102 protein-coding genes and 1 tRNA gene are annotated in these 115343 nt (G+C 44.9%); 64 read left to right on the top strand and 39 right to left on the bottom strand.

Annotated features, from left to right (window positions below):
• The first annotated feature begins 165 nt into the window (after positions 1-165).
• The 5 genes from AB1757_19660 to AB1757_19640 all read left to right on the top strand — a co-directional run bounded on the left by AB1757_19660 (position 166) and on the right by AB1757_19640 (position 5896).
• Positions 166-3201, top strand: a complete 3036-nt coding sequence (locus tag AB1757_19660) for a HEAT repeat domain-containing protein (protein ID MEW6129266.1) — start codon at positions 166-168, stop codon at positions 3199-3201.
• A gap of 87 nt (positions 3202-3288) precedes the next feature.
• A complete protein-coding gene (locus AB1757_19655) occupies positions 3289-3852 on the top strand; it encodes a hypothetical protein (GenBank protein MEW6129265.1) in 564 nt (187 codons plus the stop codon).
• A 25-nt stretch (positions 3853-3877) separates the two neighbouring features.
• On the top strand, positions 3878-4516 hold the full coding sequence (locus AB1757_19650) for a DUF1080 domain-containing protein (protein ID MEW6129264.1): 639 nt from the start codon (positions 3878-3880) through the stop codon (positions 4514-4516).
• Positions 4517-4657: 141 nt separating this feature from the next.
• Positions 4658-5122 carry a signal peptidase I gene (locus AB1757_19645; protein MEW6129263.1) on the top strand — a complete coding sequence of 155 codons (465 nt, stop codon included), beginning with the start codon at positions 4658-4660 and terminating at the stop codon, positions 5120-5122.
• Positions 5123-5233: 111 nt separating this feature from the next.
• The gene (locus AB1757_19640; GenBank protein ID MEW6129262.1) at positions 5234-5896 is read left to right on the top strand and encodes a PAS domain-containing protein; all 663 of its coding nucleotides are present in this window, start codon (positions 5234-5236) and stop codon (positions 5894-5896) included.
• Positions 5897-5923: 27 nt separating this feature from the next.
• Here AB1757_19640 and uppP read toward each other — a convergent pair whose 3' ends face one another.
• Positions 5924-6778 carry an undecaprenyl-diphosphatase UppP gene (gene uppP / locus AB1757_19635; protein ID MEW6129261.1) on the bottom strand — a complete coding sequence of 285 codons (855 nt, stop codon included), beginning with the start codon at positions 6776-6778 and terminating at the stop codon, positions 5924-5926.
• A 403-nt stretch (positions 6779-7181) separates the two neighbouring features.
• On the opposite strand from uppP, the gene AB1757_19630 reads away from it, so the two are divergent.
• Positions 7182-7254 (top strand) — tRNA-Phe (locus tag AB1757_19630).
• A gap of 86 nt (positions 7255-7340) precedes the next feature.
• Here AB1757_19630 and AB1757_19625 read toward each other — a convergent pair.
• The gene (locus AB1757_19625) at positions 7341-7760 is read right to left on the bottom strand and encodes a DNA translocase FtsK (GenBank protein ID MEW6129260.1); all 420 of its coding nucleotides are present in this window, start codon (positions 7758-7760) and stop codon (positions 7341-7343) included.
• Between the two features lie 402 nt (positions 7761-8162).
• On the opposite strand from AB1757_19625, the gene AB1757_19620 reads away from it, so the two are divergent.
• From AB1757_19620 to AB1757_19605, 4 genes are all read left to right on the top strand, one after another.
• Positions 8163-9119 carry a hypothetical protein gene (locus AB1757_19620; GenBank protein ID MEW6129259.1) on the top strand — a complete coding sequence of 319 codons (957 nt, stop codon included), beginning with the start codon at positions 8163-8165 and terminating at the stop codon, positions 9117-9119.
• Positions 9120-9164: 45 nt separating this feature from the next.
• A complete protein-coding gene (locus AB1757_19615; protein ID MEW6129258.1) occupies positions 9165-10502 on the top strand; it encodes a hypothetical protein in 1338 nt (445 codons plus the stop codon).
• A gap of 153 nt (positions 10503-10655) precedes the next feature.
• A complete protein-coding gene (locus AB1757_19610) occupies positions 10656-11756 on the top strand; it encodes a carboxylate-amine ligase (GenBank protein MEW6129257.1) in 1101 nt (366 codons plus the stop codon).
• A gap of 193 nt (positions 11757-11949) precedes the next feature.
• Positions 11950-13341 carry a M48 family metallopeptidase gene (locus AB1757_19605; GenBank protein MEW6129256.1) on the top strand — a complete coding sequence of 464 codons (1392 nt, stop codon included), beginning with the start codon at positions 11950-11952 and terminating at the stop codon, positions 13339-13341.
• A gap of 61 nt (positions 13342-13402) precedes the next feature.
• On the opposite strand, the gene AB1757_19600 is transcribed toward AB1757_19605, so the two are convergent.
• From AB1757_19600 to AB1757_19585, 4 genes are all read right to left on the bottom strand, one after another.
• Positions 13403-14371, bottom strand: coding sequence for an LD-carboxypeptidase (locus tag AB1757_19600; protein ID MEW6129255.1), 969 nt, complete (start codon positions 14369-14371; stop codon positions 13403-13405).
• 143 nt (positions 14372-14514) lie between these two features.
• A complete protein-coding gene (locus AB1757_19595; GenBank protein MEW6129254.1) occupies positions 14515-16236 on the bottom strand; it encodes an NFACT family protein in 1722 nt (573 codons plus the stop codon).
• Positions 16237-16353: 117 nt separating this feature from the next.
• Positions 16354-17427: an RDD family protein gene (locus AB1757_19590; GenBank protein MEW6129253.1), complete on the bottom strand. Its 1074-nt coding sequence runs from the start codon at positions 17425-17427 to the stop codon at positions 16354-16356.
• Positions 17428-17733: 306 nt separating this feature from the next.
• Positions 17734-18213, bottom strand: a complete 480-nt coding sequence (locus tag AB1757_19585; protein MEW6129252.1) for a hypothetical protein — start codon at positions 18211-18213, stop codon at positions 17734-17736.
• A gap of 203 nt (positions 18214-18416) precedes the next feature.
• Between AB1757_19585 and AB1757_19580 the strand changes: the two genes are divergently transcribed.
• Positions 18417-19490, top strand: coding sequence for a hypothetical protein (locus AB1757_19580; protein MEW6129251.1), 1074 nt, complete (start codon positions 18417-18419; stop codon positions 19488-19490).
• Here the strand turns inward: AB1757_19580 and ribA are convergent.
• Positions 19487-20119 carry a GTP cyclohydrolase II gene (gene ribA, locus AB1757_19575; protein MEW6129250.1) on the bottom strand — a complete coding sequence of 211 codons (633 nt, stop codon included), beginning with the start codon at positions 20117-20119 and terminating at the stop codon, positions 19487-19489. The genes AB1757_19580 and ribA overlap by 4 nt on opposite strands.
• A 183-nt stretch (positions 20120-20302) precedes the next feature.
• Here ribA and AB1757_19570 point away from each other — a divergent pair, with 183 nt between their 5' ends.
• A complete protein-coding gene (locus tag AB1757_19570) occupies positions 20303-21310 on the top strand; it encodes a GGDEF domain-containing protein (protein MEW6129249.1) in 1008 nt (335 codons plus the stop codon).
• A gap of 86 nt (positions 21311-21396) precedes the next feature.
• Here AB1757_19570 and AB1757_19565 read toward each other — a convergent pair whose 3' ends face one another.
• The 3 genes from AB1757_19565 to AB1757_19555 all read right to left on the bottom strand — a co-directional run bounded on the left by AB1757_19565 (position 21397) and on the right by AB1757_19555 (position 25287).
• Positions 21397-23169, bottom strand: coding sequence for a trypsin-like peptidase domain-containing protein (locus AB1757_19565; GenBank protein ID MEW6129248.1), 1773 nt, complete (start codon positions 23167-23169; stop codon positions 21397-21399).
• A gap of 248 nt (positions 23170-23417) precedes the next feature.
• A complete protein-coding gene (locus tag AB1757_19560) occupies positions 23418-24605 on the bottom strand; it encodes a GGDEF domain-containing protein (protein MEW6129247.1) in 1188 nt (395 codons plus the stop codon).
• 61 nt (positions 24606-24666) lie between these two features.
• Entirely contained in the window at positions 24667-25287 is a 621-nt protein-coding gene (locus tag AB1757_19555) for a zinc ribbon domain-containing protein (GenBank protein MEW6129246.1), read from the bottom strand.
• Positions 25288-25435: 148 nt separating this feature from the next.
• Between AB1757_19555 and AB1757_19550 the strand changes: the two genes are divergently transcribed.
• Genes AB1757_19550 through AB1757_19530 form a run of 5 tightly spaced genes read left to right on the top strand, consistent with a single transcriptional unit; the run spans position 25436 to position 30913 of the window.
• Positions 25436-26803, top strand: coding sequence for a pitrilysin family protein (locus AB1757_19550; protein MEW6129245.1), 1368 nt, complete (start codon positions 25436-25438; stop codon positions 26801-26803).
• A gap of 41 nt (positions 26804-26844) precedes the next feature.
• On the top strand, positions 26845-27549 hold the full coding sequence (ubiE, locus tag AB1757_19545) for a bifunctional demethylmenaquinone methyltransferase/2-methoxy-6-polyprenyl-1,4-benzoquinol methylase UbiE (GenBank protein MEW6129244.1): 705 nt from the start codon (positions 26845-26847) through the stop codon (positions 27547-27549).
• Positions 27550-27584: 35 nt separating this feature from the next.
• Positions 27585-29021 (top strand): metalloprotease TldD, encoded by a 1437-nt coding sequence (gene tldD / locus AB1757_19540; protein MEW6129243.1) that lies wholly within the window; start codon positions 27585-27587, stop codon positions 29019-29021.
• 43 nt (positions 29022-29064) lie between these two features.
• Positions 29065-30414, top strand: a complete 1350-nt coding sequence (locus AB1757_19535; protein MEW6129242.1) for a TldD/PmbA family protein — start codon at positions 29065-29067, stop codon at positions 30412-30414.
• A gap of 10 nt (positions 30415-30424) precedes the next feature.
• Entirely contained in the window at positions 30425-30913 is a 489-nt protein-coding gene (locus tag AB1757_19530; GenBank protein MEW6129241.1) for a hypothetical protein, read from the top strand.
• 10 nt (positions 30914-30923) lie between these two features.
• Here the strand turns inward: AB1757_19530 and lolA are convergent, their stop codons facing one another.
• From lolA to AB1757_19505, 5 genes are all read right to left on the bottom strand, one after another.
• A complete protein-coding gene (lolA, locus tag AB1757_19525) occupies positions 30924-31793 on the bottom strand; it encodes an outer membrane lipoprotein chaperone LolA (GenBank protein MEW6129240.1) in 870 nt (289 codons plus the stop codon).
• 63 nt (positions 31794-31856) lie between these two features.
• Complete coding sequence (locus tag AB1757_19520; GenBank protein MEW6129239.1) at positions 31857-32822, bottom strand: ABC transporter ATP-binding protein; 966 nt, start codon at positions 32820-32822, stop codon at positions 31857-31859.
• The gene (locus AB1757_19515) at positions 32798-33247 is read right to left on the bottom strand and encodes a DUF721 domain-containing protein (GenBank protein MEW6129238.1); all 450 of its coding nucleotides are present in this window, start codon (positions 33245-33247) and stop codon (positions 32798-32800) included. The genes AB1757_19520 and AB1757_19515 overlap by 25 nt, the downstream gene beginning before the upstream one ends.
• 15 nt (positions 33248-33262) lie before the next feature.
• A complete protein-coding gene (locus AB1757_19510; GenBank protein ID MEW6129237.1) occupies positions 33263-34552 on the bottom strand; it encodes a multiheme c-type cytochrome in 1290 nt (429 codons plus the stop codon).
• 12 nt (positions 34553-34564) lie between these two features.
• Positions 34565-34795 (bottom strand): hypothetical protein, encoded by a 231-nt coding sequence (locus AB1757_19505; protein MEW6129236.1) that lies wholly within the window; start codon positions 34793-34795, stop codon positions 34565-34567.
• A 92-nt stretch (positions 34796-34887) separates the two neighbouring features.
• On the opposite strand from AB1757_19505, the gene AB1757_19500 reads away from it, so the two are divergent.
• The 12 genes from AB1757_19500 to AB1757_19445 all read left to right on the top strand — a co-directional run bounded on the left by AB1757_19500 (position 34888) and on the right by AB1757_19445 (position 47717).
• On the top strand, positions 34888-35487 hold the full coding sequence (locus AB1757_19500; protein ID MEW6129235.1) for a nucleoside triphosphate pyrophosphatase: 600 nt from the start codon (positions 34888-34890) through the stop codon (positions 35485-35487).
• A gap of 57 nt (positions 35488-35544) precedes the next feature.
• A complete protein-coding gene (locus AB1757_19495) occupies positions 35545-36270 on the top strand; it encodes an SDR family oxidoreductase (protein MEW6129234.1) in 726 nt (241 codons plus the stop codon).
• A gap of 111 nt (positions 36271-36381) precedes the next feature.
• Complete coding sequence (locus tag AB1757_19490; GenBank protein MEW6129233.1) at positions 36382-38091, top strand: cytochrome c biogenesis protein ResB; 1710 nt, start codon at positions 36382-36384, stop codon at positions 38089-38091.
• A complete protein-coding gene (ccsA, locus tag AB1757_19485) occupies positions 38084-39658 on the top strand; it encodes a cytochrome c biogenesis protein CcsA (GenBank protein ID MEW6129232.1) in 1575 nt (524 codons plus the stop codon). The genes AB1757_19490 and ccsA overlap by 8 nt, the downstream gene beginning before the upstream one ends.
• Positions 39659-39777: 119 nt before the next feature.
• Positions 39778-40464 (top strand): dienelactone hydrolase family protein, encoded by a 687-nt coding sequence (locus AB1757_19480; protein ID MEW6129231.1) that lies wholly within the window; start codon positions 39778-39780, stop codon positions 40462-40464.
• A gap of 55 nt (positions 40465-40519) precedes the next feature.
• Positions 40520-41827, top strand: a complete 1308-nt coding sequence (locus AB1757_19475; protein ID MEW6129230.1) for a hypothetical protein — start codon at positions 40520-40522, stop codon at positions 41825-41827.
• 19 nt (positions 41828-41846) lie between these two features.
• Positions 41847-42986 (top strand): DegT/DnrJ/EryC1/StrS family aminotransferase, encoded by a 1140-nt coding sequence (locus tag AB1757_19470; GenBank protein ID MEW6129229.1) that lies wholly within the window; start codon positions 41847-41849, stop codon positions 42984-42986.
• Between the two features lie 34 nt (positions 42987-43020).
• A complete protein-coding gene (locus AB1757_19465) occupies positions 43021-43974 on the top strand; it encodes a UDP-glucuronic acid decarboxylase family protein (protein ID MEW6129228.1) in 954 nt (317 codons plus the stop codon).
• Positions 43975-44013: 39 nt separating this feature from the next.
• Positions 44014-45312 (top strand): UDP-glucose/GDP-mannose dehydrogenase family protein, encoded by a 1299-nt coding sequence (locus AB1757_19460; protein ID MEW6129227.1) that lies wholly within the window; start codon positions 44014-44016, stop codon positions 45310-45312.
• Between the two features lie 91 nt (positions 45313-45403).
• Positions 45404-46084 (top strand): XdhC family protein, encoded by a 681-nt coding sequence (locus tag AB1757_19455; protein ID MEW6129226.1) that lies wholly within the window; start codon positions 45404-45406, stop codon positions 46082-46084.
• On the top strand, positions 46066-47247 hold the full coding sequence (locus tag AB1757_19450) for an acyl-CoA dehydrogenase family protein (GenBank protein MEW6129225.1): 1182 nt from the start codon (positions 46066-46068) through the stop codon (positions 47245-47247). Before AB1757_19455 ends, AB1757_19450 begins: the two co-directional genes overlap by 19 nt.
• Before the next feature lie 116 nt (positions 47248-47363).
• On the top strand, positions 47364-47717 hold the full coding sequence (locus AB1757_19445; GenBank protein MEW6129224.1) for a hypothetical protein: 354 nt from the start codon (positions 47364-47366) through the stop codon (positions 47715-47717).
• Between the two features lie 9 nt (positions 47718-47726).
• Here AB1757_19445 and AB1757_19440 read toward each other — a convergent pair whose 3' ends face one another.
• The 4 genes from AB1757_19440 to AB1757_19425 are packed head-to-tail and all read right to left on the bottom strand — an operon-like array spanning position 47727 to position 50765.
• The gene (locus AB1757_19440; protein ID MEW6129223.1) at positions 47727-48614 is read right to left on the bottom strand and encodes a hypothetical protein; all 888 of its coding nucleotides are present in this window, start codon (positions 48612-48614) and stop codon (positions 47727-47729) included.
• Positions 48615-48628: 14 nt separating this feature from the next.
• The gene (locus tag AB1757_19435) at positions 48629-49489 is read right to left on the bottom strand and encodes a hypothetical protein (protein MEW6129222.1); all 861 of its coding nucleotides are present in this window, start codon (positions 49487-49489) and stop codon (positions 48629-48631) included.
• Between the two features lie 20 nt (positions 49490-49509).
• Positions 49510-50217, bottom strand: a complete 708-nt coding sequence (locus AB1757_19430; protein MEW6129221.1) for a hypothetical protein — start codon at positions 50215-50217, stop codon at positions 49510-49512.
• A complete protein-coding gene (locus AB1757_19425; protein MEW6129220.1) occupies positions 50217-50765 on the bottom strand; it encodes a hypothetical protein in 549 nt (182 codons plus the stop codon). The genes AB1757_19430 and AB1757_19425 overlap by 1 nt, the downstream gene beginning before the upstream one ends.
• Positions 50766-51018: 253 nt before the next feature.
• Here AB1757_19425 and AB1757_19420 point away from each other — a divergent pair, with 253 nt between their 5' ends.
• From AB1757_19420 to AB1757_19390, 7 genes are all read left to right on the top strand, one after another.
• A complete protein-coding gene (locus tag AB1757_19420; GenBank protein ID MEW6129219.1) occupies positions 51019-51966 on the top strand; it encodes a hypothetical protein in 948 nt (315 codons plus the stop codon).
• Between the two features lie 179 nt (positions 51967-52145).
• Positions 52146-54212, top strand: a complete 2067-nt coding sequence (locus AB1757_19415) for a thioredoxin domain-containing protein (GenBank protein ID MEW6129218.1) — start codon at positions 52146-52148, stop codon at positions 54210-54212.
• Between the two features lie 108 nt (positions 54213-54320).
• Positions 54321-55736, top strand: a complete 1416-nt coding sequence (locus AB1757_19410) for a DUF5777 family beta-barrel protein (protein MEW6129217.1) — start codon at positions 54321-54323, stop codon at positions 55734-55736.
• A 274-nt stretch (positions 55737-56010) separates the two neighbouring features.
• Entirely contained in the window at positions 56011-56454 is a 444-nt protein-coding gene (locus AB1757_19405) for a hypothetical protein (GenBank protein ID MEW6129216.1), read from the top strand.
• A gap of 110 nt (positions 56455-56564) precedes the next feature.
• A complete protein-coding gene (locus tag AB1757_19400; GenBank protein ID MEW6129215.1) occupies positions 56565-57665 on the top strand; it encodes a hypothetical protein in 1101 nt (366 codons plus the stop codon).
• Between the two features lie 81 nt (positions 57666-57746).
• Positions 57747-58913 carry an aminofutalosine synthase MqnE gene (mqnE, locus tag AB1757_19395; protein ID MEW6129214.1) on the top strand — a complete coding sequence of 389 codons (1167 nt, stop codon included), beginning with the start codon at positions 57747-57749 and terminating at the stop codon, positions 58911-58913.
• Between the two features lie 105 nt (positions 58914-59018).
• Positions 59019-59657, top strand: coding sequence for a TetR/AcrR family transcriptional regulator (locus tag AB1757_19390; GenBank protein ID MEW6129213.1), 639 nt, complete (start codon positions 59019-59021; stop codon positions 59655-59657).
• Here the strand turns inward: AB1757_19390 and AB1757_19385 are convergent.
• Together AB1757_19385 and rpiA are read right to left on the bottom strand one after the other, a co-directional pair.
• Entirely contained in the window at positions 59654-60025 is a 372-nt protein-coding gene (locus tag AB1757_19385) for a hypothetical protein (protein MEW6129212.1), read from the bottom strand. The genes AB1757_19390 and AB1757_19385 overlap by 4 nt on opposite strands.
• 27 nt (positions 60026-60052) lie before the next feature.
• Positions 60053-60754 carry a ribose-5-phosphate isomerase RpiA gene (rpiA, locus tag AB1757_19380; protein ID MEW6129211.1) on the bottom strand — a complete coding sequence of 234 codons (702 nt, stop codon included), beginning with the start codon at positions 60752-60754 and terminating at the stop codon, positions 60053-60055.
• A 144-nt stretch (positions 60755-60898) separates the two neighbouring features.
• On the opposite strand from rpiA, the gene AB1757_19375 reads away from it, so the two are divergent.
• Genes AB1757_19375 through AB1757_19365 form a run of 3 tightly spaced genes read left to right on the top strand, consistent with a single transcriptional unit; the run spans position 60899 to position 62387 of the window.
• Positions 60899-61114 carry a glutaredoxin family protein gene (locus AB1757_19375; protein ID MEW6129210.1) on the top strand — a complete coding sequence of 72 codons (216 nt, stop codon included), beginning with the start codon at positions 60899-60901 and terminating at the stop codon, positions 61112-61114.
• A gap of 57 nt (positions 61115-61171) precedes the next feature.
• A complete protein-coding gene (locus AB1757_19370; protein MEW6129209.1) occupies positions 61172-61543 on the top strand; it encodes a hypothetical protein in 372 nt (123 codons plus the stop codon).
• Between the two features lie 34 nt (positions 61544-61577).
• Positions 61578-62387: a DUF72 domain-containing protein gene (locus AB1757_19365; GenBank protein ID MEW6129208.1), complete on the top strand. Its 810-nt coding sequence runs from the start codon at positions 61578-61580 to the stop codon at positions 62385-62387.
• Positions 62388-62423: 36 nt separating this feature from the next.
• Here the strand turns inward: AB1757_19365 and AB1757_19360 are convergent, their stop codons facing one another.
• The 5 genes from AB1757_19360 to apbC form a co-directional block, all read right to left on the bottom strand.
• Positions 62424-63524 (bottom strand): aminomethyltransferase family protein, encoded by a 1101-nt coding sequence (locus tag AB1757_19360; protein MEW6129207.1) that lies wholly within the window; start codon positions 63522-63524, stop codon positions 62424-62426.
• 192 nt (positions 63525-63716) lie between these two features.
• On the bottom strand, positions 63717-64247 hold the full coding sequence (locus tag AB1757_19355; protein MEW6129206.1) for a peroxiredoxin: 531 nt from the start codon (positions 64245-64247) through the stop codon (positions 63717-63719).
• Between the two features lie 59 nt (positions 64248-64306).
• A complete protein-coding gene (locus AB1757_19350; protein MEW6129205.1) occupies positions 64307-65107 on the bottom strand; it encodes a urate hydroxylase PuuD in 801 nt (266 codons plus the stop codon).
• A 260-nt stretch (positions 65108-65367) separates the two neighbouring features.
• A complete protein-coding gene (locus tag AB1757_19345) occupies positions 65368-65715 on the bottom strand; it encodes an iron-sulfur cluster assembly accessory protein (protein MEW6129204.1) in 348 nt (115 codons plus the stop codon).
• Positions 65716-65835: 120 nt separating this feature from the next.
• Complete coding sequence (apbC, locus tag AB1757_19340) at positions 65836-66942, bottom strand: iron-sulfur cluster carrier protein ApbC (GenBank protein MEW6129203.1); 1107 nt, start codon at positions 66940-66942, stop codon at positions 65836-65838.
• Positions 66943-67089: 147 nt separating this feature from the next.
• On the opposite strand from apbC, the gene AB1757_19335 reads away from it, so the two are divergent.
• Positions 67090-67371, top strand: coding sequence for a hypothetical protein (locus tag AB1757_19335; protein MEW6129202.1), 282 nt, complete (start codon positions 67090-67092; stop codon positions 67369-67371).
• A 17-nt stretch (positions 67372-67388) separates the two neighbouring features.
• Here the strand turns inward: AB1757_19335 and xerD are convergent, their stop codons facing one another.
• Positions 67389-68270, bottom strand: a complete 882-nt coding sequence (gene xerD, locus AB1757_19330) for a site-specific tyrosine recombinase XerD (GenBank protein ID MEW6129201.1) — start codon at positions 68268-68270, stop codon at positions 67389-67391.
• Positions 68271-68429: 159 nt separating this feature from the next.
• Here xerD and lpxD point away from each other — a divergent pair, with 159 nt between their 5' ends.
• The gene (lpxD, locus tag AB1757_19325) at positions 68430-69455 is read left to right on the top strand and encodes a UDP-3-O-(3-hydroxymyristoyl)glucosamine N-acyltransferase (GenBank protein MEW6129200.1); all 1026 of its coding nucleotides are present in this window, start codon (positions 68430-68432) and stop codon (positions 69453-69455) included.
• Positions 69456-69508: 53 nt separating this feature from the next.
• Positions 69509-70045 (top strand): hypothetical protein, encoded by a 537-nt coding sequence (locus AB1757_19320; protein MEW6129199.1) that lies wholly within the window; start codon positions 69509-69511, stop codon positions 70043-70045.
• A 9-nt stretch (positions 70046-70054) separates the two neighbouring features.
• Here the strand turns inward: AB1757_19320 and AB1757_19315 are convergent, their stop codons facing one another.
• A complete protein-coding gene (locus AB1757_19315; protein MEW6129198.1) occupies positions 70055-70777 on the bottom strand; it encodes a ParB/RepB/Spo0J family partition protein in 723 nt (240 codons plus the stop codon).
• A gap of 91 nt (positions 70778-70868) precedes the next feature.
• Positions 70869-71660, bottom strand: a complete 792-nt coding sequence (locus tag AB1757_19310; GenBank protein MEW6129197.1) for a ParA family protein — start codon at positions 71658-71660, stop codon at positions 70869-70871.
• Positions 71661-71852: 192 nt separating this feature from the next.
• Here AB1757_19310 and AB1757_19305 point away from each other — a divergent pair, with 192 nt between their 5' ends.
• A complete protein-coding gene (locus tag AB1757_19305; GenBank protein ID MEW6129196.1) occupies positions 71853-72332 on the top strand; it encodes a bifunctional nuclease family protein in 480 nt (159 codons plus the stop codon).
• A 23-nt stretch (positions 72333-72355) separates the two neighbouring features.
• The gene (locus AB1757_19300) at positions 72356-72787 is read left to right on the top strand and encodes a single-stranded DNA-binding protein (protein MEW6129195.1); all 432 of its coding nucleotides are present in this window, start codon (positions 72356-72358) and stop codon (positions 72785-72787) included.
• A 33-nt stretch (positions 72788-72820) separates the two neighbouring features.
• On the opposite strand, the gene AB1757_19295 is transcribed toward AB1757_19300, so the two are convergent.
• The 5 genes from AB1757_19295 to AB1757_19275 all read right to left on the bottom strand — a co-directional run bounded on the left by AB1757_19295 (position 72821) and on the right by AB1757_19275 (position 81142).
• A complete protein-coding gene (locus AB1757_19295; GenBank protein ID MEW6129194.1) occupies positions 72821-74227 on the bottom strand; it encodes a sigma-54 dependent transcriptional regulator in 1407 nt (468 codons plus the stop codon).
• Between the two features lie 120 nt (positions 74228-74347).
• Positions 74348-74827 carry a hypothetical protein gene (locus AB1757_19290; protein MEW6129193.1) on the bottom strand — a complete coding sequence of 160 codons (480 nt, stop codon included), beginning with the start codon at positions 74825-74827 and terminating at the stop codon, positions 74348-74350.
• Positions 74828-74898: 71 nt separating this feature from the next.
• Positions 74899-76233: a DUF4147 domain-containing protein gene (locus AB1757_19285; protein ID MEW6129192.1), complete on the bottom strand. Its 1335-nt coding sequence runs from the start codon at positions 76231-76233 to the stop codon at positions 74899-74901.
• 76 nt (positions 76234-76309) lie between these two features.
• Positions 76310-77884, bottom strand: coding sequence for a peptidoglycan-binding protein (locus tag AB1757_19280; protein ID MEW6129191.1), 1575 nt, complete (start codon positions 77882-77884; stop codon positions 76310-76312).
• Between the two features lie 213 nt (positions 77885-78097).
• Positions 78098-81142 (bottom strand): SMC family ATPase, encoded by a 3045-nt coding sequence (locus AB1757_19275; protein MEW6129190.1) that lies wholly within the window; start codon positions 81140-81142, stop codon positions 78098-78100.
• Positions 81143-81391: 249 nt separating this feature from the next.
• On the opposite strand from AB1757_19275, the gene AB1757_19270 reads away from it, so the two are divergent.
• The 12 genes from AB1757_19270 (at position 81392) to AB1757_19215 (ending at position 94799) form a co-directional block, all read left to right on the top strand.
• The gene (locus AB1757_19270; protein ID MEW6129189.1) at positions 81392-82564 is read left to right on the top strand and encodes an acyl-CoA dehydrogenase family protein; all 1173 of its coding nucleotides are present in this window, start codon (positions 81392-81394) and stop codon (positions 82562-82564) included.
• Between the two features lie 88 nt (positions 82565-82652).
• Entirely contained in the window at positions 82653-84500 is a 1848-nt protein-coding gene (locus tag AB1757_19265) for an ATP-binding protein (GenBank protein ID MEW6129188.1), read from the top strand.
• A 155-nt stretch (positions 84501-84655) separates the two neighbouring features.
• The gene (locus AB1757_19260; protein ID MEW6129187.1) at positions 84656-85132 is read left to right on the top strand and encodes a GspH/FimT family pseudopilin; all 477 of its coding nucleotides are present in this window, start codon (positions 84656-84658) and stop codon (positions 85130-85132) included.
• A gap of 345 nt (positions 85133-85477) precedes the next feature.
• Positions 85478-85798 (top strand): hypothetical protein, encoded by a 321-nt coding sequence (locus tag AB1757_19255; GenBank protein ID MEW6129186.1) that lies wholly within the window; start codon positions 85478-85480, stop codon positions 85796-85798.
• Between the two features lie 113 nt (positions 85799-85911).
• On the top strand, positions 85912-86811 hold the full coding sequence (gene corA, locus AB1757_19250) for a magnesium/cobalt transporter CorA (protein MEW6129185.1): 900 nt from the start codon (positions 85912-85914) through the stop codon (positions 86809-86811).
• 94 nt (positions 86812-86905) lie between these two features.
• On the top strand, positions 86906-87490 hold the full coding sequence (locus AB1757_19245; GenBank protein ID MEW6129184.1) for a cysteine dioxygenase family protein: 585 nt from the start codon (positions 86906-86908) through the stop codon (positions 87488-87490).
• Positions 87491-87559: 69 nt separating this feature from the next.
• Entirely contained in the window at positions 87560-88195 is a 636-nt protein-coding gene (locus tag AB1757_19240) for a hypothetical protein (GenBank protein MEW6129183.1), read from the top strand.
• Between the two features lie 122 nt (positions 88196-88317).
• Complete coding sequence (locus tag AB1757_19235) at positions 88318-89859, top strand: 4Fe-4S dicluster domain-containing protein (protein ID MEW6129182.1); 1542 nt, start codon at positions 88318-88320, stop codon at positions 89857-89859.
• Positions 89860-89877: 18 nt separating this feature from the next.
• Positions 89878-92709 (top strand): molybdopterin-dependent oxidoreductase, encoded by a 2832-nt coding sequence (locus AB1757_19230; GenBank protein MEW6129181.1) that lies wholly within the window; start codon positions 89878-89880, stop codon positions 92707-92709.
• A 101-nt stretch (positions 92710-92810) separates the two neighbouring features.
• A complete protein-coding gene (locus AB1757_19225) occupies positions 92811-93953 on the top strand; it encodes an NAD-binding protein (GenBank protein ID MEW6129180.1) in 1143 nt (380 codons plus the stop codon).
• 267 nt (positions 93954-94220) lie between these two features.
• The gene (locus AB1757_19220; protein ID MEW6129179.1) at positions 94221-94463 is read left to right on the top strand and encodes an AbrB/MazE/SpoVT family DNA-binding domain-containing protein; all 243 of its coding nucleotides are present in this window, start codon (positions 94221-94223) and stop codon (positions 94461-94463) included.
• On the top strand, positions 94464-94799 hold the full coding sequence (locus AB1757_19215) for a type II toxin-antitoxin system PemK/MazF family toxin (GenBank protein ID MEW6129178.1): 336 nt from the start codon (positions 94464-94466) through the stop codon (positions 94797-94799).
• A gap of 208 nt (positions 94800-95007) precedes the next feature.
• Here AB1757_19215 and AB1757_19210 read toward each other — a convergent pair whose 3' ends face one another.
• The 5 genes from AB1757_19210 to AB1757_19190 all read right to left on the bottom strand — a co-directional run bounded on the left by AB1757_19210 (position 95008) and on the right by AB1757_19190 (position 105377).
• Complete coding sequence (locus AB1757_19210; GenBank protein MEW6129177.1) at positions 95008-98247, bottom strand: CHAT domain-containing protein; 3240 nt, start codon at positions 98245-98247, stop codon at positions 95008-95010.
• A gap of 26 nt (positions 98248-98273) precedes the next feature.
• Complete coding sequence (locus tag AB1757_19205; GenBank protein ID MEW6129176.1) at positions 98274-100199, bottom strand: M48 family metalloprotease; 1926 nt, start codon at positions 100197-100199, stop codon at positions 98274-98276.
• Positions 100200-100244: 45 nt separating this feature from the next.
• On the bottom strand, positions 100245-102728 hold the full coding sequence (locus tag AB1757_19200) for a caspase family protein (GenBank protein ID MEW6129175.1): 2484 nt from the start codon (positions 102726-102728) through the stop codon (positions 100245-100247).
• Positions 102729-102801: 73 nt separating this feature from the next.
• On the bottom strand, positions 102802-103275 hold the full coding sequence (locus tag AB1757_19195) for a hypothetical protein (GenBank protein ID MEW6129174.1): 474 nt from the start codon (positions 103273-103275) through the stop codon (positions 102802-102804).
• Between the two features lie 272 nt (positions 103276-103547).
• The gene (locus AB1757_19190) at positions 103548-105377 is read right to left on the bottom strand and encodes an extracellular solute-binding protein (protein ID MEW6129173.1); all 1830 of its coding nucleotides are present in this window, start codon (positions 105375-105377) and stop codon (positions 103548-103550) included.
• 139 nt (positions 105378-105516) lie between these two features.
• Here AB1757_19190 and AB1757_19185 point away from each other — a divergent pair, with 139 nt between their 5' ends.
• The 8 genes from AB1757_19185 to AB1757_19150 all read left to right on the top strand — a co-directional run bounded on the left by AB1757_19185 (position 105517) and on the right by AB1757_19150 (position 115143).
• Positions 105517-106230 carry a MotA/TolQ/ExbB proton channel family protein gene (locus AB1757_19185; GenBank protein ID MEW6129172.1) on the top strand — a complete coding sequence of 238 codons (714 nt, stop codon included), beginning with the start codon at positions 105517-105519 and terminating at the stop codon, positions 106228-106230.
• Between the two features lie 69 nt (positions 106231-106299).
• Positions 106300-106734: a biopolymer transporter ExbD gene (locus AB1757_19180; protein ID MEW6129171.1), complete on the top strand. Its 435-nt coding sequence runs from the start codon at positions 106300-106302 to the stop codon at positions 106732-106734.
• 59 nt (positions 106735-106793) lie between these two features.
• Complete coding sequence (locus tag AB1757_19175) at positions 106794-107642, top strand: TonB C-terminal domain-containing protein (protein ID MEW6129170.1); 849 nt, start codon at positions 106794-106796, stop codon at positions 107640-107642.
• A 130-nt stretch (positions 107643-107772) separates the two neighbouring features.
• On the top strand, positions 107773-109005 hold the full coding sequence (locus tag AB1757_19170; protein ID MEW6129169.1) for a hypothetical protein: 1233 nt from the start codon (positions 107773-107775) through the stop codon (positions 109003-109005).
• Between the two features lie 27 nt (positions 109006-109032).
• Positions 109033-109998: an OmpA family protein gene (locus AB1757_19165; protein ID MEW6129168.1), complete on the top strand. Its 966-nt coding sequence runs from the start codon at positions 109033-109035 to the stop codon at positions 109996-109998.
• 48 nt (positions 109999-110046) lie between these two features.
• The gene (gene ybgF / locus AB1757_19160) at positions 110047-110844 is read left to right on the top strand and encodes a tol-pal system protein YbgF (GenBank protein MEW6129167.1); all 798 of its coding nucleotides are present in this window, start codon (positions 110047-110049) and stop codon (positions 110842-110844) included.
• 247 nt (positions 110845-111091) lie between these two features.
• On the top strand, positions 111092-113761 hold the full coding sequence (locus tag AB1757_19155; protein MEW6129166.1) for an ATP-binding protein: 2670 nt from the start codon (positions 111092-111094) through the stop codon (positions 113759-113761).
• Complete coding sequence (locus tag AB1757_19150; protein MEW6129165.1) at positions 113758-115143, top strand: sigma-54 dependent transcriptional regulator; 1386 nt, start codon at positions 113758-113760, stop codon at positions 115141-115143. The genes AB1757_19155 and AB1757_19150 overlap by 4 nt, the downstream gene beginning before the upstream one ends.
• Positions 115144-115343 lie beyond the last annotated feature (200 nt).

The following is a 115343-nucleotide window of genomic DNA, read 5'->3' as shown; positions in this document are numbered from 1 at the left end:
AAGTCAATCCCAATCAAATTATTTATTTTTATTTTATTTTTGGGTTTTCCAATAAACTTATGGTCGCAAAATGAGAATCAACCTCCATCCCTTAAAAAAGTCAAACAGTTCGAGTCGGTTTTAGCTGAGAATACCGGTTCGTCGGTTGAGAAAATCAAACCATTTTTGACTGATAATGATTGGTATGTTCGAGGCATCGCTACCCGGGCGCTTGGAACCTATTCCGATAAATCCATTGCTGATTTACTCGTTCAATTAGTGGAAGATGCGCATTGGTTCGTAAAAATGGAAGCCATTGAGGGACTCATTCTAAAACAAGATTCAACCTTAGCCAAAAAAATAGAACCGCTTCTGCAATCTGAGGACTGGTATTTGCGGGCAAAAGCTGCTCAGTCGCTCGGAATCCTGAAAGATGTAGAAGCCGTGCCAACATTAATTCAATTACTTAAAGATAACGAGCCACAAGTGCGAAAAATGGCAGCTCAGGCATTAGGTCATTTAAATGCCTCTCAGTCTGTCGAAGAACTGCGAAATTTATTGAAGGACGAAGAGCCTGATGTTCAATTAAAGGCAGCAATCGCTCTCAGCCGGTTGGGGGATAAATCCTCTATTGCATTTATCAGGGAAAAGGCAAGTGACGATGATGCCGATTGGCAGTACGCTGCGGCGCTTTACAGGTTGGGAAATAAAGATAGTTTGGAACCTGTCATCAAAGTCTTGAAATCACCATTTGTTGATGCCCGGATTGCCGCCTTTCATACCTTGTTGGAATTTGCCGACAGTAATGCTTTAAAACCACTGTTGGAGTACGCTAAATCTCCGGTGGAAAGCGATACTAAATCTTTTGAAAACGCGATTGAACTAAAGCTAAATCTGGCTAAATCGCTAAATAGATTTGAGAGTGAGAAGACGCAAGAAACATTTTTGGAATTATTGAATGATGATGCACCGCAGATTCGACTGGTTACCGTTGAATCGCTTGGCTTGTGGGCAAAAACCGTTGCCTCTGAGGATCAGAAATTCTTTGCATTAAGTGCGCTAATCAATTTATTAAAAAAAGAGAAATCCCCCAAAATTATCGCCAGCATCAATCAGAGCCTGATTACTTTTGATCCACACAAAACCGAAGATCTACTGCTTAATGCCACGGAAACCAATGGTAAATTAGGCGAAAGCATAATCAGCGCGCTCGCTACTATCGGAATAACCCCGGAAACCGTAGCCAAACGATTGGCGAGTGGTGACAGCCAAACCAAAATTCTTGCGGCTGAACACCTCATCAAATTTGGTGACCCCAAGGCGCTCGAACCCTTGATTAACACCCTAACCACTACAACGGAAATCAAGGTTAAAATTAAAGCCGCAGAAATTTTAGGAAGAGCCAGAGACCGGCGAGCGATTGACCCATTAATCCTTGCCACCAATGATAAAGAAATCGAGTTGCGACTTGCAGCGATTCAGGCGCTTGGAGCAATCGGTGACCCGCAGGCTACCGATGCCCTTTTGACTGCGGCTAATGATACCAATCCACGGGTTCATCAAGCGTCGCTCGACGCATTAACCAATCTTGGAATTTCGGTTGACCGATTAAGTCAGGATTTAACCAATCCAAACTGGCAAACCCGGCAGGCTGCTTTGACTACGATGGGTAAACTGGCGGATACCAAAGCTCTGCCCATAGCCGTCAATGCCTTAAAAGATGCCGATTACCATGTGCGGGCTGAAGCTGCTCAGGTCTTGGGACTTTTAAAAGATGCACAGGCTATTGACCCCCTATTAGGAAGTCTAAACGATCAAAATCTGGAAGTTCGCCTACAGGCGATTACTGCCCTCGGCCATTTGAAAGATGCAAGGGCTTTAAACAAGTTAACCGGTTTACTTAATGACAAAGATGCGAGAATCAATCTAGCTGCGGCTGAATCGTTGGCGCGCATGCAAGACCCCAAAGCAACTCAGGTGCTGATTGATTCGCTAAGCAGCCCGGATTGGCGAACCCGGTCAAGAGCCGCACAGGTCTTAGCCAGAGTATCGGTTGAAGGCGGCGGCACCAGTGCATTGGTCGAACCCCTCGCCGAAGCCTTAAAAGATAAAGATACTCTGGTGCGATATTTTGCCGCTGAAGGGTTGACCGCACTGGGCGCTAAAGCAGTTCCCGCATTAATTAATATTTTATGGTCGCCAAAGGAAAGCGAAAGAGTTCGGGCTGCTCGAATGCTTGCGAGAATCGGAAAGCCTTCGGTCGAACCCTTGATTGGTCTGTTGATTGATCGCGATACTTCATCGGAATCTAAAATTGCCGTAATCAATACGCTTGGAATTATCGCCGATGAAAAAGCGATTAAGCCGCTCTCACTTTTATTGCGCGATCAAAATCCAACGATTCGACAACAAGCCGCAATGGCGCTCGGAATGTTAGGGCAAAAGGCAGCGAATTCAATTTTAGAGATGGCGAATTCGCCAACCGCTTTGATTCGAGAAGCCGCCGCCGAAGCTCTCGGTGGAATAAAAACGCCGGGTGCTGTCGAAAAGCTGATTTTATTGATAAACGATTCAAACCCGAACGTTCGTTTAGCTGCCGTGCGATCACTCGGCAGCACCGAAAGTGAAAAAGCGGTTTTACCTTTAATTGAATTATTGAAAGGTGACAATTCGCCTTTACGTAGTCAGGCTGCCGATTCGTTGGGACGATTGGGAGAAGTTGCAGTTAATCAATTGGTCGGCTTGCTCAAAGACTTTAATACCTCAACGCGTTCGCTTGCGGCAAACGCGCTCGGAGAAATCGGGTCAAAGGGGGCGGTCAATTCACTGATTGAGATTGTAAAAACCGATAACACTTCGGCAAGAGGTGATGCCATCGAGGCATTGGGAAAAATCGGTGACCCAAGAGCCGTCGATGCTTTATTGCCTTTATCGCAAAACAATTCCGTCTCGCTCAGGAAAAAAACGATTTCCGCCTTATCGAAAATAAATGATCGACGGGTTATTCCTTCATTATTGACGGCGCTTCGCGATCAATATGAAGACATCCGGCAAATTGCGTCTATAGGTTTGGGGGTTGTGGGTAACAAGGATGTGATAGCGGATTTGGAAAAAGTCGCTCAAACAGATCAAAATTCAGATGTAAGAGATGCAGCAATTAATGCAATCGAGCAAATTAAAAATCAGGAGCGGATTCGACAAGGCGATAAAATAAAAAAATGAATTGAGTTTGGATAAAAATCCGATGTGACGTAATCAATTTTCATCGTGTATATTCATTCGTTCAAACAAAATACCAGTTCAATAATTATGAAAAATACGGCAATCCTTTTTGGTCTATTGTTTATTGGTTTGGGATTCGCAAGTTGTGCGCAAAACCCTGAAAATGGGACTTCCTCAAATAAAAATTCACCGCAAGTAGATTCAACTTCACAAGGTGGAGGAGCAAAGGGTGATTCACCTTCAAATTCTCAAGAGAATCCTCAGCCGGTAGATGCAAACAAAGTTCAGGCGGCTGGTGTCCCAGGAACCGCCCCGGAGGCTTTACTTAATGGGACATATGCCACAACTGAAGTCCAACATGATGGCATCATCGATTTGATTAAACCGGATAACCAGACGGAAATCGTTTTCAAACCGCCTGCAACTTATACCCGTTCATCAAAAAAGAATGGCAAAATGGATCATACGGATAGTGGTTACTATTCAATTTCAGGAGACACCCTGATACTGAAAATCGTGATGTCGCAACAGCAGATTCAAACAACCCCGGTCGAAAAAAGATTTAAGTTCAAATTATCGACTGACGGCAGTGAGTTGAAATTGGAGTCGGATAAAAGCAAAATCGCGGTTTTCCGTCGCATTAAAGAATAACAATAAAAAAATTGTGAGGCGCAAAATGAAACAACGCATTTTTATGCTGATTACATTAACGGGTTTATTTCAATGTTTGGTTTTAGCTGCCAACTGGGAAAAGTTATTCGATGGAAAAACCCTGAAAGGCTGGCAATTGAAAGCAGTTCATGGTGGACGTGGCGGCATCTGGGTTGTTGAAAAAGGGGCGCTGGTCGCAGACCAGGATAAAGACCACACCGGGGGCTTATTGGGGACCGAAAAAAAATATTCGGATTTTGAAATCACTCTCGAATTTCAAGCCGATTTTCCGGTTGACACAGGGCTTTTTTTAAGAACCCGGGACGATGGAATGGGCTACCAAATTACCATTGATTATCGCGACGGTGGGTTCGTCGGAAGCCTGTATGCACCGGCAGAAGGTGGATTCCTCAATCAATATGCGGATTGGCAAAAAGCCTATAAAAAAGATGGGTGGAATAGCTTACGCGCAAGGATTGAAGGTCAACCCGCTCATCTAACGGCTTGGTTGAATGATGTAAAAACCCTTGATTTTACTGACTCAAAACCGCGTTTTCCTCACGAAGGCTATATCGGACTGCAAGTTCATGGCGGAGCGGGAGCCTGGGGGGAGAAAAGCAAAGCGAGATTCAGGAATATTAAAATCAAAGAATTGCGACCGTAAACTTCGACAATTTTTATTTCCGACTTTTCCCCTCTATCAGGGTTGCGTTATTATTTCCCTAACGTGATTTGATGTTTCAATCAGAGTCTTTCCAACTCTGAACAATCAACTCAAAGTTTGATACTTGAGGGAGCAGTAGTTATGCGAGCCTATGATGGTATTAAGGCAGAGCGCGGAATTCACCTTGAATCGCCGGATTTTTTAGAACGCTCACGGCAAATGCTTGCTAAAAATAATTCCATGCAGATATTTATGAGTGGCGGCAGCATGCGTCCGACTATACAGGACGGAGACCTGGTTACCATCGAAGCGATTTCCGACGGGAAAGTCAATCAAGGGGATATCGTCTTATTTGAAAGTCGGTTTGAAACAGCGGTTATCCACCGAGTCATTAAAATCGAACGAATTGCCGGAAAGAAAACCATCACCACACGGGGCGATGCATCTACACAAAATGATTGTTCTATTGTCGTGACCAATATCCTTGGGCGGGTGAAAAATATTGAAAGAGCCGGTGAATCCATTCACGTTGCCCGTCCTCATAAAACCCTTTCCATCTGGTTGCAATCAATCTGGAAACGCTTGAAATTCTGGCGCGTTGAATAAACTATTGAGGTTTTACCGGGGTTTATTTATCTTCAAAGTGACAACTCGCGTCTGCCCTTAAATTATCCTTCGTTATACGCCTGACCGGGTGTGCATCTCGATTAGAATTCTATGAAAGATTTATTTGAGTTACCGGAACGCCAATACTTTCGAGCGGTCATTGATACCCTCAACAGTCATGTGAAAGTTACAATACTGGTTTCTCAATCCTGCTTCCTGATAACCCCTGTATTTGTCAGTAGGGACAAATTTTTTGGTCATTCAATAAATAATTTCGTGAATGAAGACGATTACCTAAACCACATTCATGAGGGAGATCGTGAACGAGTTCGGAAGGTTAAAAATTTTGCAACCCAAAATCGGGAAAATGTGACGATTGAATACCGCATTTTTGATGGCGACCTGAATATCTTATGGATAGAAGAAACCTGCCGTTTAATTGTGAATGAAAGTGGACACCCCGATTTTTGGATTTGTACTTTTACGGATATTACCGAGCAAAAGAATTTAATTAATGAGTTGGAATCAGCCCGTAAAACCCTTCAGGATGTATTGGGGCAGGTCGAATTATTATCGGGATTAATTCCGATTTGTAGCTATTGCAATAAATCCAGAAACGACAAAGAGTATTGGCAGCGACTGGAAAAATATCAACATCACCACCTGACAGATAAGCTGGATAAAAATATCTGTCCTGAGTGCCTAAAAAATGTTCGCACACGATTAGCCGGTATCATCCACCGAACGAACGCGGCGAGCGAACCGCGATTTTAAATGGCAGCAAGCAATTTTTCCCCGTGATTATATTGATAATCCCCCCCGGTATATTAAAACCAGAAGAATAATTCCCAGAATAATCCGATAAAAAACAAACACGAAGGTACTGTTTTTTTGTAAAAACCGTAATAGAAATGCGATTGAGGCATAACCGGAAATGAAGGCGAATCCGGTAGCTACGATTAAAGGTGTGGTATTTCCACTTGTTGATTGAAGGGCTTTTGGCAATTCCAGTAACCCGCTTGCCGCAATGGTAGGAATAGAAAGCAAAAATGAAAAACGTGCGGCAGCTTCTCGTGTCAGTCCGGCAAATAACCCGCCGGTGATGGTGCTGCCTGAGCGTGAACACCCTGGGATTAAGGAAAAGGTTTGAGAAATACCGATAATTAATGAATCCGAAAGGTTGAGTTGTTGCATGTTTCTTTGTTTACGGGCGGTCAATTCAGCAACGGTTAAAACAATTGCCAATAAGATAAGCGCCCAGGAAATCACTCTTAAATCTTTGGTAAAAACCCCCTCAATTTGATGTCTGAAAATTAACCCAACGATTGCCGCCGGTATCGTTCCGACAATTACAAACCAACCTAATTTTGAGTTATATTTTTCGCTTTCACTCACCGGTTTTTTAGTGAATAGGGAAAGATTGGTTTTTAGAAAGCCGATAGTGATTTGTAAAATGTCCTGCCAAAAATAAAACAATACAGAAAAAAGCGTCCCGAGTTGAATGACGGCAATAAAAGCAGTCCACTCATCAGGGCGTTCCTGACTGATTTGACCTAATAGTTTGCCGGCTATGGTTAAATGTGCGGTGCTACTGATCGGGAGGAATTCGGTTAATCCTTGAATTAACCCAAGTAAAATGGCATACCAGATAGACATTTAGCGAATCGGCTCCTTTTGAAATAATGTTTGGGATGTGATAACAATTAGTTGAATGTTAACTCTCGGTATTTGGGGATCAATGAGCAATCATCATACCAGCCAGGCAAACGATTGAATAGATGAACCAACAAAGAAAACATGGATTAAGAATATTTTTTTATTATTCGCTATTGATTGCCATACTAGCCGGCTTCAATTTTTATAAGTATTTCACTGCAAAATCACTCTTATCTTTATGGGTTGGCATTCTGTGCACCGTCGCCTTTGTGGGCTGGATAGGTTTTTATTTCTATTACGTTCGTGGAAAAAGACCTAAGAATGATGAAGAGTAATTTGACAGGCTTCAAATGAATTGTTTATTATCCAAACTTCGTTTTGAATGTCTTTGAAAAATGAAACTGGCCAGGTAGCTCAGTTGGTAGAGCACGTGACTGAAAATCACGGTGTCGGCGGTTCGATTCCGTCCCTGGCCATCAAGCAAAAAGCGGCTGACAAGATGTCTTGTCAGCCGCTTTTTGCTTGATGGCAATAATCCATATCTATCAACGCAGATTGAGATTTAAAACGGTTTGGCTTGTTCTTTGGGAATTTCACTTTTAAATGCAGCGTTGATGACCTTCCGGGGTCTGAACCCATGTGACGGCTCAACATAACCGTCGCGTTCCAATTGATACAGTAAACAAACTGCCTGCCGATAGCTAATTTCTAAGCAATGTTGTAATACCAATGGCGAAGCATAGCCAATTTTCGCTATTGCCTTTAGGGCTTCCGCAAGCAATTCGGAGGTTTCCGGCGAAGCCTCTTCTCTGGTTAAATCGACAAAAAAATCAACTGTGGCTGAGACGCGTTGATTTTCCAAAAGGTCTAAGTCCGGACATTCACCAATTGGAATTGATAGGTAGTTCTTGATATGTATGAGTTCTTTACGCAGGGATTCTATCGCATCAACTAATTCTTTACTTCTCGTTGAAGCATCCATATATGGGTCTCTTTTTAGGAATTGCTACATTATATTGGGGCGTTTGCTCTTTTCCTGCTGGATGAACTATAACAGAAAGCCAGCCTGAGACAAATTTTTTTTACAAGCCGCTTGGTGAATTTGCCAGCAATTCATATTCTTTTATTCGATAGGATAGGCAATCAGGAAATTTTGATGAGCATCTTCCTTAACTCAATGCCACGACATTCAGATTAGAGATCGTCAAGTCACCCAAATTAATCGTCTACCAACGGAGTGGGGTTAGCTTAATCAGCGATTCAAGCGGCAGAAATTATTCCATCGTCTTCATTTAAGCTTTAGGAAATTAGCACAGTTGCAACCCTGAATAGCTGTACTATAGAATGCGCGATTATCAATGAATTATATTAAGGAGATTTTGCAATGAAAATTGGTATCCTGGTGGGAAGGGAACAGACCTTTCCAGCCGCTTTAATAGAAGAAATCAATCATCGTCAATCCGGGGTTACGGCGGAATATATAAAAATCGGTGGCGTCAAGATGGCTGAAAAAGTCGATTATGATTTAATTATTGACCGCATCTCTCATGAAATTCCGTTTTATCGCTCCTTTTTAAAAACCGCAGTTTTGTCCGGCGTCAAGGTTATCAACAACCCGTTCTGGTGGTCAGCCGATGATAAATTTTTTAATTATTCTCTGGCGACCTATTTGGGAATTGCTATTCCTAAAACCATTCTCTTGCCGCAAAAAGATTACAAAGAAGGTGTGGTTTCGGAGTCACTGAGAAATCTGGAGTATCCCTTAAATTGGGAAGCCATTTGCGATTACATCGGCTTTCCGGCATTTATCAAACCCCACGATGGCGGTGGTTGGCGCGGCGTTTCCAAAGTCGATAACTTTCAGGAATTAATGCAAAAATACAATGAGAGCGGCACCGATTGTATGGTTTTACAGGAGTATATTGCTTTCGATCATTATGTTCGCTCCTATTGTATCGGGAAGAAATTCGTCAATCCGATGCCGTATGACCCGGCTGCCCACCGTTATCTGGTCATTGATAATTATCTGGATAAAGAGATCGAAGAACGGGTAATTAAAGAAACCATCCTGATTAATGAAGCCCTGGGCTATGACATCAACACTGTCGAGTTTGCCATTAAAGACGGCATCCCCTACGCAATTGATTATATGAATCCCGCCCCAGACGCTGACTGGTGGTCGGTTGGCACAATTTATTTCAAATGGATGGTTGCCAGAGTCGCAGACCTCGCTATTGAGTCGGCATTACATGGGGAACCCACCTTGCAATCGCATCGTTGGATTGATTTTTTGAAAAACGACATTAAGCGATCTGGCTTCGGTCAACCCGCCGGAGCTTGATTTGATTTTTAGATGGCACTAACAAGGGTTACATTGAGGAAATGCATGTCAATAAAAGCGGTTGAGACCTATAACGAAATTATTGAACAACAACCACACCTGCTCAACGAGTCGCATCAACATCTGTTGCAACGATTTGAAGAAGTTCGCTTTGTTTTTGGTGGCAGATTATTATCCCCATACCTTCGCCCACATTTCGTTACCAGAACGGAGTGGGCGCGAATCACTCAAGCTTGTGAAACCATCTGGGGGGCAATCGAAAAGGTTGGACGGAATGCGCCGACCGATGTGCTGATGCAGGAGCAAATCGGATTTAGTGAAGCGGAAAAAAAATTATTAGCGGTCAATCCCGGTTATGAAAATGTCTCGGTTTCTGCGCGACTCGATTCTTTTCTGACCAGCGAACGTTATAGCTTTGTTGAGTTGAACGGAGAGTGTCCAGCAGGCATTGCCTATGCGGATGTCGCGGCAGAGATATTTTTAGAACTCCCGTTGATGAAAGAATTTGGCAAAAGCTATACGGTTACGCCGATGTATTGTCGGCAAAATATGCTGAATGCCTTGCTCGAAATTTACACAAAAGTGCGCGGGCGCGGAGAAAAACCCAACATCGCCATCATCGATTACAAAGGGCTTCCCACACAACGCGAATTTGAATTGTTTAAACAGTTTTTTGAGTCACAAGGGTTTCAAACCACCATCGCAGACCCTCGCGAGGTTGAAGTTCATAATGGCAAGCTTTACAGCGAGGATTTCAAAATTGATCTGGTTTATCGAAGAGTCCTGGCTACTGAATTGTTGGAAAAAGAGGATGAATGCCAGGGATTTATCGAAGGATATGCCACGGGGGCGGCAATTTATGTTAATTCTTTGCGGTCAAAATACGTTCATAAAAAAATGTTATTTGGAATTTTAACCGATGAACATCATCAACATTATTTCACGACCGAAGAACAACAAGCCATTCGTCAACATATACCCTGGACGAGAAAAGTTCGCGATGTCAAAACCACACGCAATGGTTTGGAGATCGATTTATTGCCACACATCCGCGAGAACCGCCATCAACTGGTATTAAAACCCAATGATGATTACGGTGGACATGGGATTTATATTGGCTGGGAATCAACTGAAAGTCAGTGGGATGAAGCAATCGCCAGCGCCTTGGCTGGTGATTATTTGGCGCAGGAACGGGTCGAAACGTCTCGTGAACTTTTCCCACATATTACCGATGATGGCGTTAAATTGGTTGAACAATTGCTCGACATTGACCCCTTGCTGTTTTTTGGAAAAGTGAAGGGAGCATTTACACGATTATCGTCTTCATCGCTTGCCAATGTGACGTCAGGAGCCGGAATGGTGCCAACCATGTTGATTGAATAAACGGCTGAGTAACATCTATAGGTGATTGTTCAATATTTATTTTGTTGTTAAGCTTTCAGGGTTTTAAATGCCACTTCGATTGCAATAAACGATTGGTTCTCTCATTGAACCTTGACCTGTATTCCGTTGACGCTCGAAAAGAGGGAGAATGTCATGCCGGACTTTACAATTGGAATAGAAGAAGAATTTCAAATCATCGACCCGAATACCCGCGAACTGAAATCCCATATCACAGAAATGATAGAAGAAGGAAAAATGTTGCTGGGTGAGCAGGTGAAACCCGAAATGCATCAATCAATGGTCGAAGTCGGAACCGGCATCTGCAAAAATATTCAAGAAGCGCGCGCTGACCTCGTCAAACTCAGGAAAGCCATTTCGGAACTGGCTGGTCGTAAGGGATTGAAAATCATCGCGGCATCCACGCATCCTTTTTCACATTGGAAAGACCAGCAAATTACCCCGGGCGAACATTACGAAATGTTAATCAGTGAAATGCAATTTTTAGCGCAATCGCTATTAATTTTCGGAATGCACGTTCACATTGGCATCGAAGACCGCGAATCGCAAATTCGTATAATGAATGAACTGCGATATTTTCTGCCACACTTGCTGGCAATTTCAACCAGTTCGCCGTTCTGGCTGGGAATGAATACCGGTTTAAAAAGTTATCGTTCCGAAGTGTTTAAAAAATTCCCGCGCACAGATATTCCCGACCATTTCCGTTCCTATTCGGAATATCAGGGATATGTCGATTTGTTGTTGAAAACCAATTGTATCGACCGCCCGAAGAAAATCTGGTGGGATGTACGCCCGCATCCCAATTTCCCGACGCTGGAAATTCGCATTTGTGATTTACCTGCTAAAGTCGATGAAGTCATTATGCTGGCGGCGCTCATTCAAGCCATCGTCGCCAAACTCGATAAATTACACAAGATGAATCAAGGGTACAGGATTTATCATCGTGCCTTGCTTCAGGAAAATAAATGGCGCGCCGTGCGTTGGGGAATCGACGGAAAACTCATCGATTTCGGCATTCAAAAAGAGGTTCCGGTTAAGGATTTATTAATTGAGTTGCTGGCTTTTATTGATGAGGTGGTCGATGACCTCGGAAGCCGAAAAGAGGTTGAATATGTCCACACGGTCATCAAAGAGGGAACCAGTGCTGATAGACAACTCAGGATTTACGAAGAGACCAAAGATTTCAATGCCGTGGTCGATAACCTGATTAAAGAAACCGTGGAAGGCATCGCATAATTGATTATTCTATAATTGCGATTAACCATCGATTGCTGCTTAATTGCAAACAATTTCAAATTCATCCCACCAACATCCAGAATCGTCAGGGAATACCAGACGACAACTTTTTTGGCGTTCCTTGTATCAAACCTTTCGTGTGAATATGATTAAGGAATGAGCGATATGACTATCTAAGGAGTGGAGGCATACAATGAAATCTTCAAAAAAAGTTCTCAGCGTTTTCGTTTTAAATATTTTTTTGCTGACCATTTTCCAGCCAATAGGTTTTTCCGCACAAACCCCAATTAAAGACCATAAAAATTCTTACCCGCCATCGGAAGATGTGAAGCTTGGCAGACAAGCCGCAACAGAGGTGGAAAAACAACTTCCTCTATTAAATGACCGCGAGGTTGATGCCTATATTGCAGGATTAGGTGGACGAATCGTTGCATCGCTTCCAGGCAAGTATCAATTTTCCGAGTTTCGGTATTCCTATAAGGTGGTTAATGTTAAAGACCTGAATGCCTTTGCCTTGCCGGGCGGATATACCTATGTCAATCGCGGATTAATCGAAGCCGCGAAAAATGAAGGGGAATTGATTGGTGTCATGGCTCACGAAATCAGTCACGTTGCCTTGCGACATGGAACTTTGCAATATGCCAAAGGGAAAAAGGTCGGAACCTGGGCGACGATTGCTGCCATCGGCGGATTAATTGTCGGGGGCGAGGCGTTGGGAAGCGCCATTTACAGCGGTTTTGGCGTCTACTTTTTGAAGTTCAGCCGGGAATATGAGAAGGAAGCCGACCTTTTAGGTGCGCAAACCATGGCGCGCGCCGGATACGACCCGCGAGACCTGGCAAATATGTTTAAAACCTTGGAACAACAAGGAGGCAAAGGCGGGCCCGAATTTTTGAGCGACCACCCCAATCCCGGAAACCGTTTTGAATATATTAACCGCGAAGCCGAAATGTTGCAGGTTAGAGATTCAAATGTCAGCAATCGGGATTTTTTAAGAATCCGCGAAAAACTCAGCGGGATGGGGCGCGCGAGATCGATGGAAGAGGTTTCCAAAGGCACACGCGCGCCGGCAAGTAGCCGAAGTCGTCCAGGTGATCCCCCCTCACGTTCTTTAAAATCCTACACCGATCAAAGAGGGACGGTTCGGGTTAATTACCCGGACAATTGGGATGCTTATGCGAGCCAGGATAGCGTGAGTTTTGCGCCCGCCTGGGCTATCGAAGGAACCGATATTACGCGAGGCGCAATAGTCGGAACCTATGTACCCAATGCCAGAAAACGCGGCTACCTGACCTTGGATCAGGCGCTCAATAAAGTGGTGGCGATGTTGCAGGAGAATAATAACTATCTTAGGGAAGAGGGCGACCGGCGCTCGGAGCGGCTTTCTGGTAAGACGGCGCTTGGAACATTTCTCAGAGGAACCAATCATGCCGGTGATTCGGAAAGAGTGTATGTGGTAGCGCGACAAAGCGGCGACAATATTGTTTATATGGTTTTCATCTCGCCGGAGCGTGAATTTCGCCAGTATGAACCGGCGTTTAATTCAATGCTTAGCAGCTACACGATTAATGAACGTCTGAGATAGACAATAAAAAAGGCGACCATCAACATGGGTCGCCTTTTTTATTCGGTATTTTCCTTTTCAATTAAATTACCGCCGCTTCTTTAATATCTAGAATTCCTTCGTCAGCATCAAGCATTCCGGTCAATCCCAGAGGCAAAGTCAACTGGTCTTTGGTGTGACCGATGGTTAAGCCATAAAGCACAGGGATTTTTAAATCTCCCAAAATATTATTTAAAACTTCTCCGAGTGAATAGGGCGAAGCAAAAGACGGTTGAAAATCTCTGGGTCCACATCCTGCACACTCACCGAAAATAATGCCTGCCGCCTGCTCCAGTTTGCCCGCCAGTCGTAAATTTGTCAGCATACGGTCGATACTGTAGGGTTGCTCATCAACATCTTCTAAAAATAGAAGTTTTCCCCGCGTGTCCATTTCATAAGGCGTTCCCATCAGGCTAACAATCAACGAAAGATTTCCGCCAATCATTGGCGCGGTTACTTTACCGCTTTTAATGGTTCTGAAACTATGCTCAGGTCGCAGTAGATTTTCCTCTTTGGGGTTGGTGAATTTGCCAAGCGAATTTTTGTCAAAAAGCGCCCGGCGAAAAGCGTTTTGCGTATAATCGCTGAAACCGGAAACTGCCACAGGCCCGTGAAAAGTAACCAGTCCGGTTTGGCGATGAATCGCTAAATGTAAAGCGGTGATGTCGCTATAACCCAAAAATATTTTTGGGTTCTTTTGAATGAGCGGGTAATCAATTTTGTCGAGCAGATGAGGTGAACCGTACCCTCCACGAACCGCGAAAATCGCCGCGACGGTTTTATCACTGAACATTTCGTGAAGATCATCAAGCCGCATCTGTATCGAACTTTTATAATCAATGGAGCGCCGCCCCACATTTTTTCCCATTCGCGGTTTGAGTCCGAAATACTTCAGGGTGTGTTGCGCCAGAGCCAGCCGGTCTGGGTCAATCACTTCTGTGCTTGGGGTAATCAGCCCGACGGTATCGCCGGATTTCAAGGCTTTAGGTTTAATTAAAATGTTTGCTGGCATATGAGGTTTTCCAAAAACCGAAAATAGCGGAAGCGTAAATGCTGAACTCATTCCGGCAATAAAATTTCTACGATTCACGAATTTCCTCAAGTTGAATTTTTAACAGCATACGGGATGAAAGTGGATTCGCCAAGATTGCTGGCTTAACTTTTTTGTAAAACACATCTGGGTTCAACCAAAATGGTTTTAAAAGATGAAAGGCGAACCAAACCGGGTTGAGCGCGGGGTGGTTTACTGACGAATTTTTTTTGCGTGTAATGAACCGCTACTTTCGGCAATTCCTTTGCCTGAGAAAAAAAGGCTGCGAGTTCGGCGGCTTCTTGAATGGTTTTAACCGGGACCTCCTGCCGATTTTCCCCACGGATGACTACATGGGAACCGGGATAATCGGCGGCGTGAAGCCATATATCGGTTGATCTGGCAATCCGAAAGGTAATCGCGTCATTCTCTTTATTATTTTTGCCGACAATGATTTCGTGACCGGAGGTGGATAGAAACCTGCGTCCTAAAGGGCGAGCTTTTTGTGCGGATTTTTCTTTGGTATTTCTGCTCTCATATTTGGGTTTGATACCGAGCGCCTTTTCGGCTTGGGTAAGCAGATGGCTGAACTGAATGGAATTTAGCTCACCCTGTAATTGAGAGAGCAATTGGGAAAGGGTTTGCAACCGACTAGTAATTTCCAGGAGACGTTTTGCAATCGCATCCTGAGCGCGACGCGCCTTTTGAAACAGTTGGAAATAGTTTTGTGCCGCTTGCTGAGGTGATTTCCCTTCGCCCAAGGCAATAGAAATTTCAGGTTGATGTTCATCGAAGTAATCGATTACCAGAGCTTGATTATCGATTATTCGGGCAGTCGATAGATTTGCCAGCAACAGGTCGCCAAGACGTTTAAATTTATCAGGGTCTTCAAATTTGTTTTGGTCTACCGTTAAGTTTTTTAGATAGCCTTGGAGTTTTTTGCTTTCGTCGCTTAATAGTTTTTCGATTCGTTTAAATTCATTTTGAGCGCGGATGGCTTTATCAAGCAACTGAAAATAGGTGCGCGCTGCTGTAGACAAGTCAGGGAAAGCCGTTTGCTCAACCGACGAATTTTCCAATGAATGTAAAGGGAAACTGGACAGTTGTATTGCCTTCTTTATCCCGATGAGTTGATGAATGGAAATTTCATTCCTGGTAATTTGAGCCAGTTGAACAGGGGTGTAAATTAGAGGGGTGGGCGGCAATGTTAAGTCTTTCAGTAGAGTTAAAAGAGCCTCCCTTGAACCAGACTGATTTTTTCTATAGTTGAATTCTTTTTTTAAAAGCGGGCCAAACAACTTCAGTGTGGTTTCAATGAACGGTTCATCCAGGCTTTCACGCCTTGCTTCGACCAGTTTATTTAGCTCTTCCAAATTTTTATCAAATTGAGTAAATGAAAATCTGTCATCGAGATTAAAATTACCGCGCGGTTTAAACAGGGCATAAATCACATTTTCCTTGTCGGTGAGATAGGCATTGGTGTTTCGCCCGGCAAAGGACAAAATCAACCTGGTTAATGCCGGGTGAGCATCAGGTCTTTTGGGTTGGAACTCCAGGATCACCACACGTTCAAAATTAGGCTTGTGAATGTTGATAAGCTGCCAGCCAAGAATTTCTTTTCTAATATTGGCGAGAAAGGGATGGGCTTCATTCGATTGATTTTTCGGGAGGGTGTCTAAAAAAATCGAAGAATCATTCGGGTCTAGCCTGATATGTAAAACCTGCCCGTTTTTTAATCGGAAATCCAAATATAAATTGGTATCGACGAGAAATCCTCTGTGAAGGGTTTGCCCAATCAAGATTGGAGTTATTTCCTTTACCAGACCTGAGATTAAAAAGTCTTCCATGAAGTTGATTTCACAAATGAACCCGGATGGTTTGCCAATAGATAGGGTAGGTGGGATTTCGGAAATCCTCAAGCGTCAAAATCATATAGAAAGGGGGCTTTGGAAAACTAAAGTATTCTATTTATCCCGAACCACGACGGTGTGGGAAATAAGATCGTACCAACCACGATGTTGGGGGTCGATTGCCACCCAGAAGAACCCTGCCAGGGCTATGGTAAATGAGATGAAATACCCGATAGTTCTCAAAATAATATGAAAAAACGAAGGAATTCTATCGGTTCCCACATCGACAATATGGGTATTTGAAATCATCATCCCGAAGGTTTTGCCGCACAGGGTTTGACTGAGCAGTAAATAAAACGTGGTGATAAACCCGATTAAGCCGATGCCGGTTACGATTGATGTCGCATGATTGAACTCGCCACCCATTGCCTTAATGACCAGGAAAAACGGCGCGGCGCTCAGTGCGATGGTTAAGAGGTCGATGGCGAAAATTTTCAAATGTGTAGACAGGTTTGGAATATCAGTGGCGGCGACAATGTTTTGCGGTTCGTTGGTAAAATGATCAACCAGTTTGGCGGTAATCGATTTCGGGGTTTCACCGGATTTTCCGACCTCTGCATAAATATAATCGAGAGGGTCGGATTTACCTTGGAAGCCATCGCCCGCAAATTCATCTTCCTCGACCATCAATCGTTTGATCACCGATGGTGTGGTTACCTGTTGGGTTCGAGGTTCAGAAATCGGGACAACTTCTGACATTTCCAGTTCAACCTGTGGTTGAACGTAAGATTTTTCTTCGGGAACCGGGTGTTCCAATTTTCTAGCGGTTGCCTCTTTATCCAAAGCCAACGAAGCGGCAGCCTGTGATGTGCGTGCTGACTCGATTCGTGGAATCGACGCGCGAATCGCATTTTCATTGGCGATGCGATAGCGGCGCAAAGCTTTCTCGACCACCGGATTAACAATTTTAGGTTTTGGAAGTTCAGATTTCGTGGTCTGGTTTGGAATGAAGGAGGTATTTTTCGCTTGTGTAGTGGGGGAACCATTATTTACCGGTAACCCGTTTTGAGTCTCACCGGAATTTAATGATTCCAATTCGCGTTTGGCTTTAATCGCTTGAATTTTTTCATTCAACTCTTTACGCCAAGCGGGTATTTCAGGCTTTGTAGACTCCATTTGTTCAGCCATTAATTGTCTGCGAGGAAACTCCAACAGTTTTGACGGCGAAGGTGAGTTCGCGTTCTTCGTGAAATCTTGACCGCAACGAGGGCAGACTGCGTGAGTCCCGTAATAGTTGTGCCCACAATTCTTACATTTCATAACAGTTAATCCTAAAGCGAATTGGGGCTACCTGACTATCGGGGCGCATAGTAACAAAATTGGCAATTCGAGGTCAACCTTCAAGATTTACTTTTCAAGCAATTATTGAAAGAAAAATTGCTAGACCCATTTAAGAAAAAATTTACAAATTAAAATGGGTCTACAAGCGAGCGGTTACTGAATCGCGTTGGAAATCGGTTCAACTTTTAATTTGAGCGCGTTGCCATTTTCCCGACTCGGCCCACGATGTTCAAGAATGTGTGATTTGGGAATGCCGACAACCCGGTCGGCGCTTTGGTGAGGTTCGGGGTAGAGGCTGATTGAGACAAACTCATCGGCGGTTTGCCCGAGAGCCTTCAAGTCATCTTGCGAAACGTAGCCGATGATTTGAGCTACCCCATCCACGGATTTATGAACTTCAAAAATTTGAAACAGGCGTTTGGAAAAAATCGGGGATTGATCCTGAGGCGAATAGGTAAATCCATAGGTGCCGTTTGGCAGGGAATTAACCGGCATGCCTTCATCCTTCTCTTCAATCAACCGGACTTGATTTAAAGCTCTGATAGTTAAAATATCATTCGGTGTCTTTGGCAAACTCGGCTTGTCAACATTAGCTTCAGAAATTGATTCAATTTTAGAACCATTACCTGACATACAGACAATTCTCCTCCTTTAATTTTAAATAAAATAATTTGCAATTTTACAAACCGAGCAAAAGGCAAACAAGTTATTGAGAAATATTTTTAAGGAGGGTTTTATTGCCGTGGGTGGCGTTTATTCAAAACCTCTGCGACTTTGCATAATTATAAATTCTGGTATTGTTGAAAGAGGGCGAGCAAATACAATCGAGGTTTTTAATGGTCAATATTTTATCCATTCGTTGTAGCCTGGCATTCATTCCATATTTGCTGGAAAGCCTGAATGAGTTTATTGAAAGAGGCGAGGTAACTCCTGCACTCGTTAAACAGGCTGCTTCGGGATTGATGATTCGAGCAGATGAGCGATTGAGTCTTCGTTACCAAAATCAGGAAGTAGGACTTGCTCGCTCGGATGCCATTCATTTTCGAGCGACACTTGAATTGCGAAACAATTTTTTCGCAATAACCCGAACCTCAAATGAGGTAATCCTTGCACAGGTGGACGACAATCTTTTGCTTTCCCACCCGCAATCTGAAATTTGGCTGGATTCAATTGCCGTCCACAATATTATTGCGGTTCATAAAAACCCAAAGGGTTTATCAGGTTTACCTTTCCCGGATTGGTTAAGCGTATCCGCGAGCGAAACTACCATGCTATTAAGTGATGGGCGAAACGGACGCTGGGTTTTATTGGGAGACGATCACCTGCTCGAATTTGAGAAACGAGTCGCGGTACTCAGGCAAGCGAAAATTCAATATCCCAAGCGGATTCCGCCAACCATTCAAATGAAGGGCGTAAAAATTTATTTTCAGTCCTTACAAAAATTAATCCTTGCCATTAAGCAATTTTCCGAAACCGGTGATTTTCAACCATTCATAGAATCTTCCGCCAGTTATTCGCTGTTCGTTCAGAAAGCGCCTGAAGGCATGAAAATATCCGACAACTCTCTGGTCATATCCATAACGCAAAAAGAAGCCCGAAAATGGATAATGATACTCGAAGCAGAATTGGATAAATATCAGGTTGAAGAATTTCGGAGGGGACAAATCCATACCCTCATGATGAAGATGGACGATGGATACTGGCTTTTGCAGGGTGGCGACGAAATTTTTATTGAGGCTACCCGGTTAAGTGATTTTCTTGACTCAAATTTTACCCAGCAACCGGAGCATCATCTGGTGTTCTCCAAGCAGGCTGAATTTCACCTGATCCTCAACAAAGCCAACGGCAATTGTGTGGCGCTCAAGGGTGAAGAAATAAATCGCATCGCAGAAATCATCGCAAAGGGTTAATAGACCTTTTCCAATAAATGCCCAAGCTTTTCTTTTTTGGTTTTTAAATAATCCAAAAAGGTGTCGCGGGTTTCAACTTCAATCGAGACGCGCTCGACAACTTCGATTCCGGCAGCGCGAACGGCGGCGATTTTATCCGGGTTATTAGACATCATCCGAACCTTTTTCAATCCCAACATTTTTAATATTTCGGCGCAACATTCATAACTGCGCAAATCGGCTTCAAACCCTAAAGAGAGGTTGGCTTCCACGGTGTCCTGTCCGGCATCTTGAAGCGCATAGGCGCGAATTTTATTAATGATGCCGATGCCACGCCCCTCCTGTTGTTGATAGAGGACAACCCCGTGGCCCTCTTCCTGAATTTTTTGCAGGGCGTAGTGCAGTTGCGGGCCACAATCACATTTTATGGAGTGAAAAACATCGCCGGTTAAACATTGCGAGTGAATGCGAACGAGGCTGGGCTGATCAGGTGACAGGGTTCCTTTAACCAGAGCGATAAAATCTTCATCGGTGGCTTTGCCGCGAAAGCCGATGATTTTGAAATCCCCGAATTCGGTTGGCAAGTTTGCCTCAGCCAGTTTCTCCACGCCCGTACATTCCTGATTCAGTTCGCCATTCGATTGCGCCATTATTGGTTCTCCATTCTCAAATACTCATTACGAAAGCCCGATGAAATCGGACTTGGTAATGGGGGTGGTCGATAAAGATTTTAGTAACTCGTGAATATTGGGTCAAGAAACCCGCCTTGAGATTTTATCGGTTTGCGCCGTAACAATTGTTATTGTTATATTAGCCAGCAAAGGTGTAGCGGAGTGAGTGACACAGAACATACATTAAAACTCGAAATTAAAGAACTGGGAGTGACCCTGAGCCGCAAGAACCCGGTTAAAAGACCTGTGTTAATCGTTCTGAAAGGTCATATCCTCGGACAAACGATTCCCGTCAACCAAACCACTGTAACTATCGGACGTGGCTCGATGTGTGATGTAATTTTGCGCGACGAAGTCGCTTCGCGTCAGCACGCCGAAGTCATCGCCATTGATGCGCAGGATGGTTGTTTTGAATATTACCTTCGCGATTTAGGCTCAACCAACGGGACATTTTTGAATGGCATGCGGGTTAAAGATGATCAGTTGCTGGAGGACGGCGACAAAATAAAAATCGGCAATCATCTGCTCAGATTCGGAATGCTTGACGATTTAGAGGCAGAATATCAGGAAAAGGTGCATAAGATGACGCAGACGGATGAATTAACCGGTCTGCGTTCACGCCGAAGTTTGTTCGCGGATTTGGATCGCATCATCAATCAAGCGTTAAGTGGAAGTGAAGCCAAAGAGATTGCCGTCATCATGCTCGACCTCGATAACTTTAAAAAGGTGAATGATGGTCGTGGGCATCTTGTCGGTTCGCAAACGATTCGCGATGTCGGGCACATCATTCGTGATGCGGTTGGAAGTCATGACCTGGCGGCTAGATATGGCGGCGAAGAATTTCTTGCTTATGTTGTCGGTTCGGCAAATCGGGGGTGGGAAATCGCCGAACAAATCAGAAAGATGGTTGAAGCCTTCATCTTTTCCGGGTCGCCGACCGACCCGACGCAAACCATGAAAATAACCATCAGCGGAGGCGTGGCGGTGTTTCCCAGAGATGGAGTTGGCGCTTTGGATTTAGTGCAAAAGGCCGATCAGGCTCTGTACAGAGCAAAACGAATCGGGAGAAACCGAACCTGCATTTACGATGCAACCGTTGATCACCCGGATACGGCTCATCCGATGGTTGATGCTTCGGCAATTATTTATGGCCCGGCGGATGCGCAATAATTTTTTCACCGCTTAATATTATCAAGAACAAAAAAGGCAACGCTTGATGTAAGCGTTGCCTTTTTCAATTTTGGAAAAGGGTTCACCTATTTTTGATAAACGAATCTGGCGACATCAGCTTCAGAAAAAATGATGACATCGCCGGGAGTTAACGGAATTTCCTGAACCCGTCCAGAGGCAATAGTATTTTTAAAGGTGCCATTGGTTGAGCCGGAATCAACCAGAACCACCTGCCCATTTCTCAAACCGACCCAGGCGTGACGACTTGAAACCCGCGGGTCTTCAATAACCACTTGAGCGGAATTGGCATCGCGACCAATGAAAAAACCTTCGGCAGTAACATTGAAACTCTTGCCGGCAAGCGGGCCGGTTTGCCAGATGATTGCACCGTGACTGGCGGGAACGGCAGTTGTTCCACCCTGAGCCGGAGAAGCAAAGACCACGGTTTTTGCGGGTTGTGCTGCTGGCGGCGGCATCGGTTGTGGCATTGGCGGTGGCATCGGTCGCTGTGCCTGCATTGGCGGCGGCATAGGTTGCCCTTGCGGTGGATGAAATTGCGGATTCGGCTGTCCTTGATAATTGGGTTGAGGGGGAAACGATTGATTGATTCCCGCTTGTTGCGGATAAGGTTGATTCATCCCACCGGGTTGAGGAAAGCCTTGTTGAACCGGTTGTTTGGGTCCTTTTTTACGCATCATCAGGAGCAGTAAAACGCCGCCTCCAAGAATCAACAGGAGCACACCGCCACCAATCACAATCATTCCGAGTCCACCGAAGCCACTGGCTTCCTTGCCTTCGGCTTTTGCCACCTGACTTTGTTGAATGAGTTTGGTGGTTTCCGAATGTTGAGGAAACAGGCGGGCGACCTCTTCAAATTTTTGAATGGCTTCCGTATAACGATTATTCCAATAGGATTCCAAGCCTTCGCGGTAACGCTTGTCAACCAGTCCTTCGGTATTTGTCGCTCCTGATTGTTTGACGAATTCCATAACCGTGCTGGAAGGAACCACAAAGTTGAACCCCTGAACCTCCTGACCGTTGACGGTGTCGCCTCTGAAGGTTAAAAGGCCGACAATTTCACCTTTATCGTTGACCACCGGTCCGCCAGAGTTTCCGTGTGTGGTTGGGGCGCTGATTTGCAGGATCGGTGCGCCATCCTGGGAATTCTTTCTTGCTGACACCTTGCCGTCGGTAATCGACGCTTCGACAAACGATTTGTTATCGAGAAGCCCGGTGTCGGCTGCGCCCGGATAACCGAAGACGGTGATATGATCTTGAAGTTGAACCTTATCAGAATCCCCGACTTTCAGAATCGGCGCGTTTTTAATTTCAATCTTGATAATGGAGACATCTTTTCCTTCACCAATCGGCGCGCCGAAGGCTTTAATCTCAAAAGGAAAATTACTGCCATCCGGAGTAAGAACGTGATGAATGTGCTTCATATCCTGAAGCTGGGCTTTATTGGCGATGCCGTTGATGGTCTCAGCGCTGAGCGAACGGGGGTCGGTATTATAATCTCTGGCTAATAATATGACGAATTGCTGGAACAAAGCCTCTTTGGCTTTATCGTCTCCCTGCTTGGTCATATCAACCACATGAGCATTGGTCGCAATGTAACCGTTAGGATCAATGAAAGAACCGGAACCACTACCCACCAGCGGAACCGTGTAGGTTTTATTTGTGGGCGGCCAATAAAAATATCCAATATAGCCATCGAGAATCCGAACGACAGCCGGCTTACTGTACATCGCCAGTCGTTGTTCATTGGTCACCTGATTTTGGGCTTCCACCTTGGTGAAAGTTAAGATAGAGGCTAGAGTAACCAACAGCGTCAGGGCAAAAAATAAACTCTTACGCATCACATTCCTCCACAATTTGTCCCCCGAAGTTAGTTGATTGAAGAGCGGGGAAGATTGAATAAAAAATTACAACGCGATGATACTCGCATAAGGAAGCGTTTTCAAACGTGAAATTGGGTTTCCTCAAATAACTTGGGTAACTGAAATGCCAGGTTATGATCGAGGCGTTTAAACGGTCTTTTTAATTTAAGAAAATAACCTTTGGATTGACCAACCCAAAATCGTCAGCAATGAAGTTTAGCAAAAAGTCACGAGGCGAGTAATGTTTTTCTTTGTTGTTTTAATGAGTACATCAAGGTATCGGCTTGGTCGATAGCCCCTTCGATTTCGTCTAAGTTGGAAAACGGCGTTACCCCGAAAGAAAACATTAACGGAATCGGTTCTTTTAAATCCGATAAGTGATTCATATCCATTTGCAGGCGTAAGTTGGTGAGACGATTTTTAACCTCACCCTCGGTGATATTGAACATAATGATTAAAAATTCATCGCCTCCCCAACGAAACAACATATCGTCGGCACGAATAATTGAGCGCAGGCATTTGGCGACCTCACGAATTGCCGCATCCCCTGCGGCATGTCCCAGACAATCGTTTAAGGGTTTCAAATTATCTATATCGATTACCGCGACGCAACCGTTCCCCTCTATTGAAAGTTCAGGTGATTGTTTATCAACGAGTGAATAAAAGGCATGGCGATTCAAGGCTTCGGTTAAGGGGTCGCGCCGGGCGAGCGATTCCAATTGATCGCGGGTTTGCATCAATTGATGATTGACGTGGATGACTTCCTGTTGAATATCTTCCATCACCACCATGACCATTCCGAATCCCAAAAATAATTCAAGTAACAGATCATAAATTGGCGAATAATCCAGGTAAGGAAAGGGTAACCCGGCATAGAAAAGGGCATAAGCAAAAATCGGAATATAATGAAAGAAATCAAAGGATAACAGAGCCAGTCCGATGGACATCACGGTAAATCCGGGCTTTTTCCGTTCAAGGGATTTAGAGGGGATTAAGACTTTATAGGATTTGTAAAACAGCCCACCGATGATAAAAAAATGCGCCAGAAATTTATAGTTGTAATGAATGGGAATCAATCCGAGGACGACCCCGAAAATGAACAGGAAAGCGAAAGACCTGAAATCTCGTTTGCTTAACCGTTTGCCAGCGGAATAATTTTTACAGCCTGCATAAATCAGGAAACAGAAGGCATATTCAAAAATATAATAAACGATGAGTAAAATTGATTGAATCGGGCGTAGGCGAAAGGCGATGGTTAGGGATGACAATGAAATCAGCAAACATAACCAGGCAAAAGCCCAATATTTTAAAAACGGTCGGGAAATAAACCTTAATAGGAAAAACGTCAGAATGGTAATTAGCAGGGCTCCGGCGCTTTGAATCGCGCTTCCGGTTATGCTGATATTAAATTCCATAGCTTGAAATCTATCATCCTTTAGGGGAAATGCTTTAAAACCTGAGAATCACCCGGAAAAATTAATTCCTCAGCCTCGCCATTAAATCTTCATCGATATCGGCTTTTTTCAAGGGGGTAGAATATTCACGGTTCACTCGACCGGTTGGCAGCGGAGCTTTTTCACCAGCTGATCCGGTTTGCGATTTCACAGGCGCGATGGCTCCGGTGGAAACGGCACGGGTCGGTTGGGGAAACGGTGAGCGATATTCTCCCGAATTTTTCGACGCTGGATTGAGCGGCGGACTGGTGGTTGCGCTCAACCCGGCTGTGCCACGGTTGGGCGGTTTGTTCTCGACGATTTTGCCACCGACTTTGGCATCAACGATTTCCCCGATATTTCTAAAGAGCTTGACCAATCCAATCAGCGCGAGAATCAAGGTTGTCGGATAGGCGAACATGGCGAAATCTTTCATCACCACATAAGCGACAACGGCAGAAAATAACAGCGCGGCACCAATGGCGATGCCTTGAATGCCTTCACTGATTTGTTTGCGGTAACGTTTATTTTCACGGTCTTTCGAGGGGTCGGCAATCAGCATATTCCCATTTAAGGCGTGAGAGATTACCGTCAAATTCATGCCGCAAACTTTACAGAATTTTGCGCCATCGACGGCAGGGGTCGCGCAACTTGGACAGTACATTTTTATCTCCGGTTTAGCAGAACAGGACAGAAAATCTAGCGGTTTGGGAGCAGACGCGGTCAGTATAACACGAAAGGTTGACGCACTCTATATTTAATAGCTAGACTCGAATGAAAAATTTTTTTATGATTTTCGGCACGGAGGCAGTGTGGGAGTACGGAAAAAATCGCTAAAACCTACCGCAATTTTATTGATAAGTTTCCTGCTTTTAACCGTAGGAGCGGGTTCCTTCAGCCCAACTCTGGCGCAAACCGATAACCTGACATTACCCATTATAAAAAAAGATTCGTTATTAAATGGTCTGCAATTAATCACTCTGGAAAAGCCCGGAAGTGGCGAAGTCAGTATTAAAGTGCGCATCAAAAGCGGCGCGGTTTTCGATCTGGTTGGCAAAGGCGGATTAGCCGATTTAACTGCCGGAATGTTGCTACGCGGCGGCGGCGGGTATTCGTTTAAAACTGTTGAAGAGGTGGTTGAGCAATCGGCTATACGCATCAACATCAAAACCGGTTGGGATTATACCTCCTTGGAGTTTTCAGGACCCAAGGATGCGACCGAAACGATTTTTGATTTAATGAGCCGGTTGATTATCTCTCCGGCATTCGACCAGAAAGAATTCGATAGTTTAAAGGCAGAGCGCCTCGCCGCCATCAAATCGGCGACCAATGATCGACTGTTGATCGATTTGAAAGCTGTAGAAAGTTTATATGGCACACATCCCTATGGAAAATTGCCACAGGGAACCAGCGATTCATTGGCAAAGATAACCAAAGCCGATTTAAGCTATTTCCACTCGAAATTCTACCTTGCGAATAACGCGGTGCTGATCGCTGCGGGCGACCTTTCAGCCGAAGAGGTAACCAAACTGACGAGAACCAAATTAGGTGCCTGGAAAAAAGGCGACCTGGTTGCTCCGAGTTTTCGCGCCCCGGACAGTCTGACCGGCAGAAGAGTTTTTTTAATCGATAGACCCGAGGCAACGGTGGCGCAAATGGTGATTGCCCAAAGCGGCTTTTCAAGACGATCAACGGATTTTCTGGCAGCCGTGTTGATGATGGAACTATACAAAGAGCAGATCGCAAAACTTTGCCAACAAAATTGTTCAGTGGAATATTCTCAGCGTTTACTGAACGGGCCGATTTTAATTAACATTCAATCATCTCCCACAGAGCTGACCACACGGGTCGAGCAACTGACCAAACTGATTACCACGATGCAATCTTCTCAGCCTGAAGCGGAATCGGTTGAACGGGTAAAAACCGAACTCATCCAAATGATGAATGAAAAATTAAAAAATAACCCTGCGGAAATTCTTTTTGATATTGATTCATATGGATTGGGTAAAGATTATCTGGTGACCTTTATTGAACGCGTGAAGGCGATTACTCCAAGCGATATTCAGAAAGCCGCAAAAGCCTACCTGACTGGTAGTAATAATCTCATAGTGGTGGCGGCTCCTGTGAAAGCTTATGAAATGGAATGGAAGAAACTGGGTGAGTTTACCGTAATGCCGTAGTTGACTCTTTTATCATCGCTCGCTACATCTTAATTTCATCTGTGGACACACATATAAAAAAATCATCAATGGTCAGGGAAATGTTCGGGCAAATCGCTCCGCGATATGATTTATTAAATCACGCGCTTTCCCTGAACGTTGATAAACGTTGGCGTCGCTTTGTCGTCAAAAAAGTGATGCGGCAACTGACCCGTCCAAATGCCATCGCCCTTGATTTATGTTGCGGTACAGGCGATTTATCGCTTGAATTGGGACGGTATGCGACAACCATCGGGATGGATTTTTGCCACCCGATGTTGCAAATCGGATTGACTAAAGTGCGCGCTTCCAAACTCGCGATTGACCTGGCTGAAGGCGATGCTTTAAATGTTCCGGCACCGAGCAATCATTTTGAGGTTATCACGATGGCTTTCGGTCTCAGGAATCTGGATAGTGTTGACCTGGGATTGCAGGAAATTTTCAGGCTGTTAAAGCCACAGGGGATCGCTGCAATCCTCGAATTTTCACAACCCCAGTTGCCGGTTTTTCGACAACTGTTTCAATTCTATTTTCTGCGAATTTTACCGAAGATTGGTAACGCGATTTCCGGGTCGCAATTTGCGTATCAATATCTGCCCGAATCCGTGCAAAACTTTCCCGACCAAAAATCCCTGGCGCAAATGATGCGGGGAGTTGGTTTTTCAAATGTAGAATATTACAATCTATTCGGTGGAATTGCGGCGTTACACACAGGAACCAAACCCTAAACCATTTTATTACTTCCGGAATTAGAAAGGCGCACATGCAGTTAGATGCCATCCAATTTTTCTTTGAGCGATTTGCTATCAACGCCAGCGATATAGACAAATTATTAACCATTGCCTTGATGAGAGGCGGGGATTACGCAGACCTCTATTTTGAATACAAGGTGAGCAATAGCGTTGGCGTAGAAGAACAAATCGTCAAGTCCGCAACTAAAGCGCTCTCGCAAGGTGTCGGGGTGCGGGTGATTACCGGTGATAAAACCGGTTATGCCTATACGGATGAAATCGCTTTTGATTCGATTCGTAAAGCCGCTCAAACTGCCAGTCATATCGCCAGCAGTCAGCAACCCTCACCGGTCAACCCGGTGAATGCCACGCCCAATAGACACAATCTTTATTCCGTCGCTACTCCGGTTTCGTCTGTAGAATTGGAAACCAAAATTGATTTGTTGAAAAAAGGCGACACCGTCGCCAGAGGATTTGATAAACGAATTCGCGAAGTGCAATCGGGGATTTTCGATGAAGTGAAGTATGTGATGATTGCGTCATCGGATGGTCGACTGGTTGGTGATGTGCAACCCTTAGCCCGATATTCGATAAGCTGTATTGCCGACGATGACGGTAATCTGCAAGCGGGACGCGCAGGCGGCGGCGGTCGTGTGGGGATCGATTTTTTTGAAAGCGAATCGAAGATTGAATATTTTGCGCGCGATGCCTCGCGTCAGGCAATCATTCAACTTGATGCTATCGATGCGCCGGCAGGAACTATGGAAGTCGTTTTAGGACCGGGCTGGCCCGGCGTGCTTTTGCATGAAGCGGTTGGTCATGGACTGGAGGCTGATTTTAACCGCAAAGGGACATCGGCGTTTTCCGGGCTTATCGGTCAACAGGTAGCTTCTGATTTATGTACGATTGTCGATGATGGCGCCATTCCCGGTCGACGCGGTTCACTCAACATAGACGATGAAGGCGAGCCGACCGGAAGAACGGTGCTGATTGAAAATGGAATTCTACGAGGCTATTTAAATGACCGCCTGAATTCCCGTTTATTGAAGGTTGGGCAAACCGGCAATGGACGCAGGCAAAGTTACAAGCATATGCCGATGCCACGCATGACGAATACCTTCATGCTATCCGGGCAAGATACCCGCGAAGAAATTATCCGCTCGGTAAAATTCGGATTGTATGCCGTTCAATTCGGCGGTGGTCAAGTGGATATTACCAATGGGGAATTCGCATTCTCTGCATCCGAAGCCTACCTTATCGAAGATGGAAAAGTAACGGCTCCGGTAAAGGGGGCAACACTCAGAGGCAGCGGACCGGAATCTTTAAAAAAGGTAACCGCCGTTGGTAATGATTTGGCATTGGATGAAGGCGTCGGGGTTTGCGGGAAAGAAGGGCAGCAGGTTCCTGTGGGGGTTGGACTGCCAACCATTAAAATCAGTGGCATGACGGTCGGTGGAACCAAGGCGTAAATCGAATATTAAATATCAACTCTCTGCATATTCACACGAAATAATGGCAAACGAATTAAACAAGCAGTTAGCCAGTGAACTGGCATACGAAGCGGTAAAAAATGGCGCAAGCGCCGCCGAGGTGGTCATCAAACAACGGACTGAGTTTTCTGTAGGGGTTCGGTTGGGTGAAGTTGAAACTTTACAGCAATCAACCGATAGGGGGCTTGGGCTAAGGGTTTTGCTGGACGGGAAACAGGCATCAGTATCGGGTTCAGATTTTCGTAAAGATGCTCTGACGGAATTGGTACAACAGGCAATCGCGCTGGTTCGCGTTACCTCGCCAGATGATAATATCGGACTGCCGGACTCAAAGGCGTTTGCGCAAACCATCGAAGACCTTGATTTATATGATGAAGCAATCGTCAACCTTGCCACCGAACAGAAAATCGAGATGGCGCTTAGAGCGGAACAGGCTGCCAGAGATAGCAGCCCGTTGATTGTCAATTTTGAAGGCGGCGGCGTCGATACTTCTGTCGGCTCTTTAATTCTCGCCAATTCGTTGGGTTTTGCAGGAGCTTATCGCGGAACTTCGTTTTCGATTGCCAGTGTCCCGGTGGCTTCGGAAAACGGTCAGATGCAGGGGGCTTACTGGTACGATGTCAAACGCCAACTCGCTGATGTAGATTTGCCGGAAAATATCGGTCGTATTGCAGCGCAAAGGACGCTTAGGAAACTTGGCGCGCGGGCGGTTGCCACACAAAATGTGCCGGTGGTATTCGAGCAGAATATCGCGCGAACTCTGATGAGCTATGTTTTTCAAGCGGCGTCGGGGGAAGCGATTTTTCGCAAATCAAGTTTTTTTGTCGGACAGCTTGGAGAAAAAGTTGCCGATGAAAAAGTGACAGTAATCGATGATGGGCAATTAATCAGAGGATTAGGGTCAAGACCGTTTGATGCCGAAGGATTACCGACACGAAAAACCGTCGTCATTAAAAATGGCATTCTTGAAAATTATTTGCTTGATACTTACACCGCGAGAAAACTGGGAATGCAGTCAACCGGCAACGCATCGCGAGGGCTGGTTGGCGCGCTCGGCGTAGAAGCCGGAAATTTTTATCTTGAGCCGGGGAGATATTCTCCCAATGAAATCATCGGCGCGGTTTCCAAAGGATTTTTAGTAACTGATGTATTGGGCTTCGGGGTGAATACGGTGACCGGAGATTATTCGCAATCGGCTTCGGGAATCTGGATAGAAAATGGTGAGTTGACCTTTCCGGTTCAAGGGGTAACGATTGCCGGAAATCTGAAAGACATGTTGCAAGCCATTGAAATGATCGGGAATGATTTACAATTTCGCGGGAATATTACTTCTCCAACCGTGCTTATCGGTCGAATGACGTTAAGCGCATAAATAATTCAAAATGATGTTTAACGAATCTACTGGAAAAATCGAAAAAGATCGGTCGAGATTAATTATCGTCGCAAGCGGACTGGCATTAATTTGTGTCATTGGGTTAATCATCGCGGTTTCCTATATTGGGAGCCGTAAACCCGAAGAGTTGAAACTGATTGGACAGGGAAACCCTGAATTCGATTCCTATGTTCAATCGCTAACCGTTGAGGATTTAAAAATCAAAACGGCAGAAAGATTAAATACCCGTTTCGCTCAATTTAATTTTAAATTAAAAAATAGTGGTGATCGGGCGATATCCGGGGTTCAACTCCGGCTTGTTGCACTGGGTTACGAATACGAGGTTTTAAAAGAAAAATATTTAACCCCGATTCCGGGTTCCGCTAAAACTTTACCCTCCAATCAGTATGTCAGCCTTGAATTATACATGGAGCCGATTCCCGATCCGACAGAGATCATGCATATGACTGTTGAAGTAACCGGGATTCAGTTTAAGTGAAGTGATCGAATCACTGCTGTTTGATTGCAACTCCGGGCGGCGGCGAAAATTGAAATTGGGAATCGGAGACTTTGACGTTTTCACGAACGTTGCTTAAAACAAAATCCATCCGCGCGCCGCTGCGTTCAAAAATGATTAATCGTTTGACCGAAAAATTATTGGGATTGACCTCGACGAGGAGTTTCCTGAATTCTTCAGGCGCTTTTTGAGGAACCAATCGTAAAATCCAGTTACCGGCTTCAACAGCGCGTTCGCTGTTTAACGATTCGATGCGGGAAAAATCTCTGCGCAGGTCGCCGCGGCCGAGCAGAAATAAAAAAGGAATCTGGGGGTCGCTGGAATTGCGGATTGAAGTTTTCGTAGCAATAGCCTCTCCGAAAACATAGAAGAAAATATTTTTGCCATCCGAGACAAAAATTTTCTTTTCGGGTGAGTGGTAATCCCACCGGGCTTTGCCCGGTCTTTTCAAAATTAGGCTTCCCGATTCTCGAATAATTCTGCCATCCTGCGCCTGGTAAACCTGTAAAAAGCTGGCTTCGAGGGTTGTCATACGGGAGTACTTGCGCTGTAAGCCGTCAATAACTCCGCCTAAATCCGTCCGCTGAAGATTTACATCTGATAACGAAAGATATTTTATGGGTTGGAAGATTGGTGATAAAGGGAGAGGGGAGCGATTGAGGGTTGAGGGTTGAGGATAGGGAATTGCAAGTTGAGAATAGGGGATCGCAATAAGTTCAGGAAGTTCAGGCGTTTTTAAATGGCACTCCGAGAAAAGCAGGTAAGCGGCATCACCGGATAATCCATTTTTTAAACCGGAATAATAAAATGCTGTCGTAGTTAAAACTAACAAACCCGTTGAACGGACAATAAAGCTATTCATAGAATCCTTTCTCTTCATTTGGTAAGAAGGGAAAAAGAGAATCGTGGTTGGTTAGGATGAAATTTATTTCGATGAATTTGAGAAAATCTCTTCAAGTGATGTTCTTCTCGGCATGACGGAGATCAATTTTCCGCCTGCGTCATGGAGCAACTTGATTATATTTTCAACCTGACTTTCGTCTTTGATTAACAGTTGAACCCCATTCGGTGTGCGATTAACCGATAAGAGATTTGCCACCTCACGCGATAATTGTTGAAGGGTTGATTCATTGAGACCAACCGCGACAACCTCCATTGAAGCATCCTGCTCACCGGTCAACTCTTGAATAGTTCCGTGTTTTACCAACTTGCCTTTCATTAAAATGGCAGCCCGGTCACAAAGGGCTTCGACATCCGAGAGGATATGCGATGAGAAAAAAATCGTCTTGTTCTGTTTTCGTAATGATAGCATCAGGTCGCGAACTTCGCGGCGACCGATGGGGTCAAGCCCGGACATCGGCTCATCCATAAAAATGATTTCCGGGTCATTGATTAATGATTGCGCGATACCGATTCTCTGCAACATGCCTTTTGAATATTTGCGTAGTTGTCTCGATGACCGTTCAGATTCCAATCCAACCTTCTCCAATAATTCTCTGGCGCGAGTTTTCGCTTCCGGTTTCGGTATGTTGAAAAGGGCAGCGGAATATTCGAGAAGTTCAATGCCGGTTAAATAATCGTAAAAGTAAGGATTCTCCGGCAAATAGCCGATTAAGGCGCGGGTGTTTGAATCATTCAGCGGGTTTCCAAGGATTTCTGCGTACCCTGATGTGGGGAAAATGAGTTGCATTAATATTTTCAAGGTAGTGGTTTTACCCGCGCCATTCGGGCCTAAAAACCCGAAAATTTCTCCGCGATTCACCTTGAGGTTCAGATGGTCAAGGGCGCGAACCGTGCGTTTCTTTAAAAAACCGACCTGATAATCTTTGGTTAAATCTTTGAGTTCAACAGCCACATCATTCATATTTACCTGTACCTTCGATCCAGACATTTTCCAGCGGCTCTTAAAAAAGCCTCGCGTAAATCCGTATTGGGAATCGCCTCGGCTTTGTCGCGTAACTGGAGTTGATGCTCTTCGGGGGCGATAAATGAAATTTCCTGGGGCGGTTTTTGGGCTTCGACAATTTTATCCGGGTTTATGACAAATTCAATAGTTCTCAAGGTGGGCGTTCCGAGAATCGAATTCAATTTAAAGATCAGCGGTTCGCGCATCTTATGAAGTTGAGCGCGCCAGTTTGCGCTTAGAACCGCAATGATTAAAGTCTTTTTCTCCAATTTAAGGGGTCTGGAAATTTGGCGGATTTGCGAGCCGACCGAAACCAGCCAGGCGGCAAAGACCGCTTGCTCACGCGCTTCTTCCGAATCACCCGCTTTGCGGAGAATCATCGGAAGAAGTTTGAGCAATTCGGTCATCATAAGAAAACCTGCCGATTAAAAAGCCTGCGCCACTTCGCGTTTTCCGTGTTTGATTTTTTGCCAATAGGATTTGAACTCAAAATCCGGGCTATTGGGTTGAGTGTGACATTGCACACAGCCATTCGGCGTTGGCATAAAACCATAGCCTTTTTGCGGATTGGCAACATGACTTTTGCCAGGCCCGTGACAGGATTCACATTGCACATTGGCAAACTGGGGTGTGTTAGTCAGGGATTGAAATCCCCCCTGACCAAAACCCACGACATGACATTTCACACATTCATTATCAAACTGTTGATTTTTGTTTTCGAGTGTTGCCATCGCATGGGCGTGCCCGGTTTTTTGCCAGACGGCGTGCTCTTCCTGATGACAAGCGGCACATTTATCGCCACCGGCGAAGGGCGAGTTATTGGAAGATAGAACCGAAGTCGGCTGAATGCTGGCTTTGGCAGCTTTGCTCTGTTCATTGGTAAACTCATCGTGAGCCGTTGTGACGGTTGTCAATGCCTGCGGATCATCAGGGATATCGGAATCAAGCGGCACATAACGATTGAGCAGATTTTCAACTGAGCCATCTCCCTTAAGATAGACACGCAATTCGCCGAGGTATTTGGTCTGGTCGTAGGCGCTGGTTAAGGTGGCGCGATTGAAGTGAGTCGGCTCGTTCATGCTCCCTAAGTGTCTACCGTAAATCAGCGAATCGATTTCAGGATTTTCAGAAGCCAGGCGTTGCACCTTCAAATCATCCATATAGGCTAAAACGACAATAAAATCGGCATTTTGTTTGATTTCCGGGAGAATTTTCCGGGCAGCCTCAAACGGGTCTTCGATAGTAAAGCCCGCCAGAGCATTGGGTTCCTGACTGGTCATCTGCGGTCGCTCTTCAGTGAATCCGACAATCGCAACCCGCAGTTTTTTATTCGGTGTGCCGCGACGAAGGTTGACCTCGCGAATGAGGTAAGGAACGGGGGCGTTTAAGGTATCCGAGACCGGTTTAATATTGGCTGAGAGCAGCCGTTTGATAAACGGGTGTTCTTTAATGCGCGCTTCATAACCCTCTTTTTTCAACAACTCGGCAGCATAAGGCAAATCGCTGTAGGTGAGGTTTGCCGCGTCATGGCGAAATTCTCCATAACCTTTGACCACCCATTTATTTTTAGCGATTACTTCCGAAGGTAAACTTCCATTACTCACTTTATCGTCGGTAAAGAGATTTCCCGAATCGACATAAAGGGTCGGGACTTCATTATTCGAGCGAAATTTAAAAGCTTTGATATAGCTGACACGCCGTGCCAGTCCACCCATCGGGTGGGCCGGTCAGCCACAGGTTTCAAGGCTTCCGTGAATGTCCGAGCCATAATGAATGGCAAAGGCATAGCCGTCGTCGTCTCCGAGCTTTTCCTTGATTTTTGGCTCATTAATATTGAAATTTACGGTTACATTCTGCTCCTCAAATTCGCTTTCATTGCTTCCGGTACATCCGTAATACATCGTAGAAATCGTTAAGGTAAAGGCAAACCAAACGGCTAGGGAAATTTTTCTACGCAAAATACGCCTCCAAATAAATGATTGATTTTTATTTTAATAAATGCCTTGTGCTATGATAGCTAACTCTATCATCCCAATTCCAGGAAAGTGAAATGCCAAATCCTAAAAAACTAATATTAGCATCCGGTTCTCAAAGACGCTCTGAAATTTTAAATTCCCTCAAGCTGGATTTTTCTATCTCACCCAGTTCCATTGATGAACGTTTCCATAAAGATGAAGCCCCTGCCGATTATATTATTCGGATTGCCAGAGCCAAAGTTGTTGACGTCGCTAAAAACCTCGAAACCGGGCTGGTTTTAGGTGCAGATACGATTGTGGTATTTGAAGGTCGAATCATCGGCAAACCCTTAAACGAAGAGAACGCCAAAGAAATATTGAAAGTATTGGCTGGTCGATGGCACGCGGTCATGACCGGGGTTGCGCTTTATGACATCGATTCCAAAAAAGAGGTTGTTGATTTTGAAAAAACTCTGGTGCGGTTCGCTCCGCTCTCACAGGATGAAATCGATTGGTATATCTCAACAGGGGAGTATAAAGGCAAAGCGGGTGGATATGCGATTCAAGGCTATGCGGCAGCCTTTGTCGAAGAGATTGCCGGAAATTATTTGAATGTCGTTGGCTTGCCTGTGCCGCTGGTTTACCGGTTGGGAAAACGCCTGGGTTTTTCCCTGATTGACGAGATCGTTACCTGATTATTTTCTTCGCGTCAGGATTTATCGATTCACTTTTGATTAACGGATATCAACTCGATGGAACTTAAAAATAAAAACGCATTGATTACCGGAGGCACCAAGGGGATTGGTGAAGCAATTGTTATCGCGCTTTTGGAACAGGGAGCCAAGGTTTTTTTATGTGCGAGGGATGAGGCTGCGGTACAACAGAAGGTAGAAGCGTTAAAACAAGTTTATGGCAACAGGGTATTCGGAAGCCCCTGCGATGTGAGTAACTTTGAAGATGTGCAGCATCTGTTTCAAGAAGTGGAGCAGAGGCTTTCAGGGATTGATATTCTGGTCAATAACGCCGGCGTCGGTTGTTTTTCGACCGTTGAAGATTTGGCGATAACCGATTGGCAGCAAACTCTGGCGATCAATCTTTCGGGAGTTTTTTATTGTTGCCACGAAGCGATTCCGCTAATGAAGAAACGCGGGGGCGGATATATCATCAACATCGGAAGTCTGGCGGGGAAGGAAGCTTTTGCGGGAGCGGCGGCATATTGTGCAACCAAGTTTGGTTTAGTTGGATTTTCCGAAGCCTTGATGCAGGAAGTGCGTCACGAGCATATCCGGGTCAGTTATGTGATGCCCGGTTCGGTCAATACGGATTTTGGTCGTCATCAGAAAACCGATAAAGCCACGACCTGGAAATTGAACCCGGAGGATGTCGCGGAAGTGGTCTTGAATTTATTGAAGATGAACCCAAGGGCTTTACCGAGTCGTGTGGAAATAAGACCCAGCGAGCCACCGAAAAAAGGCTGACGGGTTGAGGTTGAAAAGACTGCAATGATTCGCAGACTTCATCTTTCCATTTTATACACTAAATTGATAGACTCTAATTTACCCCGGAAATATCAATGATGAGGAAATTATATGTCTTCAAGTGAGACTGAAATTACTGCCAAGACCGAGACGGTTTCTGTCAATCAGACACGCGCGGCAAAAAGCGTATCGCTGGTTGATAAAGTTTTAATGTTACTGAGTTCCGTGCGCTTCGGCATTATCATGCTTTCAATCGTGCTGGTCTGTTGCATGATTGGCATGTTAATCATGCAGGTAGAGGTCGAAGGCTTTGCCGAATACTACGCCAAGCTGACGCCGGCACAGCGAATCATCTACACGAAACTTGATTTTTTTAATATCTATCACTCCTGGTATTTTACTCTGTTGCTGGCGATCACTGCCTTGAATATCATTCTGGCATCGATTGATCGCTTCCCAACCGCCTGGCAATACATCGTCAAACCCAAAACCAAAGCCTCTGCCAATTTTGTTAAAGCGCAAATGTTTCATGCAGAGACCAGTTTACCGTCCGGTTCGCAAGAGGTCGCAGAAAAGATACAGTCGACCTGGCTTCATTTAAGAGAAATTAAATCTGCGGTAAACGAGTCGAGGCTAATCGCATCGCTCATTCTGGGGCTATTCTTTTTATCCATCTACGTGTTGTTTGCGCATACGGTAATTTTCTGGATTTTATTTTTAACCGGTTTAGTCGGCAGCCTCTATTTTCTTCTGAGAGGCATTCGCTTTGATTTCATCATCAATGAGGATAACGGCAAGAAGACGGTTTTTGGTCAGATGAACGCCTGGAACCGTTTGGGCGCATATATTGTTCACGTCGCTTTGATGTTTATTTTTATCGGCGGATTTTTGACCAGTCGCTATGATGTGAGCGGCATGATGGAAATCACGCCGGGCGAATCCGCCAATAAAATCTTCACCCAGAAGATGGCGGTTGACGGTCCGGCGATGGGCGAAGCGCCGTTGCCGTTTACGGTTGAATGCACGGATTTGCAACAAAAACTCATTCGACCCGAAGGCGGACTCGAAGCCACCAATACGATTGACTGGCTGAGCTATGTGAAAATCAAGGACGGCGATTTTGTAGAGGATGCACTGGTGCATCTGAATAATCCCTATGATTATAAGGGCTACCGATTATTCCAATCCAAATTCACGGCTTTCGGTTACGCCAGGTCGATTAAACTTCGACTAGAGCCGGAAAAGGGCGGCAACGCCGAAGAGGTGACCATTCCCAGAAATGGAGCGGTCGAGGTTGCCGGTATCGGAAAAATTACTTATTCAAGATTCTTCCCGGATTTTCAGATTACCCGACAAGGCGCAGATTCGGTTTCACCCGATTATAATAATCCGGTTGCCGAACTCAATATTGAAACCCCGGATGGGAAACGCCGGGTAGCTTTTGCGTTCAATCCTCATTTTGCCGAAGAGACCTTTAAACAGGCAGAGAGCGCCAAGCAGAAAGATGGGCAGGAGAATCTATTGCTGGTGAATGGTTATAAAATCATCTTGAGTGATTTTGAAAAAGCCGCACAGGGACACACGCTGACGGTTCAATACGACCCGGGGCGCACACCGGCTTATTTGGGATTTTTCATTTTAAGCGCAGCGTTGTGTGGGGTATTTTTCTTTTCACACCAGCGGGTGTGGGCAGTCATCGAGCCGGACGACAAAGGGGCGAAGGTATTTGTGGGAGCCAATACCAACCGCAATCGTCAAGCATTTGAGGGGCGGTTTAATTCATTGGTTGAATCCATCACAGGAGGAAGTAAAGATGAGTAGTGTTGTTGAACGGAAAAACTTAACCGGGTTTGGTGAAATTGAGCCGACTTTCTTTGAAAAAATCAAAGGGATGATGCCGGTCATTTTGCCACTGCTTGCCGCTATCATTCTCATTTATAGTCGCTATAAATTTGGTCCCGGTAACTTTTTAAAAGAAGGCTCACTCACCGTGCTGGCGCTGATTTGTTACATCACCGCCGCGACTGTCATGGTGACGAATCTCTTCGTTAAAGAAAAGGTGTTGTACAAACTGGGGTTGCTCACTCTTGGATTGGGGTTTTGTTTTAACTTTTCAGGCTGGATGATTCGCTGGATTGAAGCCGGTGAGGCGGAAGGCTGGAAAGGCGGAATCAATGGCTTCTGGCGCTATTACCCGCTTGATACCTTGTATGCTCTGACGCTGGGTTTTTGTTGCGGTGCAGCGATTGCCACGCTGGTCATTGTGCGTAAACCCAAATATGAATTTCTGGGGGCGCTGGCTTTGCCAATCATTGCCATCATTCTGACCATCGCCATCTTGTTTGGTAATGAAATCCGAACCCTGATGCCGATTCTCGATAGTTACTGGCGACCGATTCATGTGACCGTGGCGACCGTGGCATATGGCGTATGCCTGGTGAGTTTCGGATTGGCATTCGCTTATTTAATTAAAGATGGGGTGCGCTCCGAAGCCATTGCCATTGCGGTGGCGCTTTATGGTTTATTGATTTACGGAACCATCGGTGATTATGGAATTCCGTTCAGGGCTGATTATGGGGTGCTGGTCAATATCGAAAAATCTCCTTTGCCGGTGCGCGCCTCGTTGCCCGGTGTGGGAGTAATGATGGCGATTACCCTGGCATTGATTCTTACCTCGATGGTGTGCTTTATCATTGAGTGGAATCGTAAGGACGAAAAATTAAAGAAACTTGGCTGGAATATCTTTCGCGTCGCGACGGTGATGCAGATCGTTGCCATTTTTGTACTTTTCTTTCAAATCGGTCAGGTGAATAAAGCGGATGTCGCAGCGCGGGTTTCTCCTGTCAGACACGAAATGTTAGGCGAGTGGTTAAAGAAGCAAGGATTGGATGCGCCAATGGTCGGCAATCAACAACTGGGGAATATGTGGCTTGCTGAAAAAGGGAAGGAAGGCTTATTAAACATCAGCGCCAAATCGAACCCGGTCGAGGTTGGGGCAGTAATCAGCCTGGGGGTTTGTCTATTCCTGGTGGCGCTGTTTGCCTGGAAACGTGAAGCCCTGGTTGAAGCCATGCCGTCGCTGGCGACGATAGATTCTCTGCTTTATAAAACCGTTGGGGTGGCATTTCCATTACTCTGCATTTTACTGATTACCGGCGCGGTCTGGGCGAATGAGTCCTGGGGCAGGTATTGGGGATGGGACCCGAAAGAGACCGGCGCATTGGTGGCAACTATGGCTTACGCGGCGTTTTTACATACACGCATTGCGCATGGTTGGCGCGGACGACGAAGCGCCTACTTTGCGTTGGTGGGTTTTGCCTTAGTGATTTTCACCTGGTTAGGTGTCAGCTTCCTGTTAGTAGGTTTGCATTCCTACGCACAGGTTTAATTCCGTCTTTCGATGAAGAGTGATTAAAAAAAGGCGATGGGTAGCAAGGGCGGATAGATGTCCGCCTTTGCTATTTTCGCAACGGGTATCTGCGAAAAACTCATTAAACTGGAGGCGATATGAGTGTGGTTGGCGAAATGATTGAAATTAATCTTACAGGTGGCACGGCGAAAGGCTATTATGCAAAAGGCAAGACAGATGACGTGAAGCCTGGGTTAATCGTTATTCAGGAATGGTGGGGACTCAACGACCACATCAAGGATGTCGCAAACCGGTTTGCCGAAAAAGGCTATGCGGTGCTTGCCCCAGACCTCTATAAAGGAAAGGTGACCAAAGCCCCCACGGAAGCAGGGGCGCTAATGCAGGGGTTGAATCAGGATTATGCGCTGGAGGTTTTAAATAAAAGTGTCGATTATTTGCAAACTGCGCCCGGCGTGAATGGGGAACGGATAGGGGTCACAGGTTTTTGCATGGGAGGATCGTTTGCCTTGCTATTACCATGTGTGAATAAAAATATAAAAGCCGCTGCGCCGTTTTATGGCGATGTGCCATCCGAAGCCAAGTTAAGAGACCTTGAAGCTCCGGTCTTATTTATTGGCGCGGAAAATGATTTCTGGATTACCGGGGAAAAGATGGAGGGGTTGAGAGAGGCGCTTAAAAAATTTGGCAAGACCGGTGAAGTTAAAATTTATCAAGGAGTGGGTCACGCCTTTTTTAATGATACACGCCCGGATGCTTACGATGAATCATCTGCAAAGGATGCCTGGGAGCGGGTAAATCATTTCTTTGCACAGCACCTGAAATAAATAACAGGGATGCCCTCATCAAAAAATTTTCATAACTCAACAGGAAGTGAGAAGTATGTCACAAACCGTTAAACACCTTTGTCTGGTATTGGTATTTTTAGCCTTGCCGGCAGTTCAGGGATATGCCAAGTCCGGTTCAACTCTTAAAAAGGTAGAAATACTTGAAAAAATCGAGGAAGCTAAAGGATTACTTAAAACCCAGGAAGTCGCGCTGGTAAACGAGGTCGTGGGGACTCGCAGGGTCAAGAAGGCTCCGCGGGTTTATGAAGAGATTCCCGTCACTAAAGTGGTCGGGAGACAAATGGCATTGGCGATTTTAACTGAAGATGGTGAGATAAAAATTGCCAGAGGCATCAAACGCGATAAAGGCATTGATTCGCTGTCTGCAGGTTTTAATCTCTTCGTGCGACGCGACAATGGGATCAATTCGGATATTGCAGTCATTGAACCGGCAGGCGGAAAAGTGATTGCCGTTAAGTACCCGGTGACCAATGAGAACAATCGCTTTGGAAGCGGGGAAGCGATCATTCAGGCAGTTTATACGCCATTTTCCAATGATCTGAAAAGTGACGCTCTGGTTGAACAGGGGTTGCGACTGGAAATGGCGCTGATTGAGCGGGCATATAAATATCTCGAATCGAGAGCGGTCATGTCGCAAGCCTTTCCCGGCAGGAGGATGGCAGAGGTGATTCCCAAAGATGTGGTTCGCAATCTGCTAATCAATGAACACATTGATCCGAGTTTCTTTTCAAGTCAGGCGCAGGCAAAACAATTGATTGAACAGGTTCTGGTTATCATTGCGACGAATAAGGAGAAAGCCTATGCCTATTCCATCAGTTCCGCAGGTGCGCGGGGACTGGTGCAGATGATTCCTTCGACGTATGCCTTATTAGTGAGAAAGTATCCGGCGGCCGGATTGAATTATGATTTTAATTTCGGCATGGTTGACACCTTGAATGCGATAGTCGCGCAGGTTTTATTATGCGATGCCGATTGGCAATCGATAAATTCATCCAGAGAAGTTTCCAAAGACCAGATCGGTCCATATCTGGCGGCAGCCTATAATGGTGGTGTCGGTCGGGTAATCGATATTCTAAGGGATAATGAAGTTGGGTGGATGGAGAATCCCGAAGCCGGAAAGAAGCCTACGAAGGTGGTTGTGCGCAGTGTGCCGGTCAGCGTCCCGCGAACTATCTATGTGAAGCAGAAAGGCAAGCGGGTTAAAAAGGTGGTCTATCGCACCGTATATGTTAAAAGGTCTTTCACCCTGGCGATATTTCGTGCCGAGACTAATAAATACATTTTGCAATACCATTGGATTAATAGCGCCTTTAAGGACGGTCTGGTAGGAGCCGGACGATAACGATAACCGAGGGAGGATTATGAAGGAAGCAACAGGAAGAAAAAAAGTTCCTCTGCTTGATCTGGGGGAACAACATAAACAGATTCGGGCAGAGATTGATACGGCGGTTAAACGGGTGTTCGATTCCCAACAATATATTTTAGGTCCTGAGGTGAAAGCCCTCGAAGAAGAGCTTGCCACTTATTGTCAAAGCAGTTATGCAGTAGGTTGTGCATCCGGGTCGGATGCGCTGTTACTGGCGTTGATGGCTTATGACATCAAGCCTGGGGATGAAGTCATCACCACGCCCTACACGTTTTTTGCGACTATCGGGGCAATTGTCAGGTTAGGAGCTAAGCCGGTTTTGGTTGATATTGAGCCGGATACCTTTAACCTAGAGATCAGTCAGGTTGAAGCGGTCATTACTGAAAATACCAGGGCAATTATTCCTATACACCTGTTTGGTCAATGCGCTGAGATGGACGAATTGAATGAGATTGGCAAAAAGCATGGGGTAAAGATAATTGAGGATGCAGCGCAAGCCATCGGTTCAAAATATAAAGGCAAGTTAGCCGGAAATTTGGCGGATTTGGGGTGTTTCAGCTTTTATCCGTCGAAAAATTTGGGCGGCGTCGGTGATGGTGGGATGCTGACGACATCTGATAACGATACTTATCAAAAATTAAAAGCTTTGCGGGCACATGGAGCGAAGGTCAAATACTTTCATGATTATGTTGGCATCAATAGTCGGCTTGATGCGCTACAGGCTGCGATTTTGCGAGTAAAATTAAAGTATCTGGATGGTTGGGCGGAAGGTAGAATTCGCAATGCCAATTTCTACAGGGAAGCGTTTCGGGAAAACGGATTGGTCGATTCAGGTGCCGTAAAATTGCCGGTAGAAAAAGAAGACTGCCATCATATCTATAACCAATTTGTCATTCGGGTTAAAAGCCGGGATGCTTTAAGAAAGTATCTTTCCGAAAATGGTGTCGGAACAGAAATCTATTATCCGCTCGCCTTGCATTTACAACCTTGTTTTAAATTTCTTGGGTATCAAGAAGGGAGTTTCCCGGAGTCTGAAAAAGCATCTCAGGAATCCCTGGCGATACCGATTTATCCTGAGCTTACGAAGCAGGATCAGGGCTATGTTGTCGAGACCATAAAAGGGTTCTATAACTAGTGCTTAGGTTCGGGCAAATTTTTAAGGAGCGTGTATGCGTTATGTGGTAACCGGGGGTGCCGGTTTCGTGGGGTCACATTTAGTTGATCGCTTGATGGCAGAGGGGAATGAGGTGTGTGTATTTGATAATCTGGTAACCGGGCGAGTTAGGAATGTAGAGCGCCATCTCGGTCATCCCAGATTCCAATTTATCGAACAAGATGTGACAGAGTATCTAAGCGTTGATGGCGAGGTCAGCGCCGTCGTTCATTTCGCCTCGCCTGCATCTCCAATAGATTACTTAAATTTGCCTATTCAAACGCTCAAAGTGGGAAGTTTGGGAACCCATAAAGCGTTAGGGCTGGCGAAAGAAAAGAACGCGGTGTTTTTACTGGCGTCAACCTCCGAGGTTTACGGCGACCCGCTCATTCATCCGCAAAAAGAGGATTATTGGGGAAATGTGAATCCGATTGGCCCACGAAGTGTTTATGATGAAGCCAAGCGCTTTGCCGAAGCCATCACTATGGCTTATCACAGAAAGCATGGGGTGGATACCCGAATCATTCGTATTTTTAATACCTATGGGACCCGTATGCGACGTGAGGATGGGCGCGTCGTATCAAATTTTATCGTTCAGGCATTAGCCGGAAAACCCTTGACTGTATATGGTGAAGGACGGCAGACCCGCTCATTTTGTTACGTCAGTGATTTGGTCGAGGGGATTTTACGATTACTCAGACAAAACGGTGACGCCGTAATCGATGGGAAGGACATTCATTATCCGGTTAATCTGGGTAACCCCACGGAATTTACCATTGCAGAATTAGCAATGGAGGTTATTAGATTGACCGGGAGCACGAGTGAAATTATCAATCTGCCCTTGCCCGAAGACGATCCGAAATGTCGTAAACCTGATATAACCAGAGCCCAAGCGCTTTTGAATTGGCAACCTGGTATTGGATTGAAAGAGGGATTGGGAAAGACGATTGACTATTTCAAGCAGGATTGAAGATTAATTTTCAGCTATTGTAGAAAAGGAAAAATCAATATGAATATAGCGGTAATCGGTACAGGTTATGTAGGGTTGGTAACCGGTGCTTGCTTTGCGGACTTTGGCAATAATGTCATCTGTGTGGATAAAGACGAAGCGAAAATCGGCAAGTTAAAAAACGGGGAATTACCGATTTTTGAACCTGGGCTTGAGACGATTGTCGTGAAAAATGTGAAGGAAGGACGGCTATCATTTACCACCAATCTGGTTGATGCTGTTGAAAAAGCCCTGGTTGTTTTTGTTGCGGTTGGAACACCTCCGGCGCAGGATGGCTCCGCAGACCTGACACAGATTTCACAAGTTGCAATGGAGATTGCATCGGCAATTAATGAGTACAAAGTGATTGTCACAAAAAGTACGGTGCCTGTGGGCGCGGGAGCATATATCAAAGGCGTGATAGAGGAAAATAAGACATCATCCTGTAGATTCTCCGTAGCCGCAAACCCAGAATTTTTAAGAGAAGGGGCTGCAATTAATGACTTCATGAAACCGGATAGAATCGTTTTGGGGTGTGCCGATGAAGAAGCGATAGCAATATTGAAAGATTTATACAGACCGCTTTATTTAATCGAAACCCCATTTGTGATTACCAATACCGAATCCGCCGAAATGATTAAATATGCCTCAAATGCCTTTCTGGCAACCAAGGTATCTTTTATTAATGAGATTGCGAATTTATGTGAAAGGCTTGGCGCTAATGTACAGGATGTATCAAAGGGGATGGGGATGGATGAGCGCATCGGTTCAAAGTTTTTACATCCGGGTCCGGGGTTTGGCGGGAGTTGCTTTCCTAAAGACGCCAAGGCGCTTGTTGCGTTGGGGCGAAGTGTCGGCTATGAAATGCGAATCGTGAATTCCACGATAGAAGTAAATGAGTTACAGAAAAAGCTGGCGGTCAGGAAAATTCAGGAAAGGTTTGGGGATTTGAGCGGCAAGGTTGTCGCTATCCTGGGGTTGGCTTTTAAACCGGATACGGATGATATACGAGAGGCTCCGTCGCTGGAAATTATAGAAGAATTGATGCAGTTGGGTGCTAAAGTAAAGGTCTATGATCCGGTGGCAATGAAGGCTGCCAGTCGGTTATTAATGAATGTTGAATTTGCAATTGATGAATATGATGCCGCAGCGGGGAGTGATGCAGTGGTTGTGGTCACCGAGTGGAATCAATTTCGCAGTTTGGATATTAAGAAATTAAAATCGTTAATGAAATCCTCACTGATGTTTGATTATCGGAATATTTATGAACCTCTCATGATGAGCAATGCCGGGTTTGAATATATATCGCTCGGTCGGTAAAACAAGAGTCTGATAACGAAGGTAATTAAAGTTGGCTATTCTTGAGACATTAAGTAGGCTGAAAAGGGGAGAAGCTTCGGAGAATCCGGTATTGATTACAGTAATCTCTCAGAGCGGGGAGGTCAGGAGGAAATTAATTGATCGAGCAATAGTTGAGGAAACCATTAAGCAGTTGCCATCTACCGGAATATCTAAAGCTAATAATTTGGAATCACTATATCTAAAAGATTTTGATTTTTTCTTGCTATCAGATGTTGTGGGGGTCGAAACTATCGTTGAATTTATTGGCTTTCCGGTCAATCTTTTTATATTTGGGGCGGGACATGTTGGGAAGGCGGTTGCTGAAATAGCCGTGAAACTTGGTTATACGGTGCATCTTCTTGATGATCGTGAAGAATTTTTAAATACATTTTCTGAAGGGGATATTCAAACTCATTTGATTGACTTCAATGATTTAAACATTGAAATGAGTGCTGACGATGTAGTAGTGATTGTTACGAGGGGGCATTGGTATGATGAGCTTTGTTTATCTTTTGCCATTAAACAGAGTCCCAGGTATTTGGGGATGATTGGCAGCAAGAGGCGTGTGCTTGGAATAAAAAATAGACTGATTGAAGAGGGAATTTCAAAAGTCCGGCTTGATCAGGTTCAGGCTCCGATTGGGTTGAAAATAAATGCTAAAACGCCAATGGAGATTGCCATTTCTATATTGGCTGAAATTATTCAAGTTATAAACTCGAAAGAGAGGAAATTATGTCATTTGAAGGATTAGATTTGTTGAACATTGATTCGCTATTGACGGATGAAGAGCGGCTTGCACGTGATTCGATAAAGAAATATGTTGAAAACGAAGTGAGTCCGATAATGCCAGAATTTTATGAAAAAGGTGAATTTCCTGATGAGATCATCCCAAAGTTGGGGGAATTAGGGGTACTAGGGGCTAATCTCCCAGAGAAATATGGCTGCGCAGAAATGAATAATGTAGCCTATGGACTGGTCATGCAGGAACTTGAGGCTTGTGATTCGGGAATAAGAAGTTTTGCATCAGTTCAAGGGGCTCTTTGTATGTATCCGATTTTTGCCTTTGGTAATGAAGTACAAAGAACTAAGTATCTTCCTAAGATGGCTACAGGCGAAATAATCGGTTGCTTTGGCTTGACCGAACCTAATTTTGGTTCAAATCCAGTGGATATGATAACCAAGGCTGAAAAAGTTTCTGGCGGATTTATCGTCAATGGCTCAAAGGCCTGGATAACCAATGGCTCAATGGCTCACATAGCAATTGTCTGGGCGAAAATTGATAATCAAATTCGCGGATTTATCCTAGAAAAAGGGATGGAAGGGTACTCGACGAGAGATACCAAGCATAAGTTGAGTCTCAGGGCATCCGTCACTTCAGAACTATTTTTTAATAATTGCTTTGTTCCAGAAGAGAATTTGTTGCCAAACAGTGGTGGACTAAAGAGCCCTTTAATGTGTCTTACACAAGCTAGGTATGGAATATCCTGGGGTGCCATTGGGGCAGCTATGTCCTGCTACAGTTCTGCACTGAATTATGCAAATCAGAGGATTCAATTTGGAAGACCTATTTCAGCTTTTCAGTTAACTCAGGAAAAGCTAGCCAAAATGATTACGGAAATTTGTAAGGCGCAATTGCTTTCATTACATATTGGCAGATTAAAAGATCAAGGCAAATTAAAGCCTGTACAAGTATCTATGGCTAAAATGAACAATGTATCTATGGCTTTAGATTGTGCAAGAACAGCGAGGGGAATTCTTGGCGCAAATGGAATAACCGGCGAGTATCCGGTTATGAGGCACATGTGTAACCTTGAGTCAGTTTATACCTATGAGGGGACTAACGAAGTACATCTACTGGTAATTGGTCAAGCGGTGACAGGCATTCCAGCATTTGCAGATTATCAGGAAAAGTAAAGCTCTTAAAGCTACGTAATCCTCATTATCGGACTCAGGGAGTGTTTCCATCTTTGAACTGATTCTCTGTGCAGTTCTTTAGTGTGGAGACCTTGCGATTACTTCGGAAAATTGAAATGACTAACCTTAACTATTCACGTCTTGCTTATCTATTCATTTCGCTGCTTATTTTCTTCTCCGCCTGCAAATCATCAGGCGGAGAAATTCCTAATGACCTTGCAGACTTGTTAAAGAGAAATGCTGTGAAAGAGTATAAAACCGATTTCTCTTATGAAACCCCGGAAATCCCCGATAAAAAATATCTTTCGCTAACCGTCGTCCATAGTTTCTCTTCAGCGGATGGCGAACCTCAGAAGGAACATCTGGGATATATCTTGAAAAAGGAAAACGGTGAGTGGAAGGTTGAAAAAAATACCTCCTACACCTTAAAGGCTGATAAAGCCAAAGGACTACTAAGAGGGGAAAAATAATTCCCTATTTCAATTTGACACCTGATTAGGTCGATTCCCTTGCGGCGGTCTGGTTGACTGCTGCTGCTGATTAGTGAGTTGATTTGGAATATAAATAAAAACCCACTCTTCATATTTTTTCAGTCCATATAAACTTCTAACAGAACTCCCCTTGACTCTGGGAGCGACTCCGACTATCGGCAATCCCCCTGATGAGCTATTTTTAAAAATATTAGCCAGCGGGTCATTCGCGCTATTCCCAAAGGACGAAGTATCGTCATCATCGTCGTCATCATCGTCGTCGTCATCATCATCGTCGTCATCTCCTGTTCGCCTCCCACCAATAGCAGTTACCCCACCGGCGCTTCCTTGAGTACCCGGTCTTCCCTGACTAGATGAGACTTCCCCTGTGCCTGTGAGTGGCGTCAATCCACTACTGGAATTATTTTGGGTTTTCACCGGAACGGACGCTAATAAAAGATATTGCTGCGGAATAATCCCCCCGGTCTCAGTTGCCCAGGCTTGTAATACAGGCATAATTCTGGGGTCTCTGGCGTAGACCGGCTCCCATTCCTTCCCATCCATCGGATCGATCATCGCCGAAGGTCTAACCGTTTTATACTCTGTTACACCAACGGTGAAACCATCTCTAAGCTTGTTCAACTCTTTTAAAAATCCATAGGGCGGCGGAGATATAAGATTAATAGGTCCAAGTCGTATGCCATTATTATAATAACGCGCGATGCCTTCAGCCATTTGTTGACCGCGAAACATCATCTCTGCTTCTTTTTCACGTTGCACTTGAACAACGTAATTCGGCGTTACTGCCGACACCAGTACAATCGACATGATGGCAAGAGCGAGAATCAATCCCAATAATGCCCACCCTTCCTGTCCATTATTCTCCCGCTTTTTCATTCCTGCGAACTCTCCTATTTCGGTTTTTCCTGTAAAGGCAATCTTCGTTTGATGTCAAATTGCAGGTGGGTCAATTCCATTCCACCAACCGCAATCGAGTCAACTCTCCAAAGGCTCTGGATTTTATCGCCTACCCTCACACGTAAGACCTCTTTCGACTGACCGATCTCCAGAACTCCCTGCTCACCCAATATCCCGATAAACCGGAACGGCGGTTCAGGCGTAGGAGTAACCGCAAAGTTTGCCGAATTGGAATACTGTTTCACGGGTTCACTTTTTGATTTCACTTCAACATTAATGGATTTCTGATAAGCGTAATCGCCCGGCGTCATCTCGACAGTTAAAGCGCCATCATTAACACGCTTCGTAGGCTTTGCCCTACCATCTAAAAGCACCTCTGCATCGGCAGGAGAATTTTTAACATACACGGTTAATGTAAATGACCGGGGCGTGCCGGCTGTGGCGCTCTGCGGATTAACGCCAACTATCGTAATCGGTGGTGGCGGATCGGGCAGTCTTGGAGGTGGCGGTGGCTTGACCCAATATTCAAAGATATTCCCTCGCTCACTAACCGCAGGGCTGCCCGTTGGCTTGTACGCCGCAAGTTGCAGCGGCGTGTTATCGGAAAGCAATTCCTGGAACTCTGCCTCTTGCCCATTTCCACGACCAGATTGCTGTGCAACCTTTGCGGCAGATTCAGGGTTTTGCACCGGAACCGATGACCTGGTATCCGGCGTCGCGCTTCGATTTGAATTCGCTAATGTGGGTCTTGGCGGTGGCCCACTGAAAAATAGCTGGTAAATCAACACACCCACCAACGCCGCGCCTAAAATCCCCAAGAATATCAGTTTCTTTTGTTCGGAACCTTTTGCCATCTTTTTAACCTTACCGAATACTACCCCTGAAAATAGGCGGTCATCTCAATCGCCAGAGATATGCCGGATAATACCATCTGTCCTCTGCGACCTCTTCCGCCTGCCTCTCTATCTTTAATCGATGTCAGCGATATTGAATTAATCGTAATGAATTGCTTATTCAACTCCAATTCGTAAATGAATTGCCGTAGATTTTTATAATCCCCAGCGACCGCGTAATTAATTTTCAAACTGGGAAAGGTACTACTTAACTGCTCGATTCCCTGCTTCCTGCTTTTCGCATCCGGGTCACTATTCGCGCTGAGCTTACTCGCAGACATCGAAATGCCACTGACTAACTGAACACTATTCTTTTTAGCCAAGTTATTAATCGCTTCAATCAATGCGATTCGCCCCTGCGAGATATTTTTAAGATATCCGGTTTTGAAAGCTTCAAGCGAATCTATCGCATCCTTGCCGGGGTCTTTACTTACCTCATTCTTGTACGCCAGCGTGGATTGAATATTGATTTCGGTCTTTTTAAGATTTTCTACCTGTTGTTGAAGCGCCGTTTTATCCTTACTTTCATTTTTCAGAGTTGAAAAATAATAGACGCTGCAACTGACCAGCGAGAAGAGTGCGAAGAAGACGCCCAATAACTCTACAACCGAGAGGCCAAAAGGTTTGGCAGGCGGTTTTGCCTGAGATTTAATCAGCGTTGAATTTTTCTCCTTTACCTGGGTATACATTACTGCTGACCTCCACTTTCGCTCCCTCGCGGTTTATAGGTAAGCCTCAAAGTAAAAGGAACCAACCCCTCATCGGTTGTGGTCTCCTGGCTAGCCTGTTCTATTTCAAACAAACCGCCTGAGTGTTCCAATGCGGTCATCATTTCTGTCATCTGAGAAGAACTTTTACCGGCAGCTTTAATCTCTAAAATGGCGCTGGGATTCGATTCTTCAGGATTGATTTTTAACTTACTTCCATCGTCAACCTTTATGCTCAGGACAAAGGCATCTTTTGGAACAAAATGCTCGATATCACTAAACAACTGGTTCCAGGAGAAATTCCTTTTGGCAATCAGTTGACGCGCCGAAGCCAACTGCATCTTTTGTTCATCGCTTAAAACTGTGACCGGAACAGCTTTTTTAACATCAATGGTTTTAGCGTTCAGGGTTTGAATAGTTCTTTCTATTTCCCGCTTTTGCTGCTCAAGGATACTGATTTCATTGAGCGTTTTTATGCGTTCACCACTAATCCAAATGGCAAATAGTGAGCTACAAAACACCATCGCCATGACTGAGAGCCATAACAACCGTCGATTAGTGAAAGGATTTCTCGATAAATTAAGATCAACTCGCATCGCTTCTAAGAATAACTGAGATGTAGATCGAATCGCAATTAATGAACCATTGGTTGAATTGATTATTCAATCAGCCTAAATATTCATCACCTTGCAACTTTCGAGGTTCTAAAACGCATCCACCTCACATTGGTTCAAATTAATTCCGATAATCTGATGGGGGCTTTTCTCTACTGGGAGGCATGAAATGCGTACTTGTCCGAAATGCAAACTGGATTATGCAAATGAATTCACCTACTGTGAATTCGATGGTTATAAACTCATTGAAACCAGCCCAATATTATCAGAGCCATTTTCATTAAAAAACCCTTTTCGTTTCCTGAGCGCATCAATGCAATCCTTTTATAAAGCGCGAAAATTGTTGTTTAGCGCCCTACTTTTATTGCTTATTTCTTTTCCCTTCCTCTATTCATCAAATAAATCTCCAGACCGATTGAAAACGAATAGCAATAAACAAGAGCCTCTTGTTATCGAAACCCCGAAGGTTGCCATAGACTACTCTGAAGACCCTTCGACAGATTTACAGGCGCATAATCAAAAGCCTTCGACACCCGACCAACCCGGCGTAAAGGTTTACCTTCCCCCTTCACCTCAATCAGATACGAACAACACACGCGAACCTCAACCCACCAAACCGAATTCTCCACCTGCAATTCGAGTTGAATCGACTGGTAATTCCAAACCCCAAATTAATGCGCATCAACCCCAACCGCCTTCGCCAATTAAATCATCAACAACTTATCAACCCAATGAACCTCGAAACTCACAAGTTGTAACTTCATCAAATACGAAAACCTCTCCCCCTGGTAGCGCAGGCGTTCCATTCAGATTATTGAGTTCTCAATCAAGAAACGGGTCACAAGGAGTTTTTTATCAAATGGCTTTCCAAATCGGCAACGAAAGCGGGAGGTTAATTCATTGGGATTATTTAATGATTACAGTCAGCCTGTCGTCCGGGAAAACCATAAATAAAGCCATTCCATTAACCCTTGCTACCGGTTCTCCCGGAAAAGCTACCTTTACAATCACTACCCCTTCAGTTCCCTATTCTTCAAATGGACTCATGCAATTCCGTTTGCTTGGACAAAACATTGATAACCAAAAAGTCATTGCTTCAACTCGGAGTACCTTTTAAACATTCGTCAACTTAACAATTCGTCATTTACCCTCACAGCCGCCTTATGAATCTATTCCAAACTATCCATTCGCAAGTCGTTATCAGACTCTCTTAACTTCGGTTGCCGACCGACCGATTCGCTCAGATTAAATAAACCTTATATAGTTGAAAGCGAAATCCCATTATTGAGTTTACCGATGAAACCAAAGTCTCCAGCTAATCGCTTAATCAACGAAACCAGCCCTTACCTCGCGCAGCACGCTTACAACCCTGTTGACTGGTATCCCTGGAGCGATGAAGCAATTGAAAAATCACGGCGGGAAGATAAGCCCATTCTTTTATCAATCGGCTACTCGGCATGTCATTGGTGCCATGTCATGGCTCACGAATCCTTTGAAAATGCGGCGATTGCTACGCTGATGAATGAACTATTTATTTGTATAAAAATTGACCGCGAAGAACGACCCGATATCGATGCCATTTATATGAATGCCATTCAAATGCTGACAGGACATGGCGGCTGGCCACTGACAGTTTTCTTAACCCCCCAGCTTAAACCGTTCTACGGCGGCACCTATTTTCCACCGGAAGACCGCAGAGGAATGCCCGGCTTTCCCAAGGTTTTGCGAACCATTGCCGATGCCTATCACACCAAACGCAATGAGATTGAGGACAGCGCCAAGGCAATTACCGAGGAGCTACAAAAAACCAATCGCTTTTTTGTGTCGAATGAAATGCTCACCGTCGAGCTTTTACATAACGCCTTCAATTCCCTCTCCCTGAGTTTTGATCCGCAATACGGCGGCTTTGGCAACGCTCCAAAATTTCCTCCGTCGATGACGTTAATGTTTTTATTACGGTATTACCGGAGGACGCAATCGCCGGACGCTTTAAAAATGGTGGAAGAAACTTTGCAACAGATGGCCAACGGTGGTCTCTACGATCACCTCGGAGGCGGATTCGCCAGATATTCTGTCGATCAATTTTGGCTGGTTCCCCACTTTGAAAAGATGCTTTATGATAATGCGCTCCTCGCGAGAGCTTTTTTACAGACCTTTCAAATCACCCAAAATCCCTTTTATAGTCGAATCGCCGAAGAGATTCTCGAATATATCTATAGAGATTTAACCGATAAAACCGGCGGTTTTTATTCAGCGGAAGACGCCGACAGTGAAGGCGTCGAGGGAAAGTTTTATGTCTGGCAACGAAATGAGGTCGTTGAGTTACTGGGTGAGGAGGTCGGTGAAATTTTTTGCGATTTTTATGACATTTCCGAAGCCGGAAATTTTGAGCGCCAAAATTCCATCATCCATATAAAGAAGCCCTTGGACAGCTTTGCCCAGGAGCATCAACTTTCCACTGCCAGATTAAACGATATCCTCCAGCAAGGTCGCAAAGCCCTTTTTTATAAACGCCTGCAAAGGATTCGCCCGGGGTTGGATGACAAAATCATCACCTCCTGGAACGGCTTGATGCTCACGGCTTTTGCCGAAGCTGCCAATATACTGGGGCGTGATGATTACCGGGAAATTGCGCGAAGAAATGGCGATTTCATTATGCAAAATTTAATTCGCCAAGGTCGATTGCTCCGCACCTATAAAAATCAATTGTCGAAGTTGAACGCTTATCTTGAAGATTATGCCTTCGCCGCCGAAGGATTTTTATCACTTTATGAATGTACCTTTGAGATTACTTACTTCAATCAGGCTAAATCACTTGCTGACCAGATGCTTCAATATTTCTGGGATGAGCAGGATGGAGGGTTTTATTTTACTTCGTCAGATCACGAATCATTGATTACCCGCAATAAAGATTTTTTCGATAATGCCATTCCCTCAGGTAATTCGGTTGTCTCACTGGTTTTACAAAAACTCGCAATCATTACCGGTGAGCACACCTATGCCAATTATGCCACGACGATTTTACGGATGATTCAACCGGCAATGAAACGTTACCCAACGGCTTTCGGATATGCGCTTTGCGCGCTCGATTTTTATCTGGACGAGGCGGCGGAATTCGTGCTGGTTGGTGAGCCATCGTCTCATGAAATCAAGCAATATATAAAGGAAATCTATTCCCGATTCATTCCCAATAAAGTCATTGCTCTGGTTGACCCTGAAGACAAAACCGCAATGGCAAACTTCAAATTAATTGATGGAAAAGTTGCCATTCAGGGTTTGCCAACCGCTTATTTGTGTCAAAATTATACCTGTCTCTCCCCTGCTACCACACCACCGGAACTTGCTGCACTGCTGGATGCGTAGCAAAATAACCTTTCCTCAAAAAAAGCAAAAGCCTGATGCCGCTTTTCTTGAGCATCAGGCTGTACCTAAAAATCCCGATTTACCATTTCGCCACAAAGGAGATAAGCTATGTCCATCTACCAAAAATCAGTTCAGCTCATTTTGACATCGCTTTTGGTATTGACCTTTCCGATCATCTTTTCAGCTTCGACCACCTATCAAGTCTTTGCCCAAACCGAGATCAAAATAACAGTTGTAAATTCGCAACTCTTCCCTGAAAAAATTGCTGTCCCCAAGGGATCAACCGTAACCCTCTTCATTCAATCGCTTGATCAAGATTACAAAATCGCCTTACCGGCTTTTGGAATCGACAAAATTGTTAATCAAGATGCCACAGAAAAGATTGAGTTTTCTCCTGATAAACCGGGGAAATTCCGGTTAACCGGTTCGCCAGTATTCGGTGACCCGACGACTACCGCATCGAGCGAATTGACGATTACTGACCTGCCACCAAAAGCCAAACCCGCCTCAAATATAAAAGTGAGTTTCGACCCTGAATCCTCCGGAGTCGCCTATGTTGAGGTGAATGGCGAACGAATTCGCATTGATACCAACACCAAATCTTATTCCCCTGTCGAAGCGGAACTCGTGTCAACCGCGCCCCCATCGGTATCGCAAACAGATTCGCAACCGCAAATGCCCGTTCAAAATTATGATTATCAAATAATCAACCTTCCGACTCCCAAACGCATCGCCAAACATGCTTTGAATGTCCATTTCACCCATAGGTTCTCAGCGCCAATCAATGATAGCGGGATTGACCAGTTGTTTGGACTGGACAGTTTTTCCGCCTCTTCCCTCGCGTTTACTTATGGGGTTACGGATCGCTTATATCTGAAAGCTCACAGAACACCGCTTTGTGAATTCAGAGAATTTTGTAAAACCATCGAACTCGGATTCGGTTACCATTTATTGGATGAAACCGGAAACTCCCCCATCGCCCTGTCAACCTACGCAAGCGTCGAGGGCAATGATAACTTCACCGATAATTTCACCTTCAACCTGCAGGCGATGCTGGCTCGCAGCCTGACGAAATATGTCGATCTGTTTTTCTCCCCTGCGCTCCATCTGAATGCCAATGGCAACAGTCGCTTCAATCCATCGCCGCGCAATCAACCGCCGGAGGTTGCTCAAGCCGCGCGTAATTTAAGCCTGGGGAAACACTCAGGCTCTTTCGGTTTCGGCATAAATGCCCGAATCAGACCAAGCACCTCTTTGCTCTTTGAGTTTGTTCCCCGTGTTGGATTTAAGACCGGCCAGGTTATTCAGACTTTTGATCCTGTGACTTTTCAATTCACGGGATTTGAAAATCGTTCCAAACCGGCTATCGGCTTCGGCATTGAAAAACGGCTGGGTCGCCACGCCTTCGCCCTTACCTTTACCAACTCCCAGAACACCACAACCAGTCGCTACAATTCGAGTTTTAGCGGATTACCGTTAAGCAAATATGTCATCGGCTTTAATCTGTTTCGCAGACTCTTGTAACCCGCATTTAAGGGTGGAATGAAAATTCCATTCCACCCTGCTCTCGCGAATCATTCCCCTTAAACCCGCGCGCCAGTGCTTTCGTAACCACTACTTCAGGCAGTTATTTTTTAATTCAGGTCGCAGTATATTTGTTTATTTCTTACTGATTGCCTTGCTAGGTTGGAATGGATTAAGCCAAAATTCTAGATAACCAGTAAGAAACCGGTTTCGTGAAATTTTGAAATGGAGAAACAACTACCATCGTAACGATGTTGAGAAAGGAGCATTTTTAATGAATACACCAGGAGATGTTATTATCGAAGAGAAATCGCCGGATAATGATGAAATAATTGTCAAACGGATTGATAATCCTGAACCTCCTCAATCAAACACCTTTGAGGACATCGCTTCTTCTGTAAAGGATTCTGTAAAAGAAGTCGCGCAGAAGACCGGAGAAGTTATGAGTAAAGCCACGGAGTCGATCAGCAAAGCGATTGAATCTGCCCTGTCATCGCGCGACCATGTCGTCATGGTTCGGGTCAATGAGGATTCGCTTAAAAAACTTGATGCCCTTGTGCAGTCGGGAATTTTCAAGAGCCGCTCGGAATCGGCAGCTTTTTTAATCGGCGAGGGCATTAAAAGTCAATTCGCTTTATTCGATAGCATCGCTCAGAAAATCGAAGAGATTGAACGCTTGCGTTCGGAATTAAAAAGTATCGTTCACAGCAATGAATAGTTTCCTATTTATTTTTCAAGGTCTGGTTTCTGTTTTTTGAAGAAACTCCCACTACCGCGGAGTGATAAAGGTGGTGGGAGTTTCTTTTTGCTCAACTGAATTTCCCATCTATGGCTGAAAAAATTCATCGCTACCCCTGCCCGAGTTGCAGCGCCGATTTGCTTTATGATGCCAGAGACGCTTGCTTAACTTGCCCATTCTGCGGTCGAAAAGAACCGATTCCGCAATCTGCCGACGAAGTCAATGAACGGGCATTCGAGCAATACCTGCAAATCTCAGATAAACATTTGGCAGTCCTCTACACCAATGCCCTTGAGGTCAAATGTAATAGTTGCAGCGCCACGGTTACTTTCGCGCCTCCGCAGGTGGCAGGCGAATGTCCGTTTTGTGGAAGTCAGATTGTCGCTCAGCCAAAGGCTGCTGATCCCTTGGTTGCCCCTGAGGGCATTCTTCCCTTTTCCTTAAACCAACAAAATGCCGATGAAGCCTTGAAAAAATGGTTGTCAACCCGGTGGTTCGCGCCGAACGCCTTAAAGCACCTGGCTTACCGCGAAGGAGCAAGTGGTATCTATCTGCCTTACTGGACTTTCGATGCCCATGCGACAACCTTTTATGAGGGCGAGCGCGGCGAACATTACTACGTCACCGAAGAGTTTACCCAAACCGACGCTCAGGGAAATTCCGTGCGTCGCACCCGACAGGTTCAAAAAACCCGTTGGTATGCGGCGGGTGGACAGGTTGAAAACTGGTTTGATGATTTACTGGTTGCGGCGACAAAATCTATCGCTACAGAACGATTAAGAACCCTTGAGCCTTGGGATTTGCATAGCCTGAAAGCCTATGAACCGGCTTTTATTGCCGGCTTTAAAGCCCAACGTTATGAAATCGAATTGCAAGCGGGGTTTGAAATTGCCAAACAACAGATGGTGCCTTCGATAGAAAACGCCATTCGTCAAGATATTGGCGGCGATGAGCAACGCATTCATCATTATCGTTCGCATTATTCCGGCATTACCTTTAAACATATTCTCCTGCCGGTATTTTTAGGCGCTTATCGATTCCGTCAAAAACCTTATCAAGTGATGATTAACGCGCGAACCGGTTTGGTTCAAGGGGAACGCCCCTATAGTTTCTGGAAAATTTTCTTTTTTGTTCTGACGCTCATTATCATAATCGGACTATTGATTTTTCTATTTTCCGGAAAGAATTGAAGCCTAATTTGGACGGTTCCGCGCTTATTTGTATAATCGGGGTGAGCGAACATTTAAAGCTTTAAATCCATTGGAGACTTTATGACCGTTAGTTTGATTTCTGAGGAGCTACAACCCATTGCCGAGAAGGTTCAAAATGGCGAGCGATTGTCATTTGAAGACGGAGTAAAACTTTTCGCACACCACGACCTGATTTCCATAGGAGCAATGGCAAACCTTTCACGTGAGCGCATCAATGGCGATTTGACCTACTATAATGTGAATCGCCATATGAACTATACCAACATCTGCGTCTCGGATTGTGTATTTTGTGGCTTCTATCGTCGCATTCGCCATCCTGAAGCCTATGAATGGTCGGTTGACGAATGTGTCGAAGTCGCCCGCAAAGCTTATGCAGAGGGCGCGCGTGAACTACACATCGTCGGGGGATTACATCCACGATTTCAATTCGCTTACTACACCTCAATGTTAAAGGAGCTAAAAGCCAACTTCCCGGACATGCATTTGAAGGCTTTTACGATGGTCGAACTGGATCATCTGACCCGAACCTGCCGAATGACCGATGAAGCGGTTATCGAAGGGTTGATTGAAGCCGGACTCGACAGCTGTCCGGGTGGCGGCGCAGAAATTTTGCGCGAACCTACACGCAGTAAAATTTGCGCCCATAAAACCTCCGGTGAACGCTGGTTGGAATTATCGGAGAAAGTGCATAACCACGGCATTAAAACCAATGCCACGATGCTCTATGGCCACCTTGAAACTTACGAAGACCGCATCGATCACCTGATTCAACTGCGCGAACTTCAAGATAAAACCGGCGGATTTATGTGCTTTATCCCGCTGGCATTTCATCCTGAAGGCACAGAGTTATCCGGTTTGCCCGGACCTTCGGCGATTGATTCATTAAAAACCATCGCCATTTCCCGTTTAATGCTCGACAATATTCCGCATATCAAAGCCTATTGGGTGATGCTCGGAAAAACCATTGCTCAAGTCGCTTTACGATTCGGCGCAGATGACCTGGATGGCACCATCAATGACGGGGGAACCTTGATGGAATCGTATCTGGCGGAAGGCAATAGCAATCATTTGACCAAAGCCGACATTGAAAAATTGGTTATCGAAGCCGGACGCATTCCTGTGGAAAGAGATACGCTTTATCACCCTATTGAGAAAAAGGATTTACAAATCACAGATTTAAAACCTCGGCACATTAAACTGCCGGTTCTGACTCAAGGAGTAAATTAATCGCGCCGCCGCATTCGGAAAAGAGCAGGTGAACATAACTTTACTTAGACTTAATTGGCGATTAACTGCTATATTTTCCTTTAATCTAACCCAGTGGAGGATAAAATGGCAGACTCTATAGGGGCATCTATATCATCCGCCCCTAAACAAGAACGAAGCAAACAGACCCGCGAAAAAATCATTCAAGCAGCGATTCAACTCATCAATACCAAAGGCTATGAAAAAACCTCTTCTAATGACATAGCCGCTGAAGCTGGGGTGAGTGTCGGTTCCTTTTATACCTACTTTGCAGACAAGCGACAGATTCTATTAACGATTTTTGACCGCCTGTCCAATGACCTGTCCAATGACATCTTTGACACCATTGGTCCGGAACATTTATTCGATAAAGACCTGCGTGGAAACATTCGTCTGGCGATTGCCAATGCGCTGGATAATGAAGGAAAAAGAACCGGCTTACAGCGCGCTATTCATGAAATGGTGATTAAAGATTCGGAGTTTGCTGAGCGGCGAAAGGCGGTGATGCAGAAATCGATTTCCAAATTAAGAGAATTGATTTCGCTGGCAAAAAAAGCCGGATTAACCTGTGAGGTAGACCCTGACACAGCAGCTTTCATCGTCCATCGGGTGGTTTTTGATTTATCGCAGGATTATATTTCCGAATGCTGTGAACTGGATAAGGAGATTGCTATTGATGCGTTGACCGATATGATTTATCGATACGTTTTTCTTCAACAGAGTTAACCTCCGAGTAAATCATCTTTTAAATTCTCGCTTAATTGCGTAATGATCAACCCTGGCTTGACATTCATACGACAGGCCATGGCGGTTTTGATTTCCCCGTTTTCCTGCCGGTAATCAACAAGGCAATTGCTACAATCCCCGTTCCAGCAATAATCGCCTAACGAAATCGCCTCAACCTTGATGAATTGAAAGCAGCGTAACAGATTATTATTTTCCGGCACCTCAACAATCTGATTACAGAGATGAATTTGAACCAATCGTTGAAACTTTCCGAAAATCTGATCCCGCCAATCCAGGTTTTCCAATACACTCCCCCTCATTGATGACAGACCATTTTTTTTAATTGCCTTTTCAGGTTCAAAAGGCAACCCGTGTTATGGAGTGAAAATAATCGATCAACCCTTTTTATAAAGCAGGTTGACTCCAGTTGCGCCTGCCACCACAACGATATCGGCCAGCCCTATAAATAATCCCGATTCAACTATCCCGGATATTAATTTGATTTCCCTCTCCAACTCGCCCGCCTCATCAATCCCCGGAAATTGACAATCAAGGATATAATTTCCGTTATCAGTCTCAAGTATGGAATTTGAATTTCTTCTAAGCTGCGGCGAACAATTGAGCATCACTAATTGGTTACTGACGGGTCTCCAGCAAAAGGGTAAAACCTCAACCGGCAACCGGTATTTTTCTCCTAATCGGGAAACCAGTTTTGTCTCATCAATGATGATGATGCGCTGCTTCGCATTTAGGGCAATCAATTTCTCTCTGGTAAGTGCCCCGCCGCCGCCTTTAATCATATTCAATTCGGGGTCTATTTCATCTGCGCCATCAATTACCAGGTCAATGGTTTCTGCCTCATTAAAACTTATAAGCGGAATGTTTAATTCATTCGCCAGATTCTCGGTGCCAATCGAGGTTGCCACTCCGGTTATTTCCAAACCATTTGAGATCAGCTTTCCGATTTCCTGTAAGGCATAAAAAACCGTTGACCCTGTCCCTAACCCAACAATCATGCTCGGTTTTACAAATTCGACCGCTCGCCTCGCAGCATCGGCTTTTAATTTTTCACGCTCATCTTTCACGATACCATTCATTCCTTTTTATTTTTGGATTGCGGTAAAACATAGCACCCGATGGTTGATTTTGCCAGATAGTATGCTCTCCCATAAACTTGGCAGGTATGACACGCTTTGCTAAACTGTGCAAAAGTTAAATGGATTACAATTAAGGAGCGTACAATGAGTGTTATTATTTATACCAAACCGGGTTGCCCACATTGTCAAAAAGCCAGAGAGCATTACACACAAAGAGGCATCCCTTTCGAGGATCGCAATGCTCAGGATAATTTACAATATCGCAAGGAAATGTTTTCTTACTCAAATGACGACCCAACGGTTCCGGTAATCGTCGAAAATGGGAATCTCAAACAGATTGGCTGGGAAGGTCGCGGCTGAACGGTTCACTAATACTTGGGCAGTTGCCTAAGTCCCCAAAACTATCGAGGCAAAAAAATGTCTACATCAATAGATAAGTTAAGTTTTAAAGGCAAATTTTCAAAAGAATTATCGTCGCTCCAGGAATTGATGGAGAAATTGTGGAGTGAACACGGCGTCTCTTTCGTGAAAGCCGGCGATGAGCGGGTTTATGCTTTTGGCGGCAATAAAAGTGTCATTGTTTTTGATGAATCGAAATGGCATGGCACCATTGAAATGGCAACCCCCAAAGGAATTATTACGATTAAGCCCGAAGCCAATGGTGAATACTTAGTGACTGGAAATAATTTGGATGATGAGTCCCTAAAAACCGCGCTGGTTGAAGGCACAGATGAAATTCGCAAATACTACGATAACCGTTACTGGAATGCCAATAACGCCGCCAGCTGAATCTCAATTCAGGTTAATCATTTGAGGAAGTTTGATGATTAATCAAGAGGTTTATATCGGAACGCAAGGGTGGAATTATGCTGATTGGTTTGGGCCATTCTACCCGCCTAAAACTCCGAAAAGCGACCTCCTTACCCTGTATTCAAAAATTTTCAATTCCGTTGAAGTGGATTCTACTTTCTATGCAATCCCTTCAGAAAATACCCTGAAAGGTTGGAATGACAAAACTCCTGATGATTTCATTTTCTCATTGAAATTGCTTTCGGAAATCACCCACAAAAATCGCCTACGAGATTGTCACTCTCTGCTCCGGGAATACGTAGGTCGAGTGAGTTTGTTAGGCACTAAACTGGGTTGTATTTTGATTCAACTCCCTCCTGACTTATCACCAGGCGAACATCCCGCCTTGAAAAAGTTTTTAGAAATTCTTCCCGAAGGTTATCATTTCGCCGTTGAGTTCCGCGACTCAGGATGGCTCACTGAAGCGGTTGTTGAAACTTTGGAAAGGGTAAACGTGGCATTCGCTTTAACCGATAGCCGATGGCTTCCCAGAGCCAAACTTCCTGAAATTGTCGATTATCAGCGAATCGACTTTTCCTATATCAGGTGGCTTGGGGTTCGTGAGTTAACCGATTTTGGCAGGATACAGATCAATCGCCGGGAAGAATTTTTACTCTGGCTTTCGATTTTTCAAAAACTCCAAATGCGTAACCAGCGCATTTATGCCTACTTCAATAACCATTTTCAAGGACATTCACCCGGAAGCTGTAATGAGTTTAAAACTCTACTTGGACTAAAAGTAGTTTCACCTGAAACTTTAAATCCACAACTTTCACTATTCTAAAACTATCAATTGGCTTCTCAGCTTACTATTCTTAATCTAATGAATAAAAGGTAGTTGAGTTAAGTTACCTTCAACAATTCCCTGAGCCGTTCTGATTTCGACAGGAATTGCTTTATCAAAATAGCCGTATTTTATACAGGAAAGCGCAATTTTCTTTCTTAAAGTCGGAGAGCTTGCGAAACTGGCTATTTTCCCAATCTCCTTATCTCCGGAAAAAACTTGATCTCCGGTTTCAATACTCACCTTTTCATCCATCAGGATACCCGTCAGCTTTTTACTCACATGACCTCTATAGGTAGCCATGGCAACGGCTTCCTGTCCTGTGTAACACCCTTTAGTAAAGCTCACAATATCTTCCAAGTTAGCTTCCAATAACATATTCGATTCATCAATATCCAATCCATATTTAGGAACACCGGCTTCAATACGCAGTATATCCAGAGCATTTAATCCAACAGTCGCCAGCGAATGAAACTTACCTTTCATCATCAGGAAATCCCAAACTTCGATTAATCCGTTTCCCGGAACCACAAGGTCAAATCCCAATTCTCCGGTTCGACTGTGCTTGATAATGATAACCTGGTGGTCAGCGATGACAGTCTTCATCCACGAATAATTGTCCGAAAGTTCCACCGGTTCAAAACTAACTTCTTTTAAAACCAGTAAAGCGTTAGGTCCCTGAATCGATAAAATTTTGAGATTACTTGAAATATCTTCAACCAAAAAATCGCCGGCATACGAAAATGGAAAAACATAATTGAATATCTTTTGATGGGTTTGCGGGTCATTGATTACCAGATACTCATTTTCCAATTTAATTATCAGGCAAAAAGCTTTTACTTTTCCGTGACCGGTCAAAAAAGCAGCCCGCACTCCTTGATTCACTTGAAGCATTTTCACATCGTTTGAAACCAGCCCTTGCAGGAATTGCGCTCCCTCCGAACCGCCGATTTTTATTATGCCGGTGTTTGATAAATCCATTAATCCGACTTGATTTCTTACGAGGTGGATTTCTTCTTCAATCGAACCATATCGAGCAGGCATCTGAGACCCCGAGTCATCCAAAAAGGTGGCACCCAACATTTTATGGGTATCAATTAATGGGGATTGATTGGTTAAAAAATTTTCAGCCATCATATTCCTTCCTGGCTAGCACTTTAAACGTAGGCTCGCCGACATTTAAAGTTAATACTAACCTTGCATTCATTTAAACTATTTTTAAAACAACGAATTAGCAAACACACCCTAGACTTCGCTTTAATCGGCAGCAAAAAAATAAGCCCAGGTAAAACCACAAACCTGAGCTTACACCAACTCATCTGTACAGGTTTACTTTTTACCCTTTAGTTCGGCTAAAGCGGCAAGCACTTCTTCGCTGTGTTTTGCGGGTTTGACGTCAATAAAGACCTTGGCAATTTTGCCTTTCGGGTCGATGATGAAGGTATTCCGTGCAGAATATTTTTTACCGTTGTAATCTTTTAACGAATCGTACATTTCCGATACCTTCTGGTCGGTATCTGCCAGCAGTTTAAAATTCAACCCTTCTTTGGCGCAGAAATTTTTGTGCGATTCCACATCATCTACACTCACCCCTAAAATTACCGCTTGGTGCTCTTCATAAAGCGCTAAATCTTTTTGAAAATTTCTCGCTTCAAGCGTACAACCGGAGGTGAAATCTTTCGGGTAGAAATAAAGAACGACCCATTTCCCGCGAAAATCTTTTAGCCGAACCGGTTTGCCCTCCTGATTCATCAGTTTGAAATCCGGTGCCTGATCTCCCACCTCCGGTTGGTTCGATAACCCTGAACCAACCAGAGACAAAAGCATGAACATGGTTATTATGATTCTATTTAACTTCATTTTTTTTACCTCAATAATTTCCTGATCAAAAGGGAAATCGCTACATTGCCGCTTTCGACCTATTGCCCAAACATCGTAAAGTGTGTGGATGCCCGCATGAGAAATAACATCGGGATGGAAAGCCAAAGGTTCATTCTCGATGCCAATAAGGCTTTTCGCGCAAGTTTCGCGGATTCCGCTGGAATGGCGGTTCCCTTCTCGGCATTTTCATAGGTCCAGCCAATGATGCGTTTTTGATTGGGCCAGATGATTCCCCAAACATTCAACATCATAATGACGCCCATTCCGCCACCGATGCCAATTGAAAACACCTTGTTACTTGCATAATTGGCAAGCGCCCCATCCATATACTTGACAATCCCAATTCCCATTAAGGTGATCACTACGCCAACCAATATTGCAATGATCCAGCCATTGCTTCCATTATCAACCCGATGGATGATTTGATGAGTTACGGCAAAAGTGATACACACGATCACCAACCAGATGAAGAAAATCAACCAGGTATTGGCAGATGTCATTCCGCCACTTCTCGCATTTCTCGCGCTGGAGCCTAGAATAAACATGGCATAGTAGGTTATGCCGACAAACACGGTTATCACCGCTCCCCAACGAAACCACCAGAAAACTCTGGGCATCAATTGCGGAATGAGTTTGCTTTTGGTCGGTCCATCAAGCACTTTCATCAAATTGACGTTCACAAAATTGAGGAAATAGAGATGCCCAATCCAGATGATACCCGCGATGAAATGCAACCACATGAGTGCCATGTCAAAATGTGATTGAAAATCGTCTGGCAGTTTAAACGGCTTTCCCTGAATCAACAAAAATGGAAGGTCTGTAAATGACACTGGTAGCATAATCTCTCCTTATTAAAATTTAGGATCCAATGGATTCTGAGGCTTACTGAGCGTCTCAGTAGGGTTGGTTTTAGATGATGCCCGGAAACTTACCCTTCGTTGAATTTCCAGGCAAAACCTACTTGTGTTTTGAATACTACCGTGTACTGCAAAATTGCTTGAGTTTGATTAATTGCCCTTTAATGGTTCATTGAGCGAGTTGAATTTTAAATCAACAGGCGGAAAAATAAAGGGCAATTAATCGAATAAGGACTAATGAATTAAACCGAAAATGAACTGCCGCAGCCACAACTCCCTGTGGCATTCGGATTATTGAAGGTAAATCCTGACCCCATTACTGAATTGACAAAATCAACTTGAACGCCTTCCAGATATTGTCTGGAAAATTTATCGACGAAAACTTTCAAGCCATTCTGGGTGAGAATATCATCACCAGGGCGTGGGCTATCTTCAATTTGCATGGAATAGGAAAAACCGCTGCAACCGCCGGGAACCACACGAATTCTTAAACCCGCTTCTTCTCCGGCATTCTCAGCTTCCATAAATTTCTTGACTTCGCCAATCGCGGCTTCCGTAAGTGTCAAATCCATTGTTAGTGTTGCGCTCATCTATTTTTTCCTCTTAAAAATGGTTTCAAAATTATATTGGAGTTTTCTCAATCCTGACTTCAATCTACTGTTCAATCCAGATTATAGTTTGCCGTTCATCGCTTTTCAACTTTCCATTGCTTAAACCGAAAAACTATCCCCGCGGCTGTCACCCAGGTTAATAACCGGGAGTCGGCTTTCAGACAAACTTTTGACGACAATCTCCATAGCGACATTTTCAGCTATTTCAGTTAAGGCAGTTGCTTGTGGACTTCCCTTATCGCCGACCACCACAGGTAAACCGGCATCTCCGCCTTCTCTGACATTGGTTGCCAGGGGAACCTGTCCCAGTAATTTGATATTGAATTTTCTTGCCAGTTCCTCACCGCCACCGGTACCAAAAATATAATGTTTTTCAGCACATTTATTACACATGAAATAGCTCATATTTTCCACTACCCCGAGAATAGGAATATGAACCTGCTCGAACATGTTAATCGCCTTTCTGACATCGCTCATAGATACCTCTTGAGGCGTCGTCACCACAATCGCTCCTTGAACCGGCACCAGTTGCGCAAGACTTAATTGCGCATCCCCGGTTCCCGGTGGCATATCGACAATCAGGTAATCAAGTTCCCCCCACAAAACGTCATACAAAAATTGTCTGACCGCCGTATGCAACATAGGACCGCGCCAAACCACTGGCTTATCTCCGCGATTTAAAAACCCTATGGACATGACCTTAACCGAATAGGCAGTATGCGGCACCAGTTTTTGACCCTGCACAATCGGGTCTTGATCAACGCCAACCATGATTGGAACATTCGGTCCATAAACGTCCGTATCGAGTAACCCGACTTTAGCCCCCCATTGTGCAAGTGAAACCGCCAGGTTGACCGCAATCGTGGATTTGCCAACCCCGCCCTTTCCGGAACTTACTGCAATAATATTTTTTATGCCCGGAACGGCTTGCTTACCTTCAGCCTCTTTTCCTGATGGAACCGCTAATATAAATCGCAGGTCGAGTCGTTGAATCGCTTGGTGGTTCGCGATTAAACGGTTAATGCGCTGTTCAATTTGATTCCTGAAACGCTCTGCCGGGGTCGGTATCTCGATTTCAAGAATCAGGGTTTGATTTTGGAGCCTTAACGATTGGATTGATTTTAATTCGGCAAGGGTTTTGTTTAACGCTGGAATCGAAATGGCTCCAATCTCGGTTAATAGTTGCTTTTCAGGATTATTCATCATTAGGATTGCCGACCTTCGTTTTTACGATTGTCTAAATGGTATGCTAGTGAGCCTATTTTACTTTGTCAATTTGCATAAATTTTTTCACCTTGGTTAAATCGATACCGACGGCATTCAATTGAACTCCGAAAACCCAAAGGGGAAAATTTGGCTACCATCAAACAAAGTCATATTGAAAAGGTTAAACAGGAATTAGCCAGGTATGAACACCCGCTGTTTATCTGGGAAGCTTTTGAAGTTGCTGGCGGTGTGGACGTTTATGTCCACCTGAAATATGAAGGTATCCATGAGGATGCTTATAAATTCCACCTGACCCCAAGAGAGATTGAGGCGCACGCTTTCGTCTGGGACTTTCAAAGACAGTTATATAATTACCTTCATGATTATTTAATCGAGATGTTCACCAGAAGTCCGCATATCAATGAATAAGTTTTACCTTCGACTCGCTAAGCCCTGGGATGAAATTTCTTATATATCTCGCGCAGGCGTTCATTGGTAATGTGTGTATAAATTTGCGTCGTGCTGATGTCGCTATGTCCGAGCATCATTTGAACTGAACGTAAATCAGCTCCATTTTCCAGCAGATGAGTGGCAAAACTATGCCTTAAAAGATGTGGTGTAATATGACCGATTCTTGCCTTCTCCCCATATTCAACAATCAATTTCCAGAAGGTCTGTCTGGTGAGCGGTAGCCCTCTTTGATTTACAAACAAATAATTGGAATTTTTTCCTGCCAGCAATTTCAGCCGTTGCGGGAGGTATTTTTTTATCCACCTTGAGGCGCTATTGCCTATCGGTACAGTTCTCTCTTTGGCTCCCTTGCCTAAGGTGGTTAAATACCCCATATCAAGGTTTAAATCGTTTAGTTTAAGGGATACTAACTCGGATACCCTCAATCCTGTAGCATATAACACCTCAAGCATCGCTTTATCTCTTATTCCGGTTACTGAAGTTATATCCGGTCCTTCAAGTAATCTCTCAACTTCGTCGGCGACCAGAAATTTGGGTAGCGATTGCCAGGATTTCGGGCTTTCTAGATTCTCACTGGGGTCGCGCTTGATGAGTCCGTCGAGGAGTAGGAATTTAAACAAATTGCGAACCGTTACTAAAGTTCTTGCAATACTCTTAGCCTCAAGACCCGCCCCATGCAGATGGCGAATGAATTCCATCAAATCGGTTCTTTCCAGAGTAAGGAAATCTTTATTTCTGGATGTTGCAAAGGCAGCGATTTTTGCGAGATCGCTTTGGTAAGCGATTAATGAATTATTCGATAGACCGCGCTCCACTCTCAAATAACCAAGAAACCTTGATTCAATATCCATTTTCATTTTTTCCCCTTTCAAAGCTCCGAGTTGACGGGTAGATTCTACTTTGCCATATTAATGTTTTTAAAATTAAACATCATACACCAGGGGATGTTAAGGGAAAGTTGAAGGTGTAGTGCTCATCAACTCTAAACCAGATTACTGCTAACGGATACCAAAAGGATGAAATTAGGTGAAATTGCCAAATTATTAGCTGGCGACCTTGAAGGGGATGAAAATTTAGAAATAGAAGGAATCAATACCCTTGATGCAGCGCGGACAGGGCAACTCAGTTTCTTTACCAATCGGAAATATTTTAAACAGGCACAGGAAACCAAAGCTTCAGCCATTATTGTGGATAGGAATTGTCCGGCACTTGATAAACCGCTTATCCGCCATCGGAATGCTTATCATTGTTTCGCCAAAGCTATCGAATTATTTTATCCCAGACAGATATTATCCGGCGTCATTCACCCCACGGCTATCATTTCTCCCGAAGCCCAACTTGGTGAGCAGGTCTATGTCGGGCCATATTGCACAATCGCTGAAGGGGCTGTGATTGGCGACCAAGTTATTTTAGAAAGTCATATCTCAATTCAAAAAAATGTTCAAATCGGAAAAAACAGTGCCATCCACTCCGGTTGCCATATTAGAGAGGGCGTAATAATCGGGGCAAATTGCAAAATTCAAAGCAATACGATTATCGGCTCAGATGGCTTCGGTTATGCCAAACTGGAAGATGGAAGTTGGTATCCGATATCCCAGGTGGGTACGGTAATCATCGAAGATGATGTTGAAATTGGCGCAGGTACAACGATTGATCGAGCGACTTTGGGGGAAACCCGGATTAAACAAGGAGCCCGAATCGATAACCTGGTTCACCTCGGGCATGGTTGTTCGATTGATCAAAATTCCCTGATTTGCGCGCAAGTGGGACTCGCGGGATCAACTCAGGTCGGAAAAAATGTCATTCTGGCTGGGCAAGTGGGCGCTGCCGGTCATTTATCCATCGGTGATAATGTGATTGCCATTGCGCAAACCGGCATTCCCCATTCAATCAGCGCCGACACCACGATTTCGGGTTCACCGGCAATTAATCAACGCTTATGGTTAAAAACCTCTGCCATCATTCCGAAACTTCCTGACCTGTTGAGAACCGTTAAAGAATTGGAGAAGCGATTAAACAGCGTTGAACGCCAGTTAAAGTAATTGATCAGGAGAAGCGCCTCAGATATTTTGTTTACAGAAAATAGATAGCTTTTATGAATGTAAAAATTGAACATAAATCCGTCGTCGATACCGTTAAACTTCAAGAAAAAGTTGAACGTTCACTCACCTTAATTCCATCAGAACATCTGCGTGGTTTAAATAAAATCGTTTTTGTGGATTCCATAAATGAGCCGCGAATTGCTGCTGAGCAGAGAGCTAATCTACCGGCACTATACCACCCGAGAATGGGCGGGCAGATGGCTTGGGCGGAAATCGCTATGGATGTCGTCAAACCCAAGAAAAAATTCCCGCAAAATTTATTGGTAGGATTAACCTTGAAGTCTAATCTGGCACAAGTGGTTTTTTCTCTCGTTGCTCAACATTATTACCTGACGTTGGCGAAAGGGATTAAGAAAACTCAGCTTGAATTAGCCTGTCGCAGTTATACCGAAAAAATGTTTGAAAAATGGCGTGAGACTGAGGGGGGCTGGCGTGTAAAACTCCTGAAACCGTTTAAACCCTGGTTGGATAGGTTTGCTAAAAATTTAGCGAAAAAATATCGCCAGGAAATGGAAAAGGGAAAAAGATAAGCGATCTGCTCATTCCAAATTATCCAAGGCTTCCTGAAGCGATTCCTTAATCTCACCCGTCGTCACGCGGCTTTTCTTAAAATTGAGATTTAGGGTGAATGCCTTTCCCTTCCCGGTAAATTTATAGTTGAACGGCTTGGACTTTTGCGCCACGCCCAGCTTCTCTTTTCTAGCCCGGCGGGCATCATCGCGGGTAAATCCGCCGGTTTGAATCCTGCCGACAAACTCCACCATCTCATTCACCGTCGGCTGCCTAACTACCTGTAAAAGCGTAGATTTAGAGATTATGTCGGCGCGCCGACATAACTCGCGCACCTCGGTTGGGATGGCGGCAAGGGCGAGCGATTCAGTGATTGAGGTTCGCGATTTACCAATTTTTTTAGCGATTTCTTCATGGGTATAGCCAAACTTATCGGCTAACACCTTCAATCCATCTGCCTCCTCAAAGCAATTCAAATCTTTCCGTTGGAGGTTTTCAATCAATGAGATTTCCGCAACCACCCGATCATCTACTTCCATTTCTATACATGGAAGTTCGGTTAGGCCAACCTCCAGACTGGCACGAAAGCGCCGTTCGCCACTGATAATCATAAACCGCCCGACTTCGCTCGGTCGCACCAAGAGAGGTTCAAGAACCCCGACTTCGCGAATTGAGGCAATCAATTCCGAGAGATCGCCGATTTCCACCCGGGGTTGATTGGGATTGGGTGCCAGTTTATCGATGGGGATCATTCGACCAATCGGCGCGCCAGCGCTTCTGCCGGTTAAAGCCTCCACATAATGCGTATCATGTCTCAACTTAAAATTGGCTGGTAGACCTCTTTTAGACACGTTTCAATACCTCCTCACATAAATGATTGTATTCGATTGCGCCGCTGGAATTCGGAGCAAAACTGAAGATGGTTTCTTTATAAGCTGGGCTTTCTTCCAATCGAATGGATTTGCTGATTACCGTTTCAAATACTTTCTCACCAAACACCGTGCGAATCTGATCATTAATATCCCTACCCAAGGTTGTGCGTTTATCCATTAAAGTAATCAGTACCCCCAATATATGAAGGTTTGGATTAGGTCTCGATTTGATTTTTTCAATGGTTTCAAGCAAATCGTCAGTCCCTTCTAAAGCAAAATATGAAGGTTGAATCGGGATAATTACGAAGTTTGATGCCACCAAAGCATTAACCGTAATCAAGCCGAGCGTTGGCGGTGTATCGATAACCACAATGTCATACAGTTTAACCAATCCTTCCAACCTATCCTTCAAGCGGAAGGGGGCATCGAATTCACCAATCAACTTACTTTCAAATTTGGCAAGATTGATTCTGGAGGGGACCACATCAAGATTGGGATTGGCGGTCTTATAAACCACATCCAAGGGTTGAATATTCGTCTCGGTTAACAAATCATAAACTGAGAGATTAATCACCTGTTGATTTAAAAACGAAATGGAGCTGTTGCCCTGGGGATCGATGTCTATTAAAAGCACCTTTTTCCCTGCAAGTGCCAGGGCTGCGGAGAGATTAATTGCCGTTGTGGTTTTGCCTACCCCGCCCTTCTGATTCGTAATCGAGATGACCATTCCTGCAAATCCTCCAATTGTTGAGAGCTTTTGCATCCTAATCGCAATTAAATAACCATGTCAAGCGAGGCTAAAAACCATCAATCATTTCAAAAAAATTTTTTCATGATTCAATTTGAATTGAAAACCTCAGGTGATTTTAATTTTCATCCGCATATGCCTTTCCTTAATTTGGACATTAAAGTTCACTTATGATTTAATTTAAAAACCTGCACAGAGGTGAAAATCATGGAAATAGAAATGAAAATTCGCGGTTTGATGATGGACCCTTCAGCCAATACCCCCATCATCATCCTAAAAGATGTTAATGGTGATGCAATGCTTCCCATCTGGGTTGGCGCATTTGAAGCGAATGCGATTGCCCAGGAGATTGAAAAGCTCCCCGTCCAAAGACCGATGACGCACGACCTGATTAAAAATCTAATTACCGAATTTGGAGGAATCGTCAGGCGAATTATTATCACAGACTTAAAAAACAATACCTTTTATGCGGTTATCGAAATCTTGAAAAATAAGCAAGCGATGTTTCTCGATGCACGCCCAAGCGATGCAATCGCCATTGCCCTGCGTGTCGATTGCCCGATATATGTCAATGAAGAGGTGATTAATAGTTCGGCATCGACGATTATTGAAGAGGCTTCATCGACAGATTCAGATGATGAATGGCTGAATGATGTTTTTGATGATGCTTCGGATTATAAAATGTAAAGTTCTACAGAAAAGGAGACCTTATGGCATCGTTTAATAAAATAACCATCGTAGGATATTTGGGGCGCGACCCGGAAATCAGATATACCTCTGACGGCACCCCGGTTTGCAGTTTTTCAGTTGCCACAACTGAACGAAAAAAGGATAAATCAGGCGAATTTCAAGATGTCACCACCTGGTTTAAGGTGAGCGTTTGGCGTCGCCAGGCAGAACTCGCGAATCAATACCTCAGCAAAGGAAAGCAGGTTTACATCGAAGGGCGTTTATCCGCCAATGAATATCAAGACCGCGATGGCAATACGCGCACCTCGCTCGATGTACAGGCGACCGATATCCAATTTTTAGGTTCAAGGTCGGAGGGCGATTTTGCCCCAAGAGAAGAACGTCCGGCGGCAAAACCTCAGGTTGCCAATGAATCCTCCGGAAACTTATCTGACGATGATATTCCCTTCTAATTTTGCAACCGGGGTGTCGGCGACACCCCGGTTTTAATCTTCTCGATCAATAATAAAGCGTTTAGTCAATCCGAGTTCTTTGATTTTGTGCTGTAGGCTCTGGCGGTGAATGCCAATCAATGCCGCAGCCTGCGTTATATTCCCACCGGTTCGAGTAAGGCAGTTTTCAATATACATTCGTTCAAATTCTTTTTTAGCTTCTGAAAACTCTTTTAACAACAAATCATTAAAGTATGATGGTTCCATATTTTGATTTATTTTCTCAGATTTAGAGCTGATTTCATCAGGTATTTCATTTAAAGTAATTTCTCGGCTATCGGCAAGCACAACAGCTCTTTCAATAACATTTTTTAATTGCCGAATATTTCCGGGCCACGAGTAGTCCAATAAAACTTTAAGGGTTTCGTTCGAGGGCATTTTAACCTCCTTTTTATAAAGGATGGCATAGGTTTTCCCATAATGGTGAATCAATTCCAGAATATCCTCTTTTCGCTCTCTAAGTGGTGGCAAATTAATTTTAACTACACATAACCGGTAATAAAGATCGCCTCGGAATATATTCTGGTCAACCGCCTTCTCCAAGTCCTTATTCGTCGCGCTGATAATCCGAACATCCGTAGTAATCGACTCGTTGCTCCCCAATCGTTGAAAGGTTTTATCTTCTAATATCCTTAAAACTTTCGCCTGAGTGACCAGGCTCATATCACCAATCTCGTCTAAAAAAAGGGTGCCTTTATCTGCCGCTTCAAATTTCCCAAGGCGTCGGGAGTTCGCCCCTGTAAAAGCGCCTTTTTCATGACCAAAAAGTTCGGATTCGATTAATTGTTCAGGCATTGCCGCACAATTGATCGCCACGAATTGCCCCGTCCGCGCCAAACTTCGCCGGTGAATTTCTCTTGCAACCATCTCCTTCCCGGTCCCCGATTCTCCAGTGATTAAAACACTCACATTGGTCTGGGCGACTTTTTCTATTAACGAGTACACCCCTCGCATCGGTTTTGAAGAGCCGATGAGGTTTCCAAAAGTAGTTGATTGCGACAATTCCTGGCGGAGAGTCGAATTTTCCTGCCTCAAGGAATAGGTTTCAAAAGCATTGCCAACCACGATTCGCAGTTCTTCTATGTCAAAAGGTTTCGCCAGATAATTGTATGCCCCTTTTTTAATGACTTCGACTGCGAGTTTTTCCGAACCATGTGCCGTCATAACAATCACCAATGGCGGATTGGGTAATGACGTAAGATTGGGTAAAAAATCCAACCCCGATTCCTTTGCCAGTCGAACATCCAAAAGCACCACCTGCGGAGAATTTGCAGCCATTTCCTTTTCGGCTTCGGTTAAATTCTCGGCTTCAAGAATGGTGTACCCTTCCTTTTCCAACGCTCGCCGAATGCCATATCGTGCCGACGATTCATCGTCAATAACTAATATTGTTCCTCTCATTTTTTATTCCTCGAGGTTTATTTTAATCTCAAATTCACCATAAAAAAGAAAAGCCCTTATAAGCAAGAAAAATCTATGGCTTATAAAGGCTCTCTTAAATTTAAACGCGCGGATGATGACTTACTTCTTCGGCTTCGCGTTAGTGTTGGACTCTGCTCCCACGCCTGTCCAAAACTGCGGTGCATTGGTAAATTCAAACGGATAGAGTTCCTTGGTCTGAGGATTATATTCCCACTCTGCTGAGAGGTATTGATTGGAAAAATCCTGATAATAGAAAACCAGCTTCCAGTTTTTATTGGTTTTCTTCTCTTCGGATGCCCAACCAATTGGTTTGATATTAAAATCCCCTTTATTTTTTGAATAATCTTCGATCAATTCGCCAAGAGTTTTGGATGAAATCTGGTCATTCACTTTTGGCTTCATCGCTTTGGCTTTTTCAATGAAGTCCTTTCCTTCCGGGGTAGTCTTGGCAATGTTTTCTTCAAACTTCACGAGTTTCGGGTCCTTTGCGGTTTGGGGTTTCGCGGTTTGGTCTACCGGTTTTTGCCCACAGGCTACAAGGAAGAGCACGATGGTAAGAAATGAAAGTTTTTTGAGCATAACATTCTCCTCGATTGTGAAATTAATACAGCCTTGATTTGATTAAAAACTGTCCTGATAAAAGGTTCTGCTTAATCTGAAATCCAGCCTTCAGGAGATGCCAGGAAAATATATAAATCCCGAACATTATTGCCACTCGGTCCAGTTACCAACAGCCCGCCAATTTTTTTTATCAGAGAATGTGAATCATTATTTATTAAAAATGTCTGCTCGGAAAATCCCGGCTTCAAGCTTCCTAATACCGCACCATCTGCAATGCTGTTTCCATCTATTCCATCCGTCCCCATTGCCAGAAAGGCTGCGTCAATTGGTAGTCTTTTTGCAGCAAACCGGGAGGCGGAGTATAACACGAATTCCTGATTCCGCCCACCTATTCCCTTGCTCTTAACTTGACAATTTACTTCCCCACCACCAATCAGAGCAACCTTTTCGCTAGGATATTTTTTTTGTAGCTTGATGAGTTGAATAATCAGATGGTCAGCAATTTTTCGATAATCTTCATTCACCAAATCCGGATAAATCTCAACTCGGAACCCTCTCTCACGCGCGCGTTGCGCGGCAATTGCAATCACCTCCCGATTTTCCAGTAAAATAAAATGCTCAATGTGGCTCCGTTGAGTCGATAAGTCAGCCGAAGGTTGATGCTTTAAAACAGTCAGGACGGGTTTAGGGATTTTTTTTTCAAGTTTATATTTTTTTAATATTGAAAGGACATCGCCCTGTGAAATCGAGTCTGGAATTAAGGGACCGGAGGCAATTGAAGCGACATCGCCATGATTGACATCCGACAGATAAATTGCCAACGCTTTACGTTTTTTTAAAACCCCTGCCAGTTTTCCGCCCTTTATTTGCGACAAGTATTTTCGCACCTGATTGATTTCAGCAATCGTCGCACCTGAATTTACTAATAGCCGGTTTAAATCCCTGAGGTCATCAAGCGATATGCCTTCGACAGGTAATTCCACCAAGGATGACCCCCCGCCCGAAATCAGAAAAATAATTAAGGTTTTTTCTGATGCTCGATTAATTAAGTCAATTATTTTTTTTGCGGCTAACAGACTGTTTTGATCAGGCAGCGGGTGACTGGAAATTATGATTTCGCAGGCTAATGATTTAGAAACCACTCGATTCGTAACGATTACGCCCGTTGTTGACCGAGATTTAAATATCGCTTCAATGGCACTTCCCATCTCCACCCCGGCTTTTCCAAATCCGATAATCAGGAACCTTTCAAATAATTTTAAGTCGATCGTTTTTGAATCGAATTTTAATTCGTCATCTTTGATTAAAATTCGATTATTCAATAAGGTTCGCAGATTTATGGCGTTCAGGGTTTCGAGGAAAATCAATTTTCCTTCTTCAGATAGTTTCATTCTTTCGACCAATGCGGAAAATTTTGCACCCATTTTATTTGAACCTTAAACAAAAAAAAAGCTACAGGAATTGAAAATCCTGTAGCTCAAAAATAACTCGAATCTATTTTTAATTTTCGATTTCTGAAAGTTGAATGTTATAGGTTTGCATCAATTTTAATACCTCCTGCCGCAAAGCATCCCATTGCGGATTCAGTTGGTTTACCCAGCGACTGCTGCTCGTGGTTAAAACTTTATCCGTTCTTCGACCTTCTTTTGCCAAATTGAGCGTCGCATTGCGCAAAGATTCGTTCGAGCGAAGAGAAGGGGCTATTCGGTTAAATAATTTTGCGGCATTTGAAAATGCCTCCAAACTGAACAGCAAATCCACATCGGCATCCGATGGATGGCTGCCATTTTCATATTCCACCCCATTATCGGTTACGCGCGCGCCAATCATCCGTTGGTAATCACTCAATAAAGTCATTGAAATATTCTGAATCGTAGTTGCCGAAGATTTGATTGAAGGTTCTAAAGATACATTTTCTCTAGCCGATGAACGGTTCTGCGGTGTCGAAGTTCTAGGGTCACCCACACCCGTAGTTGAATTCATCACCGGACCTGATTGCCCCGGTTGCCTTCTCTGCCCATTGATGATGCCTAATTTTCGGGCAGTCTGCTCGTCTAAACTTCCCGTTTCATCAAGCTGATTTTCTTTCTGGAAAACCCTCAGTGCGCGCTCGGTTCTTGGCGTCAATTCTCCATTCATTTCACCTTCATAATAACCTTTTTCCTTTAAAGCCTGTTGCGCTCTTTGAATCATTACCGGTGAATCCAAAGGCATCGTTTCAGTTGCGGCATCAGGCAGGTCATGGTCTTCAATCGATGTAGGTTTAGCGGAGTCTGAGACCTTCGGGGTGGAATTCTCAGGGGTTGGATTTTCGATTTTTGCAGGCTCATCCGGCAAATTTCTATCTGTCGTTTTTGTTGAATCAGCACTAGTCGGAAAGTTCGATTGCGCGTTGGAATTATCTATTGGCGGGTTGGCAGTATTACTATTATTGGCAAATGCAGTGTCATCCGGAACCGGCAAAGCTTGTTTAAGTCGGATGCCGAAGGGGGTTCCTGAATTCACATAGGCTTCCTCGCCTTTACTAAACAGCACACTTGCAAGACCGATCCCCGCTCCAATGGCTCCACCGGCAGCGGCACCTTTTCCGCCGCCGCCAATCGCTCCTAAGACTGCACCAATCGCACCGGTTTGACCAACAAAAACCAATGTATCTTTGGATTTTCCACCTGACACTCGATTTTCATCATCAATCTTTTTTTGTACTTCCGGGTCATCAGAAGTCAATATCCCGTCAATCTTCGTGCTTAGCCCATTCGGAAGAATAATCTCCTCAAATTCAACGGCAATCGATCCTCCCTTATTCATACGCCTGGCGGGGGTGACCTGGGTAACTATCCCTTCAACGATTGTGCCCGCGGGAATCGCTTCTTTTCCATCAACATAAACTGGAACTGTGACCGTCGCAGTAAATTTATCGCCGACCCTGGAGGTTTTTGAATTCAATGGAGTATCCATCCGCATACTTAAAACGGTATCTTCAGCAATGACGCCGGATTGGTTCACTTGTCCGGGCACCGAAGATTTAGCCTTGCGGTTTTGCGCGAAAAAGCTGGCTTGAAAACTGAAAACCAAAATAAACGTCAGAATAAAAAATTTCCCGCTGCGGAAATGTAAGGTGTCGGTTGGCATTTAATACCTCCAAAATTAATAGACTGCAAAATGGATGGAGTTATGTGACGAATACCAAATGGTAATTGTTGCCCACGCTAAAATTTACCTGCATTTTTCCTGAAATTGTCCTGCCTCACAAACCTTCCGTGAATAATTTTCGTTATCAGATGGAAGTCATCGGTCTTCCCTTCTCAGTTCCAGAACATTATCGGTAAACCCTTCAAAGGTATCGTCGTGACTGATGACCAGAAGTTGATTCAAATCCTTGATTCGTCCAATCTGTTCTGCGAGATTACGACGGCGCTCCTCATCCATGTTGGTCGTGGGTTCATCAAAAAACGCGAAACGAATGTCTGACAATTCTTTCAAAAGCGCCAGCCTTACCGAGAGCGCTGCCGCCATCTGTTCCCCGCCTGACAAACTGCCAAAGGAGCGTTCAAACCCCGCTTCTTCATAAACCACTTCATACCCCGTATCCCAACGTAGCGAAACCATCGGATTTCCGGTTATCTCCCTGAATAATTGATTGGCTTCGATGGAGATCGTTTTTAAGTGAGCCTCGGTGATAAACGGGCCAGATTTTTTTAAGACCTCCCTGATTAACTCAACCAGATTTTTTAACCATTCAATTTTCGTTTGAGATTGTTTTATCTCGTCCAGTTGACCTTTTATGATTAGTAACCGTTTGATCTCCTTCTCCACTTCATCATATTTCAATTGCGAATTTTTCTGCTCACTACTTTTAGTCGCCTGAAGTTGCAAATATTGCTCCAGTTGTTGTTTAAATCGAGCATGTTTTTGACCATCATATTGAGCCATTAACTGGCTCATCATCACGCTTTTTAAAGCACTATGGTTTCTCAGAGATTCCAGCTCACGCTTTACTTTATCCTCTTCTTCAATTCGAGATTCGAGTAACTGTGCAGTTGAAAGGTTTTCAATATAGGCGTGAAAATCGGCTAAATTCTCACTGATCAAGTCACGAGTCTTCGCTACCTGTAAATCAAGATTTTTATATTGCGCTAACCGTGATTCTTTATCCGCTAATAACCTTTGGATTTTCGCTATTGATTTTTCATGTTCGGCAAGTGCCGAACGATACTCAGATTCCCGGTCGATTTCAATCTGTAGCACTTTTGAGCGACCTTTCGGATCACCTAGAATGCTCAACTCATCCCGGCTTTGGTTCAATTCATCTACAACCGAATCGCCGCTGGCGATTTTGGCCTTCAAATTTTCAACGTATTCTTTTCGCTTTTGACCTTCCAGAGTAATTCTTTCGAGTTGCTCCTTTAATACCGCCACACTCGAAAATTTTGCGAAAGCCTGTCTTGCAATCATCAACTGTTGATTGAGGGATTCCTGTTGGTCATTTAAATCTTTAATCTGTTCAGCTAGGTGACGACCGGCATCAATTTCTTCATTTAATTTCCGGTGGTTTTCGATTACCTGATTAAGCTCCTGACCGATACGCTCATAATGAGTTTGTTGGGCAGATAACCGGGTTAATTCGTTTAACGCCTGACGAGCAGTCTGAATTTCTTGGTGGATTGATTCATTTTGTTTTTGAAGTTTGCTTAAGCTTTCCCGATCTTGATGAATTTGGATTTTAAAAAATTTGTCTAGACCCACCCCAGGTTCCATATTCAGACACTTTTGCGAAAGCAACGGACAGAGTCCATTTTTAATTTCGGCAACCATTTTGTCCTCTCTGGTTATATTGGTTTTCAAAATGGTGATTTGTTCCGTCAATTCGGCTCCCCGCATCTCAAATTCGGGCAAGCGATTTGCCAGAACTTCAAACTTTTTAATATCCGCAAGGGTATTCTCTGTTCGTTTTATCTCTTTCCTTAAATCAGTTATTTTAGCAGTTGATTTATCCAGTTCGCGGAGGTTCAACAAATACCTTTCATGTAATATCTGAGCACTCTTAAGTTCTGCATCCAATAACTGTTTCTGTTTTTCAAATTCAGGTAACTGCTCTGCCAAATCCCGAAACCCTTCACCTTCTTCGATAGATTTAACCAGCCGTTGAAAATCAACTCTCAGGTGTTTAAGTGATTTCTCCTCTTTTTCAAGGGTAGTATTGAAAACCTTAATCTCTGTCAGTTGGTTTTCCAGTGTAATGATTTTTTCTTCAAGTTGATGTTGAGCGACAAGCTTATCTTTTAAATTCGCCAACTCACTTTTGAATAAAGTAACCTGTTCGAGTTTCGCTTTCTGCGCCTGGATGAACACCTCAAGGCGAATGCGTTCCTTTTGGTTCTCATGAATTTCCTGTTGAAGGTTGTCCCGTATGGCAATTTGTGGTTCTAATGCTTTCAAATCAATCTGCGCTTGTTGATAAACCTCATAGCCTTTTTGCGCCGCTTTCACAACCTCAGCCGCCGTTCTCGATAATTCAACGCCTTGCGATACGGACAACTGATGGTGTTGCAATCCTTCAATGCGAATTTGCGTCTGTTGAATTTCGTTTTTAACCTCATCAATTGCTTTGTTGATTGATTCGAGTTGGTCTAAGGCGCTTCGCAACGCCGATTTTTTATCTTCTATTTCACTAATTTCATCATTCAAGGTTTGGAGGAGTTTGTTCAAGCGTTGATGCTCTGCCTGTAATGAATTTAAATCGGCAATTTCAGCCTCCATCAGTAGCACCTTTTCACGAAACTCAACCTCCTGGGTTTCAAGCGACTTTACCAACAGTCGCATTTCGTCCGCGGCTTTCTGATATTCCTCAACTCTTAACACTTTATCGAAACTCTGTTTTCGTTTGGCGGGTTGTTCGGCGAAATCATTAGTAAACGTCCCTTGCGGCACCCCTATGGTTGAAATAAACAGGGTTTTCAAATCGGCGGTTGTCTCAACTCCCAGGTGTTCCTGAATCCATCTGGAAACCTGAGCTTTTTGTTCAACCAACCGCCCGCCGGTAATCGGATCAAGGACATAATACAGGCTTCCGGTATCTCTGTAGACGGTGTATTCGCGCCCATCAATCGACGAGATAAAATTCACCCGGACGCTGCCCTTTTTGGCTCCGCGTTTAATGAACTCTTCTTTTCTAAATGGCAGGTGATCGAAAATCGCATAGGCAATCGCTTCGATGATGGTGGTCTTTCCAGCCCCGTTCGGACCGCTAATCGCCGTTATCCCCGGTTCAAACGTGTAAACGGCATGTTCCGCATTTTTGATATTCTCGATTTCAACTTTGGTTATGCGCATCGCTATCCTTTAATACTTGAATCACGAGATGAGTGATTTTATCACCTATCTCAATCCGAGTGACATGACATTTTCCATTAAGCTTGGTTTTCAGACAGTTTTTATTTGCGGGCGCTGAGAAAAATCGATACCATCATCAACCAACATCAGGGCGATTACTCAAGATCAGAGTTAAAGTAATGGATTGATTGTCGGCGTTACGACACTTAAAGGATTTTCTTATTGTCGGGAAAGGAATGAGATTTAACCTTGAACTTTAGCATCCCACAGGAATATCTCGATTTCAAAGAAGCGGTCTTGCAATTTTCCAAGGATAGACTCGCGCCTCGCGCTCAGGCGCTTGATGCAGCGGGAAATTTCAGCCGTGAAAATTGGCAGGAACTGGCGGCGATGGGCTTGCTCGGTCTTCCCTTTCCTGAGCAGTTTGGCGGGTCGGATGCCACTCCTCTGGCAACCTGTCTGGCGATGGAAGCGGTAAGCCGCGCAGGCGTTGATTCAGGAACTACTCTCGCCTGGGGGGCGCATACTTTTTTAGTTGGCGTTCCCATTTGGTTATTGGGAACTGCCAGGCAAAAGGAGAAGTATTTACCAAAACTCAGTTCAGGCGAGTGGATTGGTGCTTTTGGTTTAACTGAACCCGGAAGCGGTTCCGATGCCGCAGCGATGAAAACCACGGCGATTAAACAAGGCGACCGCTGGATTTTAAACGGCTCAAAGATGTTTATTACCAATGCTCCGGTCGCCGATGTCTTCATCGTGTTTGCCTCTACCAATCCTGCAACCGGCAATAAAGGCATTTCTGCCTTCATCATTGAAAAAGGCTTTAAAGGTCTGGCGACCGGCAAAGAATTAAATAAAATGGGAAATCGCACCTCAACCACTTCCGAAGTGATTTTCGTTGATTGTGAAGTTCCTGAAGAAAATATCTTAGGGGTTCAGGATGCAGGGTTTCTGGCAGTCGGCAAAGAAACCCTGGAATGGGAAAGAAGTTGTATGATTGCGCCAATCATCGGCGGCATGGAATTTATTCTGGAAGTTTGTACGAACTATGCCAAAGCTCGAAAACAATTTAACACGCCAATTGCCGAATTTCAGGCAATCCAACATAAACTGGTAAACATGAAGGTCGCGATAGAATCGACCCGATTATTGATCTACAGGGTTGCCTGGTTAAAACAACAGGGAAAGTCTGCAATGGCAGAAGCGGCAATCGCCAAACTGATGACTACCGAAGCCTCGATTAAAGTTGCCTATGACGCTGTCCAAATTTTTGGAGGTTATGGATACATGCAGGATTATCCGGTTGAACGTTTTTATAGAGACGCCAGACTCGGAACCATTGGCGCGGGAACTTCAGAGGTTCAAAAAATTATCATCGCCCAAAATCTCATTAAATCCTATTTGAAAAATCAACCGCTGTAGAAAATTGTGATTATCTTCCATTGCCGAAAGAACGCTTCTCACACTGACTCAAATGATTTAGGATGGGTTCGATTGTGAATGTCTATTTATGAATTTAGGAAGAGTCGAAAACAAAGCGCGAATTGCAATTTCTCTTTTTGTTTTAGCTTTACTGTTAATAATTGCCTTGAGCTTCAGCCTGTATTCTCAGGCACGACAGGAATTAAACGTTCAACACCTCAATCAGTTTCGCATCGAAGTTAATCTGGTTTCGCTGGTTTTAACCAATCCTAAATTTGACATTAATGACTCAACCTTAAAAGACCTCTTATCCGGTAATGGCGGTCATTCGCAGGCGGCACTTTATGATAAGCAAGGGAATTTGTTAGCGTCGAGTCTGACCATCGAAAAACTTCCAAGACATGGACTCACCTTTACAAAAGATTTTATAGAGCAAGGCAACAGTCTGGCTTCAACCATAAAATTTAAAACGGAGAGTGGTAATCTACTGGCGGCATCCGAAATCGGCTCAGATAAAATCCTATTTATATCAACCCCCATAGATGGCAGTTCGTCCTATTATGCGGTGTCCCTTTTCAGCTATCAAATTATCGCTTTGATATTTGGGATCGCGCTAATTTATCTGCTCATTCGTTGGCTGTTACGCCCTTATAACCGGATGGTAAAGGCGGCACAAAGAAGTCCAATCAGGGCATCGACTGAAACCAACGAAGGCGAGTTTGTGGTGAATACCTTTCAAGCGTTGATAAAACAATTGCAGGCTAAAGAGATTGAACTAGAAAGATTACATTCCCTCGAACGTATTCGTGCCGAACGCTCTGAACGATTCAGTGAACGATTGATTGCCAATATTCCGAGTGCCCTGGTTGCAGTTGATTCCAAGGGCAATCTGACTTCGGTAAATCTCCAGGCTAAGAAATTAATTTATTTTCATGGAAAATCCACCGGGCTAACCGATTCTCTGGATTTACAACCAAACGCCTTTTCGCTTGATTACCGGGAATTCTTCAAAGCCGCACCTCGAATGGTGGAGATGATTCAAAGCTGCTTATCGACCGGGCAAGCCTACAAACGCGAAGAGGTTCAAATCACCAATGTGCTTAATCAGAAAAGACAAATTGGTTTAAGTATCACGCCAATTATTGATACTTACCAACACATCGAAGGCGCGCTATGCATGATGACGGATATCACCGAAGTAACCGAATTGAGAGAGCGGATAAAGGTACAGGAAACCTTGGCAAACTTGGGCGAGATGGCAGCCGGGATTGCCCATGAATTTAAAAACTCTCTGGCGACCATTCAAGGATACGCGCAGTTATTTGAATCGCAAAATGTGGCAAATTCCATGCAACTGAAACAGAAAACCACGGCGGCATTAATCAAAGAAATTTCCTTACTTTCACGACTGGTTACTGATTTTCTGAATTTCGCAAGACCTCAGAAACTGAGTCTGACGCAACTCGATCTCGGTGAACTCATTCAGGATTGTTTAGGCGAAATTTCACAATTTTTGCAGCAACACCGGGTCAAGGTGAAAATGATTGGAAGCTTCACCTGTATATCGGGCGATGAATTGTTGTTAAAGCGAGCCTTCATCAATCTGATTCGCAATGGTGTTGAAGCCATCGATCAGGAAGCGACGATTCGAGAAATCATCATTGAAGGGATTATCGACCGCACCGACGAAAAACCTTACGCCCATATCAAAATCAAGGATTCAGGCAGTGGAATCTCTCCCGAAGATTTACCGCATATTTTTATTCCCTTCTTTACCACGAAAACCCGTGGCTATGGTATCGGGTTAGCCATTGTTCAAAAGATACTGGTCGGCCACGGAGGCGACGTAACGATTGACAAAAGCGATCATCAGGGAACTACCTTTCATTGTCGTTTGCCGCTTTATAAGTCCCCGATGGTTATGGAAAATCGGTAATAAACTGACGATAAAAGTAACACCAGAAGACAAGCGGTAATTTCTAAATCGCCTAAAACACATTGAATTTGAATCATTTATAAATGAATCTTCCCCATTACCTCTATTGGCAAGCGAATTGCTCCTACTGCGGATGGACTCTTGTATGAGGTGTTATGAGCGATAAGCAACTTATTAAACAACGACCCCAGATCATCCGTGTCGGAGAATTCGGCATGGGATTGATGGAAATAATAGTAGGCGTTTTGATCGCCGCTATTATCGGGTTTATTGCCCTTCACCTGGTTAATCTCGGATTAGCGATGTACAAGTTGAGTTCGGGTGCTAACAGCGTTGCCGAGAAATTAGAGAATGCTAAGCAGATGGCAATAAATCAAAATCAGGAAGTTTCAGTCATCTTTGATTCAAAAGACAATCTCTTTGGAATCGATAGAAACAATAACGGGCGGCTGGAAAGCGTGGAAACCGAAGAAATGCCTGATGGCATATCCATCTCTCAGGATGGGCTGGTCATATTTTCCCGAAACGGGAAATTGAATAAAAATTCCAAAGAACCCAGCATCGTTGTCCGTAACAGCCGTGATTCCAAACGAGTCAATGTGTCAGCTGCCGGAATTATCGAAATCGAATAGTCTGTCGCTAGACTAAGTGGCATCGTTGCCACACTGGCGAGGCGCGGTGGAATTATCTAGGTAGGAGTTTTATGCTTAAAACTCTTACTCCCCGGTTTAAAGATAATTCCTCAACGTCTCGCCTTTTTTCGTTTGAGACCATTGCCTGCCTTGAATAAGAAAGCTTTCTTAAAAAATCAATTGACATATTTTCGCCAATTACTTTCGAGTTCATCAGCGTTTGTGCTAGCATAGCAAGTTCAGAGTTTCAGGTTTTTCCTATTGCTTTAGGACTCTGAAAGAATCAATAAAACTTTTTAACGATTCGACCTCAAAACTCTTTTATAAACATTTCGGAGAATAATTATGGCTGAAGATAAATTGATTAAATCCGGTCAGGTGACCTTTAAACGTGTATTTTTTCTAATCGTCGCCGGTGCGGTGATTGTCGGTTTTGTGTATTTGGGCGGGCGTGCCCTTAATATCGGTTATATGCTGCTCACTGTGGCGATCTGCGTCTTGCTTTATTTGATTGCGATTGATTATGGCATCAACTTGGATAAAGTTGAAAAGCATGCGCCGTCAACCAACTCCCCACTTGAACCGATGTTAGCCACATCAACCACACAACCGACGACAACGCCTCAGCGAAGAAAAGTAAACCGGTCAACAAAACGAAGACGATAAGGCTCATTGACCATTGGCAGGCGCAACCGGTTTTGATTGCGCCTGCCGGTAAAATCTCCCATCAAATAATGGCGCAAATACCTTCCGTAAATAACTCACCGAAAAAAAAGGGATTGAAAAAAGTCATTGAGACTGCGGATTTTCTCTGGTTAGACCTTGATGACCCGATGCATCAAGCCCTTGACCATCTCGCCGAAAAATATGGGTTCCATGAATTAACCGTTGAAGATTGCCGCCAGGGGTTGCAACTCGCAAAAATTGATTATTATGATGACTATTCGTTTATCATCATCAACACCACCCATTTTTCTCAATCCCCCTGCGAGGTGAAGACCAAAGAAATCGATGTCTATATCGGCAAGGATTACCTCATCACCGTGCACTATGGTAAAAGTTTGGCAATAGAAGAAGTCGAGAAACGGTTAAACGGAAAATCTCATCAATCGCTTAGCCCGGACAAATTGCTTCACGCCATTCTCGACATCGTCGTTGATCGTTACCTTCCGACTCTTGATAATATCGGTGACACCATAGATGAAGTTGAAGATGATTTGCTCATCAATCCGCGACCGGAAATTTTGGAAACCATGTTCAGTCTCAAACGCGGGTTACTACAATTTCGTCGAGCGGTCTCATCGCAACGCGAATTACTCAATGCCATTGTTCGTGATGAATCCGAATTCATCAAAGATGATATGACCGCTTACTTCAGAGATGTTTATGACCACACCGTTCGCGCTATGGATTTGGTTGAAACCTACAGAGATTTGGTGGCTGGGGGTCTGGATATTTACCTGACGCAAATGGCGAATCGCACCAATGATATTGTTAAAGGTTTAACCATACTCGCTACCATCATGTTACCTTTAACTTTGATTACCGGGTTTTTCGGAATGAATTTTGACTATATCCCTTTAACTAAAAATCCCATCGGAATATGGATGATCACTGCGGGACTATTTGTGCTTGCCTTGCTGATGCTCATTTACTTCAAGGTTAAAAAATGGATTTAACAAATCGCTTGACTTTGAGGGTCGCAAATATAGACTAGAGGCGTTGCTATTTTTACCCTAAAGGATCAATGCCATTCATCGTCAGGAATAAGTTATGAAAGTCAAAGATACAACCGCTGCGGTTGCCGCATCGCCGCTTTCGGCAAATCAGGAATTGACCATCGCGGAACTGGCTGAATTTATAAATCATCTACAGGAACTTCCCACTTCACAGCAAATCATCGAAAAATTCGCTTCCCTGCTCTTACGTCAACGAGATTACGAAGCCTTTCGCACCTTTACCGATAAGAAGTATGCACGAAACCTGGTAGCCCGCAGTCCATACGCTGAACTCCTAATGCTTTGTTGGCGCTCAGGGCAACGAACCCCGATTCACGACCACGGCGGCTCGATTGGCGTGGTGATGGTTGTCGAAGGGTTGCTGACCGAAACCATGTATGAGCGCAATCCGAATGGAACGGTTAAACCGTTTAACACCTTTCGGTGGTCGCCCGGCGGCATCACCGGTGCAGACGTACAGGACATTCATCAGTTATTAAATTTACAACCCGAAGGGAAAGACCTGGTCACGCTTCACTGTTATTCCCCCCCGCTTTCGGTTTTAAATACCTTCAGTCAAATCAATGGGCGAGTCAAAAAATGGCGCGAAGGCTATTTCACCGGTGGGGCAGGTATCTAACCTTCAGGTTGTGTAAAGTGATTTGTGAGGTCGCGCTTTTTCAACAAGGCTTTGTAGAGGTAACCATTCATGCTCCCACAACCACCAATAACTAAATTAAAAAACCGACAGGTTTATTTTTTAATTTTCATCATCATTCTGCTAACCCTTCCTTTATTTGGGCAATCGGGACGCAATCGGCAAAATCCGAAAAAACAACCTGCCTCACCGCCTCAACAAACTCAACCGGATAATGATCAACCTGAAGCCTCCCAGACGACGAAAAAACCAGAACCCGGCATTCAGATTCTGGTGGTTTATTACAAATCAAATATTATGCACCCCGATGCTTATTCGGATATTGTCTTGTCGGGGTGTCTGAACCGACTTCAGGAATCTGCTTTGGTTAGCGCCAGACCCGGAAAAGAGATGAATCGGAAGGAAGCCTCGGATTTCGCCAAAGCCAGCAAAGATACCTATGTGTTGTGGTTTGAATTGGAAAATGAAATCGGCGAAAGTGATCGGTCAATTCCTTCCATCGTTAGTTTCACCCTCTATCTGCCCGAAACCGGCAAATCTAAAACTTCCGGTCGGATTTATACACGCCAGGGAACCATCATTCCCCGCACCACACCGCGAACCACTTACCCGGGAGGGTATCGATTGGAAATTGCCGGCGAGGATTTGGCTGACCGAATATTAAATGCAATCGGTTTGCCTAAATAAATGCTTCAAGATTAGAATTGCCGCTCAATTTTAAACGACCTCTGTTTCAATGTCTGATGATATTCATCGGTTGAGTGTCGTTTCCAGATGGCGGGTTGTTGTGATTTGAAAGTTCACCATTTATGAAAATCGGTTTTTTAATTGATCATCGCAAATGTATCGGTTGCCATGCCTGCACAGTTGCTTGTAAATCCGAACACGATGTTCCAATCGGCACCTATCGCACCTGGGTCAAATATATTGAAAAAGGCGACTACCCGGATACCAAAAGATTTTTCTCAGTCCTGCGATGCAACCATTGTGTGGATGCACCCTGCGTAACCATCTGCCCGACGACTGCGCTATTTAAACGAGAAAATGGCATCGTCGATTTTAATAACCAGAACTGCATCGGTTGCAAATCCTGTATGCAGGCTTGTCCCTATGACGCGCTTTATATTGACCCGCGCTCAAACACCGCCGCCAAATGTAATTTCTGTGCTCACCGGGTTGAGGTCGGAATGCAACCGGCATGTGAAGTAGTCTGTCCGACCCAAGCAATTCTTTCAGGCGATTTGGATGATAATCAATCCTTGATTTCACAGATGCTATCGTCAAATAAAACCGCTGTGAGAAAGCCCGAAGCGCAAACCAAACCCAAACTCTATTACATCAATGTGAATCCCTCATCAATCGTGCCAACCGAACAAACGCACACCGGCGGATACCTCTGGGCTGAACCGCAGTTGCATCAATTGATGAACGATGAGCAAGCCCTGTCTGCCGCTGAAGCGAAAGCCCGAACCACTTATGATGTCTCGCATGACCGCCCCTGGGGTTGGAAAGTTTCGGCATACCTCTGGACAAAATCCATCGCTGCCGGAGCATTCTTTGTTGCCGCTTTAGCCATGCTAATCGGTCTAACCAAACCCGGCGATTGGTTGATGGGCACGGTTGCCTCGCTAATCAGTCTGGTGTTTTTAACGATAACGCTGGGGTTTCTCATCTGGGATTTAAAACGACCGGAGCGGTTTTTTTATATCCTGTTAAAACCACAATGGAAATCCTGGTTGGTCATTGGTGGGTATATCCTCATGGTATACGCAGCCCTGCTATCGCTTTGGTTCATCGCGCAATGGTTCGAGCTATTCACCTTGATGACGCCGATTATCTGGTTGGGTGGTTTGTTTGCAGTTTTAACGGCAATTTATTCGGCATTTTTATTTAAACAGGCGCGCGGCAGAGTTTTTTGGAATAGCATTTTCACGCCGGTTCATTTGCTGGCACAGGCGATGGTCGCCGGTTCCGCGAGTTTACTGATAGTTTCCGTCCTCGGTTATTGGTTAGGGATGAAATTGTATCCCGAACCAACCGACGAATATTTAGTCTATGAACTACTCGGAGCCTTGGTCGCGCACGGCGCGTTAATTGCCGGAGAAGTTTTTCTGCCCGAAGAAAACCCGGAAAAATCTCGCGCCCAACGATTTATCAAAGATGGGATGTTCAGCAAACTTTTCTGGATCGGCGCAGCGGGCATAGGAACCGTGCTCCCGATTCTATTACTTGCAACCGGAGCAGCACATTTTGATATTACCGGATTATTAACCGCCCTGCTGGCGCTTGCAGGGGTTTACCTCTGGGAGCACATCTGGGTAGAAGCCGGGCAGGCGGTGCCGTTGAGTTAAATTTTAATAAATATAGTTATGAGACCCATCGAACAAAATACCGACTCGGATAATGAACGATTCAATTTTGAAACGGAAGGCGGGTGGCGTTACTCATCAGCTCCGCCTCGCGAAAAGTGGGATGACTGGGTGGAGTACGACGCCAAAAGTTGGCCCACGAAAATTGAAAACCATTATTCCCTAATCCCTACGGTCTGTTTTAATTGCGAAGCCGCCTGCGGGCTTCTTGCCTATGTAGATAAATCAATGGGTGAGATACGCAAACTCGAAGGCAATCCCCTGCATCCCGGTTCGCGCGGTCGCAATTGTGCCAAAGGTCCCGCCACGATTAATCAAATCTATGACCCCGAACGCATTCTCTACCCGATGAAGCGCACCGGCAATCGTGGTGAGGGCGGCTGGGAACGCACAACCTGGGACGAAGTGCTTGATACCTTCGCAAAAAAAATCCGTCAGGCAATTATTGAAGACCGGAGAAGCGAAGTGATGTATCACGTCGGTCGCCCCGGTCACGACGGTTACATGGACCGCGTGTTACAGGCTTGGGGAGTTGATGGGCATAATTCGCACACTAATATTTGTTCTTCATCAGCCAGAGTCGGTTATGCGCTCTGGCAAGGAGCTGACCGCCCTTCGCCCGACCACGCCAACGCAAAATTTATTTTACTGTTAAGTTCGCATCTCGAAACCGGACATTATTTCAATCCCCACGCCCAGCGTATCATTGATGGAAAAATGCGTGGCGCTAAAATCGCCACCATCGATGTGCGCCTCTCGAATACCGCGTCGATGTCGGATTACTGGCTCTCTCCTTATCCCGGCACCGAAGCCGCATTGCTTCTGGCAATGGCAAATGTGATTTTAAAGGATGAAAGTTTTAACCGGGATTTTTTACGTCGTTGGGTCAACTGGGAAGAATATTTACGCGCAGAACATGCGGACAAACCCTGTTCTTTTGAAACCTTCATTAAAGAATTAAAACTGGTTTACGCGAAATACACGCCGGAATTTGCCGAAGGTGAATGCGGGGTTGATAAAGAAATCATTATCGAAGTCGCCAAACAGATTGCCGAAGCCGGTTCCGCCTTTGCCGCTCATGTGTGGCGCAATACGGCTGCCGGAAATCTCGGCGGTTGGCAGGTGGCGCGCGCTTTGATGCTGTTGAATGTATTGACCGGGAGCATCGGAACCGCAGGCGGCGTTTCACCAAATGCCTGGAATAAATTTGTTGCGACTCCGTTTATCAAACCGTCGCCGCAAAAGGTCTGGAGCGAAATTCTCTTCCCTCGTGAATATCCGCTGTCCCATCACGAACTCAGTTTTTTGCTTCCGCATTTTTTAAAGGAAGGGCGCGGAAAAATCGCTGCCTATTTTACCCGTGTCTATAATCCGATTTGGACAAACCCCGATGGCTGTACCTGGGTTGAGGTATTAAAGGATGAAGCAAAGGTCGAACTTCACGCAGCCTTGACCCCGGTTTGGAGTGAAACCGCCTGGTTTGCCGATTATGTTTTACCGATGGGAGTGGCGGCTGAGCGCCACGACTTGATGAGTCAGGAAACCCACGCCGGTCAATGGATTTCATTTCGTCAACCGGTCTGGCGCGTCTATAAAGAACGTCAGGGCGAAAAAATAAACTTCACTTATGAAGCCAACCCCGGTGAGGTCTGGGAAGAAGATGAATTCTGGATTGAACTTTCGTGGCGCATAGACCCCACGGGCGAACTCGGCATTCGCCAATATTTTGAATCGCCTTATCGTCCGGGCGAAAAAATCACTATCAGCGAATACTACCAATGGATTTTTGAAAACAGCATTCCGGGATTGCCCGAAGCCGCAGCCAAAGAAAACCTCACACCTCTCGAATACATGCGGCAGTTCGGGGCATTTGAGGTGAAACAGTCTGTTTTGGAACTGCATGAATCAACGGTTCCCGAATCCGAGATGCAAAACGCTGAGGTTGACTCGACAACCGGAAAAATTATTCATCAGGGCGCAACCATCGGTGTAGTAATTGATGGTCAACCGTTAAAAGGGTTCAATACCCCGTCACGCAAACTCGAATTTTTCTCGAAGACCATGCAGGACTGGAAATGGAATGAATATACGCTGCCAACTTACATCAAAACTCATGTCTATTGGAAGGATAGGAATTTTAAGCGCGGCGAATTTATTCTGGTTCCCACCTTCCGGCTGCCGACCTTGATTCACACGCGTTCGGGCAATGCCAAATGGCTATATGAAATTTCCCACACCAATCCGCTGTGGATTCATTCAAAAGATGCGGAAAAACTGGAATTACAAAATGGTGAATTGGTGCGGGTGAATACCGACATCGGATATTTTGTGAATCGCATATGGATTACCGAGGGAATCAAACCCGGTGTGGTCGCTTGCTCACATCATCTCGGTCGCTGGCGTTTGCAAAAAGAAGCGGGAACCGACCGCTGGGCTTCGGCGCTGGTTGATTTGCAGGCGTTGGATGAAGGTCAGTGGTTGATGCGGCAAATCGAGGGCGTGCAACCTTTCACAAGTGATGACCCGGATTCCGAACGCATCTGGTGGAAAGATTCGGGAGTCAATCAAAATCTAACCTTCCCTGTGCATCCCGACCCGGTAAGCGGAATGCATTGCTGGCACCAAAATGTTCGAGTTGAAAAGGCTACGGAAGACGACCGGTATGGCGATATTTTTGTCGATACCAAAAAATCCTTTGCGATTTATCAGGAATGGTTGAAAAAGACCCGGCCGGCTCCGGGTCCCAACGGGCTTCGTCGCCCGCTTTGGTTTGCTCGTCCCGTTCGACCCGCAAAGGAAACCTATTTTATTGGCACAGGTGGGGACGAATAAATCGGACTTGCGTTTTCCTATGAAGCCATTAAAACTTTTAGTTCATCGTGATGATTGAGATTTTTTATTCCTTATGCTTTGTAGAAAGAGAGTAGATATTCATGAAAATAGTTGTATTGGGGTATGGGCGTGTTGGTTCACGACTAGTTAAAACACTATCCGAACATGGGCATGAAATTTCGTTGATTGACAAGGAAGGCTCCAGGCTTGCGCTAGCCGCTCATTATGAAGGGGTCGAATTAATTCAAGGAAACGGCATCGATGTTGACATCCAACGCGAAGCGGGAATGGCTGAAGCAGAATTATTGCTGGCAGTCACGATGGATGACAATGTCAACCTGATGGCAGCGCAGGTCGCAAGAACCCATTTTCAGGTTCCGAGAGCCATTGCCAGAGTCTATGAACCCAGTCACGCCGAAGCCACTCAGGAAGATTCAAAGTTAATTGTCTTATGTCCAACTTTGCTTGCCGTAGATTTACTAAATGAAATGGTCGATAAAGGGATTTCAGCGCCGACAGAACCCCGTCGCGCTGCCGAACCGCCAGTCGTCCCGGCTCAACCGCACCTCCCGCTTACTGATGATTCCCGCTACATTTTAATCGCCGGTGGGGGAAAGGTTGGAATCAATCTGGCTCGCGGCTTGCTCTCCTCAGGTCACGAAGTCGCCGTCATCGAACGTGACCCGATTCGCGCCGCTTCCCTATCGAATCGTTTGGATTGCCCGATTTTTATTGGCGATTCGTCAACTCACGATATTCTCGAAAGCGCCGGTGCCACCCGCGCCAGAGTTTTCGTTGCCGCAACCGGAAGCGACCAGGATAACTTAATCGCCTGTCAAATTGCTAAAAAAGTTTTCGGAGTTCCGCAAACCATTGCCCGCGCCTCAAACCCGAAAAACGAAGATGTGATGGCGCGGTTGGGAGTTGATTCAACAGTCAGTTCGACAGCCATCATTCAACAGGTTATCGAACGCGAATTGCCGACGGTTCGCATTAAAACCATGTTGAATCTACAGGATGGCACATTTCAGATTCTCGAATACCTGCTTGATGAAACCTCACCGGCAACCGGGAAAACCGTGCGCGATATTAATCTTCCGGTTCAATGTAATCTGGTAGCCATACTTCGCGGCGACACAATGGTAGTGCCACGCGGAGATACGCAACTCAATTCAGGAGATTTGGTTATGGCGCTGGTGAGCAAGGAACAGGCACCGGAATTACAACATGCCATACTCGGCTAAAGTGCTTGATGCAGTTGGCGAATGATTTTATTGAGCGCCTAATGAGGGAACCATCGATGGCTGCGTGGATTATAGAACGGCAATTGAATGCAGCTTCGCAACATCCGGGCAGCTACTCGGGCTGCCCCAACATTTATCCTTACCTTCTTTCGCAAACCGCTATAGAAATACGCTCATTACAGCGTTAGACCGCTTTAGGTCGCCCCTTGACTACGCTCTAGTTTAGGTATATACACTGGATAAACGCGATGCGATAGGAGTTTTGATATGATGTCCAAGGTTCAAAGATGGGGCAACAGCCAAGGCTTACGGCTTCCGAAGCATGTGTTGGAGAGCGCCGATATCTCTGTCGGGGACAATGTCGAGGTCATCCCTCAAGAAGGTCAAATCACCATAAAGAAAATATCCAAAAGGAAATTTGACTTAGCCGAAATGGTTTCTCGCATGCCTCGCAATTACAAACCTCACGAAGAATTCTTGGGTAAACCAGTCGGCAAGGAAGAATGGTAAATGGCGAAATATGTCCCTCAGAAAGGCGACTTCATCGCTCTGTCATTCGATCCGCAATCTGGACACGAGCAGAAAGGGCGGCGGCCCGCGCTGGTAATCAGTAATTATTTGTTTAATAAGCACACAGGGCTGGCAATTGTCTGTCCAATAACCAGCACCAACCGCAATATCCCCTTTCATTTGCCGGTTCCGGCTACGTCATCGCTAACCGGCTTTGTCATGGTCGATCAGGTCAAATCCATTGACTATACAGCAAGAAAAGCCAAGTTCATTGAAAAGGCTCCGACGGAACTTGTGGAAGATACTCTGGAAGTATTAGACGTCTGTACCAAGTAGCGGTTTAACAAGGCGTTGCAGCGGAAATAGCAGAAAGCGATAAATCACAGGCGTACAGGAGAGATATGTTTGCGTTAGCCAATTTTATGACGGAGTTTCTTCAGATGCCGCGATGCGATTTTCTCATCATGCCCGCAATGCCGCTAGCAGCTCCGCTGATTGGGAGCGTTGGACGGAATTTATTTGGCAGTTAGCAAGCAGAGAGGATTTACTTCCAGTTGCCAATCAGAATAAACGGCGCCCAAAAGTAGGGGTGCGCAAAAGGCGCTTTCGGGTTTACAACAAATTTTTTCTCTTTGTTTAAATCTTCGGAAATGGGTCCTCTTTGCATTTGAGTCAGAGGTTTTCCGGTCACTTTACCGTTTAACAATTTAAGCTGCGCCTGACGTAACGCCTCGGCTTTTGACAATCCTTTATTGGATTCCCGCAAAGAATAAAATTCCCGCATCAATAAACTCGTGCTCTCATCGGCAACCGACCACAAAGAGGCGATGATCGCCTTCGCGCCTTGTTGTTGAGCAACAATCGCAAGTCCATCAACCTCTTTACCATCATCCGAAGTGCTGCCAACCGCAGTTTGACAGGCTGAAAGCGTCAATAATTCGACCCCATTGAAAATGCTCGGCAGGCGTTTGAGTTCTGCAAGCGACAAATGCGAACCATCGCCAAGCAGTAAAAATGAATTGGTCTCGTTCCCCGGTTTAAATTGAAAATGCGAGGCGATGTGAACGACCGGAACTTTTTGCCTGAGCGCCGCTTTAAAAGCCTCAGCGGTAAACTCTTCATCGAGTTTTACCACTCCCGGTAAAATGCCGCCAGCCATTGGATTGGGTTTATCTCTATTTTCAATATTAAAAATTGTATTCAACTCTTTGAGCACCCCCGGCAAAGGCACGAAGCCATCCGCGCCTTTTGAAACACCGAGTCCGATGCCACGCCATTTTGGACTGACGGGGTCTTTCAACCTGGCATTACTCGCGGGCGTAAAAATCACGTTTCGATATTTTTCCACCAGATATTGATTGCCATCATGTAATGCCGCGATGGGCAAATATCTGAGAATGCCTTCCAATGACCACATCAACGTTCTGGCGCGCGCGCCTTCTAAATCTTTCGCAATCGGCGCAAAGATGATTTTATAAAGTTCCTGTGCCAGCGGTTGCGGGTCAATCGCCGGAGTTTGTAAGGCTTGGCGAAAGGCAAATATTTTTTTGCTCAGTTCCGCTTCGGGTATCGCAAATTCGGCAGCCTTCTGTGTTTTCGGAGTGATTAAAATGATTCTCAGCTTATCTTTTAACACCAGCGTATACAGCGCCACCGAATTATCACCTAACTCTTCGAGGTCGTTTCGGAGTCCCTGGTTCTCTTCAATTTGAGCAATGCGATTCGATGAGGTTTGCCGGGTCGCGGCTTCATTTTTTAAGTCATTAATGAATTTTTGAAAAGCCTGTCCGGCAACCTCCAAATCTTTTTCCAATTCAACCAACCGGGTTTCATCAGCCGAGGTGCGGTTGAGCTTGCTTAACAACGAATTATATTCAAAGCCAATCGAAGTCACCCGGTCGGCGATTTGTAAATAACGCTGCTCCCATTGACTTTCTTCGCTACTCAACTCAGCATTTTTTGCATCGGTTGTCGCGTTGCTATCGCGCCGGACAAACTCGTAAAACTCTTCCTGTTTGAGCAAATCCAAAACCTGTTGCGCTTCCGGCAATCGCCCTTCTTCAATCAACAAATCCGCCAGAATTTTATAAACATCTTTGCGTTCCTGAATGAAACTTTGTTGGGAATCTTTATCGATATTAACCAATTGTTTGCGAGTTTTTTGAAACAGATTGATTGCCTGTTTCCCGAAAAATATTGCCAGTTTGGGATTGGCTTTTTCCATCCAACCGAGCATTAAAAGGGTCAGGACAAAACTTTCGCTGCGGATATTTTTCAACTCACGCGCCAGCATGAGGGCTTTCAGATAATTTTCCATCGCCTGATCGAGTTCGCCCTTGCGTTGCAGGGCATACCCATAATTTTGTAAAGCCCACGATTCGGCTATTCGTTGACGGGTTTCCTGAGAAATTTCTATGGCGCGTTTGAAATAATGGATTGCTTCATCGGTTTCTCCGCTCATCAGATGCGTGGATGCCAGATTATTTAAAATCAAGGCTTCCATTGCCCGATTGGAAATCTGCTTTTGCAGGTCGAGCGCCAGAAGGTAATACTTGCGGGCTTCGGTATGATTGCGAAGGTAGGTATAGGATTGCCCGATATTATTGATCGCGGCAAGTTCATAAGTAATTGCCCCGATTTTATGCGATGCCTCTCTTGCCTGTTTAAAATATTCCAGCGCCCGCTCATGTTGTCCGGTATCGCTGTAAATCTGCCCGATACTATTGAGTAAATCGCCTTCGTTTCCGGCTATGCTCAATATCTCTTGTATACCCGCTTGACGATTCGATTGGGTATCGCGTACCAACGCCAACGACCGATCAAAGAGTTTAAAGGCTTCATCATAATTTCCCATTCCTAAATGGCAACGCCCTATCATATTGCTTAAAGAAATCAGGTAAATCCGGGCGTTTAATTGTTGCGCGGTTAGGTAAGCGGAAGAAAATATTTTCAGGGCTTCTTCAAACCGACCGAGATTCAAATTCGCTTCCCCTCTGACCAACATCTCCAGAATTTTTAATTCACTATCTTTGGTGTCTTTCAGCATCGGTTTGGCTAGGTCGAGTTGGCTAATCCCTTTCTCGTTTTCATTATTGCCAATATAGGATTTAGCCAACAGAACCAACAGCAGCCCTTGATTACCCGGTTGGTTCAATTTCCGTGTCAGTTCAACAGAGCGTGTATAAACCCCTATACAGGCATCAAAGCGTTTCAATAACAGTAATAACTCTCCAAGGTTTATCAAGGTCGTGAGTTCATATTGAGCGAGGGTATCGGGCTTTTCTTTAAGAGCACTCAACGCCGCGAGGCATTGCTGATAATAGTTGATTGCCTCATCGTATCGTTGTAAATCTTTGCTGGCTTTGGCGATTAGTCCGAGAAAAACAAATTTTTCGTCTTTGGCATCCGTTGCATCAATCTTGTCGATCAGTTGCTTTCCATAATCAATCGATTTTGCTTTATCACCGGCGACATAATAGGAACTGGTAAACAACGCCAGGAAGCCAACCTCTGAATCAAGCGATTGAATCTGTCTGGATAACTTTAGACCTTCTTCAAGAAGTGGAAAGATTTTTTGAACCTCATATGCTGCAAGCAAGGTGTTCCCTTGTTCCAATAATTCATTGATGCGTTTTTGAATTTTCTCATCCGGCACGGCTGCTTTTTGTGTGGAGTTGCTTATCGGGTTTTGCGGTTGTTGAATAAAAGGAGTTGCCAGACCTGTGGATTGCAGGAGGAAAAAAATATTCAGGCAAACAAAAATTTTGCAATGAATTTTTGTCACAACATCCTACCTGTCTGATTTAAAAATCATTTTTCCCTGGGAACCTGAACAATCATGATTTCCGAAACCACACCTTTTATAAATCGAGCGGCGATGCCGAGGTCAGGATAAAAGCGATATGGAATTAAAGGGTTGATGATTTTGGTGTCGGTAAATTCTTTACCGACAATGCTGGTAAATTGCGCTTCGGGCATTCCGACTCGTAACAGATTCGCCTGACTGCCAAGTCCGCGACGACGAACGGAAATCGGTGGAGCCGCCGGCGTCAAAAGTGAAATCGCCATCACCTGTTCACGTCCCAATATTTCGATTCCCATTTGCGGATATTTTAACTTTCGGATACTGGCATTTTTCACCACCGGGATAGGCACGGGTTTTCCTAATGATTTTTCAACATTCGCCATTGAATCCGTCAACCCTACGGTTCGCCCTTTTCCCAATTCCAGACCGAAAATCAGGCGATTGGCAACCATCACAATCGATTCGGCAGGTTTACATGCCAATGACTGTTCACTACACAAATGCTGGTAACGCTCGTTGCCGATGGGAAACCACACCGATGAACGGCTCGCCACTCTTAAATAATCATATAGAATCTGCGCGGCTTTCTTTTTCTGTTCCGGTGTGCCTTCGCGTTCGAGCGCGACCGCATAGTTGTAAAGAATCGCCGGAGCCGTAAGCAAACTTTTGTTCCCACCCAAATCGAATGCCTCAAGTGTTCGTTTACCGCTCAACTCTAAATTTCCCGCAGCCAGATTTGCCACTCCGGCATTCGCCAAAATCACAATCCGCCTTAATAAATCAAGGTCTTTATCATCTTTTAAATCTCCAACCGCTTCTTCCAAAAACTGTGTGGCAGACTTTGCATCCTTGCCATCGGGTTTAACCAGATAGGCAATTCCGAGATTGGCTTTCGCCAGAGTTAAATGGGGATTCAGGGTTAATGCCTGATTTAATGCCTCGACCGCCTGTCGCCAAAGGTTCGCATCCTTCCCGCGACCACGGTCTTCCAGACTTCTTGGACGAGTGTAAAATCCCGTCGTCAAGATATGCCCGACATCAAAATCGCGAATATCATCGGGACTGAGCAGGTCGCAATATTGCATCAACCGGGCATATCCGAGGTTTGCCCAGGCTTCGTAACAATCGGGAAATTGTTTGACCACCAAATCAAAACAGCGCTCTGCCGAACCGAATTGTTCAACCGCTAAAAACACTACCCCGCTGCGAAAGGCGCTCATTGATGACCAGAGCGTGGCGCGTTCCTTATCCATCTTTTCGAGCCGCTGTGACCACGAAGGGTGAGAAACCGAAATCGCTTCAAGCGGCGAATACTCCATTCCCAATTCGATGAAGCGACGCATTCCGCCAAGCGCATCTTGAAACGCATAACCGGATGCCAGCGTCAGCATCATGCCGTTTTTATCAGCATTCAGTTCCTGTTCGCGGGAAAAAGCAGTCAATAAAAATTTGGTCTTTCCGGTTGCCCGCACGGCTTTTACATGCCCCAGGGTATGATGGGAAATTTCATGCCCAAGCACGTATGCCAGGCGCGCATCGTTGCCTTCGATAATTTTCGTCAGCAAAGACATATTCACAACTACAACCGGATAATACTGGCTCTGGATGCTCACTAAGGTTGCAAAGGCATCCGGCACATTGGGGTCTTTATTCATTCCCTTCTGTTCGTCTTCCGAAATGACATATAGGAAGGGAGGAAATTTAATGCCTGCGGGCGCTTTGGCATTACTAAGAGTTTTAGCCCAAACATCTTTTAATAAAATGATATTCGGGTCAGCGGGGTCAATGCCTCTTCCCAGTTCAACCCTGGACTGCGCCTGTGCAGCAATTTGAAAAATCGCGATGAAAAAGCAACAAAAAAGGATTGCGAGGAGTTGCTTTGCCAGATGTGTTTTACCCGATGGATTAAACAAGGCTGTGGATTCATTCATATAAAATCACCGAACACGGAAAATGATTCTCGAACAATGTCAGACCTAATTATTTTTAGCAACACTGCGAATAAACAATCTTTCGATTGACCAGTTAAGCGGAACTTCTGCGACAGGACCGCGCGTGCCTGTGCGTAAATCATCAATTAAACTCTCAAACATCCCTTGTCCGCCTTTTCGTTGAATCGCGCCGGTAAATTCCAAAACCTTGGGGTCGCTTAATCCGACTTCATCATCCGTGGTTATCAGAATATAAGTATCCAGTCCGAATGGCGGAACATATTTAATCATTCCGGGAGTGCCCAGTAATTCAACCGGCTGTGGGTTGCTCGGATTTTTGGGGATTTTATTTTCGACATTGCCAAAGCGATTAAACAATAAATAGCCGGTTCCTTCGCTATCAATGGTAAACACATAAACCCGTTGGGGTTTGATATCCGGTTTCAATTGCCCTTTATCGGCGACCAGCACCAAATCAAATTTCTGCCCTTCTTTGACTTCACACGGAACCGGCTCTCCGTTTTTTCGACAATTGCCGGTTACCAGTTCACCGGTGTCGGTATTTCTCAAGGCAAGTTTATAAGGGAAATTGCGACCTTCATTGGGCGCATCCAGTTGTAACCACCCGCGAATTTTTCCGAGCGTCACTACACGGTCGGTTAAGCTTTCAATGGTTTGATTCCAGGTCTCTCCCGTTCCTTCAAGCCTGAACCAATCACTTCGTGAAGGTAACGGGTCATTTGCCGATGTACTAGTCGCCAATCTGCTACCGGGACGAACCCAGGCATATTCCAAACTGCTTTCAATCATTCGCCCAACAAGAAAGTATTGGGCATTGTCAGGGGAATTTGATACTGCAATCGCTTCCCTGCGTGTCCCTTTGCCGATTTGCAAGTTTTGAGCAATCTCTTTTACCGGCGGCAGGTGAATAAATAATTTAATTTTTTTCACTTCACTCAATTTGGCGATGACATCGCTGGCGACAATATTCGCGCCTAAATTCTCCACCGTTTCCGCAAGCTTCAATTTCCAACCATTGTCATAGAATATAATCGCCAATGGTAAATTTGCGGGTGATTTACTAATTTCTGTCGGGTCATCTAACCATTCGATTTTTGGCGATGACTTTAATTTATTAATTTCTGCTGTCTGTTTTTCAATATCTCGAAAATCCACAGCCTGTGGAATCCACACGGTTAAAATGGCGTGGTCGCGAGTCACCCAACGGTCTAAGACGAAAATATCGCCTTTCGTGATGTTTTTCGCATTGCCTTCAATAACCAGCGCATCGCAGGAATCGATGCCGTTCAATTTGGTTATTTTCAGGCGAACCGGCGGCTCTTTGGTGGCGGTTTGCTTTTTTAACTCACAATCAGTATTTAAACCCATTGCCAACCCGCCTTGAAGCGTTACCAGATTGCCATCCTTACTGATAACGGCAACCGTCGGCAAATCGGTTGAGGCGGCATCCCATCCAAACAAGGCTCTTTTCAAGCGACGGGCTTCACCGGAAATCACCGGCTGTTCATTCACCCCATCGCCTTTCATAAACGCGACAACCCGTTGATAAATTTTTTCAGCCGATTCGTTGGGCGAAACCGTCGGTGATTTCAATACATTAACCAGAGAATATGCAAGATTGCCGCGCCAGATACCGTTTCGCATGCGTTCTTTGGCTTCCTGATAATCCTGTGCCGCGGCAATCACCAACGCGCCACGTTCTTCGGCAGATTTTTCCGGGCGTTTGCCGTCCTTCACATCATTTTCATCAAACGGTAAAGCGCGAACTCGTTCAGCTATCGGATAACCGGCTCCGCGCGCATTTGAACCGCTGTGGCAACTATCGGAAATCACCGTCAACACCACACCTTTATCAATGGCTCGATTATAAAGGTCGGCTAATTCCTTATCGCGAATATCGCGCGCGCCTTTGAAAGAATCAGCCGGAACGATGCTCTCATCATATTTATCATCTTCGATTGATGCCGAATTTTTTACTTTCGAGCCATGTCCCGAATAAAAGAAAAAGCAAATATCACCGGGTTTCGTATCGTCAATCAGATGTTTTTGAAAGGTCTGCAAAATATTTTCGCGGGTGGCTTCCTGGTCTTTTAAAACGGTTATTTCGGTAAACCCGAATTTTGATTTCAGAACGGTTTCCATCTCTTCAATATCTTTTGCCGGGCCACAAAGATTTCCGAAAGCGCTGCGTCCGGGGGTGCCGCTCACCGCGCCGCCTTTGGCTTGTCCAGATGAATTCTTAACGGCTGGAACTCTTTGAGATTTGGTTATCGCAACCTTACTTTTTTGCGGTTTAACGGCGGTAGGTTCACTGAATTCTCCATCCGGTTTGCATTGATTCAAACCAACACCAGGTTGATATAAATTGATGCCCACTAAAAGCGCGCGTCGGGTCGATGATTGAACAGCTTGATTGGGATGGTTTATTGCTTCAGCCGTATCGCTTTTTGAAATCTGCGAAAACGATAAAACTAAAATCAAAAAAGTAAAAAAGAATTTCCGTACCATCTCAACGACTCCGGGTTACATCCTCGAATTAGCCAACGGGGCAACCCCAGCGTTGCCCCGATAAATCCGCAAATTACTGATACAACCGCCAGGTGTAGCTGTCTAAACAATTCACCGCGTTGGGTCCCCAGGTAAAGCGGCTGCCATCATCAAATATGGCGACCGCATATAATTTGGTGGCTCCTGAACCGGTGTAGCAGTACGCATCGCCCCAGGGTGAAAGCGTGCCGCGATAGCTTCCATCCACGTAGATGCGAATATAAAAGCCGGTTCGATTATCAACAAAGACGGCGCACGTACCGGCACCTTTGCTCCGCGCCCCACCTTTTTTCGGAGGAGCCGGTATATTACTGCTCGTGCTATTGGTGTCCGAATCGCTTTTTATATTTTCATCGGCTCCGCCCCCGCGACTTTTTTGAGCGTGCGATTCCACAACTTTACCTTTGCCTTTTTGCGCGGCGCTTGCCTCAACCAATGAGCCGGTATGAATTAAGGGTAAAAGAAATACAGCCAGAACCATCCCCACAAAAGTTGTTTTCACTTTCATCAGTTCCTATCTCCTAATTGTTTTTGAAAGATACGTAATCCCGTGATTACGAAGTTGACACAAGGACAGACACCCTTGTTTGCAGAGCCTTACGAAACGATAGAATGAATAAAAAAATTTCCCTTGCGATTTTTTTATTCAACTATTCAGGATAAGGCTCATTTAAACACACCCAGCAATTCAAAGCCCATCTCTCGTTATGGTTTTCAAAATGCCTGGATTGAAATTGAATGTGCTGGAAACGAATTTGCAATTAAAACGATGAAATAATACTACTCGGATTTTATTTGCGTCCATAGCCGGTCATAAATGTTTATCGCCTCGCCAAGCTCTTCGATAAATTCACAACGTTCAAGCAATTCGATTGGTGGATACGCCGCTTCATTAGTTAATAATTCCGGTTTGATTAAGCCCCGGGCAGCGCGATTGGGCGAAGAAAAACCTGTATCGTTAGCGATTTCGGCAGCAATTCGCTGGTCTAAAACAAAGTCGATAAATTCCAAAGCCAGTGCTTTATGGCGCGCAGATTTTGGAATGCAAAGGTTATCAACAAAAATCGTGCAACCTTCTTTTGGGACGACATAACCGATATTGGGATTATCAGCCATCACCTTGGCAATCTGCCCGCTGTAAGCCTGAGTAATCCATATGTCACCCGATAGCAACATCTGATCAAAGCCACCTGAATCATAGGCTTTGACAAGCGGTTTCTGCCCGGATAACAGTTTTGCCGCACTGGAAATTTCCGCTTCGTTTTTACTGTTCAATGAGTACCCTTGATATTTCAACATCGCGCCAAGGGTTTCGCGGACATCATCAAGCATGGCAATGCGGTCGCGATATTTTTCATCCAGCAGCGACGACCAACTCTCAATCGGTTCTGTAATTTTATCCTTTCGATAGGCGATACCAGTGGTTCCCCACATATAAGCGATTGAAAACCGGTTTTGCGGGTCATAAGGCAGACCGACAAATTGCGAATCAAGGTTGGAAAAATTGGCAATCGCATCAAGGTTGATTTCTTCGATTAGCCCTTGAGCTTTTAACACCGAAACCATGTAATCGCTGGGAACGATGAGGTCGTAACTTGCGCCGCCGGATTGTAATTTAGCAAGCAACGCTTCATTTGAATCATAAAGTTCGATATTTAATTTCGTACCATATTTTGCTTCAAATTCCTGAACGACCTGGTCAGGCAGATAATTTGACCAGATAAAAATATTCAATTCGCCGCCTTGAGTTGATTTCGCCTGCCCGCCGAAGGCAAAAAAGGTCAGGACGCCGATAGCCGCGATTCCCGCTACGCCAACCCATTTCGATGATTTGCCTGATGAAATTTTTTCAGAAACAAAAACCAACAAAATGGTGACGAGTAATAAAATCGTTGAGATGGCATTGATTTCAGGCGTTACGCCGGTCTTTACCATCGAATAAATTTTTATCGGCAAGGTTGCCGCCCCAGGTCCTGCCACAAAACTGGTGATGACAAAATCATCAAGAGAAATCGTAAAAACCAGTAAGGCGGCTGAAATAATCCCCGGCAAAATAATCGGCAGCGTCACGCGGAAAAAGGTTTGCAGTGGCGTCGCGCCTAAATCCATCGCGGCATCTTCAAGTCGCCGGTCGAACCCCGCGACTCTGGCGCGCACTACAAAAATTACATACGACACGGCAAACGCCACATGGGCGATGACGACGGTTGAAATGCCAAACTTAAAACCGACTAATCCGAACAAGGCTGCGCTCGCAAAACCGATAACGATTTCAGGAATGATGACCGGCAGATAAACCAGTGATTCGGTTGCCTGACGATAACGCCAACGGTAACGCGCCAGCGCCATTGCCGCAGCCGTACCAATCAAAGTGGCAATAATTGTCGTTAAGGTCGCGATAATCAGACTCATCCTTAACGAAGCGATCAATTCATTATCTTTGTAAGCCAGTTGATACCAGCGCCAGGAAAAGCCTTGCCAGATGGCGCTGAACCGCGAATTGTTAAACGAAAGCACCACCAGTACGATTATCGGCGCGTAAAGAAAGAGGTAAACCGAAGAGGTAAAGACGCTCAGTCCATTGGGAATCCATCGGTTTCGCTTTTTCATAGGGGTTGAATATCTTTGAGCTTTCACCATTCGTCAAGCCCATCATTCGTTTGTCAGTTGCCTTTTCACTGTTTAGAATTAACACTCGTTTTTATCATTCCATAATGATTACTGGTAGAAATTTTAAGGAGAGGGCAGATTGTTCGCTTTAATCAATTTATTTTTTCTGGTTATTCAAGCACCACAGAATCAAGGAATTTCGTTAGTCGATTTATTGTTAAAAGCCAGCCCGATTGCCAAAGGCGTTCTCATCCTTTTATTGCTTTTCTCAATCGCGTCCTGGGCAATCATTTTTTCCAAATGGCGCGCGCTCAAAAATGCCGAAAGCGCGACTGATGATTTCCTGACCTCTTTTGGTAAACGCGATAAAAAACTATCCGATTTAATGATGGAATCGGATTATCACAAAGCCAGTCCGCTGGCGCGAATTTTTGCCGCCGGATATGACGAGGTGACCAATCAAATCAGCGGTGGCGCGGGTCGCGTCCAGAGTCTCGATGCCATCAATCGCGTACTGCAATCGGCGACCATCAACGAAGTCAGCGATATGGAAAAAAGTTTAAGCTGGCTGGCGACGGCTGCGAATGCCTCACCATTTATCGGGCTATTCGGAACTGTGGTCGGCATTATCATCGCCTTTCAAGGGTTGAGTGCCGCATCCACCTCTTCGATTCAATCGGTTGCGCCCGGCATTGCCGAAGCGCTCATTGCTACAGCCGCGGGGATTGCCGCCGCCGTACCCGCTTCGATTTTTTACAACTATTTTCTCAATCGCATAAAATCACTAAGCGCAAAAATGGATCGCTTCTCTCTGGAAATGTTGAACATCATCGAAAGGAATTATGTGAAATAGTTTTTAAACACCGGTTCAGCGTAATACTCGAAAGCGTTACCCCAAAGGTAAAAAAACAGGCAATTCGATATGGCATTCAAAGATCAACAAGGGCGAACCCAAACATCACTTTCAGAGATTAACGTCACACCACTCGTTGATGTAATGTTGGTGTTGCTGGTGATTTTTATGGTTACGGCTCCGATCATTCAAACCGGCATCGATGTCAATTTACCCAAAACCAGCGAAACAAAAACTGAACAACCCAAAGCCAATGCCGTTGTAGTGAGTATTGATAAGGACGGAAATATTTTTTTAAGCACCCAATCAGAAGCCAAACAGGTAAATGTGAATGATTTGCCGAAATTATTAAAAGATAAATTGGGAAGCAGCGGTGAGCGCAAAGTTTACATACGCGGCGACGGTGAAACACCCTATCGAATCATCGCTTATGTTTTGGATTTGGCGAAACAGGCTAGTGCCGAGGTCAGTTTGGTTACCGAGCCAACCGTGAAGAAGAAATAGTCATCCATTAAATTGCCGAGAGTATAATCAACATTCAAAATTAAGTTTGAGCGAACGCTGTGACGAAATCATCAAAACAATCCAATAAAACCGGGCGATTCGGGTTGATTGGCTCATTGGTTTTTCATTTAACCCTGCTTGCCGGATTGTTTTACTGGTTTCAAAGCCCATCGGTTCAGCAAATCATCGCGGCGGGCGAAGGTGAAGGCGGCGAAGGTGGCGGTGGGGCAATTCAAATCGGCGTCGCTGATGCCTCACAAATTTTAGGCTTCGCCAAACCTCAAAATGTTTCTTTCGTTGGCGATGAAAATAACCCGATAAACAATACCCGGATGGAAACCGAAAGACCGGAATCTCAACCGGATGATGAAGCCTTGCTGCCACCAACTGAAAAACCAACATCAAAACCTGACGCGATAAAAACCGATAGACCGGTTGCGCCACAGGAAGAAAAAGTTTTTACCGGCAAAGAGGAACGCGGCGGGTCAACCTCGCAATCGGCACAGGTCGGTCGCAGTTACGGCTCACCAACTCCCGGCGCGGTTGGCGGCGTCAGTCTTGGAAATGGCAGCGGGTACGGAGGCGGCACAGGATTGCCGGGCGGGTCTGCCTATGGTCGCTTGATTCAACAGATTCTCAGTCGCAATTATAATCCACCGGTAAATGAAAATTCCCCGCCACAGGAAGTCATCATCTTGTTGCGAATCGCCAGAGATGGTCAGATACTTTCAATTTCCGGTGGACGAGTTGCGCCACAATACATCAAACAACGAAGTTCGATTGCGCTGGTCAATAATGCGGCTGAAAGAGCCGTGCTCGCAGCAAATCCCTTACCGGCATTTCCTGCGGGATTTCTTTCAAATGTGCAGGAAGCCGTAGCCGAAGTCAGATTTCGTTTTCCAAAATAAATATTGCGATTGGTCATCCATCATTATTCATTGGTAAAATTTTTGTCGCTCAATAACCTTCAATTAAAAATTTATGAATAGACGGCAATTTAACAAACTTGCATTCTTAACACCGTTGGCATCTTGCTTGATGCCTGCAATTTTTGCTCAGGAAAATCAAACTGACATCAAAAAGCAGGTTGGCACGATCATCGTCACACCCGGCAATGGTCCGAATCTTGCGCTTGCTGATTTCGTGGCGCGTTCCAGCGGCATCGATAGCGCGGTCAATGAATTCAACCAGACTTTGCTTGCCGATTTGGAGTTCGCCGCAATTTCAGGAATTGTCGGTAAAAGTTTAAATCCCAAATCACTGGTTCCCGACCCCGCGTCTTTGAAATATGAGGAATGGAGCAGCGACCCCACAAAAGCCGACTACGTTGCCTTTGGCAATATTCAAAGCGGTCTGGCATCGGATTGCTATCTGTTTGATGTCAAAACCAAAGCGCAACTGATTGCTTCGCGACACACCGGCAATGCGCGACGCATAGCGCATGAGTTTGCCGATGAAATTGTGAAATTGCTAACCGGACGTGACGGCATTGCGACCTCGCGAATCGCTTATGTTTCAGGCAATGCGATAAACTTGATGGATTATGATGGATTCAATGCCGGTGGGTTTGCCAGTGATGGGTCACGCAATCGGTTCCCGCAATTTTCACCCGATGGTCGCTATATTGCCTATGTCAGTTTCAAAACCGGGGTGCCCAACATCGTGGTTCGCGCGGTGGGAGGCGGATTAGTTGGTGGCACCAATTTTCGTTCGACGACATCTTCGCCATCAATTTCACCGAGCGGTCAACTGGCATTCAGTTCGGCAATCAGCAACGATGGGTCGATGGAAATTTATGTATCCAGCCTTGATGGCTCAGGGTTGAGAAGACTGACAAAGACCAATAAAACCGTGAATATTTCGCCGCGCTGGAATCCTGCAACGGGTCGCGAAATCGCTTTTATTTCCGATAGAGGCGGGTCGCCTACGGTTTATGTCATGGATGCCAGCGGCGCAAATCAACGTGTGCTGGTTGGGCGTGGCGGTCATGCAGATTCGCCGTCGTGGTCGCCGGATGGTCGCTATATCGCGTTTACTTATGGTGGCGCGGGCGGGTATCAAATATTCGTAACCGATGTTGCCTCCGGTCAGTTATTGCAATTAACCAGTGAAGGTCGAAATGAAAGTCCAACCTGGTCGCCTGACAGCCGTCACATCGCCTTTCAATCAACCCGAAGCGGGAGATTGGAAGTTTGGCAAATGCATATCGATGGCACAGGGCAACGTCAGGTGTCAAAAGGTGGAGGACGCTCTCCGAGTTGGGGAAAATAAATTCATAAATCTGAAAGGAGATTCAGGATGAAACAACCAAATAATCGAAGTCTTGCAATTCTCTTTATTTTGGCGCTCGCAGTCTTTCTCACTGCCTGCGCTAAACCCAAAGTACAACTTTCGGTCAATCGTGATCGCATTCAACAGGGTGAAGATGTCCGCGTCACCTGGAATTCCAAAGATGCTAAAGAGGTAACCATTAACGGTGAAAAGGTCGATAAAACCGGAACCAAAGTTTATCTGCCGAATTCGACAACCACCTACACAGCGGTCGCAACGCGCGGAAAAAAGGAAGCCCGCGATAGTAAGGTTGTCAATGTAGACCCACGCGCCGCCGCGCCGACCATTTCCATTACCGCCGATCAAGGGGCAATTGAAAGGGGTCAAAGCACGACCATTCGCTGGAATTCAACCAACGCCGACCGCGTGTCAATTTCTGATTTGGGTTCGGTTCCTGCTGCGGGTTCGCGCGCCGTCAGCCCATCACAATCCACAACCTATACGGCAACTGCCTTGGGTCCCGGCGGCACCGCCAATGCCTCAGCTCGTGTGACCGTGACTTCTCCGGCAACACCTTCGGGGGTCACCGAAGACCGTCCTCGCACCATCGGTTCACCGACAAATCCGAGTGTGGCTTTAACCTTCAGTCAAAGGGTGCAAGCCATCTATTTCGATTTTGACAGTGCTGACCTTTCTGAAGAGTCAAAAGAAAAACTTCGACAAGCGGCGGCTTGGCTCACCCAGGGGACGAATCGTTCAATTGCTTTTCGTATTGAAGGAAATTGCGACCCACGCGGAACCGAAGAGTATAATATCGGTCTTGGCGAACGCCGCGCTCAATCCGCACGTGAATTTCTGGTCGCCGCAGGCGTCGATGCGAGTCGTATTTCAACAGTCAGTTACGGTGAAGAAAACGCCACAGGTGCAGGTGAATCCGGTTGGGCTAAAGACCGACGTGATGATTTCATTTACATCAGTGGCGGTTCCAATTAGGGTAAAACTGTGACACTGTCCGGTTTTCTCAAAACAAAGGTGATTTTTATGTTTTCAAAACGATGGTCTGGTTTGCTGGGTTTTGTGCTGGTGTTGACGCTATCAATCAGCGCCCTTGCTGAGGATAAGAAAGAGGCGCAAATTCTTGAACTCAAGCAAACGGTTGATGAATTAAAAGCCGAACTCATCGTTCTGCAAAGACAGGTGCGAACGATGCAGGAATCGATGGATAGAAACAGCGGTCAATTGAACACGCTGATTACCCAAATCGTTGACAACGTCAACGCCATTCGACAGGGTCAAAGCCGCGTCGCGGAAGGTGCGATGAGCGCGGTCAATGAAGTCAATGGTCTGGGTGAACGATTATCGGCAACCAATCAACGCATTGATAAACTGTCGGAACAACTGGCGGATTTAAAGAAGACGGTGGAAAACCTGCCAAAACTTCCAACCTTCACACAGATTACGCCAGGCAACCCCGACCAGCTTTTCGCCGCCGCTTATGGCGATTATTCGCGCGGCAATTACGACCTGGCGATTAGCGAATTTCGTCAATATGTGGAAACCTATCCATCCAGTGAAATGGCAGATAACGCCCAGTATTGGATTGGGGAAACGCTTTTCGCCAAAGGAAGATTTGCCGAAGCGGTAACCGAATTTGACAAGGTGATTACGATTTTTGCCAAAGGCGATAAGGTTCCGGCGGCGCGCTTTAAAAAGGCGTTGGCGTTGAGCGAACTTGGTCAAAGCGATCTTGCCAGGGCGGAATTTCAAGCCTTGCTGAAACTCTATCCCAAAAGCAATGAAGCGGTTTTAGCCAAACAACGCCTGGATGGGGGTCAATAATTTGGTAAGAGCCGGGTAATGAATGATATTTCCGGCTCTTTTTATTTACCATTCCACTCTTTAAATAGACGGCTTTTTAACATCGTTCAACTTGACTGAACTGGTTTCAAACCTATTCTTTGTATTGACACTTCATTCATTTTGACTTAAATTTCGGACGAAGATTTTCTTAAAATCCTGCCCCTCAAAAAATACCCCGCTGCCCCTCCCGAAGGTTACGGCATTCCAGCACTATTGATTTTCCAAGATGAAAAATCATTCATACGGCAAATACCAGATTGTAATTTTAGGGGACGAGCAAAAATCGGCTGTCGCCTTAAAACGGGTGCTTGAAACTACCGGTTATCGAGCATTGATTGCGACTTCGGTCGAATCGGCTTATTCACAAATCTCAACAAATTTAACCTCATTATTTATCATTGAATCATCCGCCTCAAAAGTAACCGGTCAACTGACCCCAACTCACTTGGATGAACCCTCATCAACCCTCTGGAAACTGGATTGGGCGAAACGCGCGCTCGAACTGATTAAAGATTTACGAAGTTATTCGATACCCGCTGAATTTCCGATTCTGGTTATAACCAAAACGCAAAATAGCAAGGATAAAGTGGCATGGCTTGAAGCCGGAGCGACCGCTATATTAGCCAAGCCTTATACCAAAGGCGAGTTGATTTCGCGGGTAAAATCTCTGGTGAAATCCTGGGGCGAAGACATCGAAAAATCGGAGAAATTTGAACAATTAAACATTCTCCATTCCGTCAGCACGGTGCTTGCCAGTTCGCTCGACCCTGACGTTTTACTCCAGGGAACCTTGAAGGTGTTGGTTAATGATTTCCATGCCGATGCCGGGGTTATCTATCAGCGAAATCCGCTTTCTCAATCGGTCAATCTCGCTGCGCATTACGGATTTGAATTTAATGACCGGGAGATGGAAGGTTGTCTGATTGATTTTTATTTTGGAACCGCTTTTTCAATTCAGGATACCCCTTTCATTCTTCATGATATTCCTGAATCATCCTGTATCAAACGACTCGGCGAACCGCTTTCGCAGTTAAGAACGCTCATTTGCGCGCCTTTCGGTATCAACGGCAGTATTACCGGTGCCATCTGTCTTTTCTCCAATTCACCGCAAGGTTTTTTAAAACAAAATGCCGGGTTGCTCTCAACCATCTGTAACCAGTTGAGTATCGCTCTGGAAAATGCGCGATTGTATATCGAAACCAAAAAGAGCGCCTCACAACTGTCTTTCGTTTACAATCTCGGCAACAATTTGATGACCTCTCTGGAACTTGACCAGTTGTTGAGCTATGCGGTTTTTTCGGTTGGCAAGGCGCTGGCTTGTGATGTTTGCGCGGTGATTATCAAACAGGAAGATAATCTTGAGCACCTGGCAGCCGCGAAATATTCGCGTGTACAGAGCGAAGGCGCAAATAAAGAAAACTGGTTTGATAGCGCCAAGGTAAAAAATTTCCTTGAAAAAATTGAGCCGAACAATTTACAACCGTCAATTGAAATTCGGATTTCCGAAAAAATTCTCAAGGATAAAAATATCTCCCTTGAAACCATCGCGACATTGGAATTCGACGGCACCATCCTGGGGATGGTGGTTTGTGGTAGTTATGTTTCGCGACCGATGAGTTCGGATGACCAGCGTCTATTGATTTCCGTCGCTCAACAACTGAGTCTAGCTATCAGAAACATCGAGCTTTATCAAAATTCCAAAGATACTTCGATAAACCTTGCAGTCGAAGTCTCTGCCCGAACCAAAGAGATTGAGGAACAGAAACGATTTACCGAAAAGATTATCGACTCGCTTCCGGTTTCGCTTTATGTCGTGGATAGAGACCTGCGAATCGTGGCTTGGAATCGCAACCGAGAGTTGGGTGGAAGCGGCATCAGTCGAGAAGCCGTGCTTGGGAAAAATGTCTTTAAGGTTTTAATGCGACAACCCCGCCTTAAACTCCAGGAAGAATTCTTGGATGTCTTCCGCACCGGAAAAATTATTTCGCTCGAACAGGAAACCTTTGAAGACGGTCAGAAAAAAATCTGGAAAATAAATAAAATTCCCATGCGGGTGGATAATGCCGAAGTCTCTCATGTCATCACGGTTGGTGAAGACATCACCGATCAGAAAAAGATGAATGAAGCGGTGATTCACGCGGAAAAACTGGCATCCATCGGCAGACTCGCCGCCGGCGTGGTTCACGAAATTAATAATCCGCTGGCAACCATTGCCGCCTGTGCCGAAGCCCTGCTTTCACGTATTTCAGATATTCAAGGCGACGATACCCAGGTTGATTTCAAAGAGTATTTGCAAATCGTCAAAGACGAAGCTTTCCGGTGTAAAACCATCACCAATAATTTATTGGAGTTTTCTCATCAACGGCAATCCGAGAAATTTTTATGTGATATTAACCAGATCATTGATCAAACGCTGCACCTCGTCAAACATCATCCCAAGATCGGCAAGATGACGATTGTGAAAGAACTTGATGATGAAGTTGCGCCGGTCTATGTCAATGAAGGGCAAATGAAACAGATTTTTATCGCCCTGATTTCCAACGCCTATGATTCGATGAACGGCGATGGCACCCTGACGATTCGCACAAAAGCCTTAAAAAACCCTGAAAAACAGGTGTCCGCAGAATTTATCGACACCGGTTGCGGGATTTCCTCTGCCAATCTATTAAAAATATTCGACCCGTTTTTTACCACCAAACCCATCGGCAGAGGAACCGGACTCGGTTTATCCGTGTGTTATGGAATTGTCACCGATCATGGCGGAAAAATCGAAGTTGATTCTATCGAAGGTCACGGCGCGACGTTCCGCATTCTCTTACCCATTTCCGAACCTGCCCCTTTTATGTCGTCCCAACGACTACATAGTCGTCCAATTGAAACAGAGAGGGTTCAATGAGCGCAAATGCCAGTATCAATTTGCTGATTGCCGAAGATGAAAAAAATCTAGGCATTGTTTTACAGCGGGAATTGACGCGATTGGGGCATCGTGTCACCCTGGTTCATGACGGTGAAGCCGCAGTTCAAGTTGCCAAGGAGAATGATTTTGACATCGCTTTGCTGGATATCATGATGCCGGGTCGAAGCGGTTTAGAGGTTTTACGAGAATTGCGAGAACTTGAACAGCCTCCTGAAGTGCTGATGATGACCGGACACGCGACGGTTGAAACCGCTCTGCAAGCCATGAAGATGGGGGCTTACGATTATCTGACCAAACCCTGTCTGATCAGCGAACTCGACGCCATTCTGCAAAAAGCCTTTGAAAAACGGCAACTGCGGCAGGAAAACCTGGTGCTGCAATCGCGTCTGCGATACAAAGAAAAAGCGCCCGACATTGTTATCCGCAGCGATAAAATGCGCGTTATTCTTGATCTGGTTCGCAAAGTCGCTTCATCGAATGCCATCGTTTTGGTGACCGGCGAATCCGGCACCGGCAAAGAACTGATCGCCAACACCATTCACCATTTTTCACAACGATTCAATGGCCCATTTATCGACATTAGTTGTGCGGCAATTCAGGAAACGCTGCTTGAATCCGAACTTTTCGGTTATGAACCCGGCGCTTTTACCGGCGCACAAAAACGCAAACTGGGATTATTTGAACTGGCAAATCATGGCACGCTTTTTCTTGATGAAATCGGGGAAATGAATCTGACCTTACAATCCAAATTATTACGTGTACTGGAAACGCAATCTTTCTATCGCGTCGGGGGAACCAAAAAAGTCGAAGTTGATGTTCGTATTGTTGCTGCCACCAATCGGGATTTAGAAAAGGATGTGACCGAGGGCAAGTTCCGGGGTGATTTACTCTACCGCATTAATAATTTCACCATCAAATTACCGTCTTTGCGAGAAAGACCCGAAGACATTCCGGCACTTGGGGAAACTTTTTTAAATCAGATTCGCGGCAATCGCCAGATACGATTCAGCAAAGAAGCTATGGAATGTCTGTTAAGTTATAACTTCCCGGGCAATGTTCGCGAGCTGAAAAATGTCGTTGAACGGGCGGTGATTCTCTGTCCCAATCAAGAAATTACTCCAGACGATCTCCCCATCGAGGTGCGGAATGAACGAATAGATATTTTCAATCCATCAATGCAAGAGGAAGATATTCCGGCAAATCTCGACGAATTGAAACGCAAGCAGATTCTCAATGTTCTGGAACAAACCGGCTGGCATCAGGGAAAAGCTTCGGAAATGTTGGGGATTTCACCAAGTACGTTATACCGTCAATTGAAATCCTATGGACTGACCCGAACCCGTAGAATTACGAATTTCTAATCTCGTTTTATTTTCACTGAAAGAGCAGAACCAGAAGATTTGTGGTTCTGCTTTTTTTATTAGCCTCAGTAAGACCAATGGTTCGGACAAAACTAAGCGGCAATAACCGCATAATTTCGTAACGAATCGTATTCAGGATGATTTTTTATCAAACTTGGCTCCAGAGCTAACTTTGAAATAATCATCTCCAGAAACTGTTC

Source organism: Acidobacteriota bacterium, from assembly GCA_040754075.1.
Taxonomy (GTDB): Bacteria; Acidobacteriota; Blastocatellia; order UBA7656; family UBA7656; genus JBFMDH01.
Note: the sequence above shows the minus strand (reverse complement) of the source record. Positions and strands in the feature narration are given on the sequence as shown.

Bases quoted from the DNA above. Each gene is read 5' to 3' on its own strand.
- AB1757_19655 (MEW6129265.1), top strand. From the start codon at position 3,289: ATGAAAAATACGGCAATCCTTTTTGGTCTATTGTTTATTGGTTTGGGA.
- AB1757_19650 (MEW6129264.1), top strand. From the start codon at position 3,878: ATGAAACAACGCATTTTTATGCTGATTACATTAACGGGTTTATTTCAA.
- AB1757_19645 (MEW6129263.1), top strand. From the start codon at position 4,658: ATGCGAGCCTATGATGGTATTAAGGCAGAGCGCGGAATTCACCTTGAA.
- AB1757_19640 (MEW6129262.1), top strand. From the start codon at position 5,234: ATGAAAGATTTATTTGAGTTACCGGAACGCCAATACTTTCGAGCGGTC.
- uppP (MEW6129261.1), bottom strand. From the start codon at position 6,778: ATGTCTATCTGGTATGCCATTTTACTTGGGTTAATTCAAGGATTAACC.
- AB1757_19625 (MEW6129260.1), bottom strand. From the start codon at position 7,760: ATGGATGCTTCAACGAGAAGTAAAGAATTAGTTGATGCGATAGAATCC.
- AB1757_19620 (MEW6129259.1), top strand. From the start codon at position 8,163: ATGAAAATTGGTATCCTGGTGGGAAGGGAACAGACCTTTCCAGCCGCT.
- AB1757_19615 (MEW6129258.1), top strand. From the start codon at position 9,165: ATGTCAATAAAAGCGGTTGAGACCTATAACGAAATTATTGAACAACAA.
- AB1757_19610 (MEW6129257.1), top strand. From the start codon at position 10,656: ATGCCGGACTTTACAATTGGAATAGAAGAAGAATTTCAAATCATCGAC.
- AB1757_19605 (MEW6129256.1), top strand. From the start codon at position 11,950: ATGAAATCTTCAAAAAAAGTTCTCAGCGTTTTCGTTTTAAATATTTTT.
- AB1757_19600 (MEW6129255.1), bottom strand. From the start codon at position 14,371: ATGCCAGCAAACATTTTAATTAAACCTAAAGCCTTGAAATCCGGCGAT.
- AB1757_19595 (MEW6129254.1), bottom strand. From the start codon at position 16,236: ATGGAAGACTTTTTAATCTCAGGTCTGGTAAAGGAAATAACTCCAATC.
- AB1757_19590 (MEW6129253.1), bottom strand. From the start codon at position 17,427: ATGGCTGAACAAATGGAGTCTACAAAGCCTGAAATACCCGCTTGGCGT.
- AB1757_19585 (MEW6129252.1), bottom strand. From the start codon at position 18,213: ATGTCAGGTAATGGTTCTAAAATTGAATCAATTTCTGAAGCTAATGTT.
- AB1757_19580 (MEW6129251.1), top strand. From the start codon at position 18,417: ATGGTCAATATTTTATCCATTCGTTGTAGCCTGGCATTCATTCCATAT.
- ribA (MEW6129250.1), bottom strand. From the start codon at position 20,119: ATGGCGCAATCGAATGGCGAACTGAATCAGGAATGTACGGGCGTGGAG.
- AB1757_19565 (MEW6129248.1), bottom strand. From the start codon at position 23,169: ATGCGTAAGAGTTTATTTTTTGCCCTGACGCTGTTGGTTACTCTAGCC.
- AB1757_19560 (MEW6129247.1), bottom strand. From the start codon at position 24,605: ATGGAATTTAATATCAGCATAACCGGAAGCGCGATTCAAAGCGCCGGA.
- AB1757_19555 (MEW6129246.1), bottom strand. From the start codon at position 25,287: ATGTACTGTCCAAGTTGCGCGACCCCTGCCGTCGATGGCGCAAAATTC.
- tldD (MEW6129243.1), top strand. From the start codon at position 27,585: ATGCAGTTAGATGCCATCCAATTTTTCTTTGAGCGATTTGCTATCAAC.
- AB1757_19535 (MEW6129242.1), top strand. From the start codon at position 29,065: ATGGCAAACGAATTAAACAAGCAGTTAGCCAGTGAACTGGCATACGAA.
- AB1757_19530 (MEW6129241.1), top strand. From the start codon at position 30,425: ATGATGTTTAACGAATCTACTGGAAAAATCGAAAAAGATCGGTCGAGA.
- lolA (MEW6129240.1), bottom strand. From the start codon at position 31,793: ATGAATAGCTTTATTGTCCGTTCAACGGGTTTGTTAGTTTTAACTACG.
- AB1757_19520 (MEW6129239.1), bottom strand. From the start codon at position 32,822: ATGTCTGGATCGAAGGTACAGGTAAATATGAATGATGTGGCTGTTGAA.
- AB1757_19515 (MEW6129238.1), bottom strand. From the start codon at position 33,247: ATGATGACCGAATTGCTCAAACTTCTTCCGATGATTCTCCGCAAAGCG.
- AB1757_19510 (MEW6129237.1), bottom strand. From the start codon at position 34,552: ATGGGTGGACTGGCACGGCGTGTCAGCTATATCAAAGCTTTTAAATTT.
- AB1757_19500 (MEW6129235.1), top strand. From the start codon at position 34,888: ATGCCAAATCCTAAAAAACTAATATTAGCATCCGGTTCTCAAAGACGC.
- AB1757_19495 (MEW6129234.1), top strand. From the start codon at position 35,545: ATGGAACTTAAAAATAAAAACGCATTGATTACCGGAGGCACCAAGGGG.
- AB1757_19490 (MEW6129233.1), top strand. From the start codon at position 36,382: ATGTCTTCAAGTGAGACTGAAATTACTGCCAAGACCGAGACGGTTTCT.
- ccsA (MEW6129232.1), top strand. From the start codon at position 38,084: ATGAGTAGTGTTGTTGAACGGAAAAACTTAACCGGGTTTGGTGAAATT.
- AB1757_19480 (MEW6129231.1), top strand. From the start codon at position 39,778: ATGAGTGTGGTTGGCGAAATGATTGAAATTAATCTTACAGGTGGCACG.
- AB1757_19475 (MEW6129230.1), top strand. From the start codon at position 40,520: ATGTCACAAACCGTTAAACACCTTTGTCTGGTATTGGTATTTTTAGCC.
- AB1757_19470 (MEW6129229.1), top strand. From the start codon at position 41,847: ATGAAGGAAGCAACAGGAAGAAAAAAAGTTCCTCTGCTTGATCTGGGG.
- AB1757_19465 (MEW6129228.1), top strand. From the start codon at position 43,021: ATGCGTTATGTGGTAACCGGGGGTGCCGGTTTCGTGGGGTCACATTTA.
- AB1757_19460 (MEW6129227.1), top strand. From the start codon at position 44,014: ATGAATATAGCGGTAATCGGTACAGGTTATGTAGGGTTGGTAACCGGT.
- AB1757_19450 (MEW6129225.1), top strand. From the start codon at position 46,066: ATGTCATTTGAAGGATTAGATTTGTTGAACATTGATTCGCTATTGACG.
- AB1757_19445 (MEW6129224.1), top strand. From the start codon at position 47,364: ATGACTAACCTTAACTATTCACGTCTTGCTTATCTATTCATTTCGCTG.
- AB1757_19440 (MEW6129223.1), bottom strand. From the start codon at position 48,614: ATGAAAAAGCGGGAGAATAATGGACAGGAAGGGTGGGCATTATTGGGA.
- AB1757_19435 (MEW6129222.1), bottom strand. From the start codon at position 49,489: ATGGCAAAAGGTTCCGAACAAAAGAAACTGATATTCTTGGGGATTTTA.
- AB1757_19430 (MEW6129221.1), bottom strand. From the start codon at position 50,217: ATGTATACCCAGGTAAAGGAGAAAAATTCAACGCTGATTAAATCTCAG.
- AB1757_19425 (MEW6129220.1), bottom strand. From the start codon at position 50,765: ATGGCGATGGTGTTTTGTAGCTCACTATTTGCCATTTGGATTAGTGGT.
- AB1757_19420 (MEW6129219.1), top strand. From the start codon at position 51,019: ATGCGTACTTGTCCGAAATGCAAACTGGATTATGCAAATGAATTCACC.
- AB1757_19415 (MEW6129218.1), top strand. From the start codon at position 52,146: ATGAAACCAAAGTCTCCAGCTAATCGCTTAATCAACGAAACCAGCCCT.
- AB1757_19410 (MEW6129217.1), top strand. From the start codon at position 54,321: ATGTCCATCTACCAAAAATCAGTTCAGCTCATTTTGACATCGCTTTTG.
- AB1757_19405 (MEW6129216.1), top strand. From the start codon at position 56,011: ATGAATACACCAGGAGATGTTATTATCGAAGAGAAATCGCCGGATAAT.
- AB1757_19400 (MEW6129215.1), top strand. From the start codon at position 56,565: ATGGCTGAAAAAATTCATCGCTACCCCTGCCCGAGTTGCAGCGCCGAT.
- mqnE (MEW6129214.1), top strand. From the start codon at position 57,747: ATGACCGTTAGTTTGATTTCTGAGGAGCTACAACCCATTGCCGAGAAG.
- AB1757_19390 (MEW6129213.1), top strand. From the start codon at position 59,019: ATGGCAGACTCTATAGGGGCATCTATATCATCCGCCCCTAAACAAGAA.
- rpiA (MEW6129211.1), bottom strand. From the start codon at position 60,754: ATGAATGGTATCGTGAAAGATGAGCGTGAAAAATTAAAAGCCGATGCT.
- AB1757_19375 (MEW6129210.1), top strand. From the start codon at position 60,899: ATGAGTGTTATTATTTATACCAAACCGGGTTGCCCACATTGTCAAAAA.
- AB1757_19370 (MEW6129209.1), top strand. From the start codon at position 61,172: ATGTCTACATCAATAGATAAGTTAAGTTTTAAAGGCAAATTTTCAAAA.
- AB1757_19365 (MEW6129208.1), top strand. From the start codon at position 61,578: ATGATTAATCAAGAGGTTTATATCGGAACGCAAGGGTGGAATTATGCT.
- AB1757_19360 (MEW6129207.1), bottom strand. From the start codon at position 63,524: ATGATGGCTGAAAATTTTTTAACCAATCAATCCCCATTAATTGATACC.
- AB1757_19355 (MEW6129206.1), bottom strand. From the start codon at position 64,247: ATGAAGTTAAATAGAATCATAATAACCATGTTCATGCTTTTGTCTCTG.
- AB1757_19350 (MEW6129205.1), bottom strand. From the start codon at position 65,107: ATGCTACCAGTGTCATTTACAGACCTTCCATTTTTGTTGATTCAGGGA.
- AB1757_19345 (MEW6129204.1), bottom strand. From the start codon at position 65,715: ATGAGCGCAACACTAACAATGGATTTGACACTTACGGAAGCCGCGATT.
- apbC (MEW6129203.1), bottom strand. From the start codon at position 66,942: ATGATGAATAATCCTGAAAAGCAACTATTAACCGAGATTGGAGCCATT.
- xerD (MEW6129201.1), bottom strand. From the start codon at position 68,270: ATGAAAATGGATATTGAATCAAGGTTTCTTGGTTATTTGAGAGTGGAG.
- lpxD (MEW6129200.1), top strand. From the start codon at position 68,430: ATGAAATTAGGTGAAATTGCCAAATTATTAGCTGGCGACCTTGAAGGG.
- AB1757_19320 (MEW6129199.1), top strand. From the start codon at position 69,509: ATGAATGTAAAAATTGAACATAAATCCGTCGTCGATACCGTTAAACTT.
- AB1757_19315 (MEW6129198.1), bottom strand. From the start codon at position 70,777: ATGATCCCCATCGATAAACTGGCACCCAATCCCAATCAACCCCGGGTG.
- AB1757_19310 (MEW6129197.1), bottom strand. From the start codon at position 71,660: ATGCAAAAGCTCTCAACAATTGGAGGATTTGCAGGAATGGTCATCTCG.
- AB1757_19305 (MEW6129196.1), top strand. From the start codon at position 71,853: ATGGAAATAGAAATGAAAATTCGCGGTTTGATGATGGACCCTTCAGCC.
- AB1757_19300 (MEW6129195.1), top strand. From the start codon at position 72,356: ATGGCATCGTTTAATAAAATAACCATCGTAGGATATTTGGGGCGCGAC.
- AB1757_19295 (MEW6129194.1), bottom strand. From the start codon at position 74,227: ATGAGAGGAACAATATTAGTTATTGACGATGAATCGTCGGCACGATAT.
- AB1757_19290 (MEW6129193.1), bottom strand. From the start codon at position 74,827: ATGCTCAAAAAACTTTCATTTCTTACCATCGTGCTCTTCCTTGTAGCC.
- AB1757_19285 (MEW6129192.1), bottom strand. From the start codon at position 76,233: ATGGGTGCAAAATTTTCCGCATTGGTCGAAAGAATGAAACTATCTGAA.
- AB1757_19275 (MEW6129190.1), bottom strand. From the start codon at position 81,142: ATGCGCATAACCAAAGTTGAAATCGAGAATATCAAAAATGCGGAACAT.
- AB1757_19265 (MEW6129188.1), top strand. From the start codon at position 82,653: ATGAATTTAGGAAGAGTCGAAAACAAAGCGCGAATTGCAATTTCTCTT.
- AB1757_19260 (MEW6129187.1), top strand. From the start codon at position 84,656: ATGAGCGATAAGCAACTTATTAAACAACGACCCCAGATCATCCGTGTC.
- AB1757_19255 (MEW6129186.1), top strand. From the start codon at position 85,478: ATGGCTGAAGATAAATTGATTAAATCCGGTCAGGTGACCTTTAAACGT.
- AB1757_19245 (MEW6129184.1), top strand. From the start codon at position 86,906: ATGAAAGTCAAAGATACAACCGCTGCGGTTGCCGCATCGCCGCTTTCG.
- AB1757_19240 (MEW6129183.1), top strand. From the start codon at position 87,560: ATGCTCCCACAACCACCAATAACTAAATTAAAAAACCGACAGGTTTAT.
- AB1757_19235 (MEW6129182.1), top strand. From the start codon at position 88,318: ATGAAAATCGGTTTTTTAATTGATCATCGCAAATGTATCGGTTGCCAT.
- AB1757_19230 (MEW6129181.1), top strand. From the start codon at position 89,878: ATGAGACCCATCGAACAAAATACCGACTCGGATAATGAACGATTCAAT.
- AB1757_19225 (MEW6129180.1), top strand. From the start codon at position 92,811: ATGAAAATAGTTGTATTGGGGTATGGGCGTGTTGGTTCACGACTAGTT.
- AB1757_19220 (MEW6129179.1), top strand. From the start codon at position 94,221: ATGATGTCCAAGGTTCAAAGATGGGGCAACAGCCAAGGCTTACGGCTT.
- AB1757_19215 (MEW6129178.1), top strand. From the start codon at position 94,464: ATGGCGAAATATGTCCCTCAGAAAGGCGACTTCATCGCTCTGTCATTC.
- AB1757_19205 (MEW6129176.1), bottom strand. From the start codon at position 100,199: ATGAATGAATCCACAGCCTTGTTTAATCCATCGGGTAAAACACATCTG.
- AB1757_19200 (MEW6129175.1), bottom strand. From the start codon at position 102,728: ATGGTACGGAAATTCTTTTTTACTTTTTTGATTTTAGTTTTATCGTTT.
- AB1757_19195 (MEW6129174.1), bottom strand. From the start codon at position 103,275: ATGAAAGTGAAAACAACTTTTGTGGGGATGGTTCTGGCTGTATTTCTT.
- AB1757_19190 (MEW6129173.1), bottom strand. From the start codon at position 105,377: ATGAAAAAGCGAAACCGATGGATTCCCAATGGACTGAGCGTCTTTACC.
- AB1757_19180 (MEW6129171.1), top strand. From the start codon at position 106,300: ATGGCATTCAAAGATCAACAAGGGCGAACCCAAACATCACTTTCAGAG.
- AB1757_19170 (MEW6129169.1), top strand. From the start codon at position 107,773: ATGCCTGCAATTTTTGCTCAGGAAAATCAAACTGACATCAAAAAGCAG.
- AB1757_19165 (MEW6129168.1), top strand. From the start codon at position 109,033: ATGAAACAACCAAATAATCGAAGTCTTGCAATTCTCTTTATTTTGGCG.
- ybgF (MEW6129167.1), top strand. From the start codon at position 110,047: ATGTTTTCAAAACGATGGTCTGGTTTGCTGGGTTTTGTGCTGGTGTTG.
- AB1757_19155 (MEW6129166.1), top strand. From the start codon at position 111,092: ATGAAAAATCATTCATACGGCAAATACCAGATTGTAATTTTAGGGGAC.
- AB1757_19150 (MEW6129165.1), top strand. From the start codon at position 113,758: ATGAGCGCAAATGCCAGTATCAATTTGCTGATTGCCGAAGATGAAAAA.